The sequence below is a fragment of the Halomonas marinisediminis genome (genome assembly GCF_004347715.1).
GTDB lineage: Bacteria > Pseudomonadota > Gammaproteobacteria > Pseudomonadales > Halomonadaceae > Halomonas > Halomonas icarae.
The window spans coordinates 1-113,228 of record NZ_SLTR01000006.1 but is presented as its reverse complement, the minus strand read 5'-3'; the positions used below and the strand labels follow the sequence as shown (position 1 = coordinate 113,228).

At 63.4% G+C, this 113,228-nt stretch carries 106 protein-coding genes, 2 tRNA genes, 1 other RNA gene and 2 pseudogenes (1 of these 111 running past the window's edge); 68 read left to right on the top strand and 43 right to left on the bottom strand.

The annotated features are described in order from the left end of the window. From E0702_RS06610 to argH, 6 genes and pseudogenes are all read right to left on the bottom strand, one after another. Positions 1-351: the start of a tyrosine recombinase XerC gene (locus tag E0702_RS06610; protein ID WP_132042192.1), read on the bottom strand. 567 nt of this gene lie to the left of the window's left edge; the window shows 351 of its 918 coding nt (coding positions 1-351); the start codon lies at positions 349-351; its stop codon lies beyond the left edge, outside the window. Continuing rightward, entirely contained in the window at positions 344-1,060 is a 717-nt protein-coding gene (locus E0702_RS06605) for a DUF484 family protein (RefSeq protein ID WP_132042191.1), read from the bottom strand. Before E0702_RS06605 ends, E0702_RS06610 begins: the two co-directional genes overlap by 8 nt. Positions 1,061-1,101: 41 nt before the next feature. Beyond that, positions 1,102-1,950 carry a diaminopimelate epimerase gene (dapF, locus tag E0702_RS06600; RefSeq protein WP_132042190.1) on the bottom strand — a complete coding sequence of 283 codons (849 nt, stop codon included), beginning with the start codon at positions 1,948-1,950 and terminating at the stop codon, positions 1,102-1,104. After that, positions 1,950-3,236 carry a diaminopimelate decarboxylase gene (gene lysA, locus E0702_RS06595; RefSeq protein WP_132042189.1) on the bottom strand — a complete coding sequence of 429 codons (1,287 nt, stop codon included), beginning with the start codon at positions 3,234-3,236 and terminating at the stop codon, positions 1,950-1,952. Before lysA ends, dapF begins: the two co-directional genes overlap by 1 nt. Before the next feature lie 86 nt (positions 3,237-3,322). Further along, a pseudogene (gene lptM, locus E0702_RS20035) lies at positions 3,323-3,439 on the bottom strand (LPS translocon maturation chaperone LptM); the annotation flags it as partial. Next, complete coding sequence (gene argH, locus E0702_RS06585; RefSeq protein WP_132042187.1) at positions 3,439-4,857, bottom strand: argininosuccinate lyase; 1,419 nt, start codon at positions 4,855-4,857, stop codon at positions 3,439-3,441. The pseudogene lptM and the gene argH, both read right to left, overlap by 1 nt. Positions 4,858-5,142: 285 nt before the next feature. Here argH and hemC point away from each other — a divergent pair, with 285 nt between their 5' ends. From hemC to E0702_RS06565, 4 genes are read left to right on the top strand one after another with little or no spacing between them, the layout of a single operon-like run. Beyond that, positions 5,143-6,084: a hydroxymethylbilane synthase gene (gene hemC, locus E0702_RS06580; protein ID WP_132042186.1), complete on the top strand. Its 942-nt coding sequence runs from the start codon at positions 5,143-5,145 to the stop codon at positions 6,082-6,084. Then, positions 6,084-6,881 carry a uroporphyrinogen-III synthase gene (locus E0702_RS06575; protein WP_132042185.1) on the top strand — a complete coding sequence of 266 codons (798 nt, stop codon included), beginning with the start codon at positions 6,084-6,086 and terminating at the stop codon, positions 6,879-6,881. The genes hemC and E0702_RS06575 overlap by 1 nt, the downstream gene beginning before the upstream one ends. A gap of 7 nt (positions 6,882-6,888) precedes the next feature. Further along, complete coding sequence (locus E0702_RS06570) at positions 6,889-8,301, top strand: uroporphyrinogen-III C-methyltransferase (protein WP_132042184.1); 1,413 nt, start codon at positions 6,889-6,891, stop codon at positions 8,299-8,301. Continuing rightward, complete coding sequence (locus E0702_RS06565) at positions 8,298-9,554, top strand: heme biosynthesis HemY N-terminal domain-containing protein (RefSeq protein WP_132042183.1); 1,257 nt, start codon at positions 8,298-8,300, stop codon at positions 9,552-9,554. The genes E0702_RS06570 and E0702_RS06565 overlap by 4 nt, the downstream gene beginning before the upstream one ends. Positions 9,555-9,900: 346 nt before the next feature. On the opposite strand, the gene E0702_RS06560 is transcribed toward E0702_RS06565, so the two are convergent. After that, positions 9,901-12,273, bottom strand: coding sequence for a mechanosensitive ion channel domain-containing protein (locus E0702_RS06560; protein ID WP_132042182.1), 2,373 nt, complete (start codon positions 12,271-12,273; stop codon positions 9,901-9,903). A gap of 241 nt (positions 12,274-12,514) precedes the next feature. On the opposite strand from E0702_RS06560, the gene E0702_RS06555 reads away from it, so the two are divergent. Both E0702_RS06555 and E0702_RS06550 read left to right on the top strand, forming a co-directional pair. Then, on the top strand, positions 12,515-12,895 hold the full coding sequence (locus E0702_RS06555) for a fluoride efflux transporter FluC (protein ID WP_132042181.1): 381 nt from the start codon (positions 12,515-12,517) through the stop codon (positions 12,893-12,895). Continuing rightward, positions 12,892-13,284: a fluoride efflux transporter FluC gene (locus E0702_RS06550; protein WP_132042180.1), complete on the top strand. Its 393-nt coding sequence runs from the start codon at positions 12,892-12,894 to the stop codon at positions 13,282-13,284. Before E0702_RS06555 ends, E0702_RS06550 begins: the two co-directional genes overlap by 4 nt. 31 nt (positions 13,285-13,315) lie before the next feature. On the opposite strand, the gene E0702_RS06545 is transcribed toward E0702_RS06550, so the two are convergent. Next, complete coding sequence (locus E0702_RS06545) at positions 13,316-13,807, bottom strand: methylglyoxal synthase (RefSeq protein WP_132042179.1); 492 nt, start codon at positions 13,805-13,807, stop codon at positions 13,316-13,318. 4 nt (positions 13,808-13,811) lie between these two features. After that, positions 13,812-15,269, bottom strand: a complete 1,458-nt coding sequence (pyk, locus tag E0702_RS06540; RefSeq protein WP_132042178.1) for a pyruvate kinase — start codon at positions 15,267-15,269, stop codon at positions 13,812-13,814. Between the two features lie 353 nt (positions 15,270-15,622). Between pyk and gap the strand changes: the two genes are divergently transcribed. Then, complete coding sequence (gene gap, locus E0702_RS06535; RefSeq protein WP_132042177.1) at positions 15,623-16,624, top strand: type I glyceraldehyde-3-phosphate dehydrogenase; 1,002 nt, start codon at positions 15,623-15,625, stop codon at positions 16,622-16,624. Between the two features lie 121 nt (positions 16,625-16,745). Here gap and nspC read toward each other — a convergent pair whose 3' ends face one another. The 3 genes from nspC to E0702_RS06520 form a co-directional block, all read right to left on the bottom strand. Further along, positions 16,746-17,912, bottom strand: a complete 1,167-nt coding sequence (gene nspC / locus E0702_RS06530) for a carboxynorspermidine decarboxylase (RefSeq protein WP_132042176.1) — start codon at positions 17,910-17,912, stop codon at positions 16,746-16,748. A 3-nt stretch (positions 17,913-17,915) separates the two neighbouring features. Then, positions 17,916-19,115 carry a saccharopine dehydrogenase family protein gene (locus E0702_RS06525; protein WP_132042175.1) on the bottom strand — a complete coding sequence of 400 codons (1,200 nt, stop codon included), beginning with the start codon at positions 19,113-19,115 and terminating at the stop codon, positions 17,916-17,918. Positions 19,116-19,543: 428 nt separating this feature from the next. Next, positions 19,544-21,295, bottom strand: coding sequence for a VWA domain-containing protein (locus E0702_RS06520; RefSeq protein ID WP_132042174.1), 1,752 nt, complete (start codon positions 21,293-21,295; stop codon positions 19,544-19,546). 298 nt (positions 21,296-21,593) lie between these two features. Here E0702_RS06520 and E0702_RS06515 point away from each other — a divergent pair, with 298 nt between their 5' ends. The 19 genes from E0702_RS06515 (at position 21,594) to E0702_RS06425 (ending at position 39,281) form a co-directional block, all read left to right on the top strand. Next, a complete protein-coding gene (locus tag E0702_RS06515; RefSeq protein ID WP_132042173.1) occupies positions 21,594-22,646 on the top strand; it encodes a TRAP transporter substrate-binding protein in 1,053 nt (350 codons plus the stop codon). A 73-nt stretch (positions 22,647-22,719) separates the two neighbouring features. Further along, positions 22,720-23,211 carry a TRAP transporter small permease gene (locus E0702_RS06510; RefSeq protein ID WP_132042172.1) on the top strand — a complete coding sequence of 164 codons (492 nt, stop codon included), beginning with the start codon at positions 22,720-22,722 and terminating at the stop codon, positions 23,209-23,211. Next, positions 23,208-24,485, top strand: a complete 1,278-nt coding sequence (locus tag E0702_RS06505; RefSeq protein WP_132042171.1) for a TRAP transporter large permease — start codon at positions 23,208-23,210, stop codon at positions 24,483-24,485. The genes E0702_RS06510 and E0702_RS06505 overlap by 4 nt, the downstream gene beginning before the upstream one ends. 4 nt (positions 24,486-24,489) lie before the next feature. Beyond that, positions 24,490-25,278, top strand: coding sequence for a M15 family metallopeptidase (locus tag E0702_RS06500; protein ID WP_132042170.1), 789 nt, complete (start codon positions 24,490-24,492; stop codon positions 25,276-25,278). A gap of 192 nt (positions 25,279-25,470) precedes the next feature. Then, on the top strand, positions 25,471-26,298 hold the full coding sequence (gene phnC / locus E0702_RS06495; protein WP_132042169.1) for a phosphonate ABC transporter ATP-binding protein: 828 nt from the start codon (positions 25,471-25,473) through the stop codon (positions 26,296-26,298). Between the two features lie 86 nt (positions 26,299-26,384). Beyond that, on the top strand, positions 26,385-27,410 hold the full coding sequence (gene phnD / locus E0702_RS06490) for a phosphonate ABC transporter substrate-binding protein (protein ID WP_132042168.1): 1,026 nt from the start codon (positions 26,385-26,387) through the stop codon (positions 27,408-27,410). Positions 27,411-27,441: 31 nt separating this feature from the next. Next, positions 27,442-28,260, top strand: a complete 819-nt coding sequence (gene phnE / locus E0702_RS06485) for a phosphonate ABC transporter, permease protein PhnE (RefSeq protein ID WP_240721687.1) — start codon at positions 27,442-27,444, stop codon at positions 28,258-28,260. 23 nt (positions 28,261-28,283) lie between these two features. Then, complete coding sequence (gene phnF, locus E0702_RS06480; RefSeq protein ID WP_132042167.1) at positions 28,284-29,075, top strand: phosphonate metabolism transcriptional regulator PhnF; 792 nt, start codon at positions 28,284-28,286, stop codon at positions 29,073-29,075. Further along, positions 29,072-29,518: a phosphonate C-P lyase system protein PhnG gene (gene phnG, locus E0702_RS06475; RefSeq protein WP_132042166.1), complete on the top strand. Its 447-nt coding sequence runs from the start codon at positions 29,072-29,074 to the stop codon at positions 29,516-29,518. Before phnF ends, phnG begins: the two co-directional genes overlap by 4 nt. Positions 29,519-29,520: 2 nt before the next feature. Beyond that, on the top strand, positions 29,521-30,141 hold the full coding sequence (phnH, locus tag E0702_RS06470; RefSeq protein ID WP_165927497.1) for a phosphonate C-P lyase system protein PhnH: 621 nt from the start codon (positions 29,521-29,523) through the stop codon (positions 30,139-30,141). After that, a complete protein-coding gene (locus E0702_RS06465) occupies positions 30,126-31,277 on the top strand; it encodes a carbon-phosphorus lyase complex subunit PhnI (RefSeq protein WP_132042164.1) in 1,152 nt (383 codons plus the stop codon). The genes phnH and E0702_RS06465 overlap by 16 nt, the downstream gene beginning before the upstream one ends. Further along, a complete protein-coding gene (locus E0702_RS06460) occupies positions 31,274-32,128 on the top strand; it encodes an alpha-D-ribose 1-methylphosphonate 5-phosphate C-P-lyase PhnJ (protein WP_132042163.1) in 855 nt (284 codons plus the stop codon). Before E0702_RS06465 ends, E0702_RS06460 begins: the two co-directional genes overlap by 4 nt. Next, the gene (phnK, locus tag E0702_RS06455; RefSeq protein ID WP_132042162.1) at positions 32,125-32,943 is read left to right on the top strand and encodes a phosphonate C-P lyase system protein PhnK; all 819 of its coding nucleotides are present in this window, start codon (positions 32,125-32,127) and stop codon (positions 32,941-32,943) included. Before E0702_RS06460 ends, phnK begins: the two co-directional genes overlap by 4 nt. Positions 32,944-32,954: 11 nt before the next feature. Then, on the top strand, positions 32,955-33,704 hold the full coding sequence (gene phnL, locus E0702_RS06450; RefSeq protein WP_132042161.1) for a phosphonate C-P lyase system protein PhnL: 750 nt from the start codon (positions 32,955-32,957) through the stop codon (positions 33,702-33,704). After that, positions 33,701-34,849, top strand: a complete 1,149-nt coding sequence (locus E0702_RS06445; protein ID WP_132042160.1) for an alpha-D-ribose 1-methylphosphonate 5-triphosphate diphosphatase — start codon at positions 33,701-33,703, stop codon at positions 34,847-34,849. The genes phnL and E0702_RS06445 overlap by 4 nt, the downstream gene beginning before the upstream one ends. After that, positions 34,849-35,391: a ribose 1,5-bisphosphokinase gene (phnN, locus tag E0702_RS06440; RefSeq protein WP_132042159.1), complete on the top strand. Its 543-nt coding sequence runs from the start codon at positions 34,849-34,851 to the stop codon at positions 35,389-35,391. Before E0702_RS06445 ends, phnN begins: the two co-directional genes overlap by 1 nt. Next, entirely contained in the window at positions 35,388-36,167 is a 780-nt protein-coding gene (phnP, locus tag E0702_RS06435; protein ID WP_132042158.1) for a phosphonate metabolism protein PhnP, read from the top strand. Before phnN ends, phnP begins: the two co-directional genes overlap by 4 nt. A 418-nt stretch (positions 36,168-36,585) precedes the next feature. Then, the gene (locus E0702_RS06430) at positions 36,586-37,740 is read left to right on the top strand and encodes a M20 metallopeptidase family protein (RefSeq protein ID WP_132042157.1); all 1,155 of its coding nucleotides are present in this window, start codon (positions 36,586-36,588) and stop codon (positions 37,738-37,740) included. Positions 37,741-37,775: 35 nt separating this feature from the next. After that, positions 37,776-39,281, top strand: a complete 1,506-nt coding sequence (locus tag E0702_RS06425) for an AbgT family transporter (protein ID WP_132042156.1) — start codon at positions 37,776-37,778, stop codon at positions 39,279-39,281. On the opposite strand, the gene E0702_RS06420 is transcribed toward E0702_RS06425, so the two are convergent. Next, positions 39,282-40,178: a LysR family transcriptional regulator gene (locus tag E0702_RS06420; RefSeq protein ID WP_132042155.1), complete on the bottom strand. Its 897-nt coding sequence runs from the start codon at positions 40,176-40,178 to the stop codon at positions 39,282-39,284. A 174-nt stretch (positions 40,179-40,352) separates the two neighbouring features. Continuing rightward, the gene (locus E0702_RS06415) at positions 40,353-41,591 is read right to left on the bottom strand and encodes a DUF3422 domain-containing protein (protein ID WP_132042154.1); all 1,239 of its coding nucleotides are present in this window, start codon (positions 41,589-41,591) and stop codon (positions 40,353-40,355) included. A 303-nt stretch (positions 41,592-41,894) separates the two neighbouring features. On the opposite strand from E0702_RS06415, the gene E0702_RS06410 reads away from it, so the two are divergent. Together E0702_RS06410 and E0702_RS06405 are read left to right on the top strand one after the other, a co-directional pair. Beyond that, positions 41,895-43,037, top strand: a complete 1,143-nt coding sequence (locus E0702_RS06410; protein ID WP_132042153.1) for a TauD/TfdA family dioxygenase — start codon at positions 41,895-41,897, stop codon at positions 43,035-43,037. Then, complete coding sequence (locus tag E0702_RS06405) at positions 43,038-43,625, top strand: HD domain-containing protein (protein ID WP_132042152.1); 588 nt, start codon at positions 43,038-43,040, stop codon at positions 43,623-43,625. Between the two features lie 52 nt (positions 43,626-43,677). Here E0702_RS06405 and E0702_RS06400 read toward each other — a convergent pair whose 3' ends face one another. From E0702_RS06400 to E0702_RS06390, 3 genes are all read right to left on the bottom strand, one after another. Beyond that, positions 43,678-44,595, bottom strand: coding sequence for a LysR substrate-binding domain-containing protein (locus E0702_RS06400; protein ID WP_165927496.1), 918 nt, complete (start codon positions 44,593-44,595; stop codon positions 43,678-43,680). Between the two features lie 397 nt (positions 44,596-44,992). Beyond that, positions 44,993-45,265 carry a LysR substrate-binding domain-containing protein gene (locus E0702_RS20130; protein WP_132042150.1) on the bottom strand — a complete coding sequence of 91 codons (273 nt, stop codon included), beginning with the start codon at positions 45,263-45,265 and terminating at the stop codon, positions 44,993-44,995. Positions 45,266-45,778: 513 nt separating this feature from the next. Next, on the bottom strand, positions 45,779-46,438 hold the full coding sequence (locus tag E0702_RS06390) for a GntR family transcriptional regulator (protein WP_132042149.1): 660 nt from the start codon (positions 46,436-46,438) through the stop codon (positions 45,779-45,781). 162 nt (positions 46,439-46,600) lie between these two features. Here E0702_RS06390 and E0702_RS06385 point away from each other — a divergent pair, with 162 nt between their 5' ends. The 7 genes from E0702_RS06385 to E0702_RS06355 all read left to right on the top strand — a co-directional run bounded on the left by E0702_RS06385 (position 46,601) and on the right by E0702_RS06355 (position 52,891). Further along, entirely contained in the window at positions 46,601-47,173 is a 573-nt protein-coding gene (locus tag E0702_RS06385; protein WP_240721686.1) for a chromate transporter, read from the top strand. Continuing rightward, positions 47,170-47,700, top strand: a complete 531-nt coding sequence (locus E0702_RS06380; RefSeq protein ID WP_132042148.1) for a chromate transporter — start codon at positions 47,170-47,172, stop codon at positions 47,698-47,700. The genes E0702_RS06385 and E0702_RS06380 overlap by 4 nt, the downstream gene beginning before the upstream one ends. A gap of 114 nt (positions 47,701-47,814) precedes the next feature. Continuing rightward, positions 47,815-48,792: a Bug family tripartite tricarboxylate transporter substrate binding protein gene (locus E0702_RS06375; protein ID WP_132042147.1), complete on the top strand. Its 978-nt coding sequence runs from the start codon at positions 47,815-47,817 to the stop codon at positions 48,790-48,792. 63 nt (positions 48,793-48,855) lie between these two features. Next, positions 48,856-49,326: a tripartite tricarboxylate transporter TctB family protein gene (locus tag E0702_RS06370; RefSeq protein ID WP_132042146.1), complete on the top strand. Its 471-nt coding sequence runs from the start codon at positions 48,856-48,858 to the stop codon at positions 49,324-49,326. Positions 49,327-49,343: 17 nt separating this feature from the next. Next, on the top strand, positions 49,344-50,858 hold the full coding sequence (locus E0702_RS06365) for a tripartite tricarboxylate transporter permease (protein WP_132042145.1): 1,515 nt from the start codon (positions 49,344-49,346) through the stop codon (positions 50,856-50,858). Between the two features lie 18 nt (positions 50,859-50,876). Further along, positions 50,877-52,484 carry a gamma-glutamyltransferase family protein gene (locus E0702_RS06360; RefSeq protein ID WP_132042144.1) on the top strand — a complete coding sequence of 536 codons (1,608 nt, stop codon included), beginning with the start codon at positions 50,877-50,879 and terminating at the stop codon, positions 52,482-52,484. 134 nt (positions 52,485-52,618) lie between these two features. Continuing rightward, positions 52,619-52,891, top strand: a complete 273-nt coding sequence (locus E0702_RS06355) for a cupin domain-containing protein (protein ID WP_132042240.1) — start codon at positions 52,619-52,621, stop codon at positions 52,889-52,891. A gap of 199 nt (positions 52,892-53,090) precedes the next feature. Here the strand turns inward: E0702_RS06355 and E0702_RS06350 are convergent. The 4 genes and pseudogenes from E0702_RS06350 to smpB form a co-directional block, all read right to left on the bottom strand. Further along, a pseudogene (locus tag E0702_RS06350) lies at positions 53,091-53,663 on the bottom strand (IS3 family transposase); the annotation flags it as partial. After that, positions 53,629-53,805: an Arm DNA-binding domain-containing protein gene (locus E0702_RS06345; protein ID WP_240721689.1), complete on the bottom strand. Its 177-nt coding sequence runs from the start codon at positions 53,803-53,805 to the stop codon at positions 53,629-53,631. The pseudogene E0702_RS06350 and the gene E0702_RS06345, both read right to left, overlap by 35 nt. A gap of 334 nt (positions 53,806-54,139) precedes the next feature. Then, positions 54,140-54,520, bottom strand: a transfer-messenger RNA (tmRNA) gene (ssrA, locus tag E0702_RS06340). A gap of 40 nt (positions 54,521-54,560) precedes the next feature. Next, a complete protein-coding gene (gene smpB / locus E0702_RS06335; protein WP_132042141.1) occupies positions 54,561-55,052 on the bottom strand; it encodes an SsrA-binding protein SmpB in 492 nt (163 codons plus the stop codon). Between the two features lie 126 nt (positions 55,053-55,178). Here smpB and E0702_RS06330 point away from each other — a divergent pair, with 126 nt between their 5' ends. Then, a complete protein-coding gene (locus E0702_RS06330; RefSeq protein WP_132042140.1) occupies positions 55,179-55,613 on the top strand; it encodes a type II toxin-antitoxin system RatA family toxin in 435 nt (144 codons plus the stop codon). Positions 55,614-55,616: 3 nt separating this feature from the next. Continuing rightward, positions 55,617-55,913: an RnfH family protein gene (locus E0702_RS06325; protein WP_132042139.1), complete on the top strand. Its 297-nt coding sequence runs from the start codon at positions 55,617-55,619 to the stop codon at positions 55,911-55,913. A gap of 53 nt (positions 55,914-55,966) precedes the next feature. On the opposite strand, the gene E0702_RS06320 is transcribed toward E0702_RS06325, so the two are convergent. After that, on the bottom strand, positions 55,967-56,392 hold the full coding sequence (locus E0702_RS06320; protein WP_132042138.1) for an outer membrane protein assembly factor BamE: 426 nt from the start codon (positions 56,390-56,392) through the stop codon (positions 55,967-55,969). A 72-nt stretch (positions 56,393-56,464) separates the two neighbouring features. Between E0702_RS06320 and fur the strand changes: the two genes are divergently transcribed. Beyond that, a complete protein-coding gene (fur, locus tag E0702_RS06315; RefSeq protein ID WP_132042137.1) occupies positions 56,465-56,911 on the top strand; it encodes a ferric iron uptake transcriptional regulator in 447 nt (148 codons plus the stop codon). 154 nt (positions 56,912-57,065) lie between these two features. Here fur and recN read toward each other — a convergent pair whose 3' ends face one another. Then, the gene (gene recN, locus E0702_RS06310; protein WP_132042136.1) at positions 57,066-58,739 is read right to left on the bottom strand and encodes a DNA repair protein RecN; all 1,674 of its coding nucleotides are present in this window, start codon (positions 58,737-58,739) and stop codon (positions 57,066-57,068) included. A gap of 273 nt (positions 58,740-59,012) precedes the next feature. Here recN and grpE point away from each other — a divergent pair, with 273 nt between their 5' ends. The 3 genes from grpE (at position 59,013) to dnaJ (ending at position 62,955) form a co-directional block, all read left to right on the top strand. After that, the gene (gene grpE, locus E0702_RS06305; RefSeq protein ID WP_132042135.1) at positions 59,013-59,642 is read left to right on the top strand and encodes a nucleotide exchange factor GrpE; all 630 of its coding nucleotides are present in this window, start codon (positions 59,013-59,015) and stop codon (positions 59,640-59,642) included. Between the two features lie 125 nt (positions 59,643-59,767). Further along, the gene (gene dnaK / locus E0702_RS06300; protein ID WP_132042134.1) at positions 59,768-61,699 is read left to right on the top strand and encodes a molecular chaperone DnaK; all 1,932 of its coding nucleotides are present in this window, start codon (positions 59,768-59,770) and stop codon (positions 61,697-61,699) included. 104 nt (positions 61,700-61,803) lie between these two features. Continuing rightward, positions 61,804-62,955, top strand: a complete 1,152-nt coding sequence (dnaJ, locus tag E0702_RS06295) for a molecular chaperone DnaJ (protein ID WP_132042133.1) — start codon at positions 61,804-61,806, stop codon at positions 62,953-62,955. Between the two features lie 93 nt (positions 62,956-63,048). On the opposite strand, the gene E0702_RS06290 is transcribed toward dnaJ, so the two are convergent. After that, complete coding sequence (locus E0702_RS06290; RefSeq protein ID WP_161424098.1) at positions 63,049-63,978, bottom strand: HNH endonuclease; 930 nt, start codon at positions 63,976-63,978, stop codon at positions 63,049-63,051. A gap of 80 nt (positions 63,979-64,058) precedes the next feature. Further along, positions 64,059-65,024: a magnesium/cobalt transporter CorA gene (corA, locus tag E0702_RS06285; RefSeq protein ID WP_132042131.1), complete on the bottom strand. Its 966-nt coding sequence runs from the start codon at positions 65,022-65,024 to the stop codon at positions 64,059-64,061. 179 nt (positions 65,025-65,203) lie between these two features. Here corA and E0702_RS06280 point away from each other — a divergent pair, with 179 nt between their 5' ends. The 6 genes from E0702_RS06280 to greA all read left to right on the top strand — a co-directional run bounded on the left by E0702_RS06280 (position 65,204) and on the right by greA (position 72,586). Then, entirely contained in the window at positions 65,204-65,482 is a 279-nt protein-coding gene (locus tag E0702_RS06280) for a DUF2218 domain-containing protein (RefSeq protein ID WP_132042130.1), read from the top strand. After that, a complete protein-coding gene (locus E0702_RS06275) occupies positions 65,479-66,393 on the top strand; it encodes a DMT family transporter (RefSeq protein ID WP_240721685.1) in 915 nt (304 codons plus the stop codon). The genes E0702_RS06280 and E0702_RS06275 overlap by 4 nt, the downstream gene beginning before the upstream one ends. Before the next feature lie 57 nt (positions 66,394-66,450). Further along, positions 66,451-67,257: a 4-hydroxy-tetrahydrodipicolinate reductase gene (gene dapB, locus E0702_RS06270; protein WP_132042129.1), complete on the top strand. Its 807-nt coding sequence runs from the start codon at positions 66,451-66,453 to the stop codon at positions 67,255-67,257. Between the two features lie 406 nt (positions 67,258-67,663). Further along, entirely contained in the window at positions 67,664-68,812 is a 1,149-nt protein-coding gene (gene carA / locus E0702_RS06265) for a glutamine-hydrolyzing carbamoyl-phosphate synthase small subunit (protein WP_132042128.1), read from the top strand. 70 nt (positions 68,813-68,882) lie between these two features. Then, positions 68,883-72,113 (top strand): carbamoyl-phosphate synthase large subunit, encoded by a 3,231-nt coding sequence (gene carB, locus E0702_RS06260; protein ID WP_132042127.1) that lies wholly within the window; start codon positions 68,883-68,885, stop codon positions 72,111-72,113. Continuing rightward, positions 72,110-72,586, top strand: coding sequence for a transcription elongation factor GreA (greA, locus tag E0702_RS06255; RefSeq protein WP_132042126.1), 477 nt, complete (start codon positions 72,110-72,112; stop codon positions 72,584-72,586). Before carB ends, greA begins: the two co-directional genes overlap by 4 nt. A gap of 170 nt (positions 72,587-72,756) precedes the next feature. Here greA and yhbY read toward each other — a convergent pair whose 3' ends face one another. After that, a complete protein-coding gene (gene yhbY, locus E0702_RS06250; RefSeq protein ID WP_132042125.1) occupies positions 72,757-73,083 on the bottom strand; it encodes a ribosome assembly RNA-binding protein YhbY in 327 nt (108 codons plus the stop codon). A gap of 168 nt (positions 73,084-73,251) precedes the next feature. On the opposite strand from yhbY, the gene rlmE reads away from it, so the two are divergent. The 15 genes from rlmE (at position 73,252) to pnp (ending at position 88,966) form a co-directional block, all read left to right on the top strand. Next, positions 73,252-73,911 (top strand): 23S rRNA (uridine(2552)-2'-O)-methyltransferase RlmE, encoded by a 660-nt coding sequence (rlmE, locus tag E0702_RS06245; protein ID WP_240721684.1) that lies wholly within the window; start codon positions 73,252-73,254, stop codon positions 73,909-73,911. Between the two features lie 234 nt (positions 73,912-74,145). After that, positions 74,146-76,131 (top strand): ATP-dependent zinc metalloprotease FtsH, encoded by a 1,986-nt coding sequence (gene ftsH, locus E0702_RS06240; protein ID WP_132042123.1) that lies wholly within the window; start codon positions 74,146-74,148, stop codon positions 76,129-76,131. 161 nt (positions 76,132-76,292) lie between these two features. Further along, positions 76,293-77,144 carry a dihydropteroate synthase gene (gene folP, locus E0702_RS06235; RefSeq protein WP_439952323.1) on the top strand — a complete coding sequence of 284 codons (852 nt, stop codon included), beginning with the start codon at positions 76,293-76,295 and terminating at the stop codon, positions 77,142-77,144. Next, the gene (glmM, locus tag E0702_RS06230) at positions 77,144-78,502 is read left to right on the top strand and encodes a phosphoglucosamine mutase (RefSeq protein WP_132042122.1); all 1,359 of its coding nucleotides are present in this window, start codon (positions 77,144-77,146) and stop codon (positions 78,500-78,502) included. The genes folP and glmM overlap by 1 nt, the downstream gene beginning before the upstream one ends. An 89-nt stretch (positions 78,503-78,591) precedes the next feature. After that, entirely contained in the window at positions 78,592-79,341 is a 750-nt protein-coding gene (gene tpiA / locus E0702_RS06225; RefSeq protein WP_132042121.1) for a triose-phosphate isomerase, read from the top strand. A gap of 4 nt (positions 79,342-79,345) precedes the next feature. Beyond that, a complete protein-coding gene (secG, locus tag E0702_RS06220) occupies positions 79,346-79,708 on the top strand; it encodes a preprotein translocase subunit SecG (protein WP_132042120.1) in 363 nt (120 codons plus the stop codon). A gap of 34 nt (positions 79,709-79,742) precedes the next feature. Then, positions 79,743-79,829 (top strand) — tRNA-Leu (locus tag E0702_RS06215). 142 nt (positions 79,830-79,971) lie between these two features. Next, a tRNA-Met gene (locus E0702_RS06210) sits at positions 79,972-80,048 on the top strand. A 243-nt stretch (positions 80,049-80,291) separates the two neighbouring features. After that, entirely contained in the window at positions 80,292-80,753 is a 462-nt protein-coding gene (rimP, locus tag E0702_RS06205; RefSeq protein ID WP_132042119.1) for a ribosome maturation factor RimP, read from the top strand. An 83-nt stretch (positions 80,754-80,836) separates the two neighbouring features. After that, a complete protein-coding gene (nusA, locus tag E0702_RS06200; protein WP_132042118.1) occupies positions 80,837-82,327 on the top strand; it encodes a transcription termination factor NusA in 1,491 nt (496 codons plus the stop codon). A 117-nt stretch (positions 82,328-82,444) separates the two neighbouring features. After that, positions 82,445-84,973, top strand: a complete 2,529-nt coding sequence (gene infB / locus E0702_RS06195) for a translation initiation factor IF-2 (RefSeq protein ID WP_132042117.1) — start codon at positions 82,445-82,447, stop codon at positions 84,971-84,973. Between the two features lie 16 nt (positions 84,974-84,989). Beyond that, a complete protein-coding gene (rbfA, locus tag E0702_RS06190) occupies positions 84,990-85,397 on the top strand; it encodes a 30S ribosome-binding factor RbfA (RefSeq protein ID WP_132042116.1) in 408 nt (135 codons plus the stop codon). Further along, positions 85,397-86,314, top strand: a complete 918-nt coding sequence (gene truB, locus E0702_RS06185; RefSeq protein WP_132042115.1) for a tRNA pseudouridine(55) synthase TruB — start codon at positions 85,397-85,399, stop codon at positions 86,312-86,314. Before rbfA ends, truB begins: the two co-directional genes overlap by 1 nt. A 78-nt stretch (positions 86,315-86,392) precedes the next feature. Next, positions 86,393-86,662, top strand: coding sequence for a 30S ribosomal protein S15 (gene rpsO, locus E0702_RS06180; protein WP_132042114.1), 270 nt, complete (start codon positions 86,393-86,395; stop codon positions 86,660-86,662). A 168-nt stretch (positions 86,663-86,830) separates the two neighbouring features. Beyond that, positions 86,831-88,966 (top strand): polyribonucleotide nucleotidyltransferase, encoded by a 2,136-nt coding sequence (gene pnp / locus E0702_RS06175; protein ID WP_205741896.1) that lies wholly within the window; start codon positions 86,831-86,833, stop codon positions 88,964-88,966. A gap of 250 nt (positions 88,967-89,216) precedes the next feature. Here the strand turns inward: pnp and E0702_RS06170 are convergent, their stop codons facing one another. From E0702_RS06170 to pcnB, 5 genes are all read right to left on the bottom strand, one after another. Then, complete coding sequence (locus E0702_RS06170; RefSeq protein ID WP_132042112.1) at positions 89,217-90,392, bottom strand: acetyl-CoA C-acetyltransferase; 1,176 nt, start codon at positions 90,390-90,392, stop codon at positions 89,217-89,219. A gap of 194 nt (positions 90,393-90,586) precedes the next feature. Continuing rightward, complete coding sequence (gene panC, locus E0702_RS06165) at positions 90,587-91,435, bottom strand: pantoate--beta-alanine ligase (protein WP_132042111.1); 849 nt, start codon at positions 91,433-91,435, stop codon at positions 90,587-90,589. Positions 91,436-91,538: 103 nt separating this feature from the next. After that, positions 91,539-92,330, bottom strand: a complete 792-nt coding sequence (panB, locus tag E0702_RS06160; protein WP_132042110.1) for a 3-methyl-2-oxobutanoate hydroxymethyltransferase — start codon at positions 92,328-92,330, stop codon at positions 91,539-91,541. 112 nt (positions 92,331-92,442) lie between these two features. Further along, entirely contained in the window at positions 92,443-92,943 is a 501-nt protein-coding gene (folK, locus tag E0702_RS06155) for a 2-amino-4-hydroxy-6-hydroxymethyldihydropteridine diphosphokinase (RefSeq protein ID WP_132042109.1), read from the bottom strand. After that, positions 92,940-94,349: a polynucleotide adenylyltransferase PcnB gene (pcnB, locus tag E0702_RS06150; protein ID WP_132042108.1), complete on the bottom strand. Its 1,410-nt coding sequence runs from the start codon at positions 94,347-94,349 to the stop codon at positions 92,940-92,942. The genes folK and pcnB overlap by 4 nt, the downstream gene beginning before the upstream one ends. Before the next feature lie 637 nt (positions 94,350-94,986). On the opposite strand from pcnB, the gene E0702_RS19040 reads away from it, so the two are divergent. Continuing rightward, positions 94,987-95,160 carry a hypothetical protein gene (locus tag E0702_RS19040; protein ID WP_165927493.1) on the top strand — a complete coding sequence of 58 codons (174 nt, stop codon included), beginning with the start codon at positions 94,987-94,989 and terminating at the stop codon, positions 95,158-95,160. A gap of 130 nt (positions 95,161-95,290) precedes the next feature. Here the strand turns inward: E0702_RS19040 and E0702_RS06145 are convergent, their stop codons facing one another. The 5 genes from E0702_RS06145 to dksA form a co-directional block, all read right to left on the bottom strand. Next, the gene (locus E0702_RS06145) at positions 95,291-96,694 is read right to left on the bottom strand and encodes a sigma-54-dependent transcriptional regulator (protein ID WP_132042107.1); all 1,404 of its coding nucleotides are present in this window, start codon (positions 96,692-96,694) and stop codon (positions 95,291-95,293) included. Beyond that, on the bottom strand, positions 96,691-99,627 hold the full coding sequence (locus E0702_RS06140) for an ATP-binding protein (protein ID WP_132042106.1): 2,937 nt from the start codon (positions 99,625-99,627) through the stop codon (positions 96,691-96,693). Before E0702_RS06140 ends, E0702_RS06145 begins: the two co-directional genes overlap by 4 nt. Next, a complete protein-coding gene (locus E0702_RS19035; RefSeq protein ID WP_165927492.1) occupies positions 99,617-99,793 on the bottom strand; it encodes a hypothetical protein in 177 nt (58 codons plus the stop codon). Before E0702_RS19035 ends, E0702_RS06140 begins: the two co-directional genes overlap by 11 nt. A 16-nt stretch (positions 99,794-99,809) precedes the next feature. Next, positions 99,810-100,712, bottom strand: a complete 903-nt coding sequence (gene gluQRS, locus E0702_RS06135) for a tRNA glutamyl-Q(34) synthetase GluQRS (protein ID WP_132042105.1) — start codon at positions 100,710-100,712, stop codon at positions 99,810-99,812. An 84-nt stretch (positions 100,713-100,796) separates the two neighbouring features. Continuing rightward, positions 100,797-101,234 carry an RNA polymerase-binding protein DksA gene (gene dksA / locus E0702_RS06130; RefSeq protein ID WP_132042104.1) on the bottom strand — a complete coding sequence of 146 codons (438 nt, stop codon included), beginning with the start codon at positions 101,232-101,234 and terminating at the stop codon, positions 100,797-100,799. Between the two features lie 254 nt (positions 101,235-101,488). On the opposite strand from dksA, the gene E0702_RS06125 reads away from it, so the two are divergent. Both E0702_RS06125 and sfsA read left to right on the top strand, forming a co-directional pair. Beyond that, positions 101,489-102,649, top strand: coding sequence for a pyridoxal phosphate-dependent aminotransferase (locus E0702_RS06125; RefSeq protein WP_132042103.1), 1,161 nt, complete (start codon positions 101,489-101,491; stop codon positions 102,647-102,649). A gap of 9 nt (positions 102,650-102,658) precedes the next feature. Beyond that, positions 102,659-103,417 carry a DNA/RNA nuclease SfsA gene (sfsA, locus tag E0702_RS06120; RefSeq protein WP_205741895.1) on the top strand — a complete coding sequence of 253 codons (759 nt, stop codon included), beginning with the start codon at positions 102,659-102,661 and terminating at the stop codon, positions 103,415-103,417. Between the two features lie 30 nt (positions 103,418-103,447). On the opposite strand, the gene E0702_RS06115 is transcribed toward sfsA, so the two are convergent. From E0702_RS06115 to E0702_RS06090, 6 genes are all read right to left on the bottom strand, one after another. After that, positions 103,448-103,918 (bottom strand): DUF4426 domain-containing protein, encoded by a 471-nt coding sequence (locus tag E0702_RS06115; RefSeq protein WP_132042102.1) that lies wholly within the window; start codon positions 103,916-103,918, stop codon positions 103,448-103,450. Positions 103,919-103,959: 41 nt separating this feature from the next. Further along, a complete protein-coding gene (gene metW, locus E0702_RS06110) occupies positions 103,960-104,556 on the bottom strand; it encodes a methionine biosynthesis protein MetW (protein WP_132042101.1) in 597 nt (198 codons plus the stop codon). After that, a complete protein-coding gene (gene metX, locus E0702_RS06105) occupies positions 104,553-105,710 on the bottom strand; it encodes a homoserine O-succinyltransferase MetX (RefSeq protein ID WP_132042100.1) in 1,158 nt (385 codons plus the stop codon). Before metX ends, metW begins: the two co-directional genes overlap by 4 nt. A 42-nt stretch (positions 105,711-105,752) precedes the next feature. Further along, positions 105,753-106,346 carry a YggT family protein gene (locus tag E0702_RS06100; protein ID WP_132042099.1) on the bottom strand — a complete coding sequence of 198 codons (594 nt, stop codon included), beginning with the start codon at positions 106,344-106,346 and terminating at the stop codon, positions 105,753-105,755. Between the two features lie 55 nt (positions 106,347-106,401). Then, complete coding sequence (proC, locus tag E0702_RS06095) at positions 106,402-107,226, bottom strand: pyrroline-5-carboxylate reductase (RefSeq protein WP_132042098.1); 825 nt, start codon at positions 107,224-107,226, stop codon at positions 106,402-106,404. 74 nt (positions 107,227-107,300) lie between these two features. Next, the gene (locus E0702_RS06090) at positions 107,301-108,008 is read right to left on the bottom strand and encodes a YggS family pyridoxal phosphate-dependent enzyme (protein WP_132042097.1); all 708 of its coding nucleotides are present in this window, start codon (positions 108,006-108,008) and stop codon (positions 107,301-107,303) included. Positions 108,009-108,088: 80 nt separating this feature from the next. Between E0702_RS06090 and E0702_RS06085 the strand changes: the two genes are divergently transcribed. Together E0702_RS06085 and E0702_RS06080 are read left to right on the top strand one after the other, a co-directional pair. Beyond that, the gene (locus E0702_RS06085) at positions 108,089-109,117 is read left to right on the top strand and encodes a type IV pilus twitching motility protein PilT (RefSeq protein ID WP_132042096.1); all 1,029 of its coding nucleotides are present in this window, start codon (positions 108,089-108,091) and stop codon (positions 109,115-109,117) included. A 50-nt stretch (positions 109,118-109,167) separates the two neighbouring features. Further along, complete coding sequence (locus E0702_RS06080; protein WP_132042095.1) at positions 109,168-110,313, top strand: PilT/PilU family type 4a pilus ATPase; 1,146 nt, start codon at positions 109,168-109,170, stop codon at positions 110,311-110,313. A gap of 19 nt (positions 110,314-110,332) precedes the next feature. Here E0702_RS06080 and E0702_RS06075 read toward each other — a convergent pair whose 3' ends face one another. Further along, entirely contained in the window at positions 110,333-111,472 is a 1,140-nt protein-coding gene (locus E0702_RS06075) for an anhydro-N-acetylmuramic acid kinase (protein WP_132042094.1), read from the bottom strand. A 114-nt stretch (positions 111,473-111,586) separates the two neighbouring features. Between E0702_RS06075 and tyrS the strand changes: the two genes are divergently transcribed. Next, the gene (gene tyrS / locus E0702_RS06070; RefSeq protein ID WP_132042093.1) at positions 111,587-112,786 is read left to right on the top strand and encodes a tyrosine--tRNA ligase; all 1,200 of its coding nucleotides are present in this window, start codon (positions 111,587-111,589) and stop codon (positions 112,784-112,786) included. The last annotated feature ends 442 nt before the right edge of the window (positions 112,787-113,228 follow it).

The window sequence follows — 113,228 nt, the reverse complement described above, 5'->3', positions numbered from 1 at the left end:
CACATCGACCGGGCGTGGCAGATGTCGCGGCAGACGCGGGCTGCGCACCAGCGCCACCGGGTTGTGGTCGAGGTGCCCCGCCGCAAGCAGGTGCTCGGCGAGCTTCGAGCAGGCCGAACGGCGACGAGCCAGGCTACGTGGCCCCAGGCCACGAGCGCGCTCACCGCCCAGGAAGCGGCGCATCAGCGCGGCGTCCAGCTGCTGCCATGCCGTGATCGCCTGCTCGTCCATGAAGGCGAGCAGATTGGCCAGGTCGCGCCGATAGGCGTCCAGAGTCGCGGGGCTGGCGGTGCGCGACAGCCCCTCGAGAAAGACCTCGACCTCGTCGGCGAGCGGCCCGTGCTCAGGCATGGTCGGGGCCGAGGCGTATCAGCAGTCGTGCCACCACATCACCCACATACTCGGTGAACAGGGTATCCATGCTGGCGCGGAAGTGGTCCGGATCATGGCTGGCCAGTATCAGGTAGCCGAGGGGCTCACCCAGGCTCAGCCGAGTGATGGCACCGGAGCCCGAGCGGCGCGGCGCGCTGGTGTGGGGCAGCAGGCGTTTCCAGTCGGTGGGTGTCAGGCGAACGCAGCGGCTGGTACGGCCATCGAGGAGTCCCGCCAGGCGTGAGCCGGCATGCTCGTCGATCACCTGGCGTGGCGCCTGTGGGGGGCGTGGCTCGGCATCGGATAGGCTGGCCGGGCACCACAGTGCTACCGCGGGGGTGGCGAAGTGCTCGCTGAACTGGGTGGAGAGCGCCTGCCCCAGGGCGTCACGATCCTGGGCGGCTACCAGCGCCAGGACCAGCTCCCGGGTGCGCCGATACTGGGCCTCGTTGTGGCGCGCCGACTCCAGCAGCTGTTCCAGGCGGTCTTCGGCCTTCTCGGCGCGGGCCCGAAGGTCGTGAACCAGACGCTCCAGCAGTGAGGTGGCACCGCCCACTTCGGGATGGGGAACCTTGAGCTGCTGGAGCAGGCCCTCACGCCCGACGAAGAAGTCGGGGTGGATGGCCAACCATTCGGCGACCCGGTCCGGGTCGAGCGTCTTGCGCGGTTCTGGTGCGGCTTGTGACATGCCATCTCCTTCGGTTGGCGCGGGATCGGGATGGTTCGCGGTCAATACAGCAGCAGGCGGCCATCGAAGACGCGCTCGGCGGGACCGGTCATCGCTAGCGGCGTGCCGGGGCCGTGCCACTCGATGGTCAGTTCGCCCCCCGGCAGGTGAACGCTCACCGGGCTCTCCAGCAGGCCCTGGCGGATGCCGCTGGCCACTGCGGCGCAGGCACCGGTGCCGCAGGCCAGAGTCTCCCCGCTGCCTCGCTCGTAGACCCGCAGGCGGATCTCGTGGGGGGACACCACCTGCATGAAGCCGACATTGACTCGCCTGGGAAAGCGCGGATGAGCCTCGATGGCCGGGCCGAGGCGCTCGACGGGCGCCTCGTCGACAGCATCGACTCGCATGACCGCATGGGGATTGCCCATGGAGACCACCCCCAGCTCGACGGACTCACCGTTCACCTCGAGGCGGTGCAGCACCCGGTCCGTGTCGCCCTCGAAAGGCTCAGGCGTAAAGGGTAGCGACGCCGGGGCGAAGCGGGGCTCCCCCATGTCGACGCGAATGCGGCCATCCTCCTCCACCTTCAGCACCAGGGGGCCGCCGGCGGTCTCCACATGGATCTCGCGCTTGTGGGTGAGGCGCTGGTCGCGCACGAAGCGGGCGAAGCAGCGCGCGCCGTTGCCACAGTTCTCCACCTCGCTGCCGTCGGCGTTGTAGATGCGGTAGCGGAAATCCATGTCGGGATCCCGGGGTGGCTCGACCACCAGCAGCTGGTCGAAGCCGACACCGAAGCGGCGGTCGGCCAGGCGGCGGACCTGGTCGTCAGTGAAGTGGGCACGCTGGGTCACCAGGTCGACCATCATGAAGTCGTTGCCGAGGCCATGCATCTTGGTGAAGTGCAGCAGCATCAGTGCCCGCCCTCCGACCCGGTGTCGTCCGGTAACAGGGCCTCACCCGACCACAGCTCATCGAGTCGCTCGCGGCGGCGCACCAGATGGCTCCGGTCGCCGTCCACCATCACCTCGGCGGGGCGCGGGCGGCTGTTGTAGTTCGAGGCCATCACGAAGCCGTAGGCGCCGGCCGAGCGCACCGCCAGCAGGTCGCCAGGGGCGATGGCAAGTGTGCGCTCCTTGCCCAGGAAGTCGCCCGTCTCGCACACCGGGCCGACCACGTCGTAAGTGTCGCTGGGCCGTGGATGGCGCGTGTCCACCGGCAGAATGGCCTGCCACGCCTGATAGAGTGCGGGGCGGATCAGGTCGTTCATGGCGGCGTCGACAATGGCGAAGTTCTTGGTCTCGCCGGGCTTGAGAAACTCCACTCGAGTCAGCAGCACCCCGGCATTGGCCGCGATGGAGCGCCCCGGCTCGAACAGCAGGGTCAGCCCCTCGCTGCCTTCCCAGCCGGAAAGGCGCTCGAGCAGGGCCGTGGCGTAGTCGAAGGGCGCCGGAGGCTGTTCGTCGCGGTAGGGCACACCGAGACCGCCGCCGAGGTCCAGGTGCTCCACTTCGATGCCGCGCTGGCGCAGGGTCTCGAGCAGCAGCAGCAGTCGGTCCAGGGCATCGAGGAAGGGAGCGAGCTCGGTGAGCTGGGAGCCGATATGGCAGTCCAGGCCGGTGACGCGCACGTTGGGGAGCCTGGCGGCCAGCTCGTAGACCTCCAGCGCCTCGTCGACCGGGATGCCGAACTTGTTGTCCTTGAGCCCGGTGGAGATATAGGGGTGGGTGCCGGCATCCACGTCCGGATTGACACGCAGCGATACCGGGGCCACCTTGCCGAGCCGGCCGGCGACCGCGTCGAGGCGCTCGAGCTCGGGGCGTGACTCGACGTTGAAGCACTTGATGCCGACCTCCAGCGCTCGGGCCATCTCGCCCTCCTGCTTGGCCACGCCGGAGAAGACCACCTTGGCCGGGTCGCCGCCCGCGGCCAGCACCCGCTCCAGTTCGCCCACCGAGACGATATCGAAGCCGGCGCCTAGGCGGGCGAGCAGACCCAGTACCGCCAGGTTGGAGTTGGCCTTGACCGCATAGCAGATCAGGTGAGGATGGCTGCCCAACGCCTCGGTATAGGCGCGGAAGTGGCGGGTCAGGGTGGCCTTGGAGTAGACATAGCAGGGCGTCCCGAATGCCTCGGCAATGGTGCTCAGCGGCACCTCTTCGCCGTAGAGCACACCGTCGCGATAGTTGAAGTGGTCCATGGCTATTCCTCCGTCTCCTGGGGCGCGTCCTGATCGCGTTCGGTGCTCTCCTGCTGGGCATCGCTGGTCTGCTGGGTCTCGCGGGGGCCGTACTGCTCGGCGGCCTGCTCGTCACCGGGCAGATAGAGTGGTCCCTTCTGGCCACAGCCGGCCAGGCCCAGGGTCAGGAACAAGACCAGGGCAGAGAAAGCCAGGCGGCCCATCAGGCGCCTCCTGCAAGGGCCGAGAGTGCATCACGGGCCCGCTGGGCGGCGGCACGCACCTGATCGGGGGCGGTGCCGCCGATATGGTTGCGAGCCGCCACCGAGCCCTCCAGGGTCAACACCTCGAAGACATCCTGCTCGATGGTGTCGGAGAACTGCCTGAGTTCGTCGAGGGTCATCTCCGAGAGGTCCTTGCCCTCGGCCAGGCCGAAGGCCACCGACTGGCCGACGATCTCGTGGGCGTCGCGGAAGGCGACCCCCTTGCGCACCAGGTAGTCGGCCAGGTCGGTGGCAGTGGAGAAGCCGCGACGGGCCGCCTCGGCCATGCTGGCCTTCTTCGGCTCGATGGCGGGCACCATGTCGGCGAACGCCTTGAGGCAGTCCTTGACGGTGTCCACGGCGTCAAACAGCGGCTCCTTGTCCTCCTGGTTGTCCTTGTTGTAGGCCAGCGGCTGGGACTTCATCAGGGTCAGCAGGCCCATCAAATGGCCGTAGACACGGCCGGTCTTGCCGCGCACCAGCTCCGGGACATCAGGGTTCTTCTTCTGGGGCATGATCGAGGAACCGGTGCAGAAGCGGTCGGGCAGGTCGATGAAGTCGAACTGGGCGCTGGTCCACAGCACCAGCTCCTCGCTCATGCGCGACAGGTGCATCAGCAGCAGGCTGGCGAAGCCGGTGAACTCGATGGCGAAGTCACGATCGCTGACCGCATCGAGGCTGTTCTCGGCGGGGCGCTCGAAGCCGAGCAGCTCGGCGCTGACATGGCGATCGATGGGGTAGGTGGTGCCGGCCAGCGCCGCGGCGCCCAGGGGTAGCACGTTGACCCGCTTGCGGCAGTCGAGCAGCCGCTCATGGTCGCGGGCCAGCATCTCCTGCCAGGCCAGCAGATGGTGGCCAAAGGTCACCGGCTGGGCCGTCTGCAGATGGGTAAACCCCGGCATGATGGTATCGGCCTCGCGATCGGCCAGCTCGATCAGCCCCGTCCGCAGGCGGGCAAGCTCCATGGCGATCCGGTCGATCTCGTCACGCAGGAAGAGGCGAATATCGGTGGCGACCTGATCGTTGCGCGAGCGACCGGTATGCAGCTTCTTGCCGGTGATGCCGATCTTCGCGGTCAGTCGTGCCTCGATGTTCATGTGCACATCTTCCAGCTCGACGGACCACGGGAACTCGCCGCGCTCGATCTCGCTGCGCACCTCGTCCAGGCCGTTGATGATGGCATCGCGCTCGTTCTCGCTGAGCACGCCGACCCGGGCCAGCATGGTGGCGTGGGCGATGGAGCCCTGGATGTCGTGGAAGGCCAGGCGGCGGTCGAACGACTCCGAGGCGGTGAAGCGGGCGACGAAGGCGTCGGTTGGCTCGCTGAAGCGGCCTCCCCAGGACTGGTTGGTGCCGGAGTTGGAAGAGTTCGAGGTCATCGGTTCGGGATCCTGCATGACGGGTTGCGGTTGACTGGGGGTGGACCCCCTGCGGCCGCCGGTCTCGCGGCGGCAGGCGCGACATGCCAGGAGTGTACCAGAGTCGCCGAGGCAGGCGAGGGGGCGCCCTTCGCCGACAGGGCAGCGGAGCCGCACGGGCCGCGGATTTTTCCTCTCCGGCTGGGGGCTTGTTATGATGGGTCCCATCGTGCGTCATGCATGTCAACTTCGCCGTATGCCTGCCTGGCTCGATGCCAGCGAGGGTGCCGGCACAGGGAGAACTTCGTGCAATCCATCACCAAGCTGCGCATCGCCACGCGCAAGAGTCAACTGGCCATGTGGCAGGCCGAATATGTCCGCGACCGGCTACTGGCCCTTCATCCTGGCCTCGAGGTGGAACTGGTCGCGATGTCCACCCGCGGCGACAAGATCCTCGATACCCCGCTGGCCAAGGTGGGGGGCAAGGGGCTCTTCGTGAAGGAGCTCGAGGAGGCGATGCTCGACGGGCGAGCCGATATCGCGGTGCACTCCATGAAGGATGTGCCCATGAACTTCCCCGAGGGGCTGGGCCTTTCGGTGATTCTGGCCGGTGCGGAGGCGACCGACGCCTTCGTCTCCAACCACTACGCCAGCTTCGACGAGCTGCCGGAAGGCGCGCGCGTGGGCACCTCCAGCCTGCGCCGCGGCCTGCAGGTCAGGGAGGCGCGTCCCGACCTCGAGATCCTCAGCCTGCGTGGCAACGTCCAGACTCGCCTGGGCAAGCTCGATGCCGGCGATTTCGATGCCATCATTCTGGCCACCTCCGGACTGCGTCGCCTGAATCTGGGCGAGCGTATCGCACAGGAGCTGCCCCCCGAGGTCTGCCTGCCGGCCTGTGGCCAGGGCGCGCTGGGCATCGAGTGCCGCCTTCATGATCCAGAGTTGATCAGCCTGCTGGCACCGCTGGATGATCCCGATACCGCCACTCGGGTACGCGCCGAGCGGGCCATGAACACTCGTCTCGAAGGAGGGTGCCAGGTGCCGATCGGTGGTCATGCGGTGTTCGAGAACGACGGCCAGACCCTGTGGTTACGCGCCCTGGTCGGAACCCCGGATGGGGCTCGCGTGCTGCGTACCGAGGGGCGCGGCTCGATTCATGAACCCGAGGCGCTGGGCATCCGGGTCGCCGAGGAGTTGCTGGAGATGGGCGCCGGAGAGATCCTCGCCGAGGTTTACGGCGCTGGTTGATGGAGACTCAGCCGCGGGTGGTAATCACGCGTCCCGGAAAGCGCGGCGCCGTGCTGGCCGCCGCGATCGCCGACTATGGCCTGCCGGTCGCGCGTTTCGAGGCGATGAGCGTCGAGGCGCTGCCCGAGACCCCTGAGCAGCGTGCGGCCTGGCTCGATTTCGATCAGTTCCGACGCGTGATGGTGGTCAGCCCCTTCGCCGCCGAGTGCCTCGCCGAGGCGCTGGACCGCTTCTGGCCCCAGCTGCCGGTGGGCATCGACTACTATGCCGTGGGGGCGGCGACCGCCGCCGTGCTGCATGAGCGACTCGGTGTGCGGGTCCATGTGCCCCCGGCGATCGCCGGCGAGGATACCAGCGAGGCGCTGCTCACCCTGGGCTCCCTGCGCGCGCTCGACCATGAGAAGGTGCTGCTGGTGGCCGGCGAAGGCGGACGTACCCTGTTTGCAGAAACACTCGCCGCACGGGGGGCTCGGGTGACGCGTCTGGCCGTCTATCGACGCACCCTCCAACCCCCCGAGCCGGCCATGGCAGAGTGCCTGGCCACGGGCCACTTCCGCGCACTGGTGGTCAGCAGCGGAGAAATCCTCGATTATCTGGCAAGATGGTGTTCCGACGCCGCCTTGAACCAACCGCTAATCGTTTCCAGCGCCCGGTTGGCTACACTGGCTGGCAAGCTGGGGTTTCGTGACCCCGTCGTGGCGCGTGGCGCCACCCCGACGGCACTGGCGGCGGCCGTGTCCAATGCCTGTGACTCGCAGGAAGCCGATGTCGATCAAGACGATCTCGAAAAGGGCTAGCGACAAGATGAGCAAGCAACCACACGAGCAGGAAGAACAGAAGGCGTCTGACGGCGCACGGTCGGCGACCTCGAGTGACGAGGCCAGCAGGAGCAATGGCTCCGGCAAGCGCCGCTCACGCCGGCATGACAAGTCGAATCAGGCTGGCGGTGGCAGGAGCGAGGCCGTCAAGCCCGCCGCGGGCCAGGCGTCCGTCGAGTCGCCCGCTTCCGATCAAGCCCCGGAGGGCGCGTCGGGCAGCAAGCCGGAGGCCGGCAAATCGACCGACCGAAAGCCTGCCGCCGGCAAGAACGAGGCATCTTCCACCAAGGCCGGCAAGCCCCAGCCCGGCGGAGGGGGTGCCAAGGCTGGTACGCCCATCGGCACCGGCGGCAGTGGTGACGGCAAGGGGGGCAAGGCCGGCGTGGTAGCGATCGTGCTGGTGATCCTGCTGGCCATCGCCGCCGTGCTGTTCGGCTGGCAGGCGTGGCAGAAGCTGGATGCCCAGCAGGCGCGCCTCGCCGAGCTGGAGTCCCGGACCAGTCAGGCCGCTACCACCGGTGACCTGAATCAGCTGCAGTCGCGCTTCGAAGAGGCCGAAAGCGAGCGTCAGGCGAGCCTCGAGGAGGCCGTATCGTCGCTCGAGGGCAAGTTCTCCGACTACCGTGGCGAGGTCAACGAGACCCTCGACCGCGTATTGGCCGAGCTCTCCAGCGAGCAGCAGACCGACGAGCGTGACTGGCTGCATGCCGAGGCGGCCTATCTGCTGCGTCTGGCCAATCAGCGCCTGCAGCTGGAGCGTGATGTGCAGGGTGCAGCCGCGTTGCTGCGCACCGCCGACGCACGCCTCAAGGAGGCCGACAACCCGGCACTGGTGCCGGTACGCCGCGAGATCGCCAGTGAGCTCTCCGGCCTGGAGGCGGTACCCCAGGTGGACCGCACCGGCCTGTGGCTGACGCTCAATGCCCAGCAGGAGCAGATCGCCGGGCGTCCGCTGTCCCAGGACATCGACGAGATCACCGCCAGCTCCAGCATGGAGGAGGCGCCGACGGGCTCCTGGCAGCAGCAGCTGTCGAGCTTCGGCCAGGAGCTGAAGAGCCTGGTCACCGTGCGCAAGCATGATGAGGCCCTGGAGGCGCTGATCTCGCCGGAGCAGGAGTCCTACCTGCGTCAGAGCGTACGCCTGGTGATCGAGCAGGCCCAGCTGGCCCTGCTCAAGGAAGACGAAACGCTTTTCGAGGCCAGCCTGGACAAGGCCATCACTCTGATCGAAGGCTACTACGATACCGACGACAGCGGTGTGCAGTCGGTGCTCGCGCGTCTGCGTGAGCTGAAGGGCAAGGCGGTTCGTCCCGAGCTGCCCGATATCAGCGGCTCCCAGCAGGCTCTGGCCACCTTCATCGAGCGCCGCTTCGAGTCGCGCCAGGGAGATGAGGCATGAGAAAGCTGATACTGATCATCGTCATAGGCCTGGCCATTGGTGCACTGTTCGGACAGTTGATGATGTCGGTGCCCGGCTACTGGCTGGTCCGGGTGGGAGATACCTCCTTCCAGACCTCCTTCTGGTTCGGGCTGGTCCTCCTGCTGGCGGCTTTCCTGGTGCTGCACTTCGCGCTGCGCCTGCTGATGCGCCTGTCGCGCCCGGTCTCCCGCTTCAAGGTCTGGAACAACCGTTCGCGGCATCGCTCCGCCATGAAGCGCACCGTGCGTGGCCTGGTGGCGCTGGCCGAAGGTCGTTGGAAGAAGGCCGAGAAGTCGCTGGTCAAGTCGGCGGACGACTCCAGCACGCCGCTGGTCAACTATCTCTCCGCGGCGCTGGCGGCCCATTATCAGGGTCGCTTCGAGCAGGCCGATACCCTGCTCAAGCGTGCTCATCTCAGCACCGAGGGCGCCGATAGCGCCGTGGGGCTGGTGCAGGCCCAGCTGCTGCTTGACCGTCAGCAGTATGAGGAGGCGCTGGCCATCCTGACCCGGCTCGACCGTCAGCTGCCCAACCATCCCCAGGTGCTCAAGCAGCTCAAGCAGGCGTACCTCAGCGTCAGCGACTGGGATGGGTTGCGTCGCCTGATGCCGCGCCTGGGCGCCCAGCGGCTGATCTCTCCGGAGGAGCGCGACCAGCTCGAGCGGCGTGCCTATCGCGAGTTGATCGTGCGTGAAGCCCGCGAGGGCAGCGATATCGAGGCGGTGCGCAGCCTGTGGGCGGATATGCCTGACCATCTGCGTGGCGACGTCGAGCTGATCGTGCTCTATACCGAGGCGCTGGTGCACGGCGGCCAGGAGCCCATCGCCGAGCGCCTGCTGCGTCACTCCCTCAAGGAGAACTGGGACAGTCGTCTGGTCCTTCGCTATGGCCTGCTCGATGTGGATGCGTCCCGTCAGCTGGTCACCGCCGAGCAGTGGTTGAAGGAGCGACCCAACGACCCCGACCTGCTGCTGACCCTGGGGCGTCTGGCGCTGCGCAACGCCTACTGGGGCAAGGCCCAGGAGTATTTCGAGGCGAGCCAGCGCCAGCGTCCGAGCGGTGTGGTGTGTGCCGAGCTGGCACGGCTCTTCGCCAACCTGGGCGAGCATCAGAAGAGCCAGCTCTACTATCGCCAGAGCGTCGAGTTGCTCGACAAGTCGCTTCCCTCGTTGCCCCAGCCCAGCGAGGACAAGGATGTGCTCGATGAGAAGCAGGTGAAGAAGGCCTCCTGACGGCTGGTCTTCTGCATGACGGAAGGGGGCGCTTCGGCGCCCCCTTCGCGTTTCTGGGGCTATCGACGAGCACCGAAAGGGCTTCCGCCAGCAGTGTGGTGCTGTCTTGCAGGAGGTCGATGCCACAAGCGAGTGGTGTCGACCGGCGCCTGGATGACGTTGTCTGATCCCGAGCGATTGCCATGAGGAGCTGCGGCCGTCGGTTGTGATGAGCGATGAAGAGCCGAAGCGCCGGAGCGCCCTCATTCAGTGAGCGCCTTACGTCACTCTGCCCAGGAGCCGAAAGAAGCGGGGCCGCCCGAAGGCGGCCCCGCGGCCATGCTACACATGAACGGTCGCACCGAGCTCAGGGCTCATCGACATCGCCGCCGCTGGGCTTCCTGTTCTCGGGGTCCACCTGCTCATGACGCGGATTGATGCGCTTGCTCGCCGAGTTGGCGCCTTTCCGGTCAGGGATGAAGCGGTCATCGGTGGCTCCGCCGTCGAACTTGGGCTGCCCGGCCGGGCTGCCGTCGATGGTGAAGTCCTGCTGCATGACGCGCAGGTTGGCGGGCGGTGCGGAACCGGCCTTGTCCTGCCCGAAGTAGAGCGTGGTATGCGGGAAGGGAATCTCGATGCCGGCCTCGTCGAAGCGTAGCTTGACCAGGCGATTGTAGGCGCGGCCCACGGCCCACTGATCGCCGGGAGTGGTCTTGATGATCACCCGGATATTGACCGAGCTGTCGGCCAGGGCGATGACGCCGGCGACATCGAGGGGAGCCAACAACTTGCGGCCGTGCTCGTCGCTGGCCTTGAGGTCCTCGAAGGCGAGCTGCAGCTGCTCGATGGCAGCATCGATATTCTCACGATAGGCGATACCGTACTCGCCGACATGATTGCCGAAGCCGCGCATGTAGTTGGAGACGGTATCGACGCTGGAGAAGGGTACCAGGTGGTAGGTGCCCGAGAGGTCGCGAATGCCCACCGAGCGGATGTTGAGCTTCTCGGCGGTACCCGTGATGCCGCCCACCGTGACCACGTCACCGGTGTTCATGGCGTTTTCCACCTGGATGAAGATGCCGGTAATGATGTCCTGAACCAGCTTCTGGGCGCCGAAACCGATGGCCAGGCCCAGTACCCCGGCACCCGCAATCAGCGGGCCGATATTGATACCGATCTCGGCCAGCACGATCATCGCCGTCATGGTCACCAGGGCGATGGCCAGGGCGTTGCGGAACAGTGACAGCAGCGTCTGGGCACGCGCCGAGGGCATGCCGCCACCGGTATCGGGGTTGAGCTTGTGCTCGATCAGGCTGGCCAGCGCCAGCCACACCATGAGCGCGATGGCCAGGATCGTCGCCACGCTGACCAGCTTGCCGACCAGGTTGCGGCCCACCTCCGAGGCATACCAGGCGGCAAGATCGAAGGCGCCCCAGGCGTTGAGCACCACCATGATGATCAGCACCACGATGACGGTGCGGATCACCCGCAGGGCATTGGGCACATAGCTGTTGAGGCGCGGTTCGAGCAGCGGCAGCTTGCGGCGCAGGTCATCGGAGAGGCGGATGCGACGCCCGATGGTCTGAGTCAGGAAGCTGGAGAGCAGCAGACCCATCACCACGGCGCCGATGGTCTTCAGGGTGGCGAAGAGCACAAAGGGCAGGGCATCTTCGGGGCGTGTCAGGGTCAGTACCAGCACCATGGTGAAGTAGGCCAGAGCGAAGAGGTGCCAGGTGCGTGCGAACAGCTGTAGCGAGACGCGACTGGCGGCCATGGTGGTCTGGTGAGCCTTGGCATTGAAGGCGTCACGTAGACGCTTGCGATTCTTGAGTACCACCACCACCGCATACAGAAAGGCACCGACCATGATCAGGGTACCCAGGCCCTTGCCGACCGCCGGTGACAGATAGGCGGTAACCAGTGGTACCACGACCATCAGCCCGTAGCCGACCAGGCCGATTAGCCGGGCGATCCAGCGATTCCAGTAGGCGGCCTCTTCCGAGGAGATGGGCAATAGCCGGAGGCCGTCGTAGCGTGAGGCAAACAGCATGCGCACCCCGGCCTTGAGCAGCTCGATCACCAGGAAGGCGTTGAGGAACAACGAGGCCTGGGTGGAGAGCTCGCCGGTCTGGCCGATGGCGAAGGTGGCGATCAGGTTGCCGCCCAGGTAGGCGAGAGACACGATCAGCACATCGACCACGGCGGCCAGTGCCACGCAGATGATCAGGCGCAGAATCGGGGTGAGGCCGCGGCCGTTCAGCGACCACTGGCTGATGCCGGTAAATAGTGGCCTGGCCAGGCGTCGCACGACGATGAACAGCACGAAGGTCGCCAGGATCACCAGGCCCAGGTTGACGGCGGCGCTGATAAAGACCCCCATGTCGAAGGTGCTTTCCAGGTCGCTCGCGAACATGCCGCCGATGGCCGAGGCGATGGCCTCGAGCTGGCTGCCGATATCGCTGGCGACACGGCTGGTCAGCTCTGCCAGCTGGCGTGGCAGCGAGGGGGCGGCGCTGGCGGCTTCGCCAGGGGCCGATTCGGCCACGTCGCCGGCCATGCCGCGTAGTTGGTCGATCAGCTCCTGTCGGGTCTCCTGGTTCTCGAGCAGGTCGGCCAGGGTCGAGTAGGCGGGTGGCTCACTGCTACCGCTCGCCTGCTGTGCCTGGGCGGGAGCTGCCAGCACCAGCAGTGCCAGCAACAGCCAGCCGAGCATCAGGGGTAGGGCTCGCTTGGGGTTCACGCTGTGACCTCCATCTCTTGGCGTGTGGGCGGTATATTGACGTTGTCATGCCATGATACGGACTTTGGCATAAGGCCACGAGTCCGGTGTCGTTGATGGTATTTCATGTACAGTCATTGTACATGGGTGGTTTGATGTGTCATCTTTGCCGTGGTGGCGGTTCTGCTGCCACCACTGCAAGCATGCGATACTCTTTCGCCACCTTTGGGTGGCATTTTTCGTTCTCGGGAGATAGCCAGGCATGCTGGAGGCACTGTCGGTGCTGATGGGTGGGGCCCTGGGCGGCATGCTGCGGCTCGCTCTCGGTGACGCCGTGGCAGGGAAATTGGGTTCGCGCCTGCCCTGGGGCACCCTGGTGGTGAATCTCAGTGGCGCGCTGACCATGGGCCTACTGGTTGGCTGGCTTGGCATCTCTTCCGTAGGGTCGGTCTCCGGGGCCTGGTTCTTGCTGGGTACGGGGCTGCTGGGCGGCTATACCACGGTGTCATCTCTCAGCCTGCAGACGCTGTCGCTATGGCAGCAGGGGCAGGGCGCCGTGGCCATGGGTTACATGGCGGCGACCCTGGTCATGGGGCTTGCCGCCCTGGTGTTGGGTGCCTGGCTTGCGGGAGGCCTGGCGTGAGCAACTGGCGGGCCTATGCGGCCGTCGGCCTGGGTAGTGGGCTGGGCAGCCTGGCGCGCTTTCAGATAGGCGTATGGATGGCAGCCCCCGGCTTTCCCTGGGCGACCCTGGTCGTGAACCTGGCAGGCTCGGGGCTGATCACCCTGCTTGCCGCCTACGCCGCGGGCCGCCCTCATGGTCGAGTGTCGCGCTGTCAGCCCTTGCTGATCGCCGGCTTCTGCGGGGGCTTTACTACCTTCTCGCTGTTTGGTCTGGAGACTCTCGCCATGTTGAGCCAGGGTCACCTCGCGATGGCCCTGGTGTATGTGGCGCTGAGTCTCGCCGGGTGGCTGAGTGCTGCCTGGGTCGGCCATCTTGGCGGAAGGAGGCTGGCCACGCTGCTGGAGTAGCGGGGCTCGGCAGCCCTTTAAGGTGGCGGCTTCACTGGTCGTCCTGAGGGGAGATGCGGCCCGAGACCCAGGCGCCGGCATCGGGAATATTCATCGTGTAGTTCTGGTCGAGCCAGGGCGAGCTGATCATAAAGTCGGCGCTGGCGGCGTTGCAGGCCACTGGGACGTTCCACAGCGCCGCCAGACGCAGCAGTGCCTTGACATCGGGGTCGTGAGGCTGGGGCGAGAAGGGATCCCAGAAGAAGACCAACAGATCGAGCTTCTGCTCGGTGATCAGGGCACCGATCTGCTGGTCACCGCCGAGAGGGCCGCTCATCAGTCCCCGAACCGGCAACTCGAGTGCCTTCGACACCCGGCTGGCCGTGGTGCCGGTGCCGATCAGCTCATGATGAGCCAGTGTCTCGCGCCAGCGCTCGGCCCACTCCAGCAGCTCCGCCTTCTTCCCGTCGTGGGCGATCAGGGCGATGCGCTTGCGTGCCGGGAGAGTGCGCGTGACATTGCGATTGGGGCGTGGGTGGTTCATTGGTCTATACCCCCAGAATCTTCAACGTATTGGTGCCGCCATGGGCATTCATCTCGTCGCCCCGCGTCAGCATCACATGATCCCCCGGCTCGGCGATGCCCTTCTCCACCAGCAGCGCCAGGGCGCGGTCGTTGAGCTCCTCGGCCGTCATCGCGCTGGTGTCGAAGGGTAGCGAGACCACGCCGCGATAGAGTGCCATGCGTCGCTGGGCGATGGCGCTGTGGGCCAGGCCGATGATCGGCAGCCCGGAACGGATGCGCGAGGCGATCAGCGGCGTGTAGCCGGTCGAGGTCATGCAGGCGATGGCGGCCACCCCGGAGAGATGGTTGGCGGCGTACATGGCGGAGAGGGCGATGGTCTCGTCGACCCGGCTGAAGCCCTCATGGATGCGGTGGCCCGACTCCTGGGCGATCCGCTCGCGCTCGGCGCCCAGGCAGACCCGGTCCATCGCCTCGACGGTCTCCACCGGGAAGTCGCCGGCGGCGGTCTCGGCGGAGAGCATCACCGCATCGGTGCCGTCGAGCACGGCGTTGGCGACGTCGAACACCTCGGCGCGGGTAGGCAGGGGCGACTCGATCATCGACTCCATCATCTGGGTGGCGGTGATCACCGCCCGGTTCAGGCTGCGGGCACGCTTGATGATGCGCTTCTGGGTGCCGATCAGTTTCGCGTCGCCGATCTCCACGCCGAGGTCGCCGCGTGCCACCATCACCGCCTCACAGGCCTGGATGATGCCGTCCAGCGTCGCCTCGTCGGCCACCGCCTCGGCGCGCTCGAGCTTGGCCACCAGGCCGATCTCCTTGCCGGCCTCGCCCAGCAGTGCACGGGCCTCGGCCATGTCGGCGGCATGCCGCGGAAACGAGACCGCCAGATAGTCCACGCCGATATCGACGGCGGTGGCGAGGTCCGCCCGGTCCTTGTCGGTCAGCGCCGGCGCCGAGAGTCCGCCGCCGAGCTTGTTGATGCCCTTGTTGTTGGAGAGCCTGCCGCCCACGGTCACCGTGGTATGGATCGCCTGGCCCGCCACGGCGGTGACATCGAGCACCAGCCGGCCATCGTCGAGCAGCAGGCGGTCGCCCGTCACCACATCCTCGATCAGCTGCTTGTAATCGCAGCCGACGCGCGTCTCATCCCCGGCATCACCCTCCAGGGCCATATCGAGGATAAAGGTGGCCCCTTCGGCGAGTTCCACCGCGCCATCACGGAAGCGAGCGATGCGGATCTTCGGCCCCTGCAGATCGCCCAGGGCGGCGACGCTGCGGCCCTGGCGGGCGGCGATCTCGCGTACCCGCGTCAGGCGGTGGCGATGGTCGGCGGCAGTGCCATGGGAGAAGTTGAGGCGTACCACGTCGACACCGGCGGCGATCATGGCCTCGAGCACGCCCTCGCGGTCGCTGGCGGGGCCCAGGGTGGCAACGATCTTGGTGCGGCGAATGGGGGCGTGGATGGGCTGTGTCGACATTGGGCGGGCCTCCCGTGGCATGGCTGGTAGTCAGACTACAAGAGTAGCCGTTTATCGGTAGCTTTACTACACCTAAGGCTTGCCTCGGAAGAGCCCGTATTGCCTGGTTTTTGAATTTTACTTTCAGTAGCTTAGGGGTGTTTTTTGCTTCATTCGATAAGCATTGGGGAGTCTGAAGCATGGTGAATGTTGTAAACTTACTTAATAATTGTTGAGTCCCTGATCAGTTTGGGTCACATTGAGAGGCATGATACGAGCCGCAGGGCAGTGCCTCGTTAGCTTTACGACACGGGGCACTCGCCAGCAGGTTCGATTTATATCCCCCGCAAGATGCCACTGAGAGGAGAGAGGAAATGATGCTCAAGATTGCCATCAACGGGTTTGGCCGCATCGGCCGCAATGTGCTGCGCGCCCTCTACGAGAACGGTTATCGTGACCGTGTAGAGGTGGTGGCCATCAACGATCTGGGCGACCCCTCCCTCAATGCCCATCTGCTGCGCCATGACACCGTGCATGGCCACTTCCCCTTCAAGGTCGAGCATGACGAGCAGAGCATGAGCGTCGACGGCGACCGGATCGCGATCCTCTCGGAGCGTGACCCTGCACGCTTGCCCTGGAAGAACCTGGAGGTGGACCTGGTGATGGAGTGCACCGGCCTGTTCACCCAACGGGCAGACGCCGCCAGACATATTGAGGCCGGCGCCGAGCGGGTGCTGATCTCTGCGCCCAGTCCCGACGCCGACGCCACGGTGGTCTATGGGGTCAACGAGGGAGTGCTCAGCGCCGAGCATCGCGTGGTCTCCAATGCCTCCTGTACCACCAACTGTCTGGCTCCGGTGGCCCAGGCGCTCAACGAGGCGGTGGGCATCGAGAACGGTCTGATGACCACGGTGCACGCCTACACCAACGACCAGAACCTCTCCGACGTCTACCACAAGGATCTCTACCGTGCGCGTAGCGCCACTCACTCCATGATTCCAACCAAGACCGGCGCCGCCGCCGCGGTCGGGCTGGTGTTGCCGGAGCTCGCCGGCAAGTTCGATGGCCTGGCCGTGCGCGTACCGGTGATCAACGTCTCGCTGGTGGACCTGACCTTTACCGCCGGGCGCGAGACCACCAAGGAAGAGATCAACGAGATCGTGGCCCGCGCCGCCGAGGTATCACCGGTGCTGGCGGTCAATGCCCAGCCGCTGGTCTCCATCGACTTCAACCACGACGCCCACTCCTCGACCTTCGACGCCAATCACACCCGGGTGAATGGTCGTCTGGTCAAGGTGATGGCCTGGTATGACAACGAGTGGGGGTTCTCCAACCGCATGCTGGATACCGGCCTGGCGATGCAGGCCGCCGATTGAGCGGCGTGAGTGGCACCTGGCAGGCGGAGGAAACGCAAAACGCCCCCAAAGGGGGCATGTATCGAAGGTAGGCGTCTCTCGAAAGAGAGCGCCTCACGATGGGGGCGGGTTCGGTGGGTGGTCAGCTTAGCCGCTGCATATAGTCCACGTAGCCGAAGGTCCTCACCGTGCGTACCTCGCGACTCGCCTCATCGATCCGACAGATCGAGGGCAGGCGAATGCCATTGAAGGTGGTGGTCTTGACCATGGTGTAGTGCGCCATGTCGGTGAACACCAGGCGGTCGCCGATGGCGAGTGGTGCGTCGAAGCTGTACTCGCCGACGATATCGCCGGCCAGGCAGGTCTGGCCACCCAGGCGGTAGGTGTGGGCCTTCTCGTCCGGCTTGCCGCCGCCGATGATCTCGGGGCGGTAGGGCATCTCCAGTACATCGGGCATATGCGCGGTGGCGGAGGTGTCGAGGATGGCGATGGGGCCATCGTTATCGACGATATCCAGCACCGTGCAGATCAGGTAGCCGGTGTTCAGCGCGATGGCCTCGCCCGGCTCCAGGTAGACCGTCAGGTGCGGGTGGCGCTCACGGAAGCCGCGAATCACCCGCACCAGGCGTTCGATGTCGTAGTCGTCACGGGTGATATGGTGGCCGCCACCGAAGTTGACCCACTCGAGGTCACCGAGATAGTGGCCGAATCGCGCCTCGAAGGCCGCCAGGGTCGTCTCCAGGTCGTCACTGTTCTGTTCACACAGGGTGTGAAAGTGCAGCCCCTCGAGGCCCTCGAGATCCTCCGGCGTCAGATCCCTCGCCCGGGTGCCGAGCCGCGACCCCGATGCGCAGGGGTCGTAGAGCGGCACCTCGCCCGTGGAGTGCTCGGGGTTGACCCGCAGTCCGCAGGAGACCCGGCGCGGCGCCGTCGCGATCGTCTCGCGGAAGCGCCGCCACTGGCCTGGGGAGTTGAAGCTGAGGTGGTCGGCATAGCGCAGCACCACCCGCAACTCCTCCTCGGTGAAGGCCGGCGAGTAGCAGTGCACCTCGCCACCGAAGGTCTCGGCGCCCAGGCGTGCCTCGTCCTGACCGCTGGAGGTGGTACCCACCAGGTACTGGCGTACCAGCGGGAAGGTGTCCCACATGGCGAAGCCCTTCAGCGCCAGCAGAATCTTCGCACCGCTCGCCGCCTGGACTTCGCCGAGGCGCTCCAGATTGCGGCGCAGCAGGGCATCGTCCACCACATAGGCCGGGGAGGGGCAGGCCCGGACATTGAAGTCCAGGCCCTGCTCGCGTGCGTTCGCCATGACTCAGGCCAGCGGGTCGTGGTCGGGGTCGAGCTCGACCACCTGCCACGGCAGCCCCATCTCGCCGATGCGGGCCATGAAGGGATCCGGGTCGAGCTGCTCGACATTGAACACGCCGTCACCCTTCCAGATGCCCGCAAGCATCAGCATGGCGCCGGTCACCGCCGGCACGCCGGTGGTGTAGGAGATGGCCTGGGACTTGACCTCCGCGTAGCACTGCTCGTGGTCGCAGATGTTGTAGATATGCACCTTGCGGCGCTTGCCGTCCTTGATGCCGTCGGCAATGATGCCGATGTTGGTCTTGCCCTTGGTGCGCGGGCCCAGTGATGCCGGGTCGGGCAGCACCGCCTTGAGGAACTCCAGGGGAGCGATCTCGGTGCCGTTCACCTCGATCGGCTCGATGCTGGTCATGCCGACGTTCTCGAGCACCTTGAGGTGGGTGATGTACTTGTCGGAGAAGGTCATCCAGAAGCGGATGCGCTCCAGTCCCTTGATGTTCTGGCACAGGGATTCCATCTCCTCGTGATAGAGGAGGTAGATATCCTTCTCGCCGATGCCGTCGAAGTCGAAGGTGCGCTTCTCGGCCAGCGGCGCGGTCTCCTTCCACTCGCCCTTCTCCCAGTAGCGACCCTTCGCGGTGATTTCGCGAATATTGATCTCCGGGTTGAAGTTGGTGGCGAAGGGATAGCCATGGTCGCCGCCATTGGCATCGAGGATATCGATGCGATGGATCTCGTCGAACAGGTTCTTCTGCGCGTAGGCGCAGTAGATATTGGTCATGCCCGGGTCGAAGCCGCAGCCCAGGGTGGCCATGTTACCGGCCTTGGCGTAGCGCTCCTGGAAGGCCCACTGCTCCTTGTACTCGAACTTCGCCTCGTCGGGGTGCTCGTAGTTGGCGGTATCCAGATAGGGCACGCCGGTGCGCAGGCAGGCCTCCATGATGGTCAGGTCCTGGTAGGGCAGGGCCACGTGGATCAGCACATCGGGCTTGAATGACTCGATCAGCGCGACCAGTGCCTCGACATCATCCGCATCCACCTGGGCGGTCTGAATCGGGCGATCCAGCTGCTCGGCGACGGCCTGGCACTTCGCCTCGTTGCGGCTGGCCAGCATGATCTCGCTGAAGACTTCGGGGTGCTGCGCGCACTTGTGGGTCACGACGCCGCCGACGCCGCCGGCGCCGATAATCAGGACTTTGCTCATGGGTTCGAATCCAGATCGGGAAAGTTCAACAGTGGTAGGGTCTTATCGGTAGTGAAGCGCCGCGGCGCCTCCGACCCGATGCCACCCCGGTCTTGGCCTCGCCCGGCTCCCCGGCAGGGGATGACGAGAGGGCGCTGATAATGGCGTCCTATGAGGCTGGTATCAAGTGGTTTTGGCGTCAAGCTGAAGGTGAGGAAGCAGTAAACTGAGGTGAGTGTTAATCCGCTGATATCGATATGCATGGAGAGCCCCCTAAAGGCTTTCCTCAAGCCAGCGTATCCAGGCATGACCTACCAAGTTTGAGTCAAGTCTAAGTGTTGAGTGAGCGGGCAATGATTATCGATAGAGATGAGTTGCTCCGCGAAGCCCTTCAGGAAGTACTATGGACATAGCTCTCTGGCGGAAGAGCATATCGAGTGGAGGCATTCTCACTTTACCTCCACTACCGAGCGGCCAAGCAGTTCTCGACCGGCAATATCCAGGAAACGGACCTCATAGAGCCCTGGATCATCCGGCATAATCAGCTCCATGCTGCTGGCTTCGCCGATGGAGTGAACGCTGATCCAGCTGAAGTCGGGCTGCTCCTTACGCGCTATCGAGATGCGCTGGTCGCTGCTGTCGTTCCCCCCGCTCCAGCTGATGGTGATGGTCTCGCCCGGGGCGGCCGATGCTGGCACCGAGAGTCCCGCCCCTTCATCCAGTGGGGCGTCGGCACCGACGACCTCGAGAGAAACGCTGGCCAGGGTCTTCTTGCCCTCGTCCAGGATATAGCGAATCTCGTAGAGCCCCGTTTCGGCGGGGGCGCTCAGCCGAGTCTTCGTCACCTTACCGGTGCGCCGGTAGGTACCGCGCACGCCCTCGTCGGCGCCTGCCGGCACGATGGCGATCATGTCGCTGGAGTTGATCGTCGATGACCATGAGATATCCACATTCTCTTCCACGCGCACGATAGGGGGGCCGGAAATACCCATTTCCGGGGCGACGACCTCGATGGACGCGGTGGCCAGGGTCCTCTTGCCCTCGTCCAGGATATAGCGCAGCTCATAGAGGCCGGTGTCGGCGGGCGCGGTCAGGCGACCCTCGGTGTCGTTGCCCGTGCGCTTGTAGTTGCCGCGGGTCCCCTCGTCGGCACCGACCGGCACGATGGCGATCATGTCGGAGGTGCTGATGGGCGATGACCATGACACCTCGAAGGGCGCTCCGGTGACCACCTGGTCGGGGCCCGAGACGCTGATCTCGGGGGCGATGACCTCGATGGGCGCGGTGGCCAGGGTCCGCTTGTCCTCGTCCAGGATATAGCGCAGCTCATAGAGGCCGGTATCGGCGGGCGCGGTCAGGCGGCCCTCGGTGTCGTTGCCGGTGCGCTTGTAGTTGCCGCGGGTCCCCTCATCGGCGCCGACCGGCACGATGGCGATCATGTCGGAGGTGTTGATGGGTGAAGACCAGGAGACGTCGAAGGGGGCACCGGTGACCACCTGGTCGGGGCCCGAGACGCTGACCTCGGGCGGCTCCGGCTCTGGAGCCGGCTCGGGGGCCGGGGGCGCCTTGTTGACCGCATCCTTTACCTGCGCCAGGGCGGCGTGCAGCTCGTCGGCATTGCTGGCGGGAACGAACAGGCCGCCGGTGTTTTCGGCGATGCAGGAGAGGCTGGCATGGGCTTCATCTTCCAAATCGAAACCAATGACATGGGCGGTGAACTCGACACCCTGACTGGCGAGCTGTTCAGAGAGCGCGCAGGGGTCGGCATTGCAGGTTTCCACGCCATCCGAGACCAGGACCACCGTGGCGGGGTTGTCACGATAGGCCAGCAGGTCGGCGGCGTGCTGCACCGACGCCGAAATCGGCGTCTTGCCCACCGGCTTGATGGCGTTGACGGTATCGATGAAGTGGGCCTTGTCGATTGGCCCCGGCTCAACCAGCGTTTCGATATCACGGCAGTCGCCCTGACGCCGGTGACCGTAGGCAACCAGGCCAAGGTTGGTGTCGGTATCCCAATGGTCGACCAGCTCAGCCATCACGTCACGAGCGATCTCGATCTTGCTGCTGCCCTCGATCTGACCCCACATGGACCCCGAGGCGTCATAGACAATCACGATATCCTCGGCGGCGATGGCCGATGCTGCCGAGGCGAGGCCACCGGTGATCATCATTGCCGCCAGTGTCGGAGTGATCCGTCTCATGCTCGTTTCCTCGCGTATGCGTATGGCGGGTCGGGAGTGCAATCTCCAGCTTAGCCTCGCTGCTTGTGAGCTGGTGGTTGGTTTTCAACGTTCCAGATGGCATCGAGGCATAGGAGCCAGGGCTTGATGTTGACAGAGTGGGAGCTGGCGGCGCCCCCTTCGTTCAGGGAGGTGGGCGGCGTATGGATTTGATTAGTTAACGGCTCAATCCTAATCTGCTGATATGCCGGCATCGCCGGGGCTTCACCAATAATCTTCACTCGCACGCTTTATCAATAACAAGCCACTGGAGATCAGCATGAATCCGTTTCTTCGTTCCCCCCTCGCCCCTCGCTCCCTGACGGCGGCATCGCTGCTGACAGCAGGCCTTGCCATTGCCTTCGCCGGTAGCGTGCAGGCCGCCACCACCGTGAACATCGGTTACAACGGCGCCCCGGACCCCGACAAGAACGCCGTCCATGTCTTCGCTACCAACCTCAAGGAACTGGTCGAGGAGAAGACCGCTGGCGAGCTCGAGCTGAAGCTCTATCCCAACAGCATGCTGGGCGAGGAGGAGGAGCGCATGGAACAGGTGATGAACACCCCCAGCCTCAATATCGCCTCCTTCGCCGGCATGTCGCCCGTGGTTCCCGAGGTCTTCGTCAGCGCCATCCCGTTCCTGTTCGCTGACTTCGAGGCGGCACGCACCTTCTTCGACGAGGGGGAGTACTGGCAGGCGGTGGAAGAGGCGCTGCGTGAGCGCACCGGTCTGGAGTTGCTGGCCGTGGTCGAGGAGGGAGGCTTCCTCGCCTTCACCAACGATGAGCGGCCCATCTCGTCACCCGGCGATTTCGAGGGGCTGCGCTTCCGCGCCATGGACCCCAGCCAGGTGGCCCTCTATGAAGCCTTCGGCGCCTCGGGTACCCCGATCCCCTGGACCGAGGTCTACATGGCGCTGCGCACGGGGGTCGCCGATGGCCAGATGAACCCGCCGATGTACATCATCCTCGGCAGCCTCTACGAGGTGCAGGACTACCTGACCCTGGCCAACATTCAGTACTCGGACCAGTTTCTGGTCGGCAACGGTGCGATGATCGATGGATGGGACGAGGAGATGCGAGAGGCCTTCCTGGAGGCGGTCGCCGAGGCCAATCAGCTGGCGCGTGACGACAACGAGGCCAGGGTGGAAGAGCGCATCGCCTATCTCGAGGAGCAGGGCATGGAGGTCATCCGGCCGTCCGAGGAGGAACTCGCCGAGTTTCGTGAGCTGGGGCAACCGGCCTACATGGAGTGGCTCAAGGAGCGTGATATCGACCCCCGTTTCATCGACATGGCCCTGGAAGATGCCGGCATGACCCACCTGACCGAGTAACCGGCCCCATGGCGCAGGGCAGCCGCCAGGGCCCGCCCTGCGCACGAACCCATTGATCATCGCGGAACCTTCCATGCCATCCTTGAGTGCTCGCGTGCTGGGGTTCAGCCGCCGTGTATCGCTAACGGTGGCCGGCTCGCTGTTGTTGCTGGACCTGGCCATCATCCTCTTCGGTGTCTTCATGCGCTACCTGGCCGGTGGCGCCCCCATCTGGACGGATGAGCTGGCCCGCTACCTGATCATCGGCAGCGTCCTGCTCGCGGCAGGTGCCGTCTGGATCGAGGGGGGCCATATGCGGGTCGCCCTGATCGAGCGTCTGCTGCCGGTGCCGCTCCGTCGACTGCTGAACCTCTATCAATGGCTGCTGACGCTGGGCATCGCGATTGCCGCGGCCCTCTTCAGCTACCGTTACGCGCTATCGGTCTCGATGTTCACCAGTCAGGGGCTCGGGGTCAGCCGAACGGTGCCGATGATGGCGCTTCCGGTGGGCTTCGCCCTGCTGGCCTGGCAGGCCCTCTGGCATGGGCCGGCGCCACTCAGGGAGCCCACGGAGGAGGCGACATGACCCTCACCATGCTGGCCGTCTTCCTGGTGCATGTGTTGCTGGGTCTGCCGCTTTTCGTGTCGCTGCTGGCCACCTCGCTGGTCGGGTTCCTGTTCGTCGATACGAGCATGATTCCGCGCATGCTCCCCCAGCAGTTCTTCGGCGGCATCAATGTCTTCTCGCTGATGGCGATTCCGCTTTTTATCCTGGCCGGCAACCTGATGAACGTGACTCGCCTCACCGACCGCCTGATGGCCTTTGCCAAGCTGCTGGTCGGGCATCTGAGAGGGGGCATGGGGCACGTCAACGTGGTGTCGAGCGTATTCTTTGCCGGGGTCAATGGATCGGCCGTGGCCGACACCTCGGCGCTGGGGTCGCTGCTGGTGCCACCCATGCGCAAGGAGGGCTACTCCACGGCCTTCGCGGCCGGGCTGACGGCCGGCAGTTCGTTGATCGGTCCGATCATCCCGCCGAGCATCTTCATGATCCTCTACGCCTCGCTGACCAACACCTCGGTGGGCGACCTGTTCCTCGCCGGCGTGATTCCCGGTCTGATGCTGGGGGTGGCGTTCATGGGCATGAATGCCCTGTATGCCTGGCGCGTGGGCCTTCAGAAGCGCGGCGGCCTGCCCGGCGCACGTGAGCTGATGGTGACGGCGGTGGGAGCGCTCCCGGCCCTGGTCGCCCCCTTTATCATCGTGGCGGGTATCGTCCTGGGGTTTGTCACTCCCACGGAGTCCGCGGCGCTGACCGCCCTCTATGTCGCGCTATGTGGCGCGCTGCTGGGGAAGCTCCGCCTGGCCGATCTGTGGAAGGCCATCGTCGATACCACCCGCCTGACCTCGGCCATCTTCATGATCATGGCCGCCTCGGCCACCATCAGCTGGTTGCTCGCCTATGCCCAGGTGCCCAACCAGTTCGTCGCGTTGCTGGATCCCTATATCGAGCGGCCGATGGTGATCTTGCTGATGCTAAGCGCAATCACCTTCGTGACCGGCATGTTCATGGAGGAGGTGTCGGCGCTGATGCTGCTGACGCCGATCTTCTCCCCCGTGGCGATGATGGCCGGGATCGACCCCGTGCATCTGGGCATCATCATCACCCTCAATATCACCATCGCCCTGATCACCCCGCCCATGGGGGCCTGCGTGTTCGTCGCGGCCGCGGTCAGCCGTCTGGAGATCGTGTCGCTGTTTCGCACCATCTGGCCGTTCGTGATCACGGCGGTCCTGGTGTTGCTGTTGCTGATCCTCTTCCCCGGGCTCACGCTCTGGCTGCCCTCACTGCTTGGATAGTCCCATGACCGACTACCTCTCACGGCTGACCGCTGTACCGATCCCCGAGACGCCCGGCCCCGACTGGCCGGTGCTGAGCCGGATACCCATCGAAGGGAGCGACGAGCCGTTGATCCCGCTCAGTCTGGCACCGGCACCGATCAAGGTCTTCCCGGTGTACGCCAAGCAGGGTCTGCCGGGCGCGATCAATGAGTGCTACGTACGGGAAGGGGTGTATCGGCGCCTGCTCGAAGTGGCGCGAGCCCTGCCGGAGGGCATGGGGCTGATCATCCTGGATGGCTGGCGGCCATGGCGGGTTCAGCAGTATCTCTTCGATACCCTGCAGGAAGCGATTCGTGGGCGTCACCCCGAGCTCGCAGAAGAGGAGCTTCTCACCCGCACCCGGGAGTTCGTCTCGGTGCCCAGCGATGACCCTGCAGCGCCCAGTCCTCATCTGACCGGTGGGGCGGTGGATGTCACCCTGAGCGATGGCGATGGGCTGCCCCTCGATATGGGCACGCTCTTCGATGAGGCCGTACCGGCCTCGCATACCGCCTACTACGAGACCCTGGAAAAACCGACGGAGCGGCAACGTCGGGTGCGCGTCAATCGTCGGCTGCTCTACACGATGATGCGCAAGGCCGGTTTCACCAACCTGCCCAGCGAGTGGTGGCACTTCGATGCCGGCGACCAGCTCTGGGCCCATTACGGTCAGCACGACAGGGCGATCTACGGACCCGCCGAGCTGGAAACCGTCGAGAGTCGCTGGCGCAAGCAGCTGTGGGAGACGCGAGACTCAGTCGCCCGATCATGACGCTTGGCGGTCATTCAGATGACAGTCAATATTCATTGCTACATAATATATTGATTTTTATCTACTTTCTTCTCAAGTTGGGGATGCATGGCCCCCATGACACGCCCCGCGTGTCACGCAATCATCATTGTCTAGACAACTGCCGGTAACCCGGTGCCGCGACACTGAGGCCATTCCAAGAGGAGAGGCGTCATGTCGATTCACAGCATCCTGGTCGACCGGGTCAGCAAGACCTTCGGGCGGCACCCCGTTCTTCGCGAGGTCGGCTTTTCCGTATCGCCCGGCGAGATGCTTGCCCTGGTGGGTCCCTCCGGCTCCGGCAAGTCCACCCTTATGCGCCATCTGGCCGGCCTGACCCATGCCAACCGCGAACGACACAGCCGGATTCAGGTACTCGGCCGGGATATCCAGAGTGACGGCCGCCTCGTCCGGCGCACGCGTACCGAGCGTTGCCGGATCGGCTATATCTTCCAGCAGTTCAATCTTGTCGGCCGGCTGAGCGTGCTCACTAACGTCTTGATTGGCCGCCTGGGCAGCATGCCGCGGGGTCGCTCCCTGCTCGGTCGCTTCAGCCCCGAGGAGGTCGATCGGGCGATGCGTGTCCTGGCCAGGGTCGGCATCGATGCCCTGGCCCATCAGCGCGCCAACACCCTCTCGGGGGGGCAGATGCAGCGCGTGGCCATCGCCCGTGTCCTGATGCAGGACGCCGACATCATCCTCGCCGATGAGCCTATCGCCTCACTGGACCCGCGAAGTGCCCGCGAAGTGATGGAGATCCTGGCCCGCATCAACGCCGAGGATGGGCGCACGGTGTTGGTTACCCTGCATCAGGTCGAGGTGGCGCGACGCTTCTGCCCCCGCACCATCGCCCTCAAGGAGGGCCGGCTCTACTTCGATGGCCCCACCAGCGACCTCACCGACCGTCGCCTCGAAGCCCTTTATGCCAATGCGGGCCTGGACGAGCTGCATGCCAGGCCAGCGGCCAATGAGATGGGCGCCGCGCTCGGGGCGCTTGGCTGAGACACCCCTCCGTGACGCCTTCCGCTCACAGGACTTATTGCACTACCCATCTAACTAGCCATCGAACTGCCTGGAGAGGCCTGCTCATGTCCCGTTTCCCCCTGCGTCGTATCGCCCTGCCGCTGGTTGCCGGTGCCAGTCTGTTTGTCAGCCAGCTCACCCTGGCCGCCGAGGCACTGAACTTCGGCATCATCTCCACCGAGTCCAGTCAGAACCAGGCCGAGCAGTGGCAGCCCTTCCTCGACGACATGTCCCGGGAGCTGGGTCGTGACGTGAAGCCCTTCTTTGCCACCGACTATGCCGCCGTCATACAGGCCATGCGCTTCGACAAGGTCGACCTGGCCTGGTATGGCAACAAGTCGGCAATGGAAGCCATCGACCGCGCCGGCGGCGAGATATTCGCCCAGACCGTGGCCCACAACGGGGCGTCGGGTTACTGGAGTCTGATCATCACCCATCGCGACAGTGACATTGAGAGCATCGAGGATATGCTGGCGCAAGCCGACGACCTGGTGTTCGGCAATGGTGACCCCAACTCCACCTCCGGGTACCTGGTGCCGGGTTACTACGTCTTTGCCAAGAACGGCATCGATGCCTCCACCGCCTTCAAGCGCACTCTCAATGCCAACCACGAGACCAACGCGTTGACCGTGGCCAATGGCCAGGTCGATGTCGCGACCTTCAATACCGAGGGCATGGAGCGCCTCGAGATCATCCATCCCGAGAAGGCCGAGCAGCTCAAGGTGATCTGGAAGTCACCGCTGATCCCCTCCGACCCGCTGGTGTGGCGCAAGAACCTGCCCGAGGATCTGAAGGACGGTCTTCGCGAGTTCTTTACTACCTACGGCGAGACCGATGCCCAGCGCGAGATCCTCGAGCCCCTGCAGTGGTCGGGCTTCGCCCCCTCCAGTGACGACCAGCTACTGCCGATTCGTCAGCTCGAACTCTTCAAGGCGCGTGCCCAGGTTGCCAACGACGACAGCCTCTCCGCGGATGAGCGTGAGACGCAACTGACGGATCTGGATGCCCGGCTCGACGTCCTCAATCAGCGCATGGAGGCGCTGCAGGCAGGTGCCGACCATGCTCCGACAACGGCCATGACCAGCCAGTAACCTCAGCCGCCTTGCGCCATCAGGAGGGGCCATGACGGCCCCTCAATCGGGAGTCTTCATGAACATGCAACACGCCATAACGGATGCTCATCGCCTGCGGCGGCCCTGGACCACGCTGATTGGTTGGGGCCTCACCCTGGGGGTACTCGGCTGGGCCTGGCAGGGCGCCGAGATGCAGCCGAGCCAGCTGGTCACTAACGCCGGCAACATGGCCGAACTGGCCAGCGACTTCATGCCGCCGAGTACGGGCAACCTCGGTCACTACATCGACCAGATGCTGGTCACCATCCAGATCGCGATCTGGGGCACCCTGCTCGCGGTGATCTGTGCGGTGCCCTGCAGCCTGCTGTCGTCAGAGAATCTCGCCCCCTGGTGGATCCATCAACCCATGCGCCGCCTGATGGATGCGTGCCGCGCGATCAACGAACTGGTATTCGCCATGCTCTTCGTGGTGGCCGTGGGGCTGGGGCCCTTCGCCGGCACACTCGCCCTGTTCATCCACACCACCGGGGTGCTGGCCAAGCTGTTCTCCGAGGCGGTGGAGGCGAGTGATTCGGGTCCCATGGAGGGGGTTCGGGTGACTGGTGCGGGGCGTCTCGAAGAGATTCGCTTCGGCCTGATTCCCCAGGTGCTGCCGCTGTGGATCTCGGTGAGCCTCTATCGCTTCGAATCCAATATCCGCTCGGCCACCGTGCTCGGCATGGTCGGTGGCGGCGGCATCGGCGTTGCGCTCTGGGAAACCATGCGCGGTTTCCAGTACACCGAGACGGCCACCATTCTGCTGGTGATTATCGTCGCCGTGACGCTGCTCGACATGCTCTCGCAACAGGTTCGCAAGCGCTTCATCTAACGCGCCTCTTTTCAGGAGCCAACATGTCTAGACAAGCGCTTTGTGAACCCCGCTACCAGGCCCTGGCCAACACCCTGGCTCAGGAAGTGCGCTCGCACTTCAAGCCCGGCCAGTGGCTGCCCGGCGAGACACGGCTGGCACAGCGTTTCGGTGTCAATCGCCACACCGTGCGCCGGGCGCTCGAGGAGCTGGTTCGTGCCGGGCTGGTAACGCGTCATCAGGGCCTGGGCACGCTGGTGGTCGACCGTCGCCTGGACTACACGGTGCGTGCGGACAGCAAGGTCACCCATCATCTGGCAGAGCAGGGGGTCGAGGCCCGTACCGAATGCCGGCATCAGGCCCTGATGCCGGCACCGGAAGGAGTGGCCGCGCGCTTCGGGCTATCAGTCGGTACCTCCTTGCTGGTCGTGGATACCCTGCGCTGGGTCGATGAGGCACCGCTAATGCGCCTGCGTCACTGGTTCGTCCCCACCCGGGTTCCCGGCTGGCTGGAGCGCTATCGCGGCGGTTCCACCCGCGCCTTGCTTAATCAGCACTATGGACTCCGACTGCGCCGGCAGCGGGTGCGTATCGAGGCTGCCTGCGCCGACCTTGAAGATCAGCGCCAGCTGCTCTGTGCGCATGGCACACCGCTGCTCCAGCTTACCAGCGATAACGTCGACGTCGATGACGGCGCGATGGTCGAGGTCTCGATCAGCCGTGCCCGCGCCGACAGGCTCGCCTACCACATCGATTTTGCTAACTCGGATTTCTCTGATTCGGGTTCTCCTGACGCGAACTCCCCTGACTCACTGACCCACGAGGTGTCTTCATGAGCTCTGCAAGACGTCAGCGCATTCTGGCGCTGACTCCCCGTGAGCGCCTGACCGAGCACTGGACTCGGCTGGGCATCACGCCGACCTACCGTTGCGTGCGTGGCCCCGAGATTGGCATGGCCATGGTTCGTGGTCGCATGGGCGGCACCGGCAGTGCCTTCAATCTGGGCGAGATGACCCTGACCCGCGCCAGCGTGGCGCTGACCGATGATGCCATCGCCGAGGGCGCGCTGGGACATGGCTGGGTAAAGGGCCGCGATCCCCGTCATGCGGAGCTGATCGCCCTGGTCGACGCCTGTGCCAAGCAGGGGCACTGGGAGGCCGTCATCGAGGAGGGGCTGGTGGCGCCGCTGGAGGCGGCATTGAACGACGAACATGACGAAAGGGGGCGCCACGCCGCGGCGACCCGCGTCGATTTCTTCACCATGGTTCGAGGGGAGTGAGCATGCGCTGGAATGCCCTTGATGTACCCGTTCATGACAGCCAGCGGGTCTATCGGCAGCTACTGTCGGTGATGGCCGAGCCGGGCACCTTTGTCGAGGTGGGGGGAACGCCCCAGCCACCCTCCGGGGCGGCGATCGGTGCCGCTTGCTGGGCCACGCTACTGACCCTGTGTGATCTCGACACACGAGTGTGGCTGGCGCCCGAGCTGAATACCGCTGGCCTGAGCGAGGCATTGACCTTCCACACCGGGGCGCCTCGGACCGACATGCCCGAAGAGGCTGACTTTGCCGTGGTCACTCCCGCCACTCTTGAGGAGGCGGCACCGGCCTTTCAGGAAGGCAGCGAAACCTACCCGGACCGCAGCACCACCCTGCTGGTGGTGCTCGACCGCCTGGATACCGCGGGCCCCTGGCATCTGAGCGGCCCCGGTATTCCTGGTATGCGACGCCTGGACGTAGGGCGGGGCGAGGCGCTGATGAAGCGGCTCGCCACCAATCGCGCACGCTTCCCCTGCGGCCTGGACGCCATTCTTACCTGTGACACCCGGCTCTCCGCCGTACCCCGCAGCACTCGCATCACTCGTTCCGCTTCAGAGGAGGTCGACGCATGTATGTCGCCGTGAAGGGAGGGGAGCAGGCCATCGCCAATGCTCACCGCTGGCTCGCCGATCGTCGCCGTGGCCCACGCCAGACGGCGGAGCTCGAGGTCGCTCAGGTGGATGGGCAGTTGAGTCTTGCGGTATCCCGCGTCATGGCGGAGGGCTCGCTCTATGACCCCGAGCTCGCGGCACTTGCCATCAAGCAAGCCAGTGGTGACATGGTCGAGGCGGTCTTTCTGCTGCGAGCCTATCGGACCACGCTACCGCGGCTGGCCGAGACGCTACCGCTGGATACGGCCGCGATGCGCATCGAGCGTCGCATCAGCGCTACCTACAAGGATATTCCGGGCGGTCAGGTATTGGGTCCTACCTATGACTACACCCACCGCCTGCTCGACTTTCTGCAGCTGGCCAATGGCGAGGTAGAGGCTCCCGCGACCGCCGACGCTGTCCTCGAGTCCTGCCCTCAGGTGCTGGAGTTGCTCGACGCCGAGGGCCTGATCGAGCGCGAGGAGGATGATGGCGCCGAGCCCTATGACATCACCCGCGACCCGCCCGACTTCCCGGTGGATCGTGCCACTCGCTTGCAGATGCTGGCGCGAGGTGACGAGGGGTATCTGCTGGCGCTCGGCTACTCCACCCAGCGTGGATACGGGCGTAACCACCCCTTCGCCGGCGAAATCCGCCTGGGCATGGTGGAGGTCGAGATTGCGGTAGAGGAGAGTGAAGCACCGCTGTGCATCGGCGAGATCGAGATCAGCGAGTGCCAGATGATCAACCAGTTCGGCGGTTCGCGAGATGCCGCGCCTCAGTTTACGCGGGGTTACGGCCTGGCCTTCGGCCACAACGAACGCAAGACCATGGCCATGGCGCTGGTCGATCGTGCCCTGCGTGCCGAGGAGCTTGGCGAGACCGCCGCGGGTCCTGCCCAGCAGGCCGAATTCGTGCTGGCCCACGCCGATAGCGTCGAGGCGGCGGGTTTCGTCTCCCACCTCAAGTTGCCGCACTACGTCGACTTCCAGTCCGAGCTGGAGCTACTGCGGCGCCTGCGCCGAGAGCATGCCACCCGTTGCGCCGCATCCAGTGATTCAGGCGCCGGTGTCGATACGGATATCGACGCCACCACTTCCGTTGATCAGGCCCAGGAGCAGCAAGCATGAGCAGATCGGCAGCTACCGCCAGCGGCTACAACTTCGCCTATCTGGACGAACAGACCAAGCGCATGATCCGGCGCGGCCTGCTCAAGGCCGTGGCGATACCCGGCTACCAGGTGCCCTTCGGTGGACGCGAGATGCCGATGCCCTATGGCTGGGGAACCGGCGGGATGCAGCTCACCGCCAGCGTCCTGGGACAGGATGATGTCCTCAAGGTGATCGACCAGGGGGCCGACGACACGACCAATGCGGTTTCCATCCGTGCCTTCTTCGAACGCGTGGCCGGCGTTGCCACGACGACGGCCACCGCTGAGGCGGATGTGATTCAGACCCGTCACCGTATTCCCGAGCAGCCCCTGAGGCGGGGCCAGCTGCTGGTCTTTCAGGTGCCGATCCCCGAACCGCTGCGCTTCATCGAGCCCAGTGAAGAGGAGACCCGACTGATGCACGCCCTGGAGGAGTATGGGGTCATGCACGTGAAGCTCTACGAGGACATCGCCCGCCACGGTCATATCGCCACTACCTATGCCTATCCGGTCAAGGTCGATGGGCGCTATGTTACCGACCCGTCGCCGATTCCCAAGTTCGATAATCCCAAGCTGCATATGGCCGAGGGGCTGATGCTGTTCGGCGCCGGTCGCGAGAAGCGCCTTTATGCCATTCCGCCCTATACCAGGGTGGAAAGTCTGGACTTCGAGGACCATCCGTTCGAGGTCCAGCAGTGGGAGGCGCCCTGCGAAATCTGTGGGGCTCGTGACACCTTCCTGGATGAAGTGATCACCGATGACCGAGGCGGCCGAATGTTCGTCTGCTCGGATACCGACTACTGCCAGTCACGCGTCGAGGAGGTGGCATGAAGCGTCCCGATCTGAATCGTGCCACCTTGCTGGAAGCGCGAGGCGTCTCTCGACTCTATGGTCCCGGCAAGGGGTGCGAATCCATCGATGTTCGCCTGCATCGCGGTGAGGTGCTGGGCATCGTGGGGGAGTCCGGCTCGGGCAAGTCGACGCTGCTGCGCCTGCTTTCGGGGATGGAACGACCCGATGCGGGTCAGGTGATCTATCGCCCGGCCGTCGCCCAGGGCCGTGACACAGTGGGGCGGGAAGGGGAGCTCGACCTCTACGCCATCGGTGAAGCGCGTCGCCGGGCGCTATTGCGCATGGAGTGGGGGCTGGTGCATCAGAATCCTCGCGACGGTCTGCGCCTCGGCGTCTCGGCCGGTGCCAATATCGGTGAGCGTCTGATGGCCCTGGGGGAGCGCCACTACGGCCAGATCCGCGCCGTCGGCCAGGACTGGATGAGTCGCGTAGAACTCGATTCTCGACGCATCGATGATGCTCCTCAGACCTTTTCGGGGGGCATGCAGCAGCGCCTGCAGATTGCCCGCACCCTGGTCACTCGGCCCAACCTGGTGTTCATGGATGAGCCCACCGGCGGGCTGGACGTCTCGGTGCAGGCTCGGCTGCTCGATATGCTGCGCACCCTGGTGCGCGAGCTAGGCCTCTCGGTGATCCTGGTCACCCATGACCTGGCGGTGGCTCGCCTGCTCTCCCATCGCCTGATGGTGATGCGCCGTGGTCAGGTGGTGGAAGCCGGCCTGACCGACCAGATCCTCGACGATCCACAGCATGCCTATACGCAGCTGCTGGTGTCGTCGGTCCTGACCCCATGAGGAGGCCGACCATGACATCCTTGACGCAACCCTTTCTCAGCGTCGACGCCCTGCACAAGGCCTTCGTCCTGCACGGTCAGGGCGGCATGACCCTGGAAGTGATGCGAGATCTGCATCTGACCCTTTCCCCCGGCGAGTGCCTGGTGTTGTCCGGTCCCAGCGGCATCGGCAAGAGCACGCTGCTCAAGATGCTCCACGGTAGTTATCGCGTGACCGGGGGCGCCTTGCACCTGCACTTCGAGGATGGCGAGTTGTCGCTCGGCGACCTGCCCGCCCATGCCTGGCATACCCTGCGTCGTGACGTGATCGGCTACGTCAGCCAGTTTCTGCGTGTGATCCCCCGGGTGCCGGCGGTGGAGGTGGTGATGGAGCCGCTGCTGGCGCGTGGTGTCGATACGGCCGATGCCCGGGTGAGGGCCGAGACCCTGCTGGCGCGACTCAATCTTCCCGAGCGCCTGTGGCGGCTACCGCCGGGCACCTTCTCCGGGGGTGAACAGCAGCGAGTCAATATCGCGCGCGGCTTTATTGCCGAACACCCCTTGCTGCTGCTGGACGAGCCCACGGCCTCACTGGATGCCGCCAACCGCGAAGTGGTGATCGAGCTGATCCAGGAGGCCAAGGCCCGCGGCGCCGCGTTGCTGGGGATCTTCCACGACGAAGAGGTACGTGATCGGGTGGCGGATCGCCTGCTGCCGTTGACGCCGCACATGGGGGTGGCCCTGGGGGCAGCGCCATTCGCCGGGAAGGAGGGTGTCTCATGAGTAACACCGAGCAGGTACTGACCAATGCGCGGCTGATTCTCGATGATGAGGTGCGCCTGGGGTCGCTGGTGGTGCGCGATGGGCGAATCGCCTCAGTGGACAGCGGATCCAGTGGCGTGTCCTCGGCGGTGAACTGCGAAGGCGACTACCTGATGCCGGGCATGATCGAGCTGCATACCGACAACATGGAGAAGTATTTTCAGCCACGCCCCAGGGTGGCCTGGCCGGGGCGCCCGGCGGCGTTGGCTCATGACGCCCAGATGGCGGCGAGCGGCGTGACCACGGTGTTCGATGCGATTTCGATCGGGGATATCGATGAGCAGAGCATGCGCGAGAGCGCGCTCAGGCAGATGGTGGGGTCGCTGCAGGGGATCGTGGACGATGGCATGGCACGCATTGATCATCGTCTCCATCTGCGCTGCGAGGTCTGTCAGCCCGAGACCCTGGCGCGTTTCGAGGAGCTGGCCGATTCTCCGCTGCTGGGCCTGGTATCTCTGATGGATCATGCTCCTGGCCAGCGTCAGTTCGTCAGCCTGGAGGCGTACCGCACCTACTATCAGGGTAAACATGGGCTCAGTGATGAAGCGCTGGAGGCGTTTATCGAAAAGCAGCTGGCCAACAGCGCGCGCTACAGCAGCCCCAACCGGCAGGCCATCGCCGCGGCTTGTCATCGGCGCGGCCTGGCCCTGGCCAGTCACGATGATGCCACCATCGAGCATGTGGCCGAGAGTGTCGAGTACGGCACTCGCGTGGCCGAGTTTCCCACCACGCGGGAGGCCGCCGAGGCCTCTCACCGCCACGGGCTGGCGGTGATGATGGGGGCTCCCAATGTGGTGCGAGGTGGCTCGCACTCGGGCAATATCGCCGCCGCGGAGCTGGTATCGCTGGGCGTGCTCGATGTGCTGTCATCGGATTACTACCCGGCGGCCCTGCTGGATGCCGTGTTCCGCATCGCCTCGATGGAGTCGGGTTATTCCCTGCCCCGGGCCGTGGCGACGGCCACCCGTAATCCGGCCCAGGCGGTAGGGCTCGAGGATCGGGGACGCTTGGCAGCGGGCCTGCGTGCCGACCTGCTGCGTGTGCGAGTGGTGGATGACCAACCGCTGGTGCAGCGGGTGTGGTGTGCCGGCAGGCAGGTGCACTGATGGCTCGTCTGATCTATCTGGTCGGGGCCAGCGGGGTGGGCAAGGACACGCTGTTGGCGGCTGCCCGGCAGCGTTATCCGGAGTGGCTGGTTGCCCACCGCTATGTGACGCGACATAGCGGGGATACCGAGAACAGCATCGCCCTGAGCCGCGAGGAGTTCATGGCCCGCCAGCGGGCGGGTCTGTTCGCCATGAGCTGGCAAGCGCATGGTCTGCACTATGGACTGGGGATCGAACTCGAGGCCTGGCTGGCGCGAGATCGCGTGGTGCTGGTCAATGGCAGTCGTCGCGCACTCTCCCTGGCAAGAGAGCGCTTCGGTGCGAAATTGACCCCAGTGGTCATGACAGCCTCTGATGAGGTGCTTGGCGAGCGGCTCAGGCGTCGTGGGCGTGAAGGTGAGGCACAGATAGAAGCCCGTCTTGCCCGGCATCGCGAGCTTCGCGACGCCTTGCCGGAGGTGCCAAGGCTGGATAACGGCGGGTCACTGGATGCCACTCTGGATGCGCTGGAGCGGCTGGTCGACGGGGAGGTGGTGGCGTGAGATTTCGCTTTGTGGGGACCGGCGACAGCGCTCAGATACCTTGTTTCGGCTGTGACTGTCGCATCTGTACCAGGGCGCGGGTGATCGCCAGCGCGAGACGCGGGCCCTGTAGTGCCGAGATCGAGGTCGAGGGCCAGCGCTATCTTATCGATGCCGGGCAGATGGATCTGGCCACTCGCTGTGAGCATCAACGCCCCAGTGCCATCCTGCTGACTCACTATCATGCCGACCATGTTCAGGGACTCTTGCACCTGCGTTGGGGATGCGGTGCGTCGATTCCGGTCTATGGACCCAAGGACTCCCAGGGGTGTGCTGATCTCTATCGGAACCCCGGGATACTCGACTTTCGGGTGCCTCTGAAACCGTTTCGCCCCCTGCATCTGTCACCCCTGACGGTTACCCCAGTGCCGCTCAATCACAGCAAGCCGACGCTAGGGTATTGCCTGGAGGTGGGGGAGAGTCGGCTCGCCTACCTGACCGACACCTGTGGCCTGCCCGGTGCCACCGAGCGATTCCTGCGCGAGTGGCGGCCGGATGTCGTGGTGCTGGACTGTGGCTACCCCAGCCACGTGATTGATCCACGCAATCACAACACCCTCGACCTCGCCCTGCAGATCATCGAACGGCTGTCGGTGCCGATGGCGTACCTGACCCATATCGGCCACGAGCTTGACTGTGAGCTGGCAGACGAGGCCTTCCACCTGCCGGCCAATGTGCGCGTGGCGCGAGATGGTGAGGAGGTCAGCCTGGCCGGTCAGAAGCTCCGTACAGGGTGATATAGCGATGACAGTCTTCCCAAGCAGCCTTGCGAAGAGAGTGAACACGCTCCAATCAGCGACCAGCGCTACGCCTATTGAACCGGACATGCCGAAGCTCTCTAGGAGACCGGTGAGTGGGGGGCCGCCGAGAGTCGCTGGAGAAAGCCGCTGGGAACTTAGGGGCTAGAGCTATTTGTGGCAACCCATGGGAGCTTGGCCAAGTGATCAAGATGTACTCTGGGGTGATCACTCCATGACCCGTGCTACCGGCACTTATATTTATTAGGCATTCCAAGGTTGCGACTATGGTCTAAAGTGGTGCTGAATTGTTGCCTTACTAGCAACAAAGCGGACTTTTCGTCCTCTCCTTCCGGGGCGCGCCTTCGCATAGCGTTAGGTTTTATTATTAATCTTCCTTTTGCTCCGAGGAGACTCAATGTTTGACGACTCACAGGTGCTGGAAGCCACGCGTTTACGCCGGCACTTCCATCGTCACCCTGAGCTCAAGTACGAAGAAACGGCCACGGCTCAAGTCGTCGCCGAGCGACTTCGTGCACTTGGCTACCGCGTAACCGAAGGCCTTGCCAAGACAGGTGTGATGGCGGAACTGGATACTGGCCGAGACGGCCCGGTGATCGCATTTCGTGCCGATATGGATGCACTCCCGATCCGGGAGGCCAATACCTTTGATTACCGTTCGAGCCATGACGGGTTGATGCATGCCTGCGGCCACGATGGGCATACCGCCAGCCTGCTTCTGGCCGCAGAAGCGATCATCGCGATGAAGGATGAGCTTTCCGGCCATCTGAAGCTGTTGTTTCAGCCCGCAGAGGAAGGCGGCAACGGCGCTGCTCGAATGGTTGAGGCCGGCGTCCTAGATAACCCGAGAGTGTCGGCTATCTTTGGCTATCACAACCGCCCCGGCTTCGATGAGGGACAGCTGTTTGTCAAGCCCGGGCCCGCAATGGGCGGCAATGATACTTACCGGGTTACCATCGACGGCCGTTCGGGCCACGCTGCCATGCCGCACCTGGCGGTTGACCCCATCTACGTCGGCGCTTCGCTGGTTCAGCAGCTGCAGGGGCTGGTCGGGCGCAACAAGTCTCCCCTTGAAGCTGGCGTGATCACGGTCGCTGCTTTTCATGCAGGTGACGCTGCCAACGTGATTCCTGGTCAGGCCGAGCTTGTTGTCAATATTCGTAGCGATCGTCCCTCATCTCGTGAGGCGTTGGCTGGCAAGCTCGAACAAGTCGTTAGCGGAATCTGTGCGGTCCATGGCGCCAGTTATCGGTTGGAGCACGAGCACCAGATACCCCCGCTGGTAAATGACGCCAAATGGGCGGACCGGGTCCTGGCGCTGGCCAAGGAATACGGCGTCAGCCCGGATATCCAGCGGCTGGACTACATGCCCACCATGGGCGCCGAGGACTTTTCATTCTACCTGCAGGAAGTGCCAGGCTGTTTCTTCTTCGTCGGTAACGGTGACGGGGCCTATCTGCATAACGAGCACTACGACTTCAACGACAACATCCTGCCGGTGGCCGGCGGCATGTTCGTCGCGTTGGCCAAAGGTCTCATGTCGCGGGACTGAATACGTAGCAACCGACACAACAAGGTATACACCAGATGCAAGCCGTCCTTTCATCCATTGAGCGTGCAGGGAACAAGCTGCCGCACCCCTTTATCCTGTTCGCGATCCTTGCCGGTGTGGTGGTGGCGCTTTCTGCCCTGCTGGAATCGCTTGGCGTCTCCGCCATCAATCCGCAGACCGACGCCGAAGTTCACGTGCGAAGCCTGCTCTCTGCCGAAGGCATTGAGTTCATGTTGACCAGCGTCGTCAGCAATTTCGTCAACTTTCCTCCACTGGGGCTAATTCTGGTGGTGATGTTCGGCATTGGTCTGGCCGACAAGGTGGGGTTGATGTCGACCCTGATGCAGGTCAGCGTGGCCAAGGCGCCGCCCTCGCTGCTGACGTTCTGCGTGTTCATGGCTGGCATCTGCGGAAGCATCGCCTCCGATGCCAACTACCTGATCCTGATTCCGTTGGCGGCCATGGTTTACTACTCGGTGGGTCGTCATCCTATCGCCGGTGCAGCGGCCGCCTATGCGGCGGCCGGCGCCGGCTTCGATGCCAGCCTCTTCATCACCGTAGGGGATGCTCTCTTTGCCGGGATTACCACCGAGGCGGCGCGACTGGTCGACCCTGAGGCCTATATATCGCCGGTGGATAACTACTTCTTCGTCGCCTGCTCGGTCTTCGTGCTGGCGACCGTAGGCACATTGTTGGTCGACAAGGTGGTGGAGCCGCGTCTGCAGCGTACGCTGCCCATGAGCAAAGACTTCACCACCGAGATTGAGAAGCCTGAGCTGACCGTAGTTGAGGAGCGCGGACTCAAGCGAGTTGGAATCGCTACGCTGGTCTATCTCGCTCTGGTGGCGCTGATAGTGCTGCCCGAGACGTCGCCGTTGCGCAACGAGGAGGGTGGTCTGATTCCTTCACCCTTCCTACGCTCGCTGGTTCCGCTAATGTTCGTCTACTTTGTCATGATTGGCTTGGTATATGGCATCACGCTAGGCAAGATCACCAGCAGTCGCGATGTGCCTCAGCGCATGGCGGAGTCGGCCAGCGATCTGGCCCCCACGCTGGTGCTGTTCTTCGCCATTTCGCAGTTCATCGCCTACTTTCGCTGGTCGGAACTGGGCCAGTTCATCGCCATCGAAGGCTCCAATATCCTGCAGAGCACTGGCTTCACCGGATTGCCGCTGGTGGGAGCCTTTATAGTCATGAGTGCGGTGTTGAATGTATTCATGACCAGCGGCTCGGCACAGTGGGCGCTGATGGCGCCGGTGTTCGTGCCCATGCTGATGATGATCGACTTCGATCCGGCCTTCGTCCTGGCCATGTTCCGCATCGGTGACTCAAGCACCAATATCATTTCGCCGATGAGCCCCTACTTCTCGGTGGCGCTGGTTTACATGCAGCGCTACAAGCCGGATATGGGGCTGGGTACACTGATCGCCACCATGTTGCCGCTGGCCATGGGCTTTCTGATTGCGTGGTCGACGTTTTTGATGTTCTGGCTGGCAATGGGGTGGCCCATCGGCCCGGGAGTCTACATGATGGCCAGCTGATCACTCCATCGCCAGCATCAACTTCCACAGATAGCCGGCAGCGGGTGACAGCCGTCTGCCGGCTCTGCGTACCAAGTTACCCTGGCTACTTTCTGCCATGGGGTGACGAATGGGGATGGCGCGCAGCTTCCCCGCTTCAATTTCGCTTCTCGCAGCCGCCGCAGTCATGAATGACACTCCTACGCCTGCGCTAGCCAGGCGGCGAGAAACAGAGTGCAGGTTACAACGATAGGCCGGCGTTGCCGGTAGACTGGCGGCCCGAAACAGGTCATTGACGAAGCGCTGTGAGCCTGAGGCGTCGGGCAGAAAGATCAACTTGTGCTTGACCAGCTCGGCAGGGGTCACTCCGGCACAGGTGGCCAAAGGGTGCCCAGGCGCTACCAGAGCGCAAAGCGCCCCTCGCTCGAAGGAGTGAACCACCAGCCGCGGGTCGGAGATCGACCCGTAGGTCACGGCGATATCGACCTCGTCGTTGGCCACCATCTCGTGCGGCTCGCGGGGGTAATAGATGCCTGTCTTGATTTCCACAAGGACGTCGGGGTATTGCTCGGAGAGGCGGCGCATCACATGCTGAATGAAGCTGTCGACGAAGCCGTCTCCCACCGAGACAACCACCTTGCCCGCTTGCAGGTTGCGTAGCCGAGAGAGCGTATCCCAGAGCTGGGAGTGCAGGCGTCGCTGATCCAGGAAGCTGTCGATCACAAGCTGGCCGGCCTCTGTCGGTACCACGTTGCGCCCTTGGCGTTCCAGTAGAGCCGTACCTAACTCCCTTTCGAGTCTTCGTACCTGGCGACTGATCACAGAGGGACTGAGATCCAGGTGTTCTGCTGCTGCTCGTATTCCACCGCAGCTAGCGACCTCAAGTAGGTAAAGTGCTCGCTTATCGAGAAGGCTCATTGTGGAGGTTTAGGCTCGGTATAGGGTCTGTGGTTAGCTGGTGGCTGTGTACGGCTAGATACAAGATGCCGGTGGATTAATTGAACTTAAAGTAGTCGGGTGTGCGAGAAGGGCAGGCTGAGAGTCTACGAATGTCTACTAATATTCGCAAAATCACATCGAAAAGTTCTACCATCAGTGATTCTTGACGCGTTGAATTCTCCACGCCAGAAAGCCGATGATTCCCAGCCCCAGGGGCCCCAGGATGGCGGCGGCGACGCCAGGTGCTATGACCACGCCAAGGGCATTCAGGCTCTGCAGCCCCAGCTTGAACAGGCTGAAGAGGTAATAGCTGATGACGATGATCGACAGCCCCTCGACAGCCTTCTGTATCTTCAGCTTCAGCTGACTGTTGGTGCGTTCGTTGAGGCTCTGCAGGATCTCGGAGTTCTGCTCTTCTATCTCCACCTGGGCACGGGTTCTGAGCAGGTCATTGAGCCGTGCAACACTCTCCGCGAGACTCTCCTGACGTTGATCGATAGCGGCACAGTAGTGAACTGTTGGCCGAAAGCGTCGCAGGATGAAGGTCCCCAGTCGGGGGCGGTCGCCGAGGCGCTCCTCGCGTAGCTCTTCGATACGGTTGAAGACGATCCGCGCATAGGCCTCGGTGGCGCTGAAGCGCTGGCGCGATCGGGCACCCGAGCGCTCAAGCCTGGCCGAAAGCTCGGAGATGGCCGCCAGAAGCGGGCGGGAGCTTGCTTCGGTGTCCTCGGTGTTACGCTCCGAGAGCTTGCCGAGCTCGAGCTCGTGGTCGCGTAGCTCGAGGCTCATCTTCTTGGCCATTGGTAGCGCCAGCGAGGCCATCATGCGGTATGTCTCGATCTCCAGGAGGCGCCGGGTCGTGCGCCCCAGGCGAAAGGCGTTGAGGCCGCGGTTGACCAGAATCAGCCGATTGACTCCGTCCGCCGTGAGCCGGAAGTCGCTCCATACGGTGGCGTCTCCATCCCCCACGCTGGAACCGGCAGGGTCGCGAAAGCCGTAGGCCCTGGGGTCGCCACCCCAGTCAGCCTCCGCCTCCACCAGAACCAGGCTGGCATTGATGAGCTTACGGCTGTGTGCGGCGGTGATTTCCGCCAGCAGCGGCGGGGGCGATGGCCAGGGCTCGCCTTGCCCGGACTTGGGGACCAGTAGGGTGAGGGTGAAGAACTCGGTGTGGCGCTCCCATTTCAGCGTCTGGTCACCGTAGTTCAGGATCTCCTGAGCCGCTTCGGAGTCGAGGGTCCTGCCGACCGCCTCTGCGATCCGGTCGAGAATGTCAGTGGCAATGCCGTCGCCATCGAGGAAGGCGTAGTGGTGAATGTGCGCCGGCTCCTCGAAGTAGATCGAGGGCCGAGCGTGAAGCTCGTTATGCAGTCGGGCGCGTTGTGGGTGCATGCTGGAACCAGGCAGGAGGGAATGTTTCGAGCCTAGAGGCTGGCCTCCCCCGGGCCAAGTGTGCTGCGTCAACGCGCCTCTCTTAATTCAGGATGGAAGACGGTGTTCAGGATGGAAGTCGGTCCAGCCCGGCAGGGACCTGCAACAAGCCCTGGGTCGAAGGGAGAGGGGTCCGCCTATTCGCAACCAACAGAGGGGGTATAAGAAAAATGCATGGCGGTGAATAAGGCTTCGCCTCTACTCGGCTGTCGTCGGGTTCTGCAGCATGCATGCCGGTTAACTGCCCGCAACCGGAGCCTGACGATGCAGCCCATTTCCCGCCGTTACACCTTTCTTATTCATGAACAGCCGCCCGCCGTTGTCATCGAGGATGGTGGGCTGTCCCATGAACTCAGTCCGCTGTGGCTACGTGAGCGCACTCAGGCCCCTGACCAGTTGGAGGCCATGACCCAGCAGCGGCTGTTCGACTCTCACGCCATCGACGCCGACCTGACGCTTGTCCGGGCTGTGCGAGTAGGCGAGCAACAGGTGGATCTCACCTTCAGCGATGGCCATCGCGAGACCTACGACCTGAGCACCCTGGCCAATGAGCTGGGCGAGACCGATCTCTTTCCGGCCGCCGAGCCCTGGGATGCCTCGCTGGCGCCGCAACAGATGCGCTTCGACTGGAACCGGGTGCTCAACGACCCCGCCTATTTTCAGGCTTCCCTCGATGCCTATATGCGGCGGGGGTATATCGTGCTGTATGGCGTGCCCACCGACCCTGAACGCATCCTGCAGGTCGGCAGTCACTTCGGCTACGTCAAGGAAACCAACTTTGGCCGCTATTTCGAGGTCTACTCCCGCCCCAGCGGCAATGACCTCGCCTACCGCAGCGTGGCGCTGGGCCCCCATACCGACAATCCCTACCGCGATCCGGTACCCGGCATCCAGCTGCTACACTGCCTGGTCAACGAGACCACCGGTGGCCTCTCCACCCTGGCCGACAGCCTCAAGGTCCTCGAGCAGTTGCGCCAGGAAATGCCGGACGGCTATGAACTGCTCAAGCAGATACCGGTGCGCTTTCGCTTCGTCGACGCCGGCACCCGGCTGGTCACCCAGCGCACCATGATCCAGACCGACGATGATGGCTATCCGACCGGTGTCCATTACAGTCCGCGTCTGGATGCTCTGCCGCTGTTGTCCGACGCCCAGACCCGGCTGTTCCACCGTGCCCGCCAGCGGCTCGGCGAACTGCTGGCCGACCCGGCCTATGAGGTGCGCTTTGCCCTCGGTGCCGGAGAATTGATGCTGTTCGACAACAGCCGCGTGCTGCACGGTCGCACCAGCTATGACAGTAACGAGGGGCACCGCCACCTGCAGGGCTGCTATCTGGATGCCGATGGCCCGCGGGAACGATTTGCCAGCCTCTTGAAGACCCACGCATCCATCGAGGAGGTTGCCTGAATGGAACAGGTCACATTTCGCCAGATGAAAGACGGCACCCGGGAGGAGTATGTCTTCCTGGAGCAGCTGGAAGACACCTTCAACCAGGGGTTGGTCGACCGTCTGCTCAACGCCCTGCGCCAGCTGGAGAACACCCTGAGCGGCTATCAGGTCACTCGGCTGGAGCATTCATTGCAGTCGGCGGCACGCGCAGAGGCCGACGGTGCCGATGAGGACATGATCGTGGCGGCCCTGCTGCACGATCTGGGCGATGAACTGGCCCCCTACAATCACTCTCAGCTGGCGGCCGCCATCATTCGTCCCTATGTGCGTGCCGAGGTCACCTGGGTCATTCATCACCATGGCCTCTTCCAGAAAGTCTATTACGCGCACCACTTCGGCGAAGATCCCCACGAGCGCGACCGTTACAAGGACCACCCCTGGTACCAGACCTGCGTCGACTTCTGTGAGCGCTACGACCAGGCCGCATTCGATCCGGACTATCCGACGCCTCCGCTCGAACACTTCGAGCCCATGCTGCGGCGCGTGTTCTCTCGCCAGCCCTTCGATCCGGCGGTGATCGGCGAGGAGTATCCGCTGGAAGTATGAGGCCATAGCCTTGTGCGGATGCTCGAGACGAGCATCCGCAACGCCTCGCGGCTCAATATCTGGGTCCCGCACCCTCCGTCGGCGGTCCTTCCCCCCGATGCACGGCGTCCAGCAGCCAGTCACGGATCGGCTCGATCACCGCACTCCGGTGATGCTTGACGCTCAGCCAATAGCCATAGCTTTCTCGCGTGATCTGCGGCCCCAGAGCCACCAGCTGGCCGGTGACCAGGTACTCCTCGACCAGGTTCGACCAACCCAGCGCCACCCCACGATGGGCAAGCGCAGCATTCAGCAGTAGCGCATAGTTGTGATAGGTAAAGATGCCCTCGTCGGGCGCCAGCGTCAGGCCCGCGTGCTGGCACCACTGCGTCCAGTCGAGCCAGCGCGGATTGCGAATATCCTGATGCAGCAGCGAAAGCTCAGCCAGCTTCGAGGAGGACAGGGGGCCCGAGATATCGTGCTGTTGGGCATATTCGTGACTGCAAACGGGAAAGACCACCTCGCGCGCCACCAGCCGCTCCTCCTCCTGAGGGGCGTGTGGGCCAAAGCGAATCGTGATGTCTGCAGCCAACCGTTCCGGATCATCCGCACGATCGATGGGCATCAGCCTGACGTTGAAACCTGGGAAGGCTCGCTTCAGCGCCGGTAGACGAGGAAGCAGCCAGAGATGCGCGAACCCTGCGTCGGCGGCGATGACGACCGACGGCGCGGGCCCCTGGCCATGGCGTCTGAAGCGATCACAGGCATCGCGCAGGGTGTCGAGGCTCGGTGCGATCTCACGGTAGAAGTGCTCCCCCTGGGTGGTCAGGCTCAGTCGCCCCCCGCGACGGTCGAACAGCGGCAGGCCGAGATGCTCCTCCAGTACCCGAATCCGTTGGGAAATGGTGGGTTGGGTGGTGCGTTCGGCATCGGCCGCCGCGGTCATCGAGCCCAGCCTGGCGGTGGTCACGAAGGCAATCAATGACTTCATGGAAGCAGACTCAGGGGTTACTGATGGTTGCATCTAGGTACTGCCGAATGTCGGGTGATGATCAATGCCCATCGTCGGGTGGGGAGGGCGAAGAGGTGGTTCATAAACGAAAAAAGCACCCGTAGGTGCTTGATTCGCTTGCTTGATTGGTGGAGGCGGCGTCCCGTAAAAAGCAGCTGTAAAGCACTGATTAAAAGGAGAATTTTTATTCAAAATGATTCATGTACCCCCTCATGTACCCCCGCTCGAGCATTTTAGTTTTCAGCACTGGACTTAACTAGGTTGACTTGACTCCGAGCGAAGCACCACGGGAGATCGAGTGGGTCAATGTTTACTTAGTGTAGGTCATGCTTCTAGTGATTCTCAGCACCCTCTCATACGCGGAGTACCTGAGAGCTCAGAGCTTGAATGCTGGGGCATGTGCGCGCACCAGGTCAAGCATTGCGGAGGCCGCAGTAGAGAGTAGTGTTCGGGAGTGTGTGATGACGCCGAGGGTGCGTGGAACACGGGGTGCGATGAGTGGTCGCCAGTCCAGACCTTCAGAGGAAATCCGGCGAAAGCTCAGTGAGGGTAGGGCGGAGACTCCGGGGCCTGCGGGGACCACTTCATACCTGAAAGACGTGCTGGAACGGTTGACGACCCACACGGCCAGCCAGCTCCGCGAGCTCATGCCCCATTATTGGCAGCACATTGGCTGATCACTGACAAGCGGTGATGCCCGTTCGCTTATCGCTGAGCGGCATCGGCTACCGGCCAATGCACAGTGATGGTACCTCGTGATGAGGGAAGCTCGATGCGGAGCCCACCTACAGAGGAGGCGTTGGCAAATCAGCAGCGGCTGGTGGCGTCGGCAGTGGCACGAAACCCGGCACAGTCAGTAGATGGTTCTGGCGTTTGGCCTTACGGTTCCAAGTCTGGACGAGGTTTGTATCTATTCTGTACTGAAAAGCGACTTGTGCAATCTAGGCATCGCCCTGCAGGAAGGCCACGACGACTTGGTCTTGAACGACGGGGCGTAGCGAAGGCGACGACGGATCTCATGTTCGGTGTTTAAGCACCTAATGTGGCCGACGAAGTGCTCACCTGAATGGCGTTGTTTCAGGGCGCTTATCCTCTTAGAAGATCTGAACATGACCTGATGTTAGGTGCCTAGGTGTCGGGTTCCAGATGCTCAAGCCAAGCATTACTCGCATGCCCCCAAAGCAACCATATGAGAAAGGTGGACGTGATCTTGTATCAGCTTTTCCGCTTCCGGCACCCTACCCGCGAGTGCTAGCTCAACGAGCTCGTCATGTTGCTGGTTGAGCTGTTCCCGCAACTGGGGAACAGAGGGTGCCAGGCGTCGGTAACGATCAAACTGGTCATGCAGCTGTTCAATGAAACGCAATAGCCATGCAGAACCGCATGGCGCCAACAAAGTCCGATGGAACAACCCATGCAGCTGCTCCCATTCGTCTGTTTTCTCTGAGGTTTCATCGGCGCGCTTGAGCCGGTGGGCAGCAGCTAGCAACTTAGACTCCCACTCCGCATCACCTCTTTCGATGGCACGCCCTAGTGCCATTCCCTCTAATTGACGGCGCATCTCGGTGATGTCGCCCAATTCTTCACGGTTCAGTCGCGGCACGCGAAAGCCGCGTTGGTTCTCTTGGATCAGCAATCCATAGGCTGCTAATCGGTTGAGAGCTTCGCGGAGTGGGCTCAGCCCTACGTCGTAGTGATTTTTTAAGGCACTGATCGCGATCCTCTCACCGGCTTGGAAGCGGCCATTGAGAAGGTCCTGGCGAAGGGTGTCGTAGATCAGACTAGACCGCGTAGTACCTGCTTTGCGCTTGGGCGTACCCATACAGCCTCCTATTTGCATCGCTCGGATAATCGTTCCCGTTAGGTGTTGACGACTATCCAAATGGTAACCTATAGTCACCATTATAATCGATTTTCTTGAAGAGATGAAAAAAAGGCCCAGATCTATGATTGATGCTGCCACTGCCCAGGAGCTTCGGTTCGAATGACCCCACAGCGCAAGATGCCTTACATGGCTCTCTTTTGGGCTTTTACCCGTATCGGCCTGCTCGGCTTTGGCGGTGGCCCCTCGATGATTCCTCTTGTGCAGCAGGAGGTGGTCAAGCGGCACGCCTGGTTGCGCGACGAAGAGTTTGCTGAAGTGTTGGCAATTGGCAACACTTTACCTGGCCCTATTGCTACCAAAATGGCAGGTTACATCGGTTATCGGGTTGGTGGCATCACCGGTAGTGTTATTGCTGTTAGTGCAGTGATCATACCGATGATCTTGGCAATGATAATGTTATTGGGTGGCTTAAGCCGCTACCGCGATGTCGCATGGATCCATGGCATGGGGCAGGCAGTGGTCCCAGTGGTAATGATCATGCTCGCCCAGTTGACTCTGGATTTCTGGAGAAAATCGCGCCTAGCTTTAGGCTGGATGTTCAGCTTAGCCATGGCATTAATAGCCGGCGGCCTAATCTATGGCTTGGGAGTGCACCCGGGCTGGGTAATCGGCGCGCTGCTGGCAGCAGCTCTTTTGCAGCCAGTTCGCGACGCGTCAGAGGTAAAAGCATGATTTATTGGGAGTTGTTTCTGGCCTTTTTCATTCCTAACATCATCGGTTACGGTGGTGGCCCGGCGATTATTCCGCTGATTGAAGCGGAGGTGGTTGGGCACTATGGCTGGCTAAATGCTCAAGAGTTCGCTGAGACACTAGCGCTTGGAAATGCTTTACCGAGCCCCATTGCCACTAAAATGGCAGGTCAGGTAGGGTTTGAAGTGGCGGGAGTGCTTGGAGCAATGGTGGCAGTTTTCGCCACGGCTGTGCCGTCACTGTTATTGATGCTGGGTGCTCTAGGGCTGCTCTATCGCCACAGGGAGTCCCCTCGTATAAAGCGCATGAGCCAGTGGGTCCGCCCAGTTATCGCTACGATGATGGGTTGGTTGACTTTAGGCTTTTTCCTCGAGGGAGTTGAGAGCACCGGTTTGATCCACACTTTGGTGATCGGCACAGCCGCTGCTGTAGCCCTGCTTCATTTTCGTACTCACCCCGCCTTTGTGGTTTTGGGAGCGCTTATCTATGGAGGAATCTTGCTTGGATGACGTTAAATCATCCATTGAATTACTAGACCATAAAGTGGAAGAAAACTCTAACAACGTTTCCTAAGTGATCTAAATCAATTTAGAAAAAAGCCTCAAAAATAAAGGAAATTAATAATGAGAAAATTTAGTAAATTGCTGTTAGCCGCCTCGATTTCCTCACTATCATTAGGGGTGGCTGCTACTGCAGTACATGCCGATGACTTCCCGGAGCGGGATATTCGAATGGTGATTCCATTTGGCCCGGGTGGTGCTACCGACATCATTTTCCGACTGATCTCACAAGAAGCCGAAAAGCACCTGGGCGTCTCTATCGTACCGGTTAACATGGCTGGTGCTGGTGCTACGTTAGGTTCGCGTAATGTCAAGGATGCTGATCCTGATGGCTACACTCTCCTTGGTAGTCATGACACCATTGCACTATCACAACTGGCTGGGATGGTGGATTACTCCTATGAAGCTTTCGATCCGGTTGCTCTGTTAACGCAAACCGTTAACATTGCCACTACATACCCGGGGCATCCAGTAGAAGATGCTGGAGGAATAGTAGATTACATACGAGAAAATCCGGGCGACGTTCGCTTCAGCATGATTCCAACTTCCACTGATCATTTCTTTTGGGCGCAATTCTTAAGTGCCGTCGACGTAGATATGGATGAAGTTCGTTTGATCGGCTACGGGGATACTGGCGAGCAAGTTTCAGCGCTTTTGGCTGAAGAGATAGATTTCACTGTTACTAACATTCCTTCAGGTGCATCATTCTATGAAGACGGTACGCTTCGTCCTTTAGGAGTCGCTCATACAGAGAGGCTGCCCGGGCTGGAGGACATCCCTACTCTCAAAGAGCTCGGAATTGATATGGTGAATGCCACAAGCAGAGGGCTTTTTGCACCCAAGGGAACGCCACAAGAGCGCATTGATATAATTGCAGGTGCGTATGAAGAGGCGATGAAAAATGAAGAGCTTTTGGAACGGATAAAGAATGAATTTGGGTCAGTGCCCTCTTTTTTATCCGGTAGTGATTATAAAGAGTATCTTGATGAAAACCAAGAGAAGCTCGCCAAAGCTGCTGAAAATATTGACTATGACGGTTAAAAAAGATGGCTTCAGGGCACGCTATATAGCGTGCCCTAATTTTGGCCACTACCCGGGGTGATTATGTTTGCCTTAACTAAAGATAGAGCGCTTTCTTTAGCCTTGCTGATCGTTTCGGCGGTGCTATTTATAGAGTCACGAAACATTCCACCACCTACTAGTTGGCAGCCTTATGGTTCAGCGTTATTCCCAAGAATATTGTTGGTTGTAGTAGCTGCTCTTTCAGTAATTTTGCTGGTGAGATCACTGGCAACAACCGGTCTGGAAAAAAGGTGTTCGAAGTACAGTGTCGTTCAATGGATTAAGAATAATGTCAAAATTTTGTCATTATTTGGCCTGTTCGGGTTATATACTTTTCTCCTCCCATTGGCTGGATATTTAATTTCAACATTTTTCTTTCTGTCGAGCTCCTTGGCTCTTTTGATGGGCGTTGATACTTGGAGGAAGTGGCTGATCAATTTGTCTCTAAGTTTCTCTATAGTACCTTTGGTGTACATTGTTTTTCGTTTCGGTCTTAATGTATGGCTTCCTTGACTTTCTTGGAGTGAAATATGGCTGACTTCTTTCTCCAAGCTCTTTCCGAGGTAGGAAGTCCCTCGGTTATGGGCCTGATAGCTATTGGCGTTTTGTTCGGAATCATTGGTGGAAGTATCCCCGGTTTCACCGTGACCATGGCGATACTAGTGGTCTTCCCTTTTACATTCGCCATGGATCCAATTAGTGGTGTCTCGTTGATGGTGGGTGTATTCGTAGGTGGGTACTCCGGTGGTATTGTCTCTGGTGTAATGCTTGGTATCCCAGGCACCCCCTCGTCAATCACCACTGTCTATGATGGCTATCCTATGGCCCAGAAGGGCGAGCCCGGCCGTGCTTTGGGCCTTGGTGCTGCCGCATCCTTCCTCGGCACCTTGATAAGTGTGGCTGTGCTGGTTTTCTTTGGGCCTTTGATCGCCAGTTTCAGTATGAATTTTCGCCCTTGGGAGATCACCGCTCTAATCATCTTTGCGTTAACATTAGTGGCTGGGCTTTCCAGCGGTGCAATGCTAAAGGGGTTGTTGGCGGCTGCATTGGGGTTGCTAATCACCACAGTGGGTTATGATAGAAATAGCAATCTTCGATTCGATTTTGATCTGCCTATGTTGGGGGGCGGGTTTGAGATTCTGCCAGTGATGATTGGCATTTTTGCCTTCTCTCAATTGATGGGGAATCTCGAAAAACTACGCGATGGAAAGGGCGGAGATAAGAATGTAGATATCCGTGTAACGATTCCCTATCGACAGATCCTTAAGGATATGTCAGGTCAGAAGATTAATACTATCCGGTCTTCGTTGATTGGCAGTTTAGTAGGGGCGCTTCCAGGTACAGGAGGCACGGTAGCAAATTTTATTAGCTACGACCAAGCTAAGAAATTTTCTCGTAATCCAGAGAGATTTGGAACTGGAATTCCCGACGGCATTGTAGCTTCAGAGGCTTCTAACAATGCTGTAGCTGGTGGGGCCTTTGTACCGACTCTGGCACTGGGTATTCCTGGAGACCTGCCGATGGCAATCATGATGGGGGTGTTGATTCTTCACGGCATCACACCAGGACCACTAATGTTCGAACAGAATCCTGTGTTGGTTGGGGCTATTTATGCCAGTCTAGTGTTTGGTGCAGTGGTCATGGTGATCTGTCAGATATTTCTGGTTCGTTGGTTTGCCAAGATTTCGTTGATTCCTCAGCAAATCCTTGTGCCTGTGGTTTTAATGCTCTGTGCCATCGGCTCTTACGCTCTTAATAACAACTTGTTTGACGTTTGGGTGTTATTTGCTTTTGGTGTGTTCGGCTACTTATTGTGGAAAGCTGAGGTGCCTTTGACACCATTAATCCTGGGAGTGGTGTTGGGAAGTAATCTTGAGCGCCAACTTTTCCGTGCACTAGAGCTTGACAGTAGTTGGATGACTTTTCTGACTCGGCCGTTGTCTGCATTATTCCTAGTGTTGGCTGTAATATCTGTGATCTTTTCCCTTTATCAGAATCGCAAGATCCAACGTAAACATCACGAGGCGCAAGGCGATGGCGCCTGAGCCTATAAGGAGACTTCTATGAAGCATGATGCCCTTTATTACCCTAGTGCGTCTCGTCGCATGGCTAGTTTCGGTAGCCGTGGCATGGTTGCTACATCGCAGCCACTGGCTGCTCAGGTTGGCATGGATATTCTCAAAAGGGGTGGTAACGCCGTTGATGCCGCCATTGCTACTGCTGCTGCCTTGACTGTAGTGGAACCCACCTCGAACGGAATTGGCGGTGATGTCTTTGCCATCGTTTGGCTTGACGGCAAGATGTATGGCCTCAACGCTAGCGGTCCTGCCCCTCAGGCTGCGAACATCGAAGCAATGAAAGCGCTTGGATATCAAGCCGTACCCAACCATGGAGTGTTGCCGGTTACAGTGCCGGGTGCCCCAGCTGCTTGGGGCGCCCTCTCCGAGCGTTTCGGCAAGCTGCGTTTCGCCGACCTGCTGGAGCCGGCAGTGGCGCTGGCTGAGGAAGGCTTTCCAGTATCGCCAATCATTCACCAGATGTGGGAAGAGGCATTTCAGACTTACTCCTCTTACGATGATGCCACTTTCAACCCTTGGTTTGACACCTTCGCGCCCAAGGGGCGCGCCCCGCGCCCAGGTGAGATGTGGTCATCTCCCGATCATGCCAACACCTTGCGTCGTATTGGTGAGACGCAAGGTCGTGACTTCTATGAGGGTGAGCTGGCAGATCGTATTGATGACTTCTTTTGTAGTCATGGAGGCTTGTTGCGCAGGGAGGATTTGGCACGTTTTGAACCAGAGTGGGTCGACCCGATCAGCGTTCGCTACAAGGGTCACGATATCTGGGAGATACCCCCTAATGGCAGTGGGCTGATCGTGCTTCAGGCGTTAGGTATGTTGGAGCGTCTTGGGTCGGAGGGACGTGACCCAGTGGAAACACTGCATCGTCGCATTGAGGCCACCAAACTGGCCTATGTGGATGGCTTTGCTCACGTAACCGAGCCTGGTGCTATGCGGTACAGTGTTGACCAGCTGCTGGCTGATGACTATCTACAGGCGCGAGCTGGGCTAATCGGCGATGAGGCCATCGATCCGGTGCATGGCAACCCCCTTAGTGGTGGGACCGTTTATTTAGCTACCGCTGATGGCGATGGTAATATGGTCTCTTTCATCCAGAGTAACTATAAAGGGTTTGGTTCAGGGATTGTCATCCCTGGTACAGGCATAAGCTTGCAGAACCGTGGCTGGTCATTTTCGCTGGATCCTACCCACCCCAATGCCCTCGAGCCGGGCAAGCGCAGCTATCACACCATAATCCCGGGCTTCATCACCAAAGATAACGAGGCGGTGGGCCCGTTCGGTGTGATGGGTGGCTATATGCAGCCTCAAGGCCATGTGCAGGTAGTCACCGGTATGATTGAGGATCTACTCAACCCCCAGGCAGTCCTCGATACCCCACGCTGGAAATGGACAAAAGGCAAGACGGTGGAAGTTGAGCCTCATTTTCCGGACCATCTCGCTCAGGCCTTGGCCCGTCGTGGCCACAAAATCGTTAAGGTAGCCGACTCGATAAGCTTCGGTCGGGGGCAGATCATCCTGCGTGATCGTGCAACTGGAGTTCTTTCAGGCGGTACTGAGCCGCGCACTGATGGCGCTGTATTACCGTGGTAACAAATTCGGCTGGCGCTCCCCTCATGGGGAGTGCCGGTTGGTATCTACCTCTAGTAGCCGCCGCATCATTCTACTGGACCTTTATATAAAAGAGATAACCAGCTATGAAACAACAATAGTCACGCTCTCAAGCTATTTTCACCAAGCAAATCAATGAGTTAGGTGTTATTGTCACCCGCTGGGACTTCCCGCCTGGGGGAGAGACAGGCTGGCACCTTCATGCACATGACTATGTGGTTGTTCCCTTGTCCAAGGGTACACTGGCACTCGAAGCCAACGATACAAAAAGTTATGCAGCGCTGCTACCAGGAGAGTCCTACGTTCGGGAGGCAGGTGTTGAACACAATGTGATTAATGATAATGATTTTCCTTTTTCCTTTGTAGAAATCGAAGTTACGTCAAATTAGTTTTATCAGAAAAAATAGAATGGGCCGATGCTTTCTATGTGGCAGTTGCATAGGTCATCCATGCCAGGACGATTTTGTAGTGGCATAGTGAATCTTGCCACCTGATTATGAGTGTATGATCACTCACAGAACTGAAGTGGTCCCCATCCTTCGGACCACCTGACAGGTCAGCTAAGCTCGGATCGGGTCATCATCGGCGTCAGGCCGCCTGTTTCACTGGTTGGGGGAAGTACATCTCATCTGGTGTCGCATCGTCCAGTCCTTGGTGGGGTCGCTCCCGGTTGTACCACGCGAAGTAGTTCCTCAACGCTCGCTTCAGATGAGCGCCGTCCTCAAACGCCGTCAGGTACACGCATTCGTACTTCACGCTTCGCCAGAGCCGCTCCACGAAGATATTATCCCGGTAGCAGCCCTTGCCGTCCATGCTGATGGCCACGCCGTTAGCCTCGAGGACGTTGGTGAAGGCCTGGCTGGTGAATTGGCATCCTTGATCGCTATTGAAGATTTCCGGCGGCCCATAACGTGCCAGCGCTTCTTCTAGGGCATCAACACAGAAGTCGGTGTCCAGCGTGTTGGAGACCCGCCAGGACAACACTCGACGACTGTGCCAGTCCATCACTGCCACCAGATACATGAACCCACGTGCTAACGGGAGGTAGCTGATGTCGGTCGCCCACACCTGATTCGGCCGATCGATCGTCAGTCCACGTAGCCGGTAGGGATAGATTCGATGCCCTTTACCCGGCAAGCTGATCCTTGGCCTTGTCGCGAGCTTTTCGCGCGTCCGCCAGGGATACTGCCGGGTAGGTGCCGATCGCGAGCAACCGTTCTTTGCCGCCAAAGCGGTACTTCATACGCCAGTACTTGCTGCCAGTCGGTCGGATCTCAAGATAGAGCCCCCCGCCATCGGCCATCCTGGTGGTCCTATCCTTGGGCTTCGCAGTCTTCACGGCAGTGGCTGAAAGCTTGTTGATCTGGCGGCTCATGGGGGTACCTCGCAGCGAGCTTGGCTGGTACCCCCACCTTGGGCCGCTTGTAACGGAGAGGTGGTTCAGAAGCCGCGGCTGATGCGGTCTGCAGTGTGTTGGGGGTACCAGATTATGGTTTCGACGATGTACCCCCATATGTACCCCCAGCATTGGGGGTATGTCAAAGCATGACTTGGGAACTCCTGAAACAAGAAAGGGGCCCTAGGGCCCCTGTTCATGCGGTTTCTGGCGTTTCTTGGTAACTCCTGAAACCTGTGGTTGGTGGAGGCGGCGGGAATTGAACCCGCGTCCGCCAGCACTCGCCCATTGGCTCTACATGCTTAGATTCCGTCATTTGATTTAACGCTACTGGCTCCGACGGTCAGGATCCAGCCACGCGATTCCTCTAAAGTTTAGCGACCAGCAAGAGGACACTACCGATCGCGATCCCATCATTCTTGGCTCGTATCCCCTCCGTGATGAATGGGCACATCACTTCGGGGCCGGACTAGAAGCTAGCGGCTATTAAGCTGCCAGCGCGCCCTGAGCGTAGTTGTCGTCGTTTGCGACTATTTAGTCGTGATGTTGGATTTACGAGATACATCACGCTCTCGGCATGCACCGCAGGGGTTGTCACCGGCGTCGAAACCATGTCGCCCCCTTAACGTCCATCCTAACAGGATGTTGCTTGATATGACAGGTCAGCCACGGTTTTGTTCCCGCATGATGCGTCCCTTCTGGCGCTGCCAGTCGCGATCCTTCTCGGTGGCACGCTTGTCGTGCAGCTTCTTGCCGGTCACCAGCGCCAGCTCGCACTTCACCCGGTTGCCCTTCCAGTAGAGCTTGAGTGGCACACAGGTGTGCCCCTTGTCCTGGGTGCGCGAGAAGATCCTGGCGATCTCCTTCTTGTGCAGCAGCAGCTTGCGAGTGCGCGTGGGGTCGGCCACCTCGTGGGTGCTCGCGGTGTTGAGCGGCAGGATATGGCTGCCCAGCAGCCAGGCCTCGCCGTTCTTGACCAGGATATAGGTATCGGTGAGCTGGGCCTTGCCCGCCCGCAGACTCTTGACCTCCCAGCCCGCCAGCACCAGGCCGGCCTCGAAGCTCTCCTCGATGTGGTATTCGAAGCGCGCCTTCTTGTTCAAGGCGATGACGTTGCTGCCGGGGCCCTTGCCCTTGCCTTTCTTGTTGGCCATGAAACCTCGTATCGTGTCTTGTCCGTGGCGGCTTCCTCCGAGATGTGGGGAAGCGTGGTACCATTCAAGGCCTGAAATGACGGCCCATGATACGCCCTGGGCACCGTGAAGTCAGCGAGGAGCGCAATGCCAACGGTTAACCGAACCGCCATGGTGCGGCATACCCCCCAGGAAATGTTCGATCTGGTCAATGACTTTGAGCGCTACCCGGAGTTCCTGCCGGGCTGCCGCCGCGCCCGCCTGGTGGAGCGTGACGAGTCACACCTGATCGGCGAGATGACGCTGGGTCGGGCCGGCATCGAGCAGAGCATCATGACCCGCAACGACCTGATCGAACCCGAGCGCATCGAGATGTCGCTGGTCAGCGGCCCCTTCAAGCGCCTGCGCGGCCGCTGGCTGTTCACCCCCATGGGCGAGAACACCTGCAAGGTGAGCCTGGAGATGGAGTTCGAGTTTGCCAATCGCCTGCTCGGCATGGCCTTCGGCAAGCTCTTCCAGCAGGTGGCGGGGCAGCTGGTCGACTCCTTCACGCGCCGTGCCAACGACCTTTACGGGCGCTAAGGCATGGCCGAGATCGATGTCGAGGTCGCCTTCGCCCTCCCGGAGAAGCAGCGCATCATCGCTCTGCGGGTGCCACTCGGCACCACGGCAAGCGAAGTCGTGGCACTGGCCAACCTGCCGTCACACTTTCCCGAACTGCCCGCCGAGGCCTTCAGTGCTCCCGACCTGGGGCTGTTCGGCAAGCGCCTTCGCGAGCCCGAATCCCATCGGTTACGCGCCGGTGACCGGGTCGAGGTCTATCGTGCACTGATCATCGACCCCAAGGCCGCCCGCCAGGCCCGCGCCAACACCAGACGCTGACGCCCCGCCGGGCGGATACTCGGCGAGGCGTCGCTTGGCCAGGCTGGCTGCTATCAGCGCTGGTCGGCGGGAACGGCGTTGGGCGTCGCCAGTGGCGTGCCGGTGCCGGCGTCCGGCGATGGACCACCCTCGTCCTGGCGCATCTCGATCGCGCCGTCGAGATCCCCTTCACGCTGGATATCCACCAGGCGGTTGCCATCGAAGGTCAAGGTGACGCGACGGCGCTCGGTGCCCTCGTAGGCCTTGTCCAGGTAGAAGAGGTAGTCCCACTGGCTGGCATCGAAGGGTGCCTCCAGCAGAGGGCTGCCCATCACATAGATGACGTCGTCACGCGTCATGCCGGTGCGCAGCTGTCCCACCATCTCGGCGGTCACCAGGTTGCCCTGGGGAATGTCGCGCTTGTAGACCCCGAAGTAGCTGCAGCCGCTAGCCAGCAGCAGGGCGATGGTAAGGGTGACGATTTTGGTCAACTTTTGCATTTGCGCCTGTTCTTCACTATCGTGGTTTCGGTCGATCATACCCGACCCTACCCGTTACTGCGAAGAGCTACCATGGCCGACCAGAACCATGAATTACGCAAGGCCGGTCTCAAGGTGACCCTGCCGCGCGTCAAGATTCTGCAGATCCTGGAAAACGCCCAGGGCGAGCATCACCTGAGCGCCGAGGATGTCTACAAGACTCTGTTGGATGCCGGTGAAGACGTTGGCCTCGCCACCGTCTATCGTGTGCTGACCCAATTCGAGGCGGCGGGCCTGGTGGTCCGTCACAACTTCGATGGGGGGCACGCCGTGTTCGAGATCTCTCAGGAGGAGCACCATGATCATATGGTGTGCCTCGAGAGCGGCGAGATCGTTGAGTTCTTCGACGAGGTGATCGAGCGCCGCCAGCAGGAGATCGCCGAGGAGCATGGCTACGAGCTTGTCGATCACGACCTGGTGCTCTATGTCCGTCCGCGTGGCTCCAATGCGACCCGCCTGGATGGTCCGCCGCGCAAGTAGTCGTGCTCGTATGCCGGCGACGCCAGCCTGAGGCAGCGCCAGTCTGAAACAGCGCCAACCACAAACACCACGGCCCCGATCAGTGATCGGGGCCGTGGTGTTTGTGGGCCTATTATCCTCGGCCGGTACTCACTGTTCGGCGGTCAGGCAGCGATCAATGGTGGGGGTGCTGGCTGGCATCGAGCATCTCCCGGGCATGAGCCAGGGTGCGGTCGGAGAGGTTGACCCCGCCCAGCATGCGCGCCAGCTCGCCGACCCGACCGGCCTCATCGAGCAGTGCCATGCGGGTCAGGGTGGTGTCGCCCTCGGCCTGCTTCTCGATATGCAGATGGCGGTGGGCCTGAGCCGCCACCTGGGGCAGGTGGGTCACCGTCATCACCTGCCCCTGCTCGCCGAGCCGGCGCAGCAGCTGGCCGACGATCTCGGCGGTGGCGCCGGAGATACCCACATCCACTTCGTCGAACACCAGGCTGGGGATGGTGGAGTGGCGTGCCGCCACCACCTGGATCGCCAGGCTGATGCGCGACAGCTCGCCCCCCGAGGCGACCTTGGCCAGTGGCCGTGCCGGCTGGCCGGGGTTGGCGGCAATCAGGAAGCGCACGCTGTCCAGCCCCTCGGCGGCGGGCGTCTCACGCTCGCTCACCTCGACCTCGAAGCATGCCTTGCCCATGGCCAGGAAGGTGAGCTGCTCCTGCACGGCCTCGCCGAAACGTGCGGCCGCCTGGCGGCGCGCCTCGCCTACCTCCCGGGCCAGGCGCTTCCACTCCTCGCGCAGGGCCTCGACCTCGGCGGAGAGGCTGTCCAGGTCCTGATCACCCTCCTCGAGGGTCGCCAGTTCGGTCCGCAGGTCCTGATGCAGCGCTAGCAGCTCCTCGGGCATCACATGGTGCTTGCGCGCCAGGCGGTGCACGGCCCCCAGGCGCTCATCCACCCAGGCCAGGCGCTCGGGGTCGAGCTCGGTATCCGCGGCGAGGTGGGTCAGCTCGCGGGCCGCCTCCTCGACCTGGATGCGCGCCTCCCCGAGCATGGCCAGCGTCTCCGCCAGGCGGCCGCGGTCGCAGCCAGGCAGCGTTTCGAGCCGAGTAATCGCCTGGGTGAGGCAGCTGATGGCACCACCCTCGTCATTGTCGCAGCACTCGCTGGCGAACTGTGCCTCGCGCAGGCGCTCCTCGGCGTGGGCCAGCTCCTCCTGCTCCTCCTCCAGGGCCTTCAGTTCGCCCTCGGCGAGGCCCAGCTGGTCGAGCTCCTCGACCTGGTAGCGCACCAGCTGGCGGCGGGCGCTCAGCTCGTCGCCATCCTCGGCCAGGCGCTTGAGCCGTCGCCGAGCGGCCTGCCAGGCGCGAAAGCGCTCGGCCATGCTGGCGACGGTATCGCGATGTCCGGCGAAGTCGTCGAGCAGGCGCAGATGGGTCTCCTCGCGCAACAGCTGCTGATGGGCATGCTGCCCATGCACCTCGATCAGGTGCTCACCCAGGCCGCGCAGATCGGCGATCGTCACCGGCTGGCCGTTGATCCATGCCTTGGAGCGACCGTTGGCGCTGATCACTCGCCGCAGCAGGCAGTCGTCGCCGGGCAGCTCCCGGGCGGCCAGCCAGTCGCGGGCCTGGGGCAGGTCGGTGATATCGAAGCGGGCGGAGAGGTCGGCGCGCTCCCGGCCGTGGCGTACGCTGGCGGCATCGGCGCGTTCGCCCAGGCAGAGGCCGAGGGCCCCGAGCAGGATCGATTTACCGGCGCCGGTCTCGCCGGTGATGGCGGTCATGCCGCCGGCGAGCTCCAGTTCGAGATGGTCGACGATGGCGAAGTCGCGAATGGCAAGTTCCGTCAGCATGGTGTCTCCCCGGGCGGGCCTGTCTGCTGTCTACTGTTCATGCATACAAGATTTGAGTTTTTATACAGTAGTTCAGGGCTCCCGACAATGCACGGTCGGTTGTTGAAACCTGGTTGTAAAACGAGTCGAAGCGCGAGTCGAAACGTGATGCCTTGAGTTCCGACGAGGCGTCCCCATATAGCGGGCATAACCGTTTCACGTAGCCACACATGCAGCATCGGCGCCCTCGCGACGCCGTTTTCGCACCCAAGACAAGCGCTTCAGGAGAGACCCATGGCCCAAGACCCCCAGACCCCGCTGGACGAGGAGCTCAAGCGCCACGAGGAGGAGGCAGAGCCCCAGGCCCAGCCCGAGCTCGTGGAAGGCGAGCTGGAGGACGCGGCTGAGGCCGTTGATCAGGCCGACCAGGCGGCAGTGGAGAGTGACAACCCCGAGGCCGAGGTACTGGCGGCCCGCGTCGAGGAGCTCGAGCAGAGCGTGGCGGAGGCCAAGGACCAGGCGCTGCGCGCCGCCGCCGAGGCCCAGAATGTACGCCGCCGCGCCGAGCAGGACGCCGAGAAGGCGCGCAAGTTCGCCCTGGAGAAGTTCGTCAAGGAGCTGCTGCCGGTGGTCGACAGCCTCGAGAAAGCGCTGGAGGCCATGGCCGACGGAGCGAGCGAGAGCCATCGCGAAGGTGTCTCCATGACCCTCAAGCTGCAGCTCGATGTGCTCGGCAAGTTCGGCGTCGAGGTGGTGGACCCCGCCGGTGAGCCCTTCGACCCGCAGTACCACGAGGCCATGGCCATGGTGCCCAACCCCGAGCTCGACCCCAACAGCGTGATGGAGGTGGTCCAGAAGGGCTATCTGCTCAACGGTCGCCTGGTGCGTCCGGCCATGGTGGTGGTCAGCCAGGCTGCCGGCTGAGCGGCAACAAATCCGGGTCGCAGGGCTTGAAAAGTTCTCCACGGCCCCCAGATAGAAAGCAACTCCGCGGCGCAGGCCGCTGAATACCACTCCTGAATACATCATACGACTTTCGAGGATTTCCTATGGGACGCATCATTGGAATTGACCTTGGCACCACCAACTCCTGTGTCGCCGTGCTCGACGGTGACAGCGCCAAGGTGATCGAGAACGCCGAGGGTACCCGCACCACACCTTCCGTCATCGCCTACACCGACGACGGCGAGACGCTGGTGGGCCAGTCGGCCAAGCGCCAGGCGGTCACCAACCCCGAGAACACCCTGTATGCCATCAAGCGCCTGATCGGTCGTCGCTACAAGGACGACGTGGTCCAGAAGGACATCAAGATGGTGCCCTACAAGATCGCCGAGGCCGACAATGGCGACGCCTGGGTCGAGGTGAAGGGCAAGAAGCTGGCACCGCCCCAGGTCAGCGCCGAAGTGCTGAAGAAGATGAAGAAGACCGCGGAAGATTACCTGGGTGAGGAAGTCACCGAGGCGGTCATCACCGTGCCGGCCTACTTCAACGACAGCCAGCGCCAGGCCACCAAGGACGCGGGTCGCATCGCCGGGCTCGAGGTCAAGCGCATCATCAACGAGCCGACCGCAGCGGCGCTGGCCTACGGCATGGACAAGTCGCGTGGCGACAAGACCATCGCGGTCTACGATCTGGGCGGCGGCACCTTCGATATCTCCATCATCGAGGTGGCGGATGTCGACGGCGAGACCCAGTTCGAGGTGCTGGCCACCAACGGTGACACCTTCCTGGGTGGTGAGGACTTCGATCTGGCGCTGATCAACTACCTGGTCGACCAGTTCAAGAGCGACAGCGGCATCGACCTGTCCGGCGACACCCTGGCCATGCAGCGCCTCAAGGAAGCCGCCGAGAAGGCCAAGATCGAGCTCTCCAGCGCCCAGCAGACCGACGTCAACCTGCCGTACATCACGGCCGACAACACCGGTCCCAAGCACCTCAACGTCAAGGTGACCCGTGCCAAGCTCGAGTCGCTGGTCGAGGACCTGGTCAAGCGCTCTCTCGAGCCCTGCAAGACCGCGCTCAAGGATGCCGGCCTATCCGCCTCCGAGATCGATGACGTCATCCTGGTCGGTGGTCAGACCCGCATGCCCATGGTCCAGCAGTCGGTTGCCGACTTCTTCGGCAAGGAGGCCCGCAAGGACGTCAACCCGGACGAGGCCGTGGCCGTGGGTGCTGCCATCCAGGGCGGCGTGCTGGGCGGCGACGTCAAGGATGTGCTGCTGCTCGACGTCACGCCGCTGACCCTGGGCATCGAGACCCTGGGTGGCGTGATGACGCCGCTGATCGAGAAGAACACCACCATCCCGACCAAGAAGACCCAGACCTTCTCGACCGCGGATGACAACCAGACCGCCGTGACCATCCACGTGCTGCAGGGTGAGCGCAAGCAGGCGGGCGGCAACAAGTCACTGGGTCGCTTCGACCTGGCCGACATTCCGCCGGCACCGCGCGGCGTGCCGCAGATCGAGGTCGCCTTCGACCTGGACGCCAACGGCATCCTCAACGTGTCCGCCAAGGACAAGGCTACCGGTAAGGAGCAGTCGATCGTCATCAAGGCCTCCAGCGGTCTCTCCGACGACGAGATCGAGCAGATGGTCCGGGACGCCGAGGCCCACGCCGACGAGGACAAGAAGTTCGAGGAGCTGGTTCAGCTGCGCAACCAGGCCGATGGCATGGTCCACGCCGCACGCAAGACCGTGGAAGAAGCCGGTGAGCACGCCACCGACGAGGAGAAGGAAGCCATCGAAAGCGCCGCCAAGGAGCTGGAAGAGGCTATCAAGGGTGACGACAAGGACGACATCCAGGCCAAGCTCGACAAGCTGACCGAGGCCTCCGGCAACCTGGCGCAGAAGATGTACGCCGCCCAGGCCGAAGCCGGCCAGCAGGAAGGTGCCGAGGCGGGCGACGCCGGTGCCAAGCCGGAAGATGACGTGGTCGACGCCGAGTACGAAGAAGTCAACGACGACCAGAAGAAGCAGTAAACCACGCATCTGAACGACGCATCTAAGCCATGGATGACACCAGCGCGGGGGCCTGACTCCCGCGCTGGTGTTTCCGAGGGACCGCGACGGAGGCGGACAGACCCATGTCCAAACGCGACTATTACGAGGTGCTGGGCGTAGAGCGCGGTGCCGATACCAAAGAGATCAAAAAGGCCTACCGCCGGCTCGCCCAGAAATTCCATCCCGACCGCAATCCGGATGATGACAGCGCGGCGGAGAAGTTTCGCGAGGTCTCCGAGGCCTACGAGGTACTCAGCGACGGCGAGAAGCGTGCCGCCTATGACCAGTTCGGTCATGCCGGCGTGGACGGCCAGGGCGGTGGCTTCGGCGGAGGCGGCTTCGGTGGCGCCGGGGCCGGTGGCTTCAGCGATATCTTCGGCGACGTGTTCGGCGATATCTTCGGCGGCGGCGGTGGCCGGCGTCACCCCAACGCCCCGGCCCGCGGCAGCGACCTGCGCTACAACCTCGAGCTCGACCTCGAGGATGCCGTGTCCGGCACCAGCGTGGATATCCGTGTGCCGCGCCATATCGAGTGTGAGCGCTGTGACGGCGAGGGTGCCGAGCCGGGCTCCAGCAAGGAGACCTGCCCGACCTGTTCCGGCCACGGCCAGGTGCGCATGCAGCAGGGCTTCTTCGCCGTGCAGCAGACCTGCCCGACCTGTCATGGCTCCGGCCAGCACATCAAGGTGCCGTGCCACAAGTGTCATGGCGAGGGACGTGTGCGTGAGACCCGCACCCTGTCGGTGAAGATTCCCGCCGGCGTGGATACCGGCGACCGCATTCGTCTCAACGGCGAAGGCGAATCGGGCGTCAATGGCGGCCCGCCCGGCGATCTCTACGTGCAGGTGGCGATCAAGCCGCACCCGATCTTCCAGCGCGACGGCCGCAACCTGCAGTGCGAGGTGCCGATCAACTTCGTCGATGCGGCGCTGGGTGGCGAGCTCGAGGTGCCCACCCTGGCGGGGCGGGTCAAGCTGAAGATCCCGGCCGAGACCCAGACCGGCAAGCTCTTCCGCCTGCGCGGCAAGGGCGTCAAGCCGGTGCGCGGTGGCGCACCTGGCGACCTGATCTGCAAGGTGGTGATCGAGACGCCGGTGAAGCTCAACGAAGAACAGAAGGAGCTGCTGCGTCAGTTCCAAGACAGCCTGGGGGGTTCCAGCAGTGCCCACCACTCGCCCAAGAAGAGCGGTTTCTTCGACGGCGTGAAGAAGTTCTTCGAAGATATGAAACCGTAACGGTTTCTTCCTGGCAAGCGCCTGGCAGGGCCCCGTCATCGAGAGGTGACGGGGCCCTGCTGCATTTCAAGCCATGACTCATCAAGGCATGACTCAGCGCCGCAGGTGATCCAGGCGCCAGGCCAGGGCCTCGGGGGCGGGCCGCCAGCGTTCATCCCTGGGCAGCACCAGCGGCTGGCGATCGAGGCGGCACAGCCAGTCGTTGTCCGCTACCAGATGATCCACCGCGGGGCTGACATGCCAGTGGTGATCCGGCCCCGGCGCGATCAGGTGGTTATCCATGGCCCAGTGCAGGTTGGGAGTCAGCGCCAGGCCGTTGCTCGGCCTGTCGTCCTGGGTAACGCTGAAGGGAATCAGGTGGGCCGCCTCGACCAGGTAGCGATAGTCGGGAGTGATATAGCGCAGCCGGCTGGCCGCACAGCGATAGTCGTAGGCTTCCAGTACCAGCGATCGAAAGGCGGCTGAGCGGGCGGGGACCGGGGCGGCCTCCTTGATCCCGTCGGCGAGTCGTTCCGGGTGCCGCTGGTAGTCGCCACTGGCCAGTTCGGTGTCGAGGTGGCTCATCAGGCGCTCAAGCGTCGCCTTGTCATCGCCAAGGTAGCGATGGGCCAGCAAGGAGCAGGCCTCGCGGGCGAGGTCGCTCTTCTGCAGGGCGGCGAACAGCTCGTCATCGAGCCGGGCGGAGCTGAAGCGCTCGAGCAGCTGATTCATCGACCTTGGCTGGCCCAGCTGGTCGGCCACGGGGGCCAGGCTATCAGCGTAATCGGGTGACCAGATTGGGCCCGCAGGCCCCCGGTCATTGCGAAGATGCCACAGCGGTAGCCAGGGGTTGGCCCTGTGGCGCTCACCGCTGACCAGTTCGTAAAGATCGTGATAGCGGGACAGAAGCCGAGGGTTGATCTGTACCCGGTGGGTGGTGATATGACCGCATTGAATCTCGCAGATCACCGCCAGCAGCAGGCAGGGCTTGTTGTAGGGGCTACCCGTGCGGAGATGATTGAGACAGGTCAGGCGTTCATCCATGTGCCCACTCCATGGGTTCTTCTCCATCGGTTTCACTACAGTTGATAAGCTATTACGTTAGGACATCCGCACAGACAGCGCTACAGCCACCCGGCGCGGCGGAAGCGTCGATAGAGGCCGCCGCAGGCGCCGCCCATGACCAGCAGGGCCAGGGGGTAGCCGATCCGCCAGTCGAGCTCGGGCATATGGGTGAAGTTCATCCCCCAGATGCCGGCGAAGATGGTGGCCACGGCGAAGATCGCCGCCCAGGCGGCGAGCCGCTTGTTCACCTCGCCCTCGTCGATGGCCACCAACGAGAGGTTCACCTGGATGGCGGTGATGATCATCTCGCGGATGGTGTCCACCGCCGACTCGATGCGGTGCAGGTGGTCGTAGACGTCGCGGAAGTATTCCCGGGTCTCGAGACAGAGTGCCGGTACTCGCCCGCCGAACAGATGACTGACCGCTTCGCCCAGCGGCATGGCGGCGTGCTTCAGCTGCATGGCCTGTCGCTTGAGCTGGTAGAGCCGCTCCAGGCTGGTGCGAGCCGACCCTTGAACGAAGATTTCGTCCTCGATGCTCTCCAGTTCCGCCTCCAGCGCCTGCACCACCGGGAAGTAGTGATCGACCACCGCATCCAGCAGTGCGTAGAGCACGAAGGCTGGGCCCTGGCTCAGCAGCGCGGGGTCGCTTTCGCAACGTTTGCGCACCTCGGCGAAGCCCTGGCCCGGATGCAGTCGCACCGATAGCACGTAGCCAGGGCCGGCAAATACCGCCACCTGGCCGGACTGCAGTTCGCCGTCGACCATGGCGACCATGTGCATGATCATGAACAGTGCCGAGTCATACTCCTCGAGCTTGGGGCGCTGGTCACCCTTCAGGGTGTCCTCCACGGCCAGCTCATGAAGGCCGAACGCCTCCTGGTAGTGTGCCATCTCCTGTGCGCTGGGGTCGTGCAGGGCCACCCAGACAAATCGGTCGGGCTGCCCCAGGTAGTCGCCGATCTGGTCGGGCTGGATATCGTGCAGGCGATGGCCCTTGTCGTAGACCACGCAGTTGATGAGCATTGGCTAACCCTCCCGGTCATGACTGGTGTCCTGGATAGCCCTAGTGTGCCAGGAAGTCGCCCGATGTGACTCCCGTTGGCGCCGGTAGCGTGGTGGGCAGCGTAGGCGGGGAGGGGGTGGCGTTCCACGAGGCGGCATCATAGTCTGAAGCCTCGACATTTCTGCAGAGGATAAGCGTTATGCCTATTTCACGCGCCGAGTTGCACGCCGAGGATGCGGCGGCCCTGATCGATCAGCTCTGCAAGCGCTGGGCCGGTGCCAAGGAGATAGATCGTGCCAGTGATCCGGTGCAGGTGATCTTCGAGGAGGGCAGTTGCTACCTGCAGGCCCAGCCGGACAAGCTGCTGGTGGTGGTGGAGGCCCTGGATGATGAGAGCCACGACGAACTCGAGCGCCAGGTGGACAATGCCCTGGATGAGCTCCGGGGCGTCGAGCTGGATATCGTCTGGGAGGCGTGAGCCAGAACGTCACCCTCCGTGGCGCCCATCTCGGCATGCTGGTGTGGGCCATTCTGGTAGGGCTCTCCTTTCCCGTGGTGGGGCTGATGAGCGAGCTGCCGCCGCTGCTGCTTACCGCCCTGCGCTTCGCCATCGCCTGCGCCGGCCTCTATCCGCTGGCCAGGCGTTCGGCGAACTTCGTGCCGCGTAGGCAAAGCCTGTTGCTCTATGCGCTGATGGGGGCATGCCTGGCCGGCTTCTTCGCAGCCATGTTCTGGGCCGCCCATCACGCCACGGCACTCTCCATGGCGACCCTGTATGTCACGGTACCGCTGCTGGCCTTTCTGTTGGGGCGAGGGTTGCGAGTGGAGGCCCAGGGCTGGCGGCTGCCGGCGATCCTCGCCCTGGGGGCCGTCGGTGCCCTGGGGCTGGCTGTTGCCGAGGGGTGGCAACAGGGCGGCGAGCTGAGTTTCGGCCTCGGCGAGGCGGTGTTCTTCGCGGGCTGCCTCTCCTCGGCGCTCTATCCGGTGCTTAGCCGCTGGGGGCTGGCCACCGGGCGTTTGCCGGAGTCGGCGGCGGTACGCACCTTCTGGAGCCTGGGGCTGGGGGGCGTGCTGGTCGGCGCGCTGGGACTCGCCACCGAGCCACTGGAGCATCTGGCGAACATGACCGCCCTGGATCTGGCGCTGCTGGTCTATCTGGGACTCTGCTCCAGCGCCCTGACCTTCTGGCTGATGCAGCGAGCCACCGCGGCGCTGACCCCGGGAGTGGTCACCGCTTACGGCTATCTGGTGCCCTTCGTCTCCATGCTGCTGCTATTCATACGCTCGCCGCAGCAGATCGGCTGGGTGTGGCTGCCCGGCAGCCTCACGGTCCTGCTGGCCATGGTGCTGCTGATGCGGCATGAGCGGCCCTCGCCACGGCTGGGATAGCCTTCGCTCTGATATACTCCGGTCATTCGCCAACCTACCGCTTACGCAGGAGTTCCTATGACCCGTATCGCCATCGTCGGTGTCGCCGGCCGCATGGGCCGCACCCTGGTCAAAGCCGTTCAGCAGGATGATGGCGCCACCCTGGCGGGGGGCATCGTCGAACCGGGCAGTACGCTGGCGGGAGCCGATATCGGCGAGCTGGCGGGAGTCGGCAGGCTGGGCGTGGCCGCCGTGGAGTCGCTGGAGGCCATCGTCGACGACTTCGATGTGCTGATCGACTTCACCGCCCCCCGGGTCACGCTGGCCAACCTGGCGTTCTGTGCCGAGCATGGCAAGCGCATGGTGATCGGGACCACCGGGCTTGCCGATGAGGAGCTGGCCACGCTGGAGGGCTACAGCGAGCGGCTGCCCTTCGTCTTCGCGCCCAATATGAGCGTCGGGGTCAATCTGACCCTCAAGCTCCTGGAAACCGCGGCCAAGGCGCTGGGCGACGAGGGCTATGATATCGAGGTGATCGAGGCGCACCATCGCCACAAGGTGGATGCGCCCTCCGGCACGGCGCTCAAGATGGGCGAGGTAATGGCCGATGCCCTGGAGCGCCCGCTCAAGGAGTACGGTGTGTATGAGCGTGTCGGTCAGTGTGGCCCGCGCAGCGACAAGGAGATCGGCTTCGCCACCGTGCGCGCCGGGGATATCGTCGGTGAGCATACGGTGATGTTCGCCACCGAGGGTGAGCGCATCGAGATCACTCACAAGGCCTCCAGTCGCATGACCTTTGCCAAGGGCGCGGTGCGCGCGGCACGCTGGGTCGCCGGTCAGGGCAACGGCCGCTATGCGATGCAGGATGTGCTCGGTCTGGAGTGACTCGGTCTGGGCTGACTCGGTCAGGGTGACCGGGTCAGTTGCTACCGGCTCCATGGGTGCAGGGCGAACGCAGATGGCAGCCCGCTCAAGGCTATTCCGGCGACAGGCCCCGGAGCGCCGGACCGTCGAGGGGGTGCTAATCGGTAGCTGCGATAACCCTGACCATGGTGGCGGGGGTAGTCGCCGGGCAGCGATTCCTGTAATATCCCTAAAATTTTGGCCGGGCGCATGGGTGAGAGCCCCTTCACAGCGCTTGTTGCTTCGGCCCCCAGAGTTCTGAGCACATCAGTTCCGAGCGAATGACAACAAGCGGGATGAAACCGGTCCATATCAGGTTTCATCCCGTTTTTTTGCGACTGGCGTACGGCGGCGCTGAGAATCCCTTGACGAGCAGGAGGACGTTACCTTGAACAGACCCGCGATACTGGCCCTGGAAGACGGCAGTGTGTTTCATGGCACGGCGATTGGCGCCGATGGACAGACCAGCGGTGAGGTGGTGTTCAATACGGCCATGACCGGCTATCAGGAGATTCTTACCGATCCCTCTTATGCTCGCCAGATCGTCACCCTGACCTACCCCCATATCGGCAATACCGGCGTCAATGCCGAGGACGTGGAGTCCAGCGGCATCGCCGCCGCCGGCCTGGTGATTCGCGACCTGCCGCTGCTGGCCAGCAACTTCCGCTGCGAGCAGACCCTCTCCGACTATCTCAAGAGCCAGAATGTGCTGGGCATCGCCGAGATCGACACCCGTCGCCTGACCCGCCTGCTGCGTGACAAGGGTGCCCAGAACGGCGCGATTCTGGCCGGTACCGAGGCCGAGGGTGAGGATGCCGTCGAGCGTGCACTGGCCGCCGCCCGTGACTTCCCGGGCCTTGCGGGCATGGATCTGGCCAAGGTGGTCTCCTGCAAGGCGCCCTACGAGTGGACCGAGGGCGAGTGGACCCTGGGCCAGGGCTACAGCGACGCCAGCCAGTGCGAGCGCCCCTTCCATGTGGTGGCCTACGACTTCGGCGTGAAGTACAACATCCTGCGCATGCTGGCCTCCCGCGGCTGCCGTCTCAGCGTGGTGCCGGCCCAGACTCCGGCCGCCGAGGTGCTGGCGATGAACCCGGACGGGATCTTCCTCTCCAACGGTCCCGGTGACCCCGAGCCCTGCGACTATGCCATCACGGCGATCCAGGAGCTCCTCGAGAACGGGATTCCGCTGTTTGGCATCTGCCTGGGGCATCAGCTGCTGGCGCTGGCCAGCGGTGCCAGCACCATGAAGATGAACCACGGCCACCACGGCGCCAACCATCCGGTGCAGGATCTCGATAGCGGCCGCGTGATGATCACCAGCCAGAACCACGGCTTCGCCGCCGACGAGGCCCAGCTGCCGGCCAATCTGCGTGCCACCCACCGTTCGCTGTTCGACGGCACCCTGCAGGGGGTCGAGCGTACCGACTGCCCGGCCTTCAGCTTCCAGGGCCATCCCGAGGCGAGCCCGGGCCCGTGCGACGTGGCGCCGCTGTTCGACCGTTTCGTCGAGATGATGCGGGCTCGCCGGGCCTGAGTCCGCACTTAGAGCCAGATTAGAGCCAGAGACACGTCACCACTCGTCACCTACTTCTGCGGGAAGCACCATGCCCAAGCGTACCGACATCCAGAGCATCCTGATCATTGGCGCCGGCCCGATCGTCATCGGCCAGGCGTGTGAATTCGACTACTCCGGCGCCCAGGCCTGCAAGGCGCTGCGCGAGGAGGGCTACCGGGTCATCCTGGTCAACTCCAACCCGGCTACCATCATGACCGACCCGGCCATGGCCGATGCCACCTATATCGAGCCGATCACCTGGCAGGCGGTGGAGAAGATCATCGAGGCCGAGAAGCCGGATGCCATCCTACCCACCATGGGCGGGCAGACCGCGCTCAACTGCGCCCTGGATCTGGACAAGCACGGCGTGCTCGACAAGCACGGCGTGGAGATGATCGGTGCCAATGCGGATGCCATCAACAAGGCCGAGGACCGTGACCTCTTCGACCAGGCCATGAAGCGCATCGGCCTGGAGTGCCCCAAGGCCAAGGTGGCTCACACCATGGACGAGGCCTGGGAAATCCAGGGCGAGCTCGGCTTCCCGGTGATCATCCGCCCCTCCTACACCATGGGCGGCTCCGGCGGCGGCGTGGCCTACAACAAGGAGGAGTTCGAGGAGATCTGTACCCGCGGCTTCGAGCTCTCCAACAACCACGAGCTGCTGATCGACGAGTCGCTGCTGGGGTGGAAGGAGTACGAGATGGAGGTCGTGCGTGATCGCAACGACAACTGCATCATCGTCTGCGCCATCGAGAACTTCGACCCCATGGGCGTGCACACCGGTGACTCCATCACCGTGGCCCCGGCCCAGACGCTGACCGATAAGGAATACCAGATCATGCGCGACGCCTCCCTGGCGGTGCTGCGCGAGATCGGCGTCGAGACCGGCGGCTCCAACGTGCAGTTCGGCGTCGACCCCAGGACCGGGCGCATGGTGGTCATCGAGATGAACCCGCGGGTGTCGCGCTCCTCGGCGCTGGCCTCCAAGGCCACCGGCTTCCCGATCGCCAAGATCGCCGCCAAGCTGGCCGTTGGCTACACCCTGGACGAGCTTTCGAACGACATCACCGGCGGCCAGACCCCGGCCTCGTTCGAGCCCTCCATCGACTACGTGGTCACCAAGATTCCGCGCTTCACCTTCGAGAAGTTCCCCCAGGCCAATGACCGTCTGACCACCCAGATGAAGTCGGTGGGCGAGGTGATGGCGATCGGCCGCACCTTCCAGGAGTCGCTGCAGAAGGCGCTGCGCGGCCTGGAGACCGGCAACGATGGCCTGGACCCCAAGGTGACTCGCTTCGACGCCGACGGGATGGCGCATATCAAGGGCGAGTTGCAGGCCGCGGGTGCCGAGCGCATCTTCTTTATCGCCGATGCCATGCGCGCCGGCATGACGCGCGACGAGATCTTCGCGCTGACCAATATCGACCCCTGGTTCCTGGTTCAGCTCGAGGACCTGATCGCCACCGAGGGCGAGGTCGCCAAGCGCTCGCTCTCCGAGCTCGACGCCCGCGAGCTGTTCCGACTCAAGCGCAAGGGCTTCTCCGACGCCCGCCTGGCCTCGCTGCTCGGCGTCTCCGAGAAGGAGTTCCGCAAGACGCGTCAGAAGGCCGGTATTCGCCCGGTCTACAAGCGGGTCGACACCTGTGCTGCCGAGTTCGCCTCGGACACTGCCTATATGTACTCCACCTATGAGGAGGAGTGCGAAGCGGAGGTCAGCGACAAGAAGAAGATCATGGTGCTCGGCGGCGGGCCCAACCGCATCGGCCAGGGCATCGAGTTCGACTACTGCTGCGTCCACGCCGCCTTCGCCATGCACGATGACGGCTACGAGACCATTATGGTCAACTGCAACCCGGAGACCGTCTCCACCGACTACGACACCTCGGATCGCCTCTACTTCGAGCCGGTGACCCTGGAGGACGTGCTGGAGATCGCCGACAAGGAGCAGCCGGTCGGCGTGATCGTGCAGTTCGGTGGCCAGACCCCGCTCAAGCTCGCTCGCGAGCTGGAGGCCGCCGGCGTGCCGATCATCGGCACCACCCCGGACGCCATCGATCGCGCCGAGGATCGCGAGCGCTTCCAGCAGATGATCGACAAGCTGGGCCTCAAGCAGCCGCCCAATGCCACTGCGCGCAGCTTCGACGAGGCCTTCGCCAAGGCCGAAACCATCGGCTATCCGCTGGTGGTGCGTCCCAGCTATGTACTGGGCGGGCGCGCCATGGAGATCGTCTATGACGCCTCCGAGCTCGAGAGTTACATGACCCACGCGGTCAAGGTCTCCAACGACTCGCCGGTGCTGCTCGACCACTTCCTCAATGCCGCCGTCGAGATCGATATCGACGCGGTGAGCGACGGCAAGCAGGTGGTGATCGGCGGCATCATGCAGCACATCGAGCAGGCCGGCGTACACTCCGGTGACTCTGCCTGCTCGCTGCCGCCCTACTCGCTGCCCAGCGAGGTGCAGGACGCGATGCGCGAGCAGGTCAAGCAGATGGCCGTGGAGCTTGGCGTCAAGGGGCTGATGAACGTGCAGCTGGCCTGGCAGGACGGTGAGATCTACATCATCGAGGTCAACCCGCGCGCCTCGCGTACCGTGCCCTTCGTCTCCAAGTGCATCGGCACCTCACTGGCCCAGATCGCCGCGCGCTGCATGGCCGGCACCACCCTCGAGGAGCAGGGCTTCACCCGCGAGATCGTGCCGCACTTCTTCAGCGTCAAGGAGGCGGTCTTCCCGTTCAACAAGTTCCCGGGGGTCGACCCAATCCTGTCGCCGGAGATGAAGTCCACCGGTGAGGTGATGGGCAGCGGAGACACCTTCGCCGAGGCCTTCTACAAGGCGCAGCTGGGGGCCGGCGAAGCGATTCCGCCGCTCTCCGGGCCGCGCAAGGCGTTCCTCTCGGTGCGTGAGCCGGACAAGGCGGGTGTTATCGAGGTGGCGCGTTCTCTGGTAACATTGGGCTTTACGCTGTGCGCGACCCGCGGTACCGCGGCGGCTCTCGAGGCCGAGGGTATCGATGTCGAGGTCGTGAATAAGGTCTTTGAAGGCCGCCCGCATATCGTCGATCTGCTCAAGAACGACGAGATCGCCTATATCGTCAATACCACCGAGGGTCGCCAGGCGATCAACGACTCCTCGGTGATCCGCCGCACCGCGCTGGCCCGCAAGGTTCCCTACGCCACCACGCTGGCGGGGGCGAACGCCGTTTGTCTGGCGCTCGAATATGGCAATGAGATCACGGTGCGGCGGCTACAGGAATTGCATGCAGGAGCTGCGCAATGAACAAGGTCCCGATGACGGTCGCCGGAGAGTCGCGTCTGCGCGAGGAGCTCGACCACCTCAAGGGCGAGGCGCGTCCCAGGGTGATCGCCGCCATCGCCGAGGCCCGGGAGCATGGTGATCTCAAGGAGAACGCCGAGTACCATGCGGCCCGCGAGCAGCAGGGCTTTATCGAGGGGCGTATCCAGGAGATCGAAGGCAAGCTCTCCAACGCCCAGGTGATCGATGTCACCAAGCTGCCCAGGACGGGGAAGGTGATCTTCGGTGTCACCGTGGAGCTGCTCAACCTCAACAACGACGAGGAGGTGACCTACCGGATCGTCGGCGAGGATGAGGCGGACATCAAGCAGGGCAGGATCTCCGTGACCTCGCCCATCGCCCGTGCCTTGATCGGCAAGGAGGAGGGTGATGTGGTGGTGGTCAAGACCCCGGGTGGCGACGTCGAGTATGAGATCTCGGGCGTCGAGCACCTCTAACCCAAGCTGGAAGGGCGGCGCTTCGCGCCTGGAAGCTTGAAGCCGGAAGAAAAAACACCCCGCAGCCATGGCTGCGGGGTGTTTGTCTCTATGGCCCTCAAGACCATCGCTGGCTTCCAGCTTCCAGCTTCCAGCTTCCAGCTTCCAGCTTCCAGCTCGCGCGAAGCGCGTCAGTGGCGCCCGTGGTGGTCCGCGTAGCGCTGGACGTTGGAAAGCTTCGGATTGGCCCTGGGGTTGGCGCGATAGAGCAGCGCCATCTTGCCGATCTTGTGGACCAGCTCGGCGCGGCTGGCCGCGACCAGCTCCTCGAGCATGGCCTCGCGCTCCTCGCGCTCCGGCAGGGCGAACTTCACCTTGATTAGTTCATGGTCGTTGAGGGCTCGGTCGAGTTCCGCCAGCACTCCCTCGGAGATGCCGTTCTCGGAGATCATCACCACCGGGTTGAGGTGGTGGCCGATGCTGCGAAATGCTTTCTTTTGTGCCTGTGACAAGCTCATGGTATCTTGCATCTTCTCGGTTGCGCGCAGCCAGTCATGGTACGCGCAAATCGTCACGCCGAAAACGTCTTCGGCGAAAGCGCCGTTTCAGCCGGCCACTCCTCGGCGCTCCAGTACCGTTTTTTCGCTCCGCGCCAAGTCTTATCCCGTTACGTCCCAGGTGATGCCGTGGCCCGTTCCCGCACCTCATCCCCCGCCTCTGGCAAGCACTCCGCAAGCAAGACCAGCAAGGGCTGGTTGAAGGAGCACTTCGATGATCAGTATGTGCAGCGCTCCAAGCTGGAGGGGTATCGCTCGCGGGCCAGCTACAAGCTGCTCGAGCTCGACGAGAAGGACCGTCTCCTCGTTCCGGGCATGACCGTGATCGACCTGGGGGCGGCCCCCGGTGGCTGGAGTCAGGTGGCCGCCGAGAAGGTGGGGCCCGAGGGGGTGGTGATCGCCTCCGATATCCTCGAGATGGATGCCCTGGCCGGGGTCGACTTTATCCAGGGAGACTTTACCGAGGAGGAGATCCTCGAGGCGATCCTTGCGACGCTGGGCGAGCGCCCGGTCGACCTGGTGATGTCCGACATGTCACCCAACATGAGCGGCATGGCCGCCATCGACCAGCCCCAGGCGATGTATCTGGTGGAGCTAGCGCTGGACCTGGCCGGCCAGACCCTGCGCCCCGGCGGCACCTTCCTGGCCAAGGTGTTCCAGGGCGAGGGCTTCGATGAATACCTGAAGGCGCTGCGTGGCGCCTTCACGCGGGTGGTGACCCGCAAGCCCGGCGCCTCGCGGGCACGCTCCCGCGAGGTCTATCTGCTGGCGCAGGGCTTTCGCGGTTGACCCGAGAGGTTGAGGCGCCGTGATAGCCCTGGCCTAACGGGGCGATTGGCGGACAAAGCAGAATAATGTGTGTCACAGTGCCTGGTGCGAATGACCGCTTATGCCGTCGCGAATGACCGCGTAGCTAATTGCGAATGACCGCATAGCAGCGGTGGCCGAACGCGGCCGGCTCATGTAGTGTCCAACGTGCCAGGTCCTTGCGGCCGATAGATTTCAGATATTGAGGGTAGTCCCTTGAACGATATGGCGAAGAACCTGATCCTGTGGTTGGTCATCGCGGCGGTGCTGCTGACGGTGTTCAACAACTTCAGTGTCGACAGCTCACCCCAGACGATGAACTACTCCCAGTTCGTCCAGCAGGTGCAGAACCAGCAGGTGCGCAGCGTCACCATCGATGGCTATACCATCAATGGCGAGCGTACCGATGGCTCCCAGTTCCAGACCATCCGCCCCGCGGCGGAGGATCCCAAGCTGATGGATGACCTGCTCTCCAGCAACGTCACCGTGGTGGGCAAGAAGCCCGAGCAGCAGAGCCTGTGGATGCGACTGCTGATCGCCAGCTTCCCGATCCTGCTGATCCTGGCGATCTTCATGTTCTTCATGCGTCAGATGCAGGGCGGCGGGGCCGGCAAGGGTGGCCCCATGAGCTTCGGCAAATCCAAGGCCAAGCTGCTCTCCCAGGATCAGATCAAGACCACCTTCGCCGACGTTGCGGGCTGTGACGAGGCCAAGGAGGAGGTCGAGGAGCTGGTCGACTTCCTGCGCGACCCCACCAAGTTCCAGCGCCTGGGTGGCACCATTCCCCGCGGCGTGCTGATGGTGGGCCCGCCCGGCACCGGCAAGACGCTGCTCGCCAAGTCGATTGCCGGCGAGGCCAAGGTGCCGTTCTTCTCGATCTCCGGTTCCGACTTCGTCGAGATGTTCGTCGGTGTGGGCGCCTCCCGTGTGCGTGACATGTTCGAGCAGGCCAAGAAGCAGGCGCCCTGCATCATCTTCATCGACGAGATCGATGCCGTGGGTCGCTCCCGCGGGGTCGGCATGGGCGGTGGCAACGACGAGCGTGAGCAGACCCTCAACCAGCTGCTGGTGGAGATGGACGGCTTCGAGGCCAACGAGGGCATCATCGTCATCGCCGCCACCAACCGCCCCGACGTGCTCGACCCGGCCCTGATGCGTCCGGGACGCTTCGACCGCCAGGTGGTGGTGCCGCTGCCCGATATCCGCGGCCGTGAGCATATCCTCAATGTGCACCTGCGCAAGGTGCCGCTGGCCGATGACGTCAAGCCGTCGCTGATCGCTCGCGGTACGCCCGGCTTCTCCGGTGCCGACCTGGCCAACCTGGTCAACGAGGCCGCCCTGTTCGCCGCGCGTCGCAACAAGCGCCTGGTGGGCATGGAGGAGCTTGAGCTGGCCAAGGACAAGATCATGATGGGGGCCGAGCGCCGCTCCATGGTCATGACCGAGAAGGAGAAGCTCAACACCGCCTATCACGAGTCGGGCCATGCCATCATCGGCCTGGTGATGCCGGAGCATGACCCGGTCTACAAGGTGACCATCATCCCGCGTGGCCGCGCCCTGGGCGTGACCATGTTCCTGCCCGAGCAGGATCGCTACAGCCTGTCGCGGCAGCAGATCATCAGCCAGATCTGCTCGCTGTTCGGTGGCCGCATCGCCGAGGAGATGACGCTGGGGCCGAACGGGGTAACCACCGGTGCCTCCAACGATATCAAGCGCGCCACCGAGCTGGCACACAATATGGTCGCCAAGTGGGGTCTCTCCGAGGAGATGGGCCCGATCATGTACGACGAGGATGAGTCGCACCAGTTCCTGGGTGGCCCCGGTCAGGGTGGCAAGCTCAAGTCCGGCGAGACGATCTCCAAGCTCGACAGGGAGGTGCGCAAGGTCATCGACGAGTGCTACGAGCAGGCTCGCGTAATCCTCGAAGAGAATCGCGACAAGCTCGACGCCATGGCCGATGCGCTGATGAAGTACGAGACCATCGATGCCGACCAGCTCAAGGACATCATGGCTGGGCGCACGCCGCGTCCGCCCAAGGACTGGGAGGATGGAGACTCCTCCGGTCCTGGCGCCCCGGTGACCGAGGGGGCTCGCGACGCGACGACCCCGGATGAGCCGGAGCAGGTCGACGGTGACGAGGATGACGACGAGGAGCCGCGTCGTCGGCCCTCCGACCCGCTGGGTGGCCCGGCCGGCTCCTGAGCCCGCAGCCCACCCCAGTCAGGCGCCCCCGCGGGGGCGCCTTTGCCTTTCTGATCAGCCCGTTTTCTCAATCATTCAATTCACTATCATTCAATTCTCTGTTCTTCAGTTCACTACCCTTCAATTTGCTACCCTTCGATTCACTTACCCTCCGAGCGAAGATGAACGCGAACTCCCTCTCCCTGATGTGCGGTCGACATCGGCTCGACCTCTCCTATCCCCGCGTCATGGGGATCCTCAATGTCACCCCCGACTCCTTCTCCGATGGGGGGCGCCATGTGTCCTTGGACGATGCCCTGCGCCATGCCGAGCGCATGCTGGCGGAGGGGGCGGCGATCATCGATGTCGGCGGTGAGTCGACCCGCCCCGGGGCCGATGGGGTTTCGCCCCAGCAGGAGCTCGAGCGGGTGGCACCGGTGGTGGAAGCACTGGTCCGTGAGCTGGATGCCCTGGTCTCGGTGGATACCAGCAGCCCCGAGGTGATACGCGAGAGTGCCGCCCTGGGCGCCGGCATGATCAACGACGTACGGGCCCTGGAGCGCGAGGGGGCGATGGTCGCCGCCATCGGCAGCGGCCTGCCGGTGTGTCTGATGCATCGCCAGGGCGAGCCCCGCGACATGCAGCAGGCGCCCCGTTATGATGTGCCCATCGAGGAGGCGGTAGCCGACTATCTCGCGGCGCGCGTGGCGGCCTGCGAACAGGCTGGCCTGCATCGTGATCGCCTGCTGCTCGACCCGGGCTTCGGCTTCGGCAAGACGGTGGAGCACAATCTACGCCTGCTCAATCGCATGGAGCGTCTCGTCGAGCTCGAATTGCCGCTGTTGGTGGGCATGTCGCGCAAGAGCATGATCGGCAAGGTGCTCGAGCGTCCGGTGGAGGAGCGCCTGCCCGGCGGCCTGGTGCTGACGGCGATGGCGGTAGAGCGCGGCGCCCGCATCCTGCGTGTCCACGATGTCGCCCCCAGCGTGGATGCGGTGAACATGACCTGGGCAGTACTCAAGGAGAGTTGCTGATGGCTCGACGCTATTTTGGTACGGATGGAATTCGCGGCACCGTCGGCGAGGCACCGATTACCGCCGACTTCATGCTCAAGCTGGGCTGGGCCACCGGGCGTGTGCTCGCCGCGCGCCATGGCAAGCGGCGCTGCCGGGTGCTGATCGGCAAGGACACCCGCATCTCCGGCTACATGTTCGAGTCGGCGCTGGAGGCGGGGCTCTCGGCGGCGGGGGTCGATGTGGCCCTGCTCGGCCCCATGCCGACTCCTGGTATCGCCTACCTGACGCGCACCTTTCGTGCCGATGCCGGCATCGTGATCTCGGCATCCCACAACCCCTTTGCCGACAATGGCATCAAGTTCTTCTCCACCGAGGGCGCCAAGCTCAACGATGAGGTCGAAGAGGCGATCGAGGCGATGCTCGATGAGCCGCTGACCACCGTGGCCGCGGACCGCCTGGGCAAGGCCGAGCGCATCGATGATGCCGACGGCCGCTATATCGAGTTCTGCAAGTCGACCATCCCCGACCGGGTCAGCCTCGAGGGGCTCAGGGTGGTGCTCGACTGCGCCCATGGCGCCACCTACCACATCGCCCCCAGCGTGTTTCGCGAACTGGGTGCCGAGGTGAGCGTGATCGGTGCCTCCCCCGACGGGCTCAATATCAATCGTGAGGTAGGCTCCACCCACCCGGCGGCGCTGCGCGCGGCGGTGATCCAGCAGGGGGCCGATCTGGGAGTGGCCTTCGACGGTGACGGCGACCGGGTGTTGCTGGTGGATAGCGACGGCCGCGAGATCGATGGCGATGACATCCTCTATCTGATCACCCGCGACCGCCATGCGCGTGGCGAGCTGGGTGGCGGCGTGGTCGGCACCCTGATGTCGAACTTCGGCCTGGCCACGGCGCTGGAAGCCATGGGGGTGCCCTTCGAGCGGGCCAAGGTCGGCGACCGCTATGTCATGGAGCGGCTCGCCGCCAACGGTTGGCAGCTGGGCGGTGAGTCCTCCGGTCATATCGTCTGTGGCCATGTGCAGACGACCGGCGACGGTATCGTCTCGGCGCTGCAGGTGCTGGCCATCATGATGCGCGAGGGCAAGTCGCTGCAGAGCCTGCTGGCCGGGCTGGAGAAGGCCCCTCAGGCGCTGGTCAATGTACGGTTGACCCCCGGCAGCGATGCCCGGGCGGTGATGGCGATGCCGGCCCTCAAGGATTCGGTAAGCGAGGCCGAAAGGGAGCTCGGTGAAGAGGGGCGGGTGCTGCTGCGCCCCTCCGGCACCGAGCCACTGATCCGCGTGATGGTCGAGGGTCGCCCTCACCTGGACGTGGATGGTCTGGCACGGCGCCTCGCCGAACGGGTCGAGGCGCTGCTCGGCACCTGAGGACTCGCTGGTCGAGGGCTCGGGGTGGCCGGTTGTCTTGACAGGGCCTCTCCTATACCATTTCGCTCCATCTTGAAAGAGGACAGTCGATGCGCACGCCGCTGATCGCCGGCAACTGGAAGATGAACGGCTCGACCGAGCTGGTCGAGGCCTTCGGTCAGGCCTTCTCGAGTGCCGTGCTACCCAACTCCCTGGAAGCGGCGATCTTTCCGCCCTATCCCTATCTGGGGGCGGCGCGAGCTGCCTTCGCCGAGTCGCCGCTGGCGCTCGGTGCCCAGACGCTCAATCCGCACCCGGCGGGGGCGCACACCGGTGAGGTGAGTGGTCCCATGCTGCGCGAGTTCGGGGTCCAGTATGCCCTGGTGGGGCACTCCGAGCGTCGCCAGCTCTATCGCGAGAGCGACGAGCAGGTGCATGAGCGCCTGCTGGCCGCGCTCGAGGTCGATATCGTGCCGGTGCTCTGCGTGGGCGAGAGCCTCGCCGAGCGCGATGCCGGTCATACCCTGCAAGTGGTATTGCATCAGGTCGGGTACGTGATGTCGAGGCTGGAGCCGGCGCAGCGCGAGCGCGTGATCATCGCCTATGAGCCCGTGTGGGCCATCGGTACCGGCCGTACCGCCACTCCCGAGCAGGCTCAGGAGGTCATGGCCGGCATTCGCGCCTACCTGGCCGAGTTCGATCGCGGTCTGGCGGATGGGTTGCGGCTGCTCTACGGCGGTAGCATGAACGCGGGCAATGCGGCCGAACTGCTAGCCCAGCCCGATATCGACGGCGGCCTGGTGGGCGGTGCCTCGCTCAAGGTCGACGATTTCCTAGCCATCTGTCAGTCAGCAGGTTAATTCCATGCAAGTTGCCATTCTTATGATCCACGTGGCGGTCGCCATCGCCCTGGTCGTCCTGATCCTGCTGCAGCAGGGCAAGGGGGCCGAGGCCGGCGCCGCCTTCGGTGGCGGTGCCTCCCAGACCGTGTTCGGCTCCCGCGGTAGCGGTGGCTTCCTGTCGAAGTTCACCGCCGTGCTGGCGGCTGCCTTCTTCGCTACCTCCCTGACCCTGGCCTGGTTCGCCAGTCAGGCCAGCGACGCTCCCGAGGCAGGCATTCCGGACGCGCGCCTGATCGAACAGCAGAATAACGTGCCGACCCTTGACGAAGGGGAGTCGAGCATGGATAATGCTGCGCCAGTGCTGGAGAGCGGCGGCGAGCAGTAAGGCGTCGTTGCACCATCATCCAGCCTCCCCTGATGCCGAAGTGGTGGAATTGGTAGACACGCTATCTTGAGGGGGTAGTGACCTTACGGTCGTGCGGGTTCAAGTCCCGCCTTCGGCACCATCTGATTCATCGCGGCGTCCCTGGTTAACAGCTGATAGTTAACATGACGATGCCGACGATCCTTCAGAAGCAGGATTGGCAAAGCGGTGTGCAGCTCTTGACGTATTCGTCGGCTGCGTGTAGTATCGCCGACCTAGATTGATGCGGGGTGGAGCAGTCTGGTAGCTCGTCGGGCTCATAACCCGAAGGTCATCGGTTCAAATCCGGTCCCCGCTACCATCTTCCGGCAGGTGCCTGTCGACCATGCAAGCTGGCATGATCGAATGAAGGGGCAGCTATTGAGTGCCGGAGTGGTTTACAGGTTTCTTGTGAAAGCCCCTTCCTGTGAAGGGGCTTTTTGTTAGCAGCTTGCTCAGGGCGCCAAGCGTCGGGGCACTGTTCCGGGCAATGCCAATCAGCCACCTGACTTTCCAGTTCACTCCCGGCCAGGTGCCTGATGCAACGGCTGTAGGAGTCTATTCCGTGGCTACCAAGGATGCTGCGCTACACACCTTGATCGACCCGGTGGTTACCGCCATGGGTTTCGAGCTGTGGGGCATCGACTATCTCTCCCAGGGTAAGCACTCGCGTCTGGTGATCTATATCGATCACGAGGACGGTATCACCGTCGACGACTGTGCGGACATCAGTCGCCAGATCAGTGCGCTACTCGATGTCGAGGACCCGATTCACGGCGAATATCGCCTCGAGGTCTCCTCGCCGGGGATGGATCGTCCCCTGTTCACCCTCGATCACTTTTCTCGTTATCGTGGCCACGAGGTGGCACTGAAGCTGCGTGCGCCCTTCGAGGGGCGGCGCAAGTTCCAGGGCCTGCTGGCCGGCGTCGAGGGTGACGAGGTGCTGGTGCAGGTCGATGGCGAGGAGTACTGCTTCCCCGTCGACGGCATCGATCAGGCGCGCGTGGTGCCCCGTTTCGAGGATTAGCCCGCGGTTCAAGGATTCGGCCTCCCCCCAGGGGAGGCATGTTGAGCATCAGCTCGAGAACAGCTTTCTGGCGAGGCAAAGGCATGAGTAAAGAGATTCTGGCGGTCGTGGATGCGATCTCCAACGAGAAGGGGGTTCCCCGCACGGTGATCTTCGAGGCCGTCGAGGCGGCCCTGGCCAGCGCGTCGCGCAAGCGCTTCGAGGATGAAGAGGCCAGCGTGCGCGTGCATATCGATCGCAGCACCGGCGAATACGAGACCTTTCGTCGCTGGGAAGTGGTCGAGGACGATGACTTCGACGGTCCTGACCACCAGATCAAGCTGACCTTTGCCGAGCGTCGCGATCCGCCCCTGGGCCTGGGTGACGTGGTCGAGGAGCGCATCGAGAACGCCGAGTTCGGTCGCATCGCCGCTCAGACCGCCAAGCAGGTGATCGTGCAGAAGGTGCGCGAGGCAGAGCGTGCCGAGGTGGTGCGCCTCTACGCCGATCGCGAGGGTGAGCTAGTCTCGGGCATCGTCAAGAAGACGACCCGCGATGGCCTGATCATCGACCTGGGTGACAACGCCGAGGCGTTCCTGCCGCGCAGCGAGATGATTCCCGGTGAGCGCTACCGCATGAACGAGCGGGTTCGTGCCCTGCTGGTCAAGGTCGACCCGGAGGCGCGCGGTGCGCAGCTGATCCTGTCGCGTACCTGCTCCGAGCTGATCATCGAACTGTTCAGCATCGAGGTGCCGGAGATCGCCGAGCAACTTATCGAGATCAAGGGGGCCGCTCGCGACCCCGGGTCCCGCGCCAAGATCGCGGTGAAGACCAACGACCGTCGTATCGACCCGGTGGGAGCCTGTGTGGGCATGCGTGGCTCACGGGTCCAGGCCGTCTCCACGGAGCTCCAGAACGAGCGCGTCGATATCGTGCTGTGGGACGACAACCCCGCCCAGCTGGTGATCAACGCCATGGCGCCGGCGGATGTCGCCTCCATTCTGGTCGATGAGGATGCCCACGCCATGGACGTGGCCGTCGCTGAGGACAATCTGGCCCAGGCCATCGGCCGCAGCGGTCAGAACGTGCGCCTGGCCTCCGAGTTGACCGGCTGGCGGATCAATGTGATGACCGAGGCCGAGGCGGAGGACAAGCGTGACCAGGAGGTCGATAGCCTGGTCGAGCAATTCGTGCAGCACCTCAACATCGACGACGATGTGGCGCGCCTGCTGGTGGAAGAGGGCTTTACCACCCTGGAAGAGATCGCCTACGTACCGGTTGAGGAGATGCTCGAGATCGAAGAGTTCGATGAAGAGACCATCGAGGAGCTGCGCTCGCGTGCCAAGGATGAGCTGCTCAACCTCGCCATCGCTTCCGAGGAGGCGCTGGATGGTGCTCAGCCAGCCGACGATCTGCTGGAGATGGACGGCATGGAGCGCCACCTGGCCTTCATCCTGGCCAGCCGGGGAATCGTCAGCATGGAGGATCTGGCCGAGCAGTCCGTCGATGATCTTCTGGATATCGAGGGCATGGACGAGGAGCGTGCCGCGTCACTGATCATGACTGCCCGTGCGCCCTGGTTTGAAAACGAGTAGTTCGCATAGGAACGGCTCGAAGGCGAATAACGTGCAGACAAGGGTCCGATGCCCAGCGCTCGGACCGGCAGTATTCGAAGCGAACAGAATTGGGGTCACGGGCTCAGGAGGGTCTACATGTCAGACATGACCGTTAAGGATTTTGCAGCGAAGGTGGGACGCGACGTTCCCCGCCTGCTGGAACAGATGAAACAAGCCGGGCTCAAGCACAAGTCCGAGAGCGATGCCGTGTCCGAGGAAGACAAGCGTCAGCTGCTCGACTTCCTGACCAAGAGCCACGGCGGCAGCGCCGAGAAGGCCGCGCCGAAGAACCGCATCACCCTGACACGCAAGACGCGCAGTCGTATCAACACCGGTGAGCGTGGCAAGACCATCGAGGTGCAGGTGCGCAAGAAGCGTACCTACGTCAAGCGCGCTGAGGAAGAGACCAAGCCGAAGCAGGTGGAGGACACCGGTCCGCGCCAGCTGGTCGGCGACATGGCCGACTCTCAGCAGGCCCAGGCCGCCAAGGAGGCCCGCGAGGCCGAAGAGGCCAAGGCGCGTGCCGCCGAGGAGGCCGCGCGCGAGGCCGCCGCCAAGCTGGAGGCCCAGAAGGCCGCCGAGGTACCCGACATTCCGGTGCCCGAGCTCGAGACGACGGCACCCGCCGACGAGCCCCCGGCCCCGCCCAAGGAGGGCCGTACCGATCGTCGTACCGCGCCGCCCAAGAAGGCCGCCGCCAAGAAGGGGCGTCACGATCGCGATGACGACCGTGGCGAGCGCGAGGACCGGCGTCGTGGCGGCAAGAAGGCCAAGCGCGCCGAGCGTCGCGGTGGTCGTCGTGGTGGCAGCAGCAGCCAGGGCAATGGCAAGCACGGCTTCCAGAAGCCGACCCAGCCCATCGTCCGTGAGGTCTCGATCCCCGAGTCGATCAGCGTCGCCGAGCTGGCCGACAAGATGTCGATCAAGGCCAACGAGGTCATCAAGACCATGTTCACCATGGGCGCCGCGGTGACCATCAACCAGACCATCGACCAGGACACCGCCGCCATCGTGGTCGAGGAGATGGGGCATACGCCCAAGCTGGTCAAGGACGATGCGCTCGAGGAAGAAGTGCTGGACAGCATCTCCTACGAGGGTGAGGAGCTGACCCGTGACCCGGTGGTGACCGTGATGGGCCACGTCGACCACGGCAAGACCTCGCTGCTCGACCATATTCGCCAGGCCAAGGTGGCCACCGGCGAGGCCGGCGGTATCACCCAGCATATCGGCGCCTATCATGTCGCGGCCGAGAAGGTGAACAACTCCCACGGTGTGACCTTCCTGGACACCCCGGGCCACGCGGCCTTTACCGCCATGCGTGCCCGCGGTGCCAAGGCGACCGACGTGGTCATCCTGGTGGTGGCCGCCGATGATGGCGTCATGCCCCAGACCATCGAGGCGATCGAGCACTCCAAGGCCGCCGAGGTTCCCATGGTGGTCGCCGTCAACAAGATCGACAAGCCGGCCGCCGATCCGGATCGCGTCAAGAACGAGCTCTCCCAGCACGGCGTCATCTCCGAGGAGTGGGGTGGCGACACCCAGTTCGTGCATGTCTCCGCCAAGACCGGTGAGGGTATCGACGCGCTGCTCGAGGCGGTGCTGCTGGTCTCCGAGGTGCTCGAGCTCAAGGCCGTCCCCGAGGCGCCCGGCAAGGGTGTGGTGGTCGAGTCGCGCCTGGACAAGGGGCGTGGTCCTGTGGCCACCGTGCTGGTTCAGAACGGCACCCTCAAGCGGGGCGATATCGTGCTGGCCGGTTTGCACTATGGCCGCGTGCGTGCCCTGACCAACGAGCTGGGCAAGCAGGTCGAAGAGGTCGGCCCGGCGATGCCGGTGGAGATCCAGGGCCTGGACGGTACGCCCGAGGCGGGTGACGACTTCATGGTGGTGGCCGACGAGAAGAAGGCCCGTGAGGTTGCCAACTTCCGTCAGGGCAAGTATCGCGAGGTACGCCTGGCACGCCAGCAGAAGGCCAAGCTGGAGAACATGTTCAGCCAGATGGGCCAGGATGTGGCCGCCAAGCTCAACATCGTGCTCAAGGCCGATGTTCAGGGCTCTTTGGAGGCGATCAAGAGCGCGCTGGAAGAGCTCTCCACCGGCGAGGTGGAAGTGGCAGTGGTCTCCTCCGGTGTGGGTGGCATCACCGGTACCGACGCCAACCTGGCACTGGCCTCGGAAGCCATCGTGGTCGGCTTCAACGTGCGTGCCGATGTCGCGGCCCGCGAGATCATCGAGCGCGAAGGCCTCGACCTGCGCTACTACAGCGTCATCTACCAGCTGATCGATGAGGTCAAGCAGGCGATGAGCGGCATGCTGGCACCGGAGTGGAAGGAAGAGATCGTCGGCGTGGCCGAGGTTCGCGACGTCTTCCGTGCACCGAAGATCGGTGCGGTGGCCGGCTGTATGGTGGTCGAGGGCACCGTCTTCCGTAACAAGAAGATCCGCGTGCTGCGCGACAACGTGGTGATCTACGAGGGTGAGCTCGAGTCGCTGCGTCGCTTCAAGGACGATGTCCAGGAAGTGCGCAACGGCATGGAGTGCGGCATCGGCGTGAAGAACTACAACGACGTCCAGGTCGGCGACAAGATCGAGGTCTTCGACCAGATCAAGGTCGAGCGGACGCTCTAAGCGCCAGGAGTCAAGCATGCGCGAGTTCAAGCGTACGGACCGGGTGGCCGACCAGCTCCAGAAGGAGCTGGCGGTCCTTATCCAGCGCGAGGTCAAGGATCCGCGCCTGGGCATGGTCACCGTCAGCGGCGTCGAGGTCAGTCGAGACCTCGGCTATGCCGACGTTCATGTGACCCTGCTGGGTGAGGACACCCCGGAACGGATCAAGGAGAACCTCAAGGTTCTCAAACAGGCCGCCGGTTTCCTGCGCGGGCAGATCGCCCGCCGCATCAAGCTGCGCCACGTGCCGGAGCTGCGCTTTCACTACGACGAGAGCGTGGTGCGCGGCCAGCGCCTCTCCTCGCTGATCGACGAGGCGGTAGAGAGTGACCGCACCCGCCTGGGTGAGGAGCCAACTTCCGATGACGAGGGTGAGCGGGACTGATGGCACGTCGACGTCGCGGCCTCTCCGTCAATGGCGTGCTGCTGCTGGACAAGCCCGCGGGCCTGTCCAGCAATCACGCGCTACAGCAGGCCCGACGCCTGTTCCAGGCCCAGAAGGCCGGCCACACCGGCACCCTGGATCCGATGGCGACCGGTCTGCTGCCGGTGTGCTTCGGCGAGGCGACCAAGTTCTCCGCTCATCTGCTGGCCTCCGACAAGGTCTACCGTACCCGGGTGGAACTGGGCGTGGTGACCGATACCGGGGATGCCGAGGGTGAGGTGGTCGAACGCCTGGCGGTCCCGTCCCTGACCGCTGCCGATGTGGAGGCCGTGCTGGCTCGCTTTCATGGCGAGATCGATCAGGTGCCCCCCATGTACTCGGCGCTCAAGCACCAGGGACGCAAGCTCTACGAGCTGGCTCGCGAGGGCAAGTCGGTTGAGCGTGCAGCGCGGCGTGTGACCGTGTATGATGCCCGGCTCGTTTCCTTCGAGGGCAGCGCCTTCGAACTGGAAGTGTCGGTCAGCAAGGGGACCTATGTGCGTACCCTGGCCGAGGATATCGGACGCGAACTGGGCAGCGGGGCACATATCAGTGCGCTGCGTCGCCTGGCCACCGGGCCCTTCGGCGCCGAGGGCATGCTGACCCTCGAGTCGCTGCAGGCACTGCCTGACCAAGCGGCCCGAGAAGCGACGCTGCTGCCGGTCGACGTGCTGGCCGCGCACCTGCCGCGCCTCGAGGTCGACGCCGAGGCGGCGCGCCGCCTGACCCATGGTCAGGCGGCCGCGGTGGATGCCGGCGATATCGCCGTCGGCGAGACGGCAAGACTCTACTGCAACGAGATCTTCCTGGGTCTCGGTGCGGTGACGACGCCACAGGAGGTGGCGCCGAAACGGCTGCTGAGCACCGCAGCCGATTGAGGGAGAGACGCCCGAGACTGCAAATATGCGTGGTCTCACACACTCATCATTCAGGCATATTGCTTACTGGAGAGACAGATGGCACTGACAGCCGAGCAGAAGTCCGCAATCGTCAGCGAATTTGGTCGTGGCGACAACGACACCGGTTCCCCCGAAGTTCAAGTGGCCCTGCTGAGCGCCAACATCGATGGCCTGCAGGATCACTTCAAGACCAACAAGCAGGATCACCACTCCCGTCGTGGCCTGATCCGCATGGTCAACCAGCGCCGCAAGCTGCTGGACTACCTGAAGCGCAAGGACTTCGAGCGCTATCAGGCTCTGATCCAGCGTCTGGGCCTGCGTCGCTAAGCGTCGCACCCCGCGCGGTAACGAAACGGGCAGCCTTCGGGTTGCCCGTTTTGCGTGTATAGGGCGGAAATCTCGCTATCCGGTGGCCGCGGGGCGCGTCAACCCCTAAAATGGTCGGCGAGTCGAAACGACCCAAACACAGAAAAGTAGATATTGAAGGAAGTCGCCGTGAATCCGGTCAAGAAGACATTTCAGTACGGTCGCAGCACCGTCACCCTGGAAACCGGGCGCATCGCCCGCCAGGCCTCCGGTGCCGTAATGGTCACCATGGACGATACCGTGGTGCTGTGCACCGTGGTCGCCAGGAAGGAGGCCAATCCCGCGCAGCCGTTCTTCCCGCTCTCCGTGCACTATCAGGAGAAGACCTATGCGGTCGGCAAGATCCCCGGCGGCTTCTTCAAGCGCGAGGGGCGCCCCACCGAGAAGGAGACGCTCACCTCGCGGCTGATCGATCGCCCGATCCGTCCGCTCTTTCCCAAGGGCTTCATGAACGAGGTGCAGGTCGTCTGCACCGTGCTCTCCACCGATCGCAACCATGATCCGGATATCGCGGCGCTGATCGGCACCTCCGCGGCCCTGGCCATCTCCGGGGTGCCCTTCAGTGGCCCCATCGGCGCGGCCCGCGTCGGCTTCAACGAGGAGCAGGGCTACTTCCTCAACCCCACCGTGGAAGAGCTCACCACCTCCGAGCTGAACATGGTCGTCGCCGGTACCGAGAAGGCGGTGCTGATGGTCGAGTCCGAGGCCGATGAGCTGCTCGAGGACGAGATGCTCGGCGCCGTGCTCTACGGCCATATGGAGATGCAGACGGCGATCCAGGCCATCAACGAGCTTGCCGCCGAAGCGGGCAAGCCGAAGTGGGACTGGCAGCCGCCGGTGGAGAACACCGCGCTCAAGTCCGCCATCGCCGAGGCCTTCGAGGCCCGCGTGGGCGAGGCCTATCGCATCACCGACAAGATGCAGCGCCAGGATGCCCTGTCGGCCCTCAAGGCCGAGGCGGTGGAACAGCTGGCCGGTGAGGAAGAAGGCAAGTTTGCGGCCGATGATGTCAAAGGTGCCTTCTCCAGCCTCGAGAAGCGCGTGGTACGTGCCCGTGTGGTGAAGGGCGAGCCGCGTATCGATGGCCGTGACCACAAGACCGTGCGTCCGCTGGAGATCGAAGTGGGTAGCCTGCCCAAGGCCCACGGCTCGGCGATCTTTACCCGTGGCGAGACCCAGGCCATCGTGGTCGCCACCCTGGGTACCCTGCGTGACTCCCAGCTGATCGAGTCCCTGGAAGGGGAGCGCAAGGACCGCTTCCTGTTGCACTACAACTTCCCTCCCTACAGCGTGGGTGAGGCCGGCTTCATGGGTGGTCCCAAGCGCCGCGAGATCGGCCATGGCCGCTTGGCGCGTCGTGGCGTGCAGGCCATGCTGCCCGACGAGGCGGAGTTCCCCTACACCATCCGGGTGGTCTCCGAGATCACCGAGTCCAACGGCTCCAGCTCCATGGCGTCCGTGTGCGGTTCCTCGCTGGCCCTGATGGATGCCGGCGTGCCGATCAAGTCGCCGGTGGCGGGTATCGCCATGGGCTTGGTCAAGGACGAGGACGGCTTTGCCGTGCTGACCGACATCCTGGGTGACGAGGACCACCTCGGCGACATGGACTTCAAGGTGGCCGGCTCCGCCGATGGCGTGACCGCTCTGCAGATGGACATCAAGATCGAGGGCATCAACGAGGAGATCATGGAGCAGGCGCTGCAGCAGGCCCTGGAAGCGCGCCTCAGCATCCTCGAGCAGATGAACGCGGTGATCAACCAGAGCCGTGCCGAGGTCTCCGAGAACGCGCCCTCAATGGCGACCATCAAGATCGATCCCGAGAAGATCCGTGACGTCATCGGCAAGGGTGGCGCCACGATCCGCAAGATCTGCGAGGATACTGGCGCCTCCATCGATCTCGATGATGACGGCACCGTGCGCATCTATGCCGAGGACAAGTCGGCGGCCAAGGCGGCCATCGACACCGTGCTGGCGATCACCGCGGAGCCCGAGATCGGCAAGCTCTACCGCGGCAAGGTGGTGCGCATCGCCGACTTCGGCGCCTTCGTCAATATCATGCCCGGCACCGATGGTCTGGTGCATATCTCCCAGATCGTGCCGGAGCGGGTCAATGACGTGCGTGACTTCCTCAACGAGGGCGACGAGCCCATCGTCAAGGTGCTCGATATCGACAACCGCAACCGGGTGAAGCTCACCATCAAGGAGATTACCCCGGAAGAGAAGGCGGCATTCGAGGCCGAGGCGGTCGCTGAACCCGAGCTGTAAGCGCCTTCGGCGAGCTCTAAGCCGGAAGCTTGAAGCTGGAAGAAGAAACCGCCCCCGCAGCCAGGCTGCGGGGGCGGTTTCTTTAGAGGTATCGTCTATTCAGCAGTAGGAGGGATCGGTCCGCCGAATCGGCTCCGCATCGCGACCGACCCCGTCAGGTGCCTGATGGTGTCTCCCGGCTGTAGCTAGCGCTGCCGGGAGGCCTGCGGCCTCCATTCGCCCGGCGGACCCGGCCTCCTACAACAGCGCGTTATCTTTCGATGGCCAGCGCCACGCCCTGTCCACCACCGATGCAGAGGGTGGCGAGGCCCTTCTTGGCGTCACGGGCGATCATCTCGTGGACCAGGGTCACCAGGATGCGGCAGCCGGAGGCGCCGATGGGATGACCGATGGCGATGGCACCACCGTTGACGTTGATCTTGCTGGCATCCCAGCCCAGCTCCTTGTTGACGGAGAGGGCCTGGGCGGCGAAGGCCTCGTTGGCCTCGATCAGGTCGAGGTCATCGATGCTCCAGCCGGCCTTCTCCAGGCAGCGGCGGGTCGCCGGGGCCGGGCCGATGCCCATGATGGAGGGCTCGACGCCGGCATTGCTGTAGGCCTTGATGCGCGCCAGCGGCTCGAGGCCCAGGGCCTTGGCCTTCTCGGCGGTGCACAGCATCACCACGGCCGCACCGTCGTTGATGGAGGAGGCGTTGCCGGCGGTAACGGTGCCATCCTTCTTGAAGGCCGGGCGCATGCCGGAAAGCTTCTCGGCGGTTACATCACGCGGGCCCTCGTCGGTGTCGAAGACCACCGGATCACCCTTGCGCTGGGGAATCTCCACCGGGACGATCTGTCCCTTGAACTTGCCCTCGCGGATGGCCGCGGCGGCCTTCTGCTGGGAGTCGGCGGCGAACGCATCCATCTCCTCGCGAGTGATGCCGTACTTTTCGGCCAGGTTCTCGGCGGTAATGCCCATATGGTAGTTGTTGAAGGCGTCCCACAGGCCGTCGTGCACCATGCTGTCCACGGCCTTCCAGTCGCCCATGCGCTGGCCGTTGCGCGAGTTGGGCAGTACATGGGGCGAGGCGGACATGTTCTCCTGGCCGCCGGCGATGATCAGTTCGGCATCGCCGCAACGGATCGCCTGGGTGGCCAGGTGCAGCGCCTTGAGGCCGGAGCCGCATACCTTGTTGATGGTCATGGCCGGCACGGTCTCGGGCAGTCCAGCCTTGATGGCGGCCTGACGCGCCGGATTCTGGCCAACACCAGCGGTCAGCACCTGGCCAAGCAGCACCTCGTCCACCTGATCGCCGGCGACGCCGGTAGTCGCCAGGATGTCCTTGATCACCTGGGCACCTAGATCGCTGGCAGGGACGCCGGCTAGGGAACCGCCAAAGGAGCCGACAGCGGTGCGGCGGGCGGCAACGATAACCACTTCTTGCATGGGAGCACTCTCCTTGCTGGAAAGACGAGCTTACGGCCTTGTCGCGACAGCTGGACATGACCGGGGCCTTCAGCATAGGGGAGTCTTGTGCGGTGCCGCAATGTTTACGTGGCGGTCATTGGTGGTAGTCGGTCACCGGGAAGGAGAGCCAGTGCTCCAGGGGTGCCTGGAGCGTGCATTCCAGATGGATCGCATCAGCGCGGCAGGGTCAGGGTGAGATTGTCGATCAGTCGGGTAGGGCCGAGACGAGCGGCGGCCAGTAGTATCGCCTCACGGGTCGAGGGAATCACTGGGCCGAGGTCGGCGGCGCGCAGCTCCAGATAGTCGGGATCGAAGCCGGCTTGCTTCAGGTCTGCCCACCCGTGCTCCAGGCTAGCGGATGTCTCCCCACCGGATTCCAGTGTGTCGCGTAGCTTGCAGAGGGTGACGTAAAGGCGCGGAGCGATACGACGCTGCTCGGCACTCAGGTAGCCGTTGCGCGAGGAGAGCGCCAGGCCATCCTCGGCACGCACGATGGGTACGCCGAGAATCTCGATGGGAAGGTGCAGGTCGGCGACCAGGCGACGAATCACCGCCAACTGCTGGTAGTCCTTCTCCCCGAAGCAGGCGAGGTCGGGTTGCACCAGGTTGAAGAGCATGCCGACTACCGTGGAGACGCCATCGAAATGGCCGGGACGAGAGGCGCCACAAAGCCCTTCGGTCATTTCGGGCACCACGATACGGGTCTGGGCTTCCAGGCCCCTTGGGTAGAGGGTGTCGGTGTCGGGGGTGAAGAGCAGGTCACAACCGGCCGCCTCGAGCCGCGCCTGATCCTCCGCGAGGGTTCGCGGATAGGCGTCAAGGTCTTCCCCGGGGCCGAACTGCAGCGGATTGACGAAGATGGTGGCGACCACCACTTCGGCCCGCTGACGGGCGGCGGCGACCAGGGCCAGATGGCCTTCGTGCAGATTGCCCATGGTGGGCACCAGGGCGACGCGGTCGCCGCGCCGACGGGCGTCGCCCAGCGTTTCGCGCAGGGCGGGAATGTCTCTCAGGGTACGCATGGCAAGGTTCCGGCTAGAAGCGGTAGTAAACGGCGTTTCTTAAAAACTGGGGCTGAAACCCGAAGTTAAAACTAAAGTTAAAAACCGAAGTTAAAAACTGAAGTTAAAAACAGTGCTCCTCGGCGGGGAACCGCCGTGCCTTGACGTCCTCGTGGTAGCGACGAAAGGCGCCGTGGATGTCCTCGGCCTCGGCCATGAAGTTCTTGACGAAGCGCGGCTTGCGGCCCGGGGTGACGTCCAGCACGTCGTGCATGACCAGGATCTGGCCATCAGTGTCGGGGCCGGCACCGATGCCGATCACCGGTACATCGAGGGCCTCGGTGATGGTGCGGCCCAGGTCGGCCGGCACGCACTCCAGCAGGATGACCGAGGCGCCGGCCTCGACCAGGGTGCGGGCGTCCTCGAGGATCTGGCTGGCGCGGTCGGCATCGCGGCCCTGCACCTTGTAGCCACCCAGCTGATAGACGGTCTGTGGCGTCAGACCCAGATGGGCGCATACCGGCACGCCCCGGCGGGTCAGCTCACGGATGCCGTCGGCCATCCATGCTTCGCCCTCCACCTTGACCAGCTCGGCCCCGGCACGCATCAGTTCGCCGGCGTTTTCCAGCAGCCGTTCCTGGCTGGCATTGCCCATGAAGGGCAGGTCGACCATCAGCAGGCTGGCGCCCTTGCCACGCGCCACGCAGCGAGTGTGATAGCAGATCTCCTCCAGCGTGACCGGCAGGGTGCTGGTATGGCCCTGCAGAACCATGCCCAGGGAGTCGCCCACCAGCAGTACGTCGATGCCGGCATCGCTGGCGGCCCTGGCAAAGGAGGCGTCGTAGGCGGTCAGGCAGCTGAAGGTGTCACCGGCGCGCTTGTAGGCCTGCAGCGTGCTCAGGGTGATGGGTTTCATGGCATGCTCTCTCGGTTATGACGTCGGATCGCGGCGTGGTATGCCGGCCCGTGTAACCCACGATTGTTACCCGAATGGGCGCTCTGTGTCGATGGGTAACACTTTCTGGCGATCATCCTCCCTCGAGCGGTAACACTCCACTCGAGAGGGCGTCGACCTGGGCGGCCTGCAGGTCGGCCAGTCGCCGCCCGTCGGGGAGGCGCAGTCGCGGATCGACGTCCAGCAGTGGCAACAGCACGAAGGTGCGCTGAGTCATCTCCGGATGTGGCACCGTCAGGCGCGGCAGGCACAGGGTGCTGTCACCAAACAGTAGCAGATCCAGATCGAGGGTGCGGGGGCCCCAGCGGCGCGCACGCACGCGGCGGTGGCGCTGCTCCAGGGCCTGCAGCTGGTCGAGCAGTGCGAGTGGCGAGAGGCGTGTTTCCAGGCAGACCACGGCATTGATAAAGTCGGGTTGGTCCTGGGGGCCGACAGGGCGGCTGGCATACAGCGGTGAGGCGGCCACGCGACGGGTCAGCGGCAGCCGGTCGAGCGCCTCGATGGCCGACTCGACCTGTCGGCGGGGGCTCTCGAGATTGCTGCCCAGACCGACCCAGGCGCGCTGCAAGCTCATGGCTCCGAGCTACCGCTACCATTCCCACCGCTTGGCTTGCGGCGGCGTCGACGCCGTTTGCGGCCGGGTTTGCCACTGCCGGCGGGATTGGCACCGACCCGGTCGAGCAGGCGAGCCTGTTCGTGCTCATTGGCGTTCTGGAAGTCGGTCCACCAGTCGCCGAGACCCGGTGTCAGTTCGCCAGCGGCCTCGCGCAGCAGCAGCAGGTCGTAGGCGGCGCGGAAGCGCGGATGCTCGCGTGTCTGGAATACCCGGCGACCGCGGCGCAGTGGCAGGCGCTGCTGGAGATCCCAGATATCGCGCATGGGCATGCTGAAGCGCTTGGGGATCGATACATGCTGGAGCTGACGCGAGATCACCTGTTGGGCAGCGGCCTGCAGGGCAGGGATCGGCGGCAACCCATTGGCCTCCTGTTCGGCCTGGCGCTGCACCACCGGTGGCCATAGCATGGCGGCGAACAGGAAGGCCGGCGTCACCGGACGCTCCTCGTGGATGCGGCGATCCGTGCTGGCCAGGGCTTCCTCGACCAGGCGCTCGGCCCAGGGCAGCTCGTCCATGGCCTCGGCGGCCTCGGGCAGCAACATCTCGAACAGGCCGTAGTGGCGCAACAGGCGGAAGGTCTCGACGCCATATCCGGCCATGAACAGCTTGAGCACCTCGTCGAACAGACGCGCTGGGGGGATCTGCAGCATCAAGGGGGCGAGCTCGCGGATCGGAGCCTCGGTGGTCGGAGCCAGCTGGAAGTCGAGTTTGGCGGCAAAGCGCACGGCCCGCAGCATGCGCACCGGGTCTTCGCGATAACGGGTCGCCGGGTCGCCGATCAGGCGCAGGGTGCGTGCCTGGATATCGCGAACGCCATCGGCGAAGTCGTGGATCGAGAAGTCTGCGATGCTGTAATAGAGGGCGTTGATGGTGAAGTCGCGGCGCAGGGCGTCTTCCTGAACATCGCCCCAGACATTGTCGCGCAGCAGCAGACCGTCGTCGGACTGCTGGGCAACATGATCGGCGTGCTCGTCACCGGGCTTGCCTCGGAAAGTGGTGACCTCAATGACTTCGCGGCCGAAGCGCACATGGACGATACGGAAACGGCGACCAATGATCCGTGAGTTGCGGAACAGCCCCTTGACTTCCTCCGGTGTGGCATCGGTAGCCACATCGAAGTCCTTAGGCATGCGCCCGAGCAGGGAGTCACGGATGCAGCCACCGACGAGATAGGCTTCGAAGCCGGCGTTGTGCAACCGATAAAGAACCTTGAGGGCTGCATCGCTGAGATGCTGGCGCGATACTGGGTGCTCCTCGCGTGGAATGACGCGAACCTCGGGGTTGCTGCTGGCAGCCTCGGTACCGAACAGTGATTTCAGGCTCTCGCCGGGACTCTGCAGAAAACGGGTAAATCCTTTGAACATGCGGCGATATCGACTCGCAGGGCGGAGAAAGCTCGTGGCTTTGGTAAAGGTGCAAAGGCATTGAGTGTAGCGGACCCCCGGGAGCTTGCATAGCACCAGGGCTTCTCCGGCTTTCGCACATTTCCGATACCCGAACACGTATTTCCGATACTCGAACGTAAAAGGGGGAGGCCATTGGCCTCCCCCCTCAAGCAGCGTTGCAGCGTCCCTGCAGCTGTTTCTTCTTCGTGATGGCACATCGCCTTGAATACGCACCACAGTCACCAAGGAGTTCAGGCAAGCAGTGTTGTTATCCTTGTTGGCGCTCCCGGTGGAGACCGCCTCGTATTCAAAACAATAATCCAACCACGACGGCAGTGATTCTGCCTTCCCCCGGCGTATTGGTATTGTTTCCGGGGGTGCGCCTCGCGGGCCCATTGTTCTTGTTGTGGGCGTGGCTGGCGCGTCGCGTCCTGAATTTTCCGGTGCCTCGTCTATTGCTGTTGTTATGTTCGAGGGGCCGGGCACGTCACTCTGTTGTTCTTGTTGTGTCGCACCTGTGGCGGAATTGGCCCACGCCTCTTGATGTTGTTGTGGTGGGCCTGTGTCATTCGGGCTGCGCTGTTGTTGTTGTGGCCGTTGTTGTGGCGGACAGCGAATGACGCCGGAACTTGTTTTTCTTGCCATGTATATTGCAGATGGCATGCCATTATCTTTTTTTAACAATAAAATCAGTATGATGCTGTTTATTTTTCAGGGAGGGACTTCTGCTGAAGGAGCGAGTGTTACCTGGATGGTGCAGGAATCGGGCATGACGTGTGTGGGACGGTAACAAATGGTGCTTGAGGAAGGCCGATGCTCGATCCGGGGTGCTCACATCAGGCCAAAAACCGTCCTTAAACCTTAGTCGAAGAGGGCTTGGGAGTATGGTCAACTGGCCCTGGCCCCGGCCCTGGCTAGAGTCAGTCGACCTTGCGACGAGAGCTCTTCTTGCGTGGAATGCCGAGCCGCTGACGGCGCTCCCAGAGCGACTTGCGGCTGATGCCGAGCTTCTGGGCCAGCTCGGTCTCGCTCATATGATCCTGGTTCTCCAGCACAAAGTGCTGGAAATAATCCTCTAGCGAGAGGTCATCCGCGGGGGCGCTATCGACACTAGCCGTCTTGTCGACGGCCGGAGCTTCCTGGGGGGGAGCAGGCCGCCGTGTCATGGGGGGAGCGCCAGAGGCCGCGGTGAGGCCAAGGTCGTCGGGGTGAATCAGATGGCCCTCGGCGAGGATCACTCCACGCTCCAGGGCATTCTCCAGCTCGCGCACGTTGCCGGGCCAGGGATAGTGGCGGATCTCGTCGCGGGCGGCGCGGGAGAGACGCAGCCCACCGCGCTCATGGCGCCGACAGGCCTTGTCCAGCAGGGCGTCGGCGATCTGCAGCACATCGTCCTCCCGCTCGCGCAGGGGCGGCAGGTCGATCTGCATGACATTGAGGCGGTAGTAGAGGTCGAGGCGGAATTCACCGGTCTTCGACAGCGCCTGGAGGTCGCGGTGTGTGGCGGCGATCAGGCGCACATCGACGTGGCGAGTCTCCACCGAGCCGATCTTGCGGATTTCACCCTCTTGAAGGACCCGCAGTAAACGGGCCTGAGCATCCAGAGGCAGCTCCCCGATCTCGTCGAGAAACAGGGTGCCACCGTCGGCGGCCTCCACCAGGCCGGTGCGGGCTGCACTGGCCCCGGTAAAGGCTCCCTTCTCGTGGCCGAACAGCTCCGATTCGATCAACGTTTCCGGAATCGCCGCGCAGTTGACGCAGATAAGCGATGCCTTGGCTCGCTTGCTCTGCTGGTGCAGAGCACGAGCCACCAGCTCCTTGCCGGTGCCGGACTCGCCCTGGATCAGCACGGTGACATCGGCCGGAGCGGTCTTGCTGATCCGTGCGTAGACCCGCTGCATTGCCTCGCAGTTGCCGATCATCGGCCGCGCCTGGCCGCCGGGGTCGGCGATAGCGGGGGGAGTGGCTTGCAGGCTGCCCTGCTGGTGAAGCACGCGGGCCACGGTCTCGAGCAGTTCATCGTGGTCGAATGGCTTGGCCACGTAGTCCACGGCACCCAGCTTGAGGGCGTCCACGGCGGAGCGCATGCTGGCGTAGCTTGTCATGATCAGCACCGCTACCGGGGCGACGCGGGTAATCAGTTCGGTGCCGGGCTCGCCTGGCAGGCGCAGGTCGCTGATCACCAGGTCGAAGCGTTGCGGATCCAGGGCCATGGCCTCGGCGACCGAGCCGGCCTCCTCGACTCGGTAGTCGTGGCGTTCGAGCAGGCGGCGCAGCGCACTGCGGATGATGGCTTCGTCTTCTACGATCAGGATCCGGCTCATCGGGGTCTCTCACCCTCCTTCTGGTGACGCGGCAGCCACAGGCTGATGCGAGTACCGCCCTCATTTCCTGGCAGCGGTGACTCGACGTCCAGGGTGCCGTGATGTTCGGCAATGATGCTATAGACCAGCGGCAGGCCGAGGCCGGTGCCTTCGCCGGGGGGCTTGGTGGTCGTGAAGGGCTCGAAGAGATGATCGCGGACACTGGGATCGATGCCAGCGCCCTCGTCGGTGACACTGACCCTCACCCCCGGGCCTTCAGGGACGGTCTCGATGGTCACACTGTCTCCCGGGCCGCTGGCGTCGCGAGCGTTGCCCAGCAGGTTGACCATTACCTGCAGCAGACGCTGGGCATCGCCCTCCACGCACGCCTCCCGCGAACAGCGATTGTCGAAGCCCACATCCTCCCTCGAGCGGGCCAGGTGGATCAAGTGAATGGCTTCGTCGACCACCTCGGCAATGGCCACCGGGGCGAGCTCGCGGCCGGCGAGGTGGCGGCCGCCATGGGCGAAACCCACCAGAGAGGAGACGATGCGCGAGACGCGATCGGTGAGCTGCTGGATTTGTTCGGTGGTCTCCACCACCTCGGGGTCATCGGCCTCGTAGCGCAGGTTCTGTGCCAACGACGAAATGCCGGTGATGGGGTTGCCGATCTCGTGAGCCACGCCGGCGGCCAGCTGTCCAATGGAGGCCAGTCGAGCAGCGTGGACCAGCTCATCCTCCAGCCATTTCATCTCGCTGTGATCCTCGATCAGGATCACCATGCCACCGGGCTCGCTATCGCTGCCCTCCAGGGCGGCCTTGTGTAGGCTGAGGTAGCGGGTGGTGCCGTCGAGAGTGACGGGGTGTTTGTAGAGCTGGCTTTCAGGCTCGGCGATGATGCGCCCCAGCAGCTGGTTCCAGGGTGCGGGCAGACTCTCGCGCCTGGCGCCCACGACACCGCTGCCGTCGATGCCCGAGAGGCGGGCCAGCGCATCGTTCCACATCAGCAGCTCGCCATCCTCACCGAAGGCGCACAGCCCCACGGGCAGTCGCGTGAGAGTGCGTCGGTGGTAGCGGCGCAGGCCGTCGAGCTCCCGTGCCAGGCCGGTAAGCCGCGAGCGGTAGGCCTCCAGGCGGCTCTCCACGAAGTGGATATCCTCGATGGCGCCGGGGCCTCCCTGGCGGTAGGGCAGATAGCGGTCGACAATATCCTGGGCCACCGAGGGGCCCATCAGCCCGGAGAGGTTGGCCTGCAGACGGTCGCGTAGCCGGCGCAGCGCGTAGGGGCGGCCGTCCAGCGGTGATAGGCCGAGATCATCCAGGGCGCGGTCGACCTCTCGCCTCGCTACCGACTCACCCAGCGCACGGGCCAGGTGTGGCTTGAACTCCTCACCGTTGGCGGCCTCCAGCGGCAGTCGCTGGGGGCGGATCACCGCATCCACCGAACAGGCCTCGGCGGCGGCACGCTCCCCTTCGGATGTCGGGGTGGCCAGGGAGACCACGATAAGGACCATGGCGTTGCTTGCCAGGGAGACCAGGGTCACCGTGTACCAGACCGGCTCGCCATTCAGCGCCTCGAGCCCGGGGGGAATGATCGCCAGTGCGGGGAGTCCGGTCAGCAGGGGCACCCATAGGCCGGAGAGCCATACCCCCACCCCGACGATCAGCCCGGCCACCATGCCGCGCCGGTTGGCGCCTGGCCAGTAGAGCAGGGCCAGTAGTCCAGGGAGACACTGCGCCATGCCCACGAAGGCCGCCAGCCCCAAGCTGGTCAGGTCGTGGTGCACGCCGACGATGCGATAGAACAGCCAGCCGCCGAGCACCACCGCGGCAACCAGGCCGCGGCGCAGCCAACGTAGCCAGCGGTATAGGTCGTGGTGGGCCTCGGGGGGGTGTGCCACCAGGAAGACATGGTTGGTCAGCATGCCCGACAGCGCCAGGGCGATCAGCAGGGTGGTAGCGCTGGTGGCGGCGAGTCCGGCGAGGAAGGCAAGGGCCCGAAGGGACAACGACTCGGACAGGCCAAACGCCAGGTAGCCGGTGTCGAAGGTGGCATCGACCCCCAGGCGCTGGCCGGCCCACAGGATCAGCGGTACCGGTAGCGCCATCAACAGCAGGAACAGCGGTAGCGCCCAGCTGGCCTGCAGCAGGGTGTGACGCGAGCGGGTCTCGTTAAAGACCAGATGGAAGATATGCGGCATCAGCAGGCCGGCGAAGAACAGCAGCAGCATCGAGCGCCAGTGAGCCGGGTCGGTCTTGACTACGTTGGACTGAAAGGTCTGGCCCGGGCCCTCGAGCCATGCCTGAACATCGGTGGGTCCATCGAAGATTACGAACAGTGCGAAGGCGCCGAGGCCCAGCATGGCTAGTAGTTTGATCAGAGAGGAGAGGGCCATCACGGCCAGCAGACTGTCGTGTTGGCCATCGATACTCTGGCGCCGTCCCACGAAGGTCATATCGAATAGCGCCAGCAGTACACAGAAGAGCAGTGCTAGTGTGGCCGGTGAGGCGGCGCCGGTCATCAGATAGATGGCGTTGCCCATGGTCTGGACCTGCAGGGCCAGCAGCGGTAGTACCGCCAAGAGGCTGACCAGGGTGATCAGGGTGCCGACCCAGCGCGAGCGATAGCGAAAGGCGAAGAGGTCGGCCAGCGAGGCCAGCTGATGGGTGCGCACCATGCGCTGGATCGGCACCAGCAGTACCGGGGCCAGCAGGAAGGCGCCGGCCATGCCCAGATAGTAGGTCAGGTAGCCGTAACCGGAGGTGGCGGCCAGCTCCAGGCTGCCATAGATCGCCCAGGCACTAGCATAGACCCCCAGCGCAAGAACGTAGACGAGCGGGTGGCGGGTGATATGCGTGGAAATCCAGCCACGTTCCACGGCCAGTGCGCAGAGCCAGAGCAGTAGCAGGAAACCGGCTCCCACGCCGAGCATGCCGACCAGGCTAGCGTTCATCGAGTTTCCTCTTCTGCTCCAGCCACAGGGTCAGGGCGATCAACACGCCCCAGATGATGAAGGGACGGTACCAAGCCACGTCGGGATTGGCCCAGCCGCTCATCATCAGCGGTGAGAGCAGGTAGCCGATGAACACCAGGAACAACATCAGTCGATAGACGTACATGGCACCTCCTTCTCCATCACGACGCCGTGACCCGATTGTTGGCGAGAGGCCGTTCAGCCTGGGGATGAATGCGTGCCACCGACCAGGCCTCAACGGCCCAGGCGAGCTGCTCGGTCACGGGTGCGGTGGCAAGCGTCTCCGGGGGGGCCTGGTCGAGCGCCATCAGGGCGGCATGCAGCAGCGGGCGTACCGCGGCGTCGCGGGTGGGCAGCGCCGGGGCGAGGTTCTGCTTGGAAAGTTTCTGGCCACCTTCACCGATGATCAGCGGCAGATGCAGGTAGCTAGGCGTGGCGGCACCCAGGGCGTGCTGCAGCTGGCGCTGCCAGGGGGTGTTGTCGAGCAGGTCGAAACCGCGTACGACGTTATTGATGCCCTGGCCGGCATCATCCACCACCACGGCGAGCTGGTAGGCCCACAGGCCATCCTTGCGCTTGAGTACCACGTCGCCGAGTCGAGCCGGGTCGAAGCGCTGTTCGCCAAACAGTCGATCCTGCCATACCACCGGGCGCAGCCCCCGGTCGCTGCGTAGTCGCCATGCCACCGGCTTGTCGGGCTCACGGACGCCATGGCGGCACCAGCCGGGATAGACGGGGTGGTCACGCCACTGCTTGCGTGAGCAGCTGCAGGGATAGGCGAGGCCCTGATCGGTCAAGTGTTCGAGGGCGGCCTGGTAGGCGTCATTGCGGGCGTGCTGCCAGAGTACGGGTCCATCCCACTGCAGTCCAAAGGCCTCCAGCTGGCGCTGGATCTCGTCGGCGGCACCGGCCGGGCAGCGTGGCGGGTCGATATCCTCGATGCGCAACAGCCACTCGCCGCCGGCCTGCCGAGCATCCAGGAAGCTGCCCAGGGCCGCAATCAGTGAGCCGAAGTGCAGTGGTCCTGAAGGGGTGGGGGCGAAGCGTCCGCGGTAGAGGCTCATGCAGGTTTCCAGGCGTCAGATGCGCAGACGGGCACCCTGGGGTGCCCGTCATGAAGGATCAGCCACAGCACCGGCATGGCCGGATCAGCCGCCCAGCTGCTTTTCCTTGAGCTCGGCCAGCGTCTTGCAGTCCACGCACAAGGTGGCCGTGGGACGGGCTTCCAGCCGGCGAATGCCGATCTCGACGCCGCAGGCCTCGCAGAAGCCATAGTCGTCCTCGTCGATCATGTCGAGCGTCTCGTTGATCTTCTTGAGCAGCTTGCGTTCGCGGTCCCGGGTGCGCAGCTCCAGGCTGAAGCCCTCCTCCTGGGTGGCGCGATCGGCCGGATCGGCGTAGTTGTTCGCCTCCTCCTGCAGATGGCGCACGGTGCGGTCCACCTCTTCCATGAGATCCTGTTTCCAGCCCAGCAGGATCTGTCGGAAATGCTCCAGCTGCTTCTCGTTCATGTACTCCTCACCCGCCGCCGGTTCATAGGGGGTGAACTTCTCGGGAGCTTCCGTTTTCTTGTCGGCTACTGGCATGGTGCTGCCTCCTGGCATGGTGCTGCCTCGTTACTGGTATGACTGCTGATCGATACTCGCCGCCTGGCAAGATATCTCACGCCAAAGGCATGCTTGTTTAGCCGATAAACCCCATCTTTGCAAGCTCGGCTGGGCATATGACTGCGATCTTGCCACCAAAGTCGCTACACTAGGCCCTCAGTGACACCACTCTTTGACCGTGCCGTGGGAGGATTGACTCCCTGGCATGGTGGCCCAACGACAGGAGTCTTGCCATGGCCTGGAGCCCCCGAATCGATCAGGTCGCCCCCTTTCGGGTGATGAGCCTGCTGGAAACTGCCCAGGCCCGTGAGGCGGCCGGCCATGATGTGATCCATCTGGAGGTTGGCGAGCCGGACTTCCCGACCCCCGAGCCGGTGGTCGCCGCTGGCCAGGCCGCCCTGGCGGCGGGCCACACCCGCTACACGCCGGCGGCTGGGATACCAGCCCTGCGCGAGGCGATTGCCGGCCACTACGCGGACCATTTCGATGCCGAGGTGGACCCGCGACGCATTCTGGTCACCCCCGGCGCTTCTGGTGCGCTGCTGCTGGCCAGCCAGCTGCTGGCCGGGCCCGGTGACCGGGTGTTGATGGCCGATCCCAACTATCCCTGCAACCGTCACTTCATGGCCCTGGCCGGGGCCGAGGTGGATGTTGTGCCGGTCGGGCCGGAGAGTGGCTGGCAGCTGGATGCCGGGCTGGTCGAGCCCCACTGGCGGGAGACAACGCGGTTGGCGATGCTGGCGACGCCCTCCAACCCTACCGGTCATATGCTGGATGCTGGCCAATTGGCCGCGGTGGCCGAGGTCGTGGCCGGACGCGGCGGTCATCTGCTGGTAGACGAGATCTATCAGGGGCTCTGCTATGACCTCGAGCCCCTCTCGGTGGCCTCGATCACTCCGGATGCCTTCGTGGTCAACAGCTTTTCCAAGTACTTCGGCATGACCGGCTGGCGCCTGGGGTGGCTGCTGGCGCCCGAGGAGGCAGTCGAGCCGCTGACGCGGCTGGCCCAGAACGTCTTCCTGGCCGCCCCCACTCCGGCCCAGCATGCCGCCCTGGCCGCCTTTACGTCCGACTGTCGTGCCATTCTCGAGGAACGCCGAGTCGAGCTGGGACGCCGCCGGGATGCGTTGTTGGCCGGACTTTCGCGGCTCGGCCTCGCCCCCTCGCTGCCGCCCCAGGGGGCCTTCTACCTGTGGCTGGATATTTCCCGCTACAGCCACGATAGTCAGACCTTCTGCCAGCGTCTGCTGGAGGAGGAGAACGTCGCCATCACGCCGGGAGTCGACTTCGCCGTGCAGGGCGGCGAGCGGCATGTGCGGATTGCCTTTACCACCGGCGTCGAACGCCTGGAGGAGGCGGTGGGCCGCCTAGAACGTTTCCTGGCACGCCAGTAGATGGTGAGCATGGCGTATCCCGAGCTGATGCCAGGCGTGCTGCTGCGCCGCTACAAGCGCTTCCTGGCCGATGTGCTTCTCGACGATGGCCGCGAGGTGGTGGCTCACTGCCCCAATACCGGCTCCATGCGAGCGGTGAATGTTCCGGGTTGCCGGGTATGGCTATCGCCCAGCGACAACCCGAAACGCAAGCTGGCCTGGACCTGGGAGCTGATCGAGCTGCCTCAGCCCGATGGCAGCCTGGCGATGGCCTCGGTGCAGACCGGGCGGGCCAACCGTATCGTCGAGGGGGCGCTGCGTGCCGGGCGGATCCCGGTGCTCGCCGGGTATGCCGAATTGCGGCGCGAGGTTGCGGTTGCCACTCAGATGGAGAAGGCTTCGCGAATCGACTTCCGGCTCGACGACCCCGAGCGTGGCACGGCCTTCGTGGAGGTCAAGCAGGTGACGCTGAGGGAGCCTGATGGGCACGGCTACTTTCCGGATGCGGTGAGCGAGCGGGGCAGAAAGCACCTGGAGGCACTGATGGCCCTGGCGCAGGCGGGGCAGCGTGCGGTATTGCTGTTCTGCGTGGCCCATGAGGGCATTCCCGACGTGGCCCCCGCCGAGCACCTTGATCCCGCCTATGCGGCTGCCCTGCGCGAGGCGGCGGCAAACGGCGTTGAGGTGCTGGCATGGCGCTGCCGGGTGCAGCGACGTGACGGGAGGCCGGTCGATATCCATCTGGATCTCGAACTGCCGGTGGCACTCGAGCGCCGCTTTAGCGGCTGAGATGCGGCGGCGGACGCCGCATCTCGGTCGCTAACGGTCGATATAGAAGCGCTGGATAAACTGCACCTGGGCTGGTTCGGCGTTGCGATCGTGGAACACCTCCAGATCGAAGCGCATCGGCGCCCCGTCGTCGATACGGAACACCGCCACCTGGGAGGGGGAGTCGCCGATGCGCAAGGTGCGGAAGCTCAGCGGCCTGCCGTCGTCATTCTCGCCGATGCCGCCAACCCGCCCATCGACCCTGGCGGGCACGTTGCGGGTGGTGCCGTCCTCACGCTCCTCGAGCACGCTGACGTTGAGCAGCGCCAGCGCAGGACTACGCTGGATCTGGTGTTCACGCGCCACCGCCTCGGGCAGGAAACTGGTGCTCACCGCGCTGTAGTGAATCTGGACGTCGCCTATCTGCTCGAACTGCTGGGCGGCGGCAGTGCCGGTCAGCATTGCCAGAGTGCCCGCGAGCAGGGCAGGCAGGATGCCCCGCGTCATGCATTGACTTCTCATGCGCTTATTCCCCTTGCCGTCATTCACTGGACCCCTCCGAGTCAGCCGCGGGCGACCCGGAAGATGGCGATCTCGCCGAACAGGTTGGGCCATAGCCGCGAGGTCCAGTGCCCCTCGTGGTCGCCGATACCCACTGCTCGGTCGACGATGATCAGACCCTTGTCGCGACAGAGTTGTTCAAAGTCGTTGAAGGTCGAGAGGTGAATGTTGGGCGTGTCGTACCAAGCGTGAGGCAGCGACTTGGAGACCGGCATGTAGCCGCGGATGCCCAGATGGACCCGGTGGCGCCAGTAGGCGAAGTTGGGGAAGGTGATGATCGCCTCCCCGGCCACCCGCAGCATCTCGTCGAGGGCGAGGTCGGGACGGCGAAGGGCCTGCAGGGCCTGGGTCATTACCACCAGGTCACAGGCGCCATCATCGAAGTTGGCCAGCCCGTCATCGAGATTCTGCTCGATGACATTGACGCCTTTGGCGATGCAGGCGGTGATGCCTTCGGGGTCGATCTCCAGGCCGTAGCCGGTCACCCCCTTGTTGCGTGCCAGGGCCGCCAGCAGGGTGCCATCTCCGCAGGCCAGGTCGAGGATATGGGCGTCGGTCGGCACCCACTCATGGATCAGCTTGAGGTCCGGGCGATTCATGGGCGTTCCTCCAGCCCCAGGTCCCGAGCCACCCGCGACATGAAGGCAGCAAATACCGCCTGGTAGCGGGGCTCGGGCATCAGGAAGGCGTCGTGGCCGTGACTCGATTCGATGTTGGCGTAGCTGACTGGCTTGCCGGCACGGATCAGGGCATCGACCAGCTCCCTGGAGCGCGAGGGTGGGAAGCGCCAGTCGGTGGTGAAGCTGGTTACCAGGAAGGGGCAGCGGGCCGGGGCGAGGGCGCGGGCCAGGTCACCGCCATGAGCCGCCGCCGGGTCGAAGTAGTCCAGCGCCTTGGTCATCAGCAGGTAGGTGTTGGCGTCGAAGGAGGTGGAGAAGGTATCGCCCTGGTAGCGCAGGTAGGATTCGACCTGAAACTCGACGTCGTAGCCGAAGTTGAAGTCATGGCTACGCAGGTCGCGGCCGAACTTGTGGCCCATGGCATCTTCCGAGAGGTAGGTGATATGCCCCACCATGCGTGCCAGCTTGAGTCCGCGTCTTGGTATCGCCGAATGCTCGGCGTACCAGCCGTCATGGAACTCGGGATCGGAGCGAATGGCCTGGCGCGCCACCTCGTTGAAGGCAATGTTCTGGGCCGATAGCTTGGGCGTGGCGGCGATGACCGCGGCGCTGCCGACGCGCTCGGGGTAGCTCAGGGTCCACTGCAGTGCCTGCATCCCGCCCAGGCTACCGCCGATGACCGCGGCGAAGCGCGTGATTCCCAGGCGGTCGGCCAGGCGGGCCTGACTGTGGACCCAGTCGCCCACGGTCACCATGGGGAACTCCGGACCCCACAGGCGACCCGTCGCCGGATTGATGCTGTTGGGGCCGGTGCTGCCGTGGCAGCCGCCCAGGTTGTTGAGCGAGACCACGAAGAAACGCTCGGTATCGATGGATTTTCCGGGGCCGATGTGTGCATCCCACCAGCCCGGCTTGCGTTCCTCGGCGTCGTGGTAGCCGGCGGCGTGGTGATGGCCGGAGAGCGCATGACAGATCAGCACGGCGTTGGAGCGCTCGGCGTTGAGGGTGCCGTAGGTCTCGTAGACGAGGTCGTAGGCCGGCAGTGTCATGCCGCAGGCCAGATCCAGGGGGTCGTCGAAGTGCGCCGTCTGAGGCGACACCAGGCCGACCGAGTCGCGTGCGATCTCGGGCATTGGTCCTTCCAAGTCCAGTCGTTGCAGGATTCGCTGTTGTCGTCAGAGGCCTACCAGGGCCCCGGCGATCCCGGCGGCGCGGGTTAGTGAGGCCACCACGATACCATCGATCAGGCTGATGGCGATGAAGACGAAGATCGGTGACAGGTCGATCATGCCCAGCGGCGGTATCACCTTGCGCACCGGCGCCATGATCGGCTCGAGCAGCTGCATCACCAGCAGGGCCCCCGGGTGGCTGGCGTTGGGCGCAACCCAGCTGAGGATGATCATCACGATCAGGGCGAAAAAGTAGATCTTGAGAATGGCGTTGGCCAGTGCCGCCACGGCGCCGATGGCCACCCCGGCGATGGATGGCATGCCGAACCCGGCGATCTGCAGGATAAGCACGATGCCGACCGCCTTGATCACCAGACCGCAGGCCAGGGTGGCCAGGTCGAAGCGGCCCATCACCGGCCCCAGGAAGCTCTGGAAGGGGCGCACCGCCGGTTGGGTGACCTTGACCACCGACTGGCTGATGGGGTTGAAGTAGTCGGCCCGAGATGCCTGCAGCAGAAAGCGCAGCATCAACAGGAAGATGTAGATATTGATCAGGGTGTTGACCAGCATCAGGCCGGCGTTGCCCAGTTGGCTGCCCATATGGGCTCTCCTCAGAATTGGCTTGAAGTTATGTAGCGTGTTGGTACGCCGTCGCTCAGTTCTTGTCGAGTTCTTTGGCCATCTCGCGGGCGCGAGCCGAACAGGCGTCCATGGCCTCGGCCAGGGTGTTGCGCAGGCCGGCCTGCTCCAGGTGCTCGATGGCTCGCTCGGTGGTGCCACCGGGGGACATCACGTTGCGCTTGAGCTCGGCCGGCGTCTTGTCGCTGGCCATGGCCATCTTCGCCGCACCAAAGGCGGTCTGCATCGCCAGTCGGCGAGCGGTCTCGGCGGGAAGCCCCTGACGGATGCCGGCTTCCTCCATGGCCTCGAACATCAGGAAGAAGTAGGCGGGCGCGCTGCCGGATACGGCGGTGACGGCGTCCAGCAGTGCCTCATCGTCTACCCACTCCACCAGCCCCACGGCCTCCACCAGCTCGCTGGCCTGTTTCCGTTGCGTCTCGTCGACCCTGGCATTGGCGTAGAGCCCGGCGGCACCGGCGCCAACCAGCGAGGGCGTGTTGGGCATGCAGCGTACCAGCGGCAGGTCACCGCCCAGCCAGCGCTCGAGGGTCGCGGCGGGCAGACCGGCGGCGACCGAGACGATCAGCGGCCGACGCGCCTGAATGGCCTCGCGCAGCCCCTCGCAAACTTGATGCATGATCTGTGGCTTGACCGCCAGCACCACCACGTCGGCATCGCTCACCGCCGCGGCGTTGTCGGTGGCGGTATTGATGCCGAGGCGCTCACGTAGAGGAGACAGCATGGCGTCATCGGGAGAAGTGGCGGTGATATCGCCGGCGCTGTAGCCGCTATCGATCATGCCGCCGATGATGGCGCCGGCCATGTTGCCGGCGCCGATAAAGGTGACTCGGTTTGCCATGGGGAGGTCCTGTGCTATTCGGGGTGGTGTGCTATACGGGATGGCTGGCCGCCACCGGCGACCGCTGCATTGGGTCACTCAGGTCGTTGTCTTGCTCCGAAGATGGCGGTGCCCAGGCGTACCAGGGTGGCGCCCTCCATCACGGCGGCCTCCAGATCGTCGCTCATGCCCATGGAGAGGGTATCCAGCGGCGCCTCGGGGAAGCGCTCACGGAGCTCTTCAAGGGCCTCGCGTAGCCGAGCCAGGGGGGCACGCTGGGCCTCCAGACCCTTACTCGGTGCGGGGATCGCCATCAGCCCGCGAAGACGGAGTCGCGGCATGCTCAGCACCGCCTCGGCCAGTGCGGGCAACTCGGCGAGACTCACTCCTGACTTGGAAGCTTCTGTGCTGATATTGACCTGCAGGCAGATGTTCAGCGGGTCGAGTGACGCGGGGCGCTGATCGTTCAGGCGCCGGGCAACCTTCTGGCGGTCTACGCTATGGACCCAGGAAAAACGCTCGGCTACCTCTCGACTCTTGTTGGATTGCAGCGGGCCGATGAAATGCCACACGATATCCTCGAGATCGGTCAACTCGTCCTGTTTGTTCAGCGCCTCCTGGACGTAGTTCTCGCCGAAGTCACGCTGTCCCAGGTGCCATGCCTCACGAATCATCGCGGCGGGTTTGGTCTTGCTTACTGCCAGCAGGCGGGCATCGGCCATCGGACGGCCGGCCGCACTCAGGGCTTCGGCCAGGCGCTGCCGGGCAGCGGCAAGGGATTCGGAGACTGTCGGCTCGGTCATGTCTCAAGCTCTGTCATACTGGACCTCACGCATATTGGACCCCACAACAAGACGCACCATATCGGGAGCAGGGAAAACGCATGGATATTACCGAACTGCTGGCGTTCTCGGCAAAGCAGAACGCCTCGGACCTCCACCTGTCGGCTGGGCTGCCGCCGATGATTCGTGTGGATGGCGACATCCGTCGACTCAACGTGCCGGCCATGGAAGATCGTGAAGTTCGCAAACTGATCTACGACATCATGGCGGATCGTCAGCGTCGCGACTACGAGGAGTACTTCGAGACCGACTTCTCCTTCGAGGTGCCGGGGATTTCGCGCTTCCGTGTCAACGTCTTCAACCAGGCCCGTGGCGCGGGGGCGGTGTTCCGTACCATTCCCACCGAGGTGCTGACTTTCGAGGATCTCGGGATGGGTCAGACATTCCGACAACTCTCCATGCTGCCACGCGGCCTGGTGCTGGTCACCGGCCCCACCGGCTCGGGCAAGAGCACTACCCTGGCGGCGATGATCGACTACATCAACGATCATCGCTACGAGCATATCCTCACCATCGAGGATCCGGTGGAGTTCGTCCACCGCAGCAAGCGTTGCCTGGTCAACCAGCGCGAGGTACACCGTGATACTCTCGGCTTTGCCCCGGCGCTGCGCAGTGCACTGCGTGAGGATCCGGACATCATCCTGGTCGGCGAGCTGCGTGATCTTGAGACCATTCGCCTGGCACTGACCGCGGCCGAGACCGGACACCTGGTGTTCGGCACCCTGCATACCACTTCCGCGGCCAAGACCATCGACCGGATCATCGATGTCTTTCCCGGTGACGAGAAGTCGATGGTGCGCTCGATGCTCTCGGAGTCGCTGCAGGCGGTGGTCTCTCAGGCGTTGCTCAAGCGCATGGGCGGTGGTCGGGTGGCGGCCCATGAGATCCTGATTGCCACCTCGGCGGTGCGCAACCTGATTCGCGAGGACAAGGTGGCACAGATTTATTCGGCCATCCAGACTGGTGGCAATCTGGGGATGCAGACCCTCGATGCTTCCATGGCCAAGCTGGTGGCGGATAACGTAGTAGCGCGTGACGAAGCCCAGGCCAAGGCCAAGGGCATCATCTGAGCGGGCGATGAACAGAAGAAAATAACTATAAAGCGACAAGGAGTGTGGATATGACGGCTCAAGAGTGGCTAAACCAGCTGCTGGATATCATGGTGAAAAAGGATGCCTCGGATCTGCTGATCTCGGTGGGGGCGCCCCCCAACCTCAAGATGGCTGGGCGGCTGACTCCTCTGGGCGAGCAACAGCTCAGTATTCAGCAGGTCAACGAGCTGGTCAGTGCCACCATTCCGGAGTCGATGCAGGCCCGTTTCGCGACCGAGCGCGAGGCCAATTTCGCCATTAGTTTCGAGGGCAAGGGGCGCTTTCGAGTCAGCGCCTTTCAGCAGCGTAACCAGAAGGCGATGGTGATCCGGCGCATCGGCTTCGATATACCCCATCTGGAGGAGCTGTCACTGCCCACCACGCTTGGAGAGCTGGTCAACAACAAGCGAGGCCTGGTGTTCGTGGTAGGGGGGACCGGCACCGGCAAGTCGACAACCCTGGCATCGATGATTCAGCAGCGCAACGAGACGCTGGGTGGACATATCATCAGCGTCGAGGATCCCATCGAGTATGTGCACCCACACAAGAAGGCGATCATCAACCAGCGCGAGGTGGGTATCGACACCGAGTCCTTCGAGGTGGCATTGAAGAACACCCTGCGCCAGGCGCCGGATGTGATCCTGATCGGCGAGGTGCGTAGCCGCGAGACCATGGAGCATGCTTTGACCTTTGCCGAAACTGGCCACCTCTGTCTGGCCACCCTGCACGCCAACAATGCCAACCAGGCACTCGATCGCATCATCAACTTCTTTCCCATCGAGCGCCATGCCCAGATATGGCTCGACCTGTCGCTCAATCTGCGTGCCATCGTCGCTCAGCAGCTGATGCCTACTCAGGATGGCGGTCGCTGCCCGGCCATCGAGATCATGCTCAACTCGCCGTTGATCGGGGATCTGGTGCGCAAGGGGGAGGTCTCCGAGATCAAGAACATCATGGCTCGTTCACGGGACCTCGGCATGCAGACCTTCGATCAGGCACTCTATGACCTCTACACGGCGGGCAGGATTTCCGAGGAGGTGGCCATGGTGCACGCCGACTCGCCCAATGATCTACGCATGATGATCAAGTTTGGCGGTGGTACCGGCAGCAAGGGGATCGATCAGGCCAAGGAAGCTGCCGGATCACTCTCGCTGCGCAGCGAGGATGACTTCTGAAACGTCGGATGGGTCATCCCTAAGGGGCAAAGACACCGCCCAATACGCGAGGGCCGGCGGCCCCGGTTACGCTGGGCAGGTTGCCAGGCAGGCCCGCCAGGCGTCGCCAGGCCAGCCAGGCGAAGGCGCCGGCTTCCATCCAGTCGGCAGGCCAGCCCCACTCGGCGCTATCGCCAAGGGGCGTGTCGGGGAGGCGGCGTGCCAGCCGGCTCAGCAGATCATGATTATGGGCACCGCCGCCGCAGGGGATCAGCAGCGCCGGCGGCGGGGCATTGAGGCGCTCCCGGGCCATCTCCACGGCCAGGGCGACACTCGTCGCCGTCAGCTCTGCCAGCGTTGCCTGCACATCCTCGGGTCGCTCCCTGCCATTCAGATGTTCTGCCAGCCAGTCGAGATGGAACAGTTCGCGGCCGGTGCTGCGTGGCGGTGGCAGGTGAAAGAAGGGCTCTGCCAGCAGGGCTGCCAGCAGTGTCTCGTCGACTCGGCCGGAGCCTGCCCAGGCTCCGTCGGAGTCGAAGGCGCCGCCGCGATGGCGTACGTGCCAGGCGTCCAGCAGGACGTTGGCCGGCCCCGAGTCGAATCCCAGCGGCGCACGAGTGTGCGCCACGGGTGGTAGCAGCGTCAGGTTGGCGAAGCCCCCCAGGTTAAGCACCAGTCGCCACTCGTCAGGAGCCCGGAACAACGCCTGGTGAAAGGCTGGCGCGAGGGGAGCGGCCTGGCCACCGGCCGCCAGATCTCGGCGACGGAAGTCGGCCACCACCGCGATGCCGGTAAGCTCGGCTAGCCGGCTGGGATTGTCGAGCTGCAGGGTGTAGGCGGGGCCGCCATCATGGCCCTGAGGCGCGTGTTCGATGGTCTGGCCATGACTACCGATGGCTTCCACTCTCTCGATCGGCACATGGCTGGCGGTTAATAGTGCGGCCACGGCGTCTGCCTGAAGCCTGCAGAAGGCTTCCTCCGCCGCCGCAAGCTCGGCGAAGCCTACATGGTCGGCATGACAGAGCTGCCATAACCGCGCACGCAGCCGAGCCGGCATCGGTTCGGCGTGGCTGGCCAGCAGCCTGGGCTGGCCACCCGTTGGCTCGTCGTCGATCTCCACCAGGGCGGCATCTACGCCATCCAGGCTGGTGCCGGACATCAGGCCGATATAAAGAGTCATGGCGGTCCCTCGGGCAATATGGTGTCAGCGCGACGCATCGACACATGCTACCATTCTGCCCCATTCGATATGGCCCCGAGCGGCCGAGCAACCTGATACGTGGAGTGGGAGACGATGAGCGATGTGGCGAGCGCCCTGGCGCTGCTGAAGCGGGGTACCCAGGAGATTCTGCTGGAAGAGGAACTGGTCAAGAAGCTGGAGTCCGGGCGCAAGCTGCGCATCAAGGCGGGCTTCGATCCCACGGCGCCCGATCTGCACCTGGGTCACAGCGTGCTGTTGACCAAGATGCGCCAGTTCCAGGATCTCGGCCATGAAGTCGTGTTCCTGATCGGTGATTTTACCGGCCGTATCGGCGACCCCTCCGGCAAGAACGTCACTCGCAAGCCTCTCACCGAGGAGGAGGTCAAGGCCAACGCCCAGACCTACAAGGAGCAGGTGTTCAAGATCCTCGACCCCGAGAAGACCGAGGTGCGCTTCAACTCCGAGTGGTTCACCGCCATGAGTGCCGCTGACATGATCGAGCTTGCCGGGCAGAGCACGGTGGCCCGCATGCTCGAACGCGACGATTTCGAGAAGCGCTACAAGAACGGCCAGTCGATCTCCATCCATGAGTTCCTCTATCCGCTGGTCCAGGGCTACGACTCCGTGGCCCTGAAGGCGGATATCGAGCTGGGCGGTACCGACCAGAAGTTCAACCTGCTGATGGGCCGCGAGATCCAGAAGCACTTCGATATGCAGCCGCAGGTGGTGATCACCATGCCGCTGCTCGAGGGGCTCGACGGCGTGCAGAAGATGTCGAAGTCGCTGGGCAACTACGTCGGGGTCGACGAGACGCCGGGGTCGATGTTCAACAAGCTGGTCTCCATGCCTGACAGCCTGATGTGGCGATACTTCGAGCTGCTCTCTCTGAAGCCCAACGAGGAGATCGAGGCGCTCAAGCGAGATGTGGAGGCCGGTGCCAACCCGCGTGATATCAAGATGGAGCTGGCGCGAGAACTGATCGGCCGCTACCACGGTGATGAAGCCGCCGCCAACGCCCACCGTTCCGCGGGGAACCAGCTCGCCGACGGAGAGCTTCCCGAGGACCTTCCCGAGGTCGAGGTGGACTTCGAGGGTAGCGCCCAGGCCCCGATCGCTACCGTGCTCAATCGCTCCGGACTGACCAAGAACAGTGCCCAGGCCAAGGACATGCTCGGTAATGGACGCGTCAAGGTCGATGGGGAGGTCGTCGAGCGTGATCATATGCTGGATACCGGGAAGAGCTATGTGATCCAGGCGGGCAAGAAGCGCTATGCCCGCGTGACGCTCAAGTAACGAAGGAGGGCCAGGTCGGCCACGGTCGACATGGACGTTGCGCCCGCCGAGTGCGGGCGCCGCTGTTTCTGGCGGTTACCCCTCCCTTTCGCCTCTTAGCTTCTTTCGGCCCTCTTTCAGGCGGCGATGTCAGTCGAAAGTCTCGCTCAGTCAAGCTATCCACAAGGTGTTTCGGTGAAGGGGTTGTGGGTAATTGAGGTACGAGTAGAGGTTCGTGCTTCGACCATTTGCCAGGCCTCTGAAACTTTTTTACAGGAAGGGCTTGCGGGCCTGCCGGTAAAGCCGTAAAGTACGCATCCGCTGCCGGCAACGGGAAAACGTTACCGGCGGTGAATGTGGCAGAAGTGACTGTTCTGCAATGGGTTTTTCGGAAGATGTCGAAAATCACCGGTTGACAGTCGCGGCAGATTCGCTAGAATGTGCGCCACTCGTGACGGCGGCC

Bases quoted from the DNA above. Each gene is read 5' to 3' on its own strand.
- E0702_RS06605 (WP_132042191.1), bottom strand. From the start codon at position 1,060: ATGTCACAAGCCGCACCAGAACCGCGCAAGACGCTCGACCCGGACCGG.
- dapF (WP_132042190.1), bottom strand. From the start codon at position 1,950: ATGCTGCTGCACTTCACCAAGATGCATGGCCTCGGCAACGACTTCATG.
- lysA (WP_132042189.1), bottom strand. From the start codon at position 3,236: ATGGACCACTTCAACTATCGCGACGGTGTGCTCTACGGCGAAGAGGTG.
- argH (WP_132042187.1), bottom strand. From the start codon at position 4,857: ATGACCTCGAACTCTTCCAACTCCGGCACCAACCAGTCCTGGGGAGGC.
- E0702_RS06575 (WP_132042185.1), top strand. From the start codon at position 6,084: ATGGAGACTCAGCCGCGGGTGGTAATCACGCGTCCCGGAAAGCGCGGC.
- E0702_RS06570 (WP_132042184.1), top strand. From the start codon at position 6,889: ATGAGCAAGCAACCACACGAGCAGGAAGAACAGAAGGCGTCTGACGGC.
- E0702_RS06565 (WP_132042183.1), top strand. From the start codon at position 8,298: ATGAGAAAGCTGATACTGATCATCGTCATAGGCCTGGCCATTGGTGCA.
- E0702_RS06555 (WP_132042181.1), top strand. From the start codon at position 12,515: ATGCTGGAGGCACTGTCGGTGCTGATGGGTGGGGCCCTGGGCGGCATG.
- E0702_RS06545 (WP_132042179.1), bottom strand. From the start codon at position 13,807: ATGAACCACCCACGCCCCAATCGCAATGTCACGCGCACTCTCCCGGCA.
- pyk (WP_132042178.1), bottom strand. From the start codon at position 15,269: ATGTCGACACAGCCCATCCACGCCCCCATTCGCCGCACCAAGATCGTT.
- gap (WP_132042177.1), top strand. From the start codon at position 15,623: ATGATGCTCAAGATTGCCATCAACGGGTTTGGCCGCATCGGCCGCAAT.
- nspC (WP_132042176.1), bottom strand. From the start codon at position 17,912: ATGGCGAACGCACGCGAGCAGGGCCTGGACTTCAATGTCCGGGCCTGC.
- E0702_RS06525 (WP_132042175.1), bottom strand. From the start codon at position 19,115: ATGAGCAAAGTCCTGATTATCGGCGCCGGCGGCGTCGGCGGCGTCGTG.
- E0702_RS06520 (WP_132042174.1), bottom strand. From the start codon at position 21,295: ATGAGACGGATCACTCCGACACTGGCGGCAATGATGATCACCGGTGGC.
- E0702_RS06515 (WP_132042173.1), top strand. From the start codon at position 21,594: ATGAATCCGTTTCTTCGTTCCCCCCTCGCCCCTCGCTCCCTGACGGCG.
- E0702_RS06510 (WP_132042172.1), top strand. From the start codon at position 22,720: ATGCCATCCTTGAGTGCTCGCGTGCTGGGGTTCAGCCGCCGTGTATCG.
- E0702_RS06505 (WP_132042171.1), top strand. From the start codon at position 23,208: ATGACCCTCACCATGCTGGCCGTCTTCCTGGTGCATGTGTTGCTGGGT.
- E0702_RS06500 (WP_132042170.1), top strand. From the start codon at position 24,490: ATGACCGACTACCTCTCACGGCTGACCGCTGTACCGATCCCCGAGACG.
- phnC (WP_132042169.1), top strand. From the start codon at position 25,471: ATGTCGATTCACAGCATCCTGGTCGACCGGGTCAGCAAGACCTTCGGG.
- phnD (WP_132042168.1), top strand. From the start codon at position 26,385: ATGTCCCGTTTCCCCCTGCGTCGTATCGCCCTGCCGCTGGTTGCCGGT.
- phnE (WP_240721687.1), top strand. From the start codon at position 27,442: ATGACGGCCCCTCAATCGGGAGTCTTCATGAACATGCAACACGCCATA.
- phnF (WP_132042167.1), top strand. From the start codon at position 28,284: ATGTCTAGACAAGCGCTTTGTGAACCCCGCTACCAGGCCCTGGCCAAC.
- phnG (WP_132042166.1), top strand. From the start codon at position 29,072: ATGAGCTCTGCAAGACGTCAGCGCATTCTGGCGCTGACTCCCCGTGAG.
- phnH (WP_165927497.1), top strand. From the start codon at position 29,521: ATGCGCTGGAATGCCCTTGATGTACCCGTTCATGACAGCCAGCGGGTC.
- E0702_RS06465 (WP_132042164.1), top strand. From the start codon at position 30,126: ATGTATGTCGCCGTGAAGGGAGGGGAGCAGGCCATCGCCAATGCTCAC.
- E0702_RS06460 (WP_132042163.1), top strand. From the start codon at position 31,274: ATGAGCAGATCGGCAGCTACCGCCAGCGGCTACAACTTCGCCTATCTG.
- phnK (WP_132042162.1), top strand. From the start codon at position 32,125: ATGAAGCGTCCCGATCTGAATCGTGCCACCTTGCTGGAAGCGCGAGGC.
- phnL (WP_132042161.1), top strand. From the start codon at position 32,955: ATGACATCCTTGACGCAACCCTTTCTCAGCGTCGACGCCCTGCACAAG.
- E0702_RS06445 (WP_132042160.1), top strand. From the start codon at position 33,701: ATGAGTAACACCGAGCAGGTACTGACCAATGCGCGGCTGATTCTCGAT.
- phnN (WP_132042159.1), top strand. From the start codon at position 34,849: ATGGCTCGTCTGATCTATCTGGTCGGGGCCAGCGGGGTGGGCAAGGAC.
- E0702_RS06430 (WP_132042157.1), top strand. From the start codon at position 36,586: ATGTTTGACGACTCACAGGTGCTGGAAGCCACGCGTTTACGCCGGCAC.
- E0702_RS06425 (WP_132042156.1), top strand. From the start codon at position 37,776: ATGCAAGCCGTCCTTTCATCCATTGAGCGTGCAGGGAACAAGCTGCCG.
- E0702_RS06420 (WP_132042155.1), bottom strand. From the start codon at position 40,178: ATGAGCCTTCTCGATAAGCGAGCACTTTACCTACTTGAGGTCGCTAGC.
- E0702_RS06415 (WP_132042154.1), bottom strand. From the start codon at position 41,591: ATGCACCCACAACGCGCCCGACTGCATAACGAGCTTCACGCTCGGCCC.
- E0702_RS06410 (WP_132042153.1), top strand. From the start codon at position 41,895: ATGCAGCCCATTTCCCGCCGTTACACCTTTCTTATTCATGAACAGCCG.
- E0702_RS06405 (WP_132042152.1), top strand. From the start codon at position 43,038: ATGGAACAGGTCACATTTCGCCAGATGAAAGACGGCACCCGGGAGGAG.
- E0702_RS06400 (WP_165927496.1), bottom strand. From the start codon at position 44,595: ATGAAGTCATTGATTGCCTTCGTGACCACCGCCAGGCTGGGCTCGATG.
- E0702_RS20130 (WP_132042150.1), bottom strand. From the start codon at position 45,265: ATGAGCTCGCGGAGCTGGCTGGCCGTGTGGGTCGTCAACCGTTCCAGC.
- E0702_RS06390 (WP_132042149.1), bottom strand. From the start codon at position 46,438: ATGGGTACGCCCAAGCGCAAAGCAGGTACTACGCGGTCTAGTCTGATC.
- E0702_RS06385 (WP_240721686.1), top strand. From the start codon at position 46,601: ATGACCCCACAGCGCAAGATGCCTTACATGGCTCTCTTTTGGGCTTTT.
- E0702_RS06380 (WP_132042148.1), top strand. From the start codon at position 47,170: ATGATTTATTGGGAGTTGTTTCTGGCCTTTTTCATTCCTAACATCATC.
- E0702_RS06375 (WP_132042147.1), top strand. From the start codon at position 47,815: ATGAGAAAATTTAGTAAATTGCTGTTAGCCGCCTCGATTTCCTCACTA.
- E0702_RS06370 (WP_132042146.1), top strand. From the start codon at position 48,856: ATGTTTGCCTTAACTAAAGATAGAGCGCTTTCTTTAGCCTTGCTGATC.
- E0702_RS06365 (WP_132042145.1), top strand. From the start codon at position 49,344: ATGGCTGACTTCTTTCTCCAAGCTCTTTCCGAGGTAGGAAGTCCCTCG.
- E0702_RS06360 (WP_132042144.1), top strand. From the start codon at position 50,877: ATGAAGCATGATGCCCTTTATTACCCTAGTGCGTCTCGTCGCATGGCT.
- E0702_RS06345 (WP_240721689.1), bottom strand. From the start codon at position 53,805: ATGGCCGATGGCGGGGGGCTCTATCTTGAGATCCGACCGACTGGCAGC.
- smpB (WP_132042141.1), bottom strand. From the start codon at position 55,052: ATGGCCAACAAGAAAGGCAAGGGCAAGGGCCCCGGCAGCAACGTCATC.
- E0702_RS06330 (WP_132042140.1), top strand. From the start codon at position 55,179: ATGCCAACGGTTAACCGAACCGCCATGGTGCGGCATACCCCCCAGGAA.
- E0702_RS06325 (WP_132042139.1), top strand. From the start codon at position 55,617: ATGGCCGAGATCGATGTCGAGGTCGCCTTCGCCCTCCCGGAGAAGCAG.
- E0702_RS06320 (WP_132042138.1), bottom strand. From the start codon at position 56,392: ATGCAAAAGTTGACCAAAATCGTCACCCTTACCATCGCCCTGCTGCTG.
- fur (WP_132042137.1), top strand. From the start codon at position 56,465: ATGGCCGACCAGAACCATGAATTACGCAAGGCCGGTCTCAAGGTGACC.
- recN (WP_132042136.1), bottom strand. From the start codon at position 58,739: ATGCTGACGGAACTTGCCATTCGCGACTTCGCCATCGTCGACCATCTC.
- grpE (WP_132042135.1), top strand. From the start codon at position 59,013: ATGGCCCAAGACCCCCAGACCCCGCTGGACGAGGAGCTCAAGCGCCAC.
- dnaK (WP_132042134.1), top strand. From the start codon at position 59,768: ATGGGACGCATCATTGGAATTGACCTTGGCACCACCAACTCCTGTGTC.
- dnaJ (WP_132042133.1), top strand. From the start codon at position 61,804: ATGTCCAAACGCGACTATTACGAGGTGCTGGGCGTAGAGCGCGGTGCC.
- E0702_RS06290 (WP_161424098.1), bottom strand. From the start codon at position 63,978: ATGGATGAACGCCTGACCTGTCTCAATCATCTCCGCACGGGTAGCCCC.
- corA (WP_132042131.1), bottom strand. From the start codon at position 65,024: ATGCTCATCAACTGCGTGGTCTACGACAAGGGCCATCGCCTGCACGAT.
- E0702_RS06280 (WP_132042130.1), top strand. From the start codon at position 65,204: ATGCCTATTTCACGCGCCGAGTTGCACGCCGAGGATGCGGCGGCCCTG.
- dapB (WP_132042129.1), top strand. From the start codon at position 66,451: ATGACCCGTATCGCCATCGTCGGTGTCGCCGGCCGCATGGGCCGCACC.
- carB (WP_132042127.1), top strand. From the start codon at position 68,883: ATGCCCAAGCGTACCGACATCCAGAGCATCCTGATCATTGGCGCCGGC.
- greA (WP_132042126.1), top strand. From the start codon at position 72,110: ATGAACAAGGTCCCGATGACGGTCGCCGGAGAGTCGCGTCTGCGCGAG.
- yhbY (WP_132042125.1), bottom strand. From the start codon at position 73,083: ATGAGCTTGTCACAGGCACAAAAGAAAGCATTTCGCAGCATCGGCCAC.
- folP (WP_439952323.1), top strand. From the start codon at position 76,293: ATGAACGCGAACTCCCTCTCCCTGATGTGCGGTCGACATCGGCTCGAC.
- glmM (WP_132042122.1), top strand. From the start codon at position 77,144: ATGGCTCGACGCTATTTTGGTACGGATGGAATTCGCGGCACCGTCGGC.
- tpiA (WP_132042121.1), top strand. From the start codon at position 78,592: ATGCGCACGCCGCTGATCGCCGGCAACTGGAAGATGAACGGCTCGACC.
- secG (WP_132042120.1), top strand. From the start codon at position 79,346: ATGCAAGTTGCCATTCTTATGATCCACGTGGCGGTCGCCATCGCCCTG.
- nusA (WP_132042118.1), top strand. From the start codon at position 80,837: ATGAGTAAAGAGATTCTGGCGGTCGTGGATGCGATCTCCAACGAGAAG.
- infB (WP_132042117.1), top strand. From the start codon at position 82,445: ATGTCAGACATGACCGTTAAGGATTTTGCAGCGAAGGTGGGACGCGAC.
- rbfA (WP_132042116.1), top strand. From the start codon at position 84,990: ATGCGCGAGTTCAAGCGTACGGACCGGGTGGCCGACCAGCTCCAGAAG.
- truB (WP_132042115.1), top strand. From the start codon at position 85,397: ATGGCACGTCGACGTCGCGGCCTCTCCGTCAATGGCGTGCTGCTGCTG.
- rpsO (WP_132042114.1), top strand. From the start codon at position 86,393: ATGGCACTGACAGCCGAGCAGAAGTCCGCAATCGTCAGCGAATTTGGT.
- E0702_RS06170 (WP_132042112.1), bottom strand. From the start codon at position 90,392: ATGCAAGAAGTGGTTATCGTTGCCGCCCGCCGCACCGCTGTCGGCTCC.
- panC (WP_132042111.1), bottom strand. From the start codon at position 91,435: ATGCGTACCCTGAGAGACATTCCCGCCCTGCGCGAAACGCTGGGCGAC.
- panB (WP_132042110.1), bottom strand. From the start codon at position 92,330: ATGAAACCCATCACCCTGAGCACGCTGCAGGCCTACAAGCGCGCCGGT.
- folK (WP_132042109.1), bottom strand. From the start codon at position 92,943: ATGAGCTTGCAGCGCGCCTGGGTCGGTCTGGGCAGCAATCTCGAGAGC.
- pcnB (WP_132042108.1), bottom strand. From the start codon at position 94,349: ATGTTCAAAGGATTTACCCGTTTTCTGCAGAGTCCCGGCGAGAGCCTG.
- E0702_RS19040 (WP_165927493.1), top strand. From the start codon at position 94,987: ATGACGCCGGAACTTGTTTTTCTTGCCATGTATATTGCAGATGGCATG.
- E0702_RS06145 (WP_132042107.1), bottom strand. From the start codon at position 96,694: ATGAGCCGGATCCTGATCGTAGAAGACGAAGCCATCATCCGCAGTGCG.
- E0702_RS06140 (WP_132042106.1), bottom strand. From the start codon at position 99,627: ATGAACGCTAGCCTGGTCGGCATGCTCGGCGTGGGAGCCGGTTTCCTG.
- E0702_RS19035 (WP_165927492.1), bottom strand. From the start codon at position 99,793: ATGTACGTCTATCGACTGATGTTGTTCCTGGTGTTCATCGGCTACCTG.
- gluQRS (WP_132042105.1), bottom strand. From the start codon at position 100,712: ATGAGCCTCTACCGCGGACGCTTCGCCCCCACCCCTTCAGGACCACTG.
- dksA (WP_132042104.1), bottom strand. From the start codon at position 101,234: ATGCCAGTAGCCGACAAGAAAACGGAAGCTCCCGAGAAGTTCACCCCC.
- E0702_RS06125 (WP_132042103.1), top strand. From the start codon at position 101,489: ATGGCCTGGAGCCCCCGAATCGATCAGGTCGCCCCCTTTCGGGTGATG.
- sfsA (WP_205741895.1), top strand. From the start codon at position 102,659: ATGGCGTATCCCGAGCTGATGCCAGGCGTGCTGCTGCGCCGCTACAAG.
- E0702_RS06115 (WP_132042102.1), bottom strand. From the start codon at position 103,918: ATGAGAAGTCAATGCATGACGCGGGGCATCCTGCCTGCCCTGCTCGCG.
- metW (WP_132042101.1), bottom strand. From the start codon at position 104,556: ATGAATCGCCCGGACCTCAAGCTGATCCATGAGTGGGTGCCGACCGAC.
- metX (WP_132042100.1), bottom strand. From the start codon at position 105,710: ATGCCCGAGATCGCACGCGACTCGGTCGGCCTGGTGTCGCCTCAGACG.
- E0702_RS06100 (WP_132042099.1), bottom strand. From the start codon at position 106,346: ATGGGCAGCCAACTGGGCAACGCCGGCCTGATGCTGGTCAACACCCTG.
- proC (WP_132042098.1), bottom strand. From the start codon at position 107,226: ATGGCAAACCGAGTCACCTTTATCGGCGCCGGCAACATGGCCGGCGCC.
- E0702_RS06090 (WP_132042097.1), bottom strand. From the start codon at position 108,008: ATGACCGAGCCGACAGTCTCCGAATCCCTTGCCGCTGCCCGGCAGCGC.
- E0702_RS06085 (WP_132042096.1), top strand. From the start codon at position 108,089: ATGGATATTACCGAACTGCTGGCGTTCTCGGCAAAGCAGAACGCCTCG.
- E0702_RS06080 (WP_132042095.1), top strand. From the start codon at position 109,168: ATGACGGCTCAAGAGTGGCTAAACCAGCTGCTGGATATCATGGTGAAA.
- E0702_RS06075 (WP_132042094.1), bottom strand. From the start codon at position 111,472: ATGACTCTTTATATCGGCCTGATGTCCGGCACCAGCCTGGATGGCGTA.
- tyrS (WP_132042093.1), top strand. From the start codon at position 111,587: ATGAGCGATGTGGCGAGCGCCCTGGCGCTGCTGAAGCGGGGTACCCAG.